We start from the raw sequence: 112395 nt of genomic DNA, 5'->3' as shown, positions 1-112395 counted from the left end.
GATAAAGGTCGACCGTCTCGGCAAGACAGCCGCGCGCGCCGAAAGACACCATGTCGGGAAGCAGCAGCGCGAAGGGCTCGTTGCCGATCACGTCGCGGGCGCACCATACGGCGTGGCCGAGGCCCTGCGGCGACTGCTGGCGGATGAAGCTGGTGGCGCCGGCCTCCGGCAGCAGGCTCTCCAGCGACTGCAGCTGCGCCTTCTTGCCGGTCTGCTCCAGCGTGCCGATCAGTTCAGGATGCAGGTCGAAATAGTCCTCGATGACCGCCTTGTTGCGGCCGGTGACGAAGACGATGTGCTCGATCCCGGCCTCGAACGCCTCGTCGACGGCATATTGCACGACGGGCTTGTCGACGACGGGCAGCATTTCCTTGGGCATCGACTTGGTTGCCGGCAGGAATCGCGTTCCGAGCCCCGCCACCGGGATGACTGCCTTCCTGACTTTCTGCATATGCTATTCCTTCTGACAGAAAAGATTTCTACTTACCGCTGGCTAATTCATTGTTGGAGCATGATCTTTTCCGAAAACCGCTTCGCACTTTTCGGGATCATGCTCTAGACAATGCCCGCTGCTTCGTCTCCCCGCCCCGACGGCAAACCTGTGCCGCAACCCTTCTGAGCCGGACCGCGATAGGCATACTCATATGCCCGAGCGCGGCCGGATCCCTGAGCGCCGCGCCTATCGCCTTGAGCGGCGCGCGCGCCTTGATGTGCTGAACCAGAGACAGGAACGACGCCGCCTTGCGCAGGCTGCGGCCGCGCTTGGCGAAGGCCGCCTGGGCGCTGCTGTCCATCGGATATACCGCCGCGAAGGCGGCGTCGGCGCGCGTCATCGCCTCGACGTGATGCAATTCGAGCACCCGCGAGATCGAGCCGGTGCGGATGTGATAGACATAGCCGACGGTCGGCTCGACCACGCAACGGCCGCCGCTGGCCAGCGCGCTTGCCAGCAGAATGTAGTCCTCGCCGATGCGCAGCTTTTCGTCGTAGCGCAACCTGTTGTCGTCGAGGAAGCGGCGCTGGAAGATCGGCTTGAGATAGCCGAGATTAAAGCGCGATTCGAAGACCAGATTACCGGCGATGTAGTCGGCCAGCGAGATTTCGCGCAAGCCTTCGAGATAGCCGGCCGGGAACATCGTGTCGTCGGGCGTGTCGTCCTCGCGCACGACCTGCACATTGTCGACCGCAATTTGGGCATCCGCCGCTTCGGCGCGCGAGATCATCATGGCCAGGCGGTCGGGAAGGACCGCATCATCGGAATCGAGCACCGCCACCCAGCGACCCCTGGCAAGGTCGAGGCCGGCATTTCGGGCGCCGCCCGGGCCGCGGTTGGCGGGCAGCGCCACCACCTTGACGATATCTTGCGGATAAGCGCGCGCTACATCCAGCGTGCCGTCGCGCGACTGGTCGTCGACGACGATGACCTCGACGGTCACGCCAAGCTGCGCGATCGCGCCGGCGATGGCGCGGTCGAGGGTCGCCTCTGCGTTATAGGCGGCGATTACGAAGCTGACGTCAGGCTGCACGCTTGTTCCCTTGCTCTGGCGAAGTGAGGCCGTACTGGCGGATTTCACGGACGCCGACCAAACCGCTGATGACGCCAACGTGCATAATGCCGCGAAGCACGCTGCGGTTCCGTCGCACCGGGCTGATTGCGGTCAAAATGGCCATGCCGAAGCAATAGGCGGCCTTGACCGAAGCGAGGCCAACCTGGCCGGCCCGGCGCACGCCGCCGGTACCCCGCCCGATCAGGTGCCCGTGTGTCTGGCCGAAGCGGAAGCGGCGGCGGCGCAACCAGTCGAACGCCGCCCTGGCGCGCGGCACGACCTCGTCGACGAAGGCTCGCGGTGCAAAGGCGATGCGGCCGCCGGCCTTGACCATGGCGTCGAAGAACTCGGTATCTTCGCCGCCGGTCTGGCCGCGCGCCAGGCTGAAGCGCCGGCCGCGCAGGCTCGCATCGGTCATTTTGAGCAGGACGTTGCAGGTATAGCCGGTTCGGATTTCGCCACGCACCCAGACCGGCAAGGTCGAATGAAAATCGCCCTTTTGCATCCAGTCCGGCGCATCCTGGCGATAATGCGCCCGCACCGGACCGAGCACCGCTGCTGCGCCCGTGGTGTCGGCCGTCGCCATCAACTCGACCAGCCAGCCGGGCGACGCCGTCTCGTCGTCGTCGATGAAGGCGACGAAGTCCGAAACGCTGGCGTCGAGGCAGGCGTTGCGGGCGATCGAGATGTTGCGCGCCGGCGCGTGGCGATAGCGGACCGGCAATTTCAGCTCCCCGGCCAGCGCCTTGACCAGCTTCTGCGCGCTGGGCTCGTCGTCATTGTCGGCGATGACGATGCCAATCTCTGCTCCCGCGGGCTTCTCCAGCGCCGCGACGGAGCGCAGCGTGTCGGCCAGCTCCGGCCGGCGGAAGGTGCAGATGCAGATGTCGATCGAGCGGCCGGCCATCACGCCACCTTGCGCTGCGAACGAGGCGTCAACAGCTGCTGCCAGAAGCCGACGGACCAGCCGAAATGCATGACCATCGCCGAGACGCCGGCCAGCGCTATGCTCACATTGCGCTGGCGTATCGCCGTCACGAGGCCGTAGCCGAGGCACACGGCAGTCCACAGCAGGAAAGGCACCGCCGCCAGCCAGTGGACGAAGGAGAACAGGGCCAACAGCACCACGGGCGCGACCAAAAGCGGGATCATCTGCCGCAGCTTCGGCACCATCCGGTGCTTCAGAACGTTTCGGGCGCGGCCGCGGCCATAGCCGAGATACTGGAAATAGAGGCTCTTCAGCGTCGAGCGCGGATAGTAGACCATCTGCGTCCTGCCGCTCATCCAGATGCGGTAGCCGGCGCGGCGCAGGCGGTAGTCGAGCTCGGCATCCTCGTTGTGGCTGAAACTCTCGTCATAGCCGCCGACATCCTTGAAGGCGGCGATGCGCATCAGCGCGTGGTGGCCGTGGTCGACCCATTCGCCCTCGGACATGTGCCGGTGCTTCGAGCCGCCGGTGCCGAGCTTGGAGTTCTGCGCCGCCGCGACCGCCTTCTGCACGGCGCCGGTGCCGGCGGTCAGCATCGAAACCACGACCGAATCGGCGCCGGTGGCAAGGACCTCCTCGACCAGCCGGTCGCAATAATCGTCCGGATAGCCGCCATGCGCGTCGATGCGGATGAGGTAGCCGGCGTCGTCGCCGAGGGCCGCTACCGCGAGATTGATGGCAGCGCTCTGGATGCGCTTCGGATTGGCGAGCAGGATGACGCGGGGATCCTTCGCGACGATGTTTTCGACGATGCCTTGCGTGCCGTCGGTGCTGCCGCCGTCGGCGACGACGATGCGGCCGCCAAGCCTTGCCGCCGCAGGCCGCAATTGGTCGAGCAGGCCACCGATATGGGCCGCCTCGTTAAGGCAGGGGATGACGATGAGGATCGATGCGGCGGCCTCGGTCATCGGTTTTTGTATGTCGTGCTGCGCCATCACGCCGCCGCCTCCGCCGCAAAAGCTGCAGGCACGGCGGCAAGGCCGCGCAGCCTGTCGACGAAGGCCGCGCAGTCGCTGCGGTCGTAGCTCCAGGTCCGCGGGTTGCGCGCCAATACGCGCGACTTCAGACCGCGATATCCGTCCTGGTCCATCCGGCCAAGCATCGCCTCGACGCCTTCGGGCGTCGCTTCGGACAGGAGCACGCCGATGTCCTGCTGCTTCAGGAAACGGCCGGTTTCGGTGTCCGCCATCGAGATCGGCACGGCGCCGAAGCGGCAGCCCTCATAGAGCCGGTTGGGGAGCAACCATTCGGAATTCTGGCCGGCCTCGAAGAAATCGATCGCCCAGGAGAAATGCACTTGCCCGTAGATGGCCGCCATGTCCTCCGGATTTCGGTAAGGCCCGCCGAACGAAAGCCAGGGCTCGGCCTCGACGAAACCATGAAAATCCGGAAATTCGGAGAGCGCCGGGCGGCCTCTGAGCACGACCTCGAAACGCCCCGCCTGCCGACGAGTGAAATCGGCCAGCAACTCCAGCGAGCGGCGGCAGCGCAGCGCGCCGAACCAGCCGATGCGCCAGGGCGGCGGCGCGGGGCTGTCGTCCTCGAAAGAATGCGTGGCGATAACGGATGCTGCCTCGAAATATTTGTTCTCGATCAGCTCGACGGGTGCGGCGATCTGCCCGAACGGCTCGAAATAATTGGCGATGAAGGCAGGCGAACTCGTCACCAGGAGCTTCACGTCGCGGGCGAGGCGACGCTCGGCGCCACGCAGCGTCCTGCCGACAAGGTCGTCGCGCAGCACCAGGCGATGGATATCGAGGCATTCATAGACGATCGGCACGTTCGCGCCGAGCGCGCCATTGGCGCGGCGCGCCAACGCCAGCATCTCGAGGTTGCGCGCGATGATGAGATCGGGCCTGGGCACGGCGCCCAGTTTTGCACCGATCGACACGGCCGCCTTGGCGACCGCGCCGAGGCGCTGCGCGAATCGGCCGTCGCGCGTCGCGCCAAGGTCGACAGGCTCAATACCCTCGATCTCGGCGACCGGACTGGTGGTGCGGCGGAAGCCCGCCAAGGTGACCCTGGCGCCGCCTGCCTTGAGCATCTGGACCCGCCGGCGCACCGCCGGATCGGATACGTCATGCACAAGGTACAAGACATGCAGCATGAAACTCGCCCGCTGTTGGGCCCACCCATCGGGGATGCTAGTACAGCTTTTGCTGCATCGCAACAATTTTGGTGCGGCGTAGCAAATGCCCGCACATTTTTTGTTGCACTGCAAAAATGATCCGCTACTTTCGGCGTGCCTGGCATTGATCTGGATTCCTCATCGGCTTCCAGTCTGGCGCAACCTGCCAAAAACGTGATGCGGATCGCGTGGCAGCATCTCGGCAAAGTGCCGTCTTAACCGCCGCTGGCCTGGCCACGGACGCGAAACGAGGTTAGCCCATGAAAGTCGTGGTCGAAAACACAGTGTGTCTGAACACTGGCGATGCCGCGATCCTTTTGGCTATACGCCATATTCTCAAATCGATCGCCGGCGACGATGTGCAGTTCTTCGTTTTCGACAGTCAGCCCGAAGTCGCGGCCCGGCTCTACCCGAAGAAGGATTACCCCGATCTCGAATTTCACAAGCTGCTGTCGGAATCCCTGTTCAGGTACGATCATGGCGGCGGGATAAAGGGCCGGCTCAAGTCGATCTACAATTGGGCGGTCTTCCGCGCCTTGCGGCGCTTCGCCCAAAACGGTGCCGCCAGCAGCTTTTTTTTCAGCCAGAGCGACCGCCTCGGCCTTGATGCCTACGCTAGCGCCGACCTTGTTGTGACGACAGGCGGGACCTACCTTGTCGAAAACTACGATCTTGAAAAGCGCCTCAATCAATTCCGCGTCGATGCTATCCTGGGCAAGGATCCCATCTTCTTCACGCAATCACTCGGCCCATTCAAGAAAAGTTACAATCGCCAGGAGCTCGGCCCGATCTTTGATCGGAGTCCGCTCATCCTGCTGCGCGACGAGCGATCCAGAAATCACATGCTGGATCTGGTGAAAGACCCGGGCAAATGCCATGTGGTCGCCGATGCCGTCTTTGCCCTGGCCGATACCGACAGGATCAAAAAACATCTCGACAGCGCACCGACGCCGACTGGCCGCGTCGCGATCTCCGTCCGCCACTGGAGCTTTGTCAGCGACGGTGAAGACGGCATGCGCCGCTATCTCGATTCGATCCGCGAGATTGCCACCATTCTTGTCAGGGACCACGCCAAAGAGGTGACCTTCGTTTCAACCTGCCAAGGCGTGCCGGAATATGCCCATGACGACGCCAAAACAGCGCGGGCGGTCGTGGCCGAACTCGATCCGGAGATCACCAAGCATGTCAGTGTCGACGCCTCGTTTCATACGCCCGACCAACTGATGGCGCTGGTAAAGGGTTGCGACTTCGTCGTCGCTACCCGCATGCATATGATGATCATGTCGCTTTGCGTTGGCACGCCGGTCCTGCCGATCGCCTATGAATTCAAAACCAAAGAAGTCGCCAATCACATCGGCGTCGCCGACCTCCTACTCGACATCGATACCGTGACGCCATCGGAAGCGGCCGAAAAGCTCGGCAGATTCGCCGACAACCTCGACCTCTATCGCCGAGCAAGCCTTCAGGCTGTGCTGGAACAGCATGCTTCGGCAATGTCGGCGGCCAAGCCGTTGTCGCCCTTGATAGCCAACCGCTCACCGAATGTTGCGCGCCACGTTGGCAAGCATGGCGAACAAAGCCTTGCGCGACTGCGGAACAGCAAGCATCAGGGCCACGGCGAAACCGTAGTTTAGGGCAAGCGCCACAACGACCGCGAGCAGGTCCGACTGGCTGGTCAGCGACGTCGGCAGTGACCGGTACGAGAACCAGGCGAGCAGGGACGAGAAGAGGAAAAGCCCCTGTATGGCCAGGAAATCACCGGCCGTGACCGGACCGACACGTTGGATCAAGGCAGCAAGCACCGGGATGCGTAGCACGTAACCGCTGATGGCATAGGCAGCCGCAACGCCGATGGCCCCCCAATGCAGGCCGACGATGAAGGAGACGACGGTCGTCAACGACGAATAGATGCCCCAATGGAACATCGTCTTCGTCTTGCCCTGACAGATGAATATCCAGCCCGTGGTGCTCGACACGGACTGCATCAGGCCGGCGATCCCCAGCCAGGCGAAAATCGGCGCCACCGCCATCCAGCGCTCGCCGAAGAGAAGCCTGACCACTGGCTCCGACGTCAGTGTCAACGTCGCAATGCCGGGCATGGTCACCACGGCCAGCAGCCAATTCGTCCTTACATAGATATCTCGAAATCGCTGCTTGTCCTCATGGATGCGGCTGAGCAGCGGCACCATGATACGGGTCAGCGGTTGGGTGATGTTCTGCAGTGGAAAGAGCAGAAGCTTGTAGGCGCGATCATAGTAGCCAAGCTCGACGGCGCCGGAATATTTTCCGATGAGAATGTTGTCGAGGTTGCGGGCGAGAAAATTGACAAGATTGAAGCCAGTAAGGTTCGCGCCGAACCTGAATATATCGGCGTCGATCTTCAGATTCGGCCGCGATGGCGTCCAGCGCGTCACCAGCCAGCCAGCAACCAGCGCGACGACAGCTGAAACGGCCGGGCCCAGAACCAGGGACCAATAGCCAAACCCTAGATAGGCCGCGGTTGCGGTGGCGAGCAGGCCGGCGGCCGCGGTGATCGTGTCGTTCAGCGCGAGCTGGCCGAATTGGAGATGGCGGTTCATCAAAGCAAGCGGCACGGCGGCCAGACTGCCAAAAAGCAGCGGCACGGCGGAAGCAAGTGTTATTCCCCACATTCGCTGATCGCCGTAAAAAGCGGCGATGGCGGGGGCCAGGCAAGCCACGACCACCGCGGCGCACAGGCCGACAACCGCGCTCAGCCAAAAGACCTGGTTGAGTTGCTGTTGACCGATCTCCTTGCGCTGGATGACCGCCTGCTGGAGACCGAGATCCTGAAGCAAGCCGACGAAGGCTACGATCGGCCCTACGGAGGCAACCAAGCCGAAGTCCTCCGGGACAAGCAGCCGGGCAAGAATGATGACCGAAAGGAATTGGATCACCATCTTGAAGCCTTGCGAGCCAGCCGTCACCAGCCCGCCGTGCAAAGCAACGCGTCCAAATTGCGGGGGCGGCGGATTGGCGTTCATGTGATGGATCCGGTTTCCCCTAGCCTCGCAACGATCTGCGCAAAGCGTTCATTCAAGACAGGCGAATTGAAATCCGCCTCGACCTTCCCTCGTGCGGCAAGCGCTATCGGCTCGCACAGGCCTGGGTTCTCGGCGATCCAAGTAAGTTTGCCAGCAAGCGCCACGATGTCCCGTTCGGGCACGAGGAAGCCTGTCTTGTGATCCTCGATCAGTTCCGGAATCCCTGAATGATAGGTACTGACAGCGATCAGGCCGCCGGCCATCGCCTCCATGAGCGCAACCGGTATTCCCTCCAGATCACCGTCTCGCCCGGCGACACTTGGCAGGAGGAAGACATGGGCGTCACGCAGGCGCTGCTTGACCTCGCTATGCGGACGCGGTCCGAGGAAAGTCACTCTCTCGGCGATGCCGAGATCGGTCGCTATCAGCTTCAAATCCTCAAGCAATTCTCCGCCGCCGATCACCGAATAGACCCAATCGCGGTGCGGCAGGCGAGCGAGGGCACGAAGCGCGTACTCAATCCCCTTTTTCTCAGTCAGGCGGCAGACCGAGATGAAAGACAGCGTACCCTTCTGCCAGGAGCGCCAGTGATAATCGATCTCGCCAGGACGGATGCCCATATGGTGAACCAGGACTTGCGCCGGCGCGGCACCGGCATCGATCAGGGCCTCGCGGAAGAACGCATTCACAGGGAGTTGGAGGGCCCCTTTTTCGAAAACAGGCCTGTAGTTGCCGAGCGTGTTGTCATGCATCGGCCTGCCGACATCGACGCCATGGAATATGGTCACCAGAGGGGCGGTGATCCTGCGCCGCTTCATGACGCGAGCGACGCGCAGGCCATTGTGACCAAAATGCGCTACGATCACGTCGACGTTTCGCAGCTTATGCGCGCTGGCCAGGTCGATGAAGGTCGAAAGTTTGTCCCAAAACCTGCCAGACCATTTCTTGAGCAGCGAGCGGTAGCGATCCAGACCGCCCCACCAAGAAACGACCGCCCCGGGCAGTGTCCGCCAGCGTGCATCGTCTACATTGCTGTCCCTGCCAAAGGCCATCTCGTTGCAGACGACGCTGACTTCCATCCCGCTTTCAAGGCATCCGGCTATCTGATCGAGCACGAATGTCTCGGACAAGGTGGGGAATTTATCGACTACGAAACAAATCCTCATCGGCGCGATGTGCTCGCCCAAAACCTGGTCAGGTGGCTCCTTCCAAACCATTTCGCCTGGCGGTGTCGAGAACATCCGCCAATGCTCCGAGCCGCCAATCGGGCTTCAGCCGCGGCAAGAACCGGCGTGCTGTCCATCAGGCTGGAAATGTCACTGGCGAGGCCCAAGACCTGCGGCATGAACTTTGTCTCCTGTAGGCACAAGCTAGTACAGGCATTGCTGCATCGCAACATTTTGGTGCACTGCAGCAACCCAGATCCATCTCTTCGTTTTGCGCAGCTAAGCGGCGCGGCGCGCGCCCTGCCGGGCCGCTCTTTCGAGCAGATCGAGGAACACCACCAACTGCCGCGCAGGATCGAGCTCCGGGCGTTTGGAAAAGGCGAGAGCCGAAGCCGAAAGCCGTTCGTATTCCTGATGATCGTTCCACAGGCGCCTTACCGTCAAAACCCAGTCGGCGAGCGGCGCGTCGTAATCGAGCACCACGCCGCCGGGACCGATGGCTTCGGGCAGGCCGCCGCGCCTCGAACCTACGACAGGGATGCCGCTGCAATGCGCCTCGGATGCCACCCGGCCCCAGGCTTCCTCCCATTTGCTGGGGGCAAGCAGGATCCTGGTGCGGCCATAGACCGTCTTCATGTCGTCGGTGCGGTTTTCCAGCGTGACGTTGGAGAACGGCGCGATGGTCTTCTCGATGCGGGCGCGATGATCGTCGTCCAGCTTCCAGCTTTCCACGAACAGGAACGGTACCTCCGGGCAGGCGGCCACAATCTTGACCGCGAGATCAAACCCCTTCTCCTCATAGGGGTTGATCATGGTGACGAATTCGCCGGTTGTGTGCGTGCAGTAGAGAGCGTCGTTGATGGTCGGCGGAAGAACAATGGAATCGATGCCGAATTTTTCCTTGTAGGTGCGCGCCGTGAACTCCGAATTGGCGATGTAGAGCGCCGAATGCAGCTCGCGCGGATCGCCGGCGAGCTCATGGAATTCGACGTTGTGAAGATAGACGACCAGCGGCACCCCTTCGGCGAGAAGCGCCTTTCCAAGCAGGACCGACTTATGACACTGCACGACGGCGACATCGGGTTTGGTTTTCGTGACGGCGAAGCCGGCGGCCTCCCAGGGGAACCAGGCGCGCAAGACCGGGTAGCCGGGAAAATTGTCGACAACCGCTGGCTGCCGCAACAGCTTCATCTTGGCGCGGGCCTTTAAACCGAACATTCCGTCGCCGAACAACGAGGCGAGCACCGACGCCTGGTGGCCATGCTCGATCAGCTGTTCGACCAGATGGTGGGTGTTGGATTGCACGCCGCCGGTGAACTCGGGAATATATCCGTTGCCGCTTGCAAAAAGCACTTTCATCGTTCGGCTCCTAATTCAGTCCGGCCGGCGAGCATCCGCAACCCAAGGATCATCAGCTTGCGCTGCGCGCCAATGGAAGCTTCGACGTCATTGCCTGGCACAACCGGCCGACCGAGGCGGAAAGCGACAGCGTCGAGTACTCCCGCAACAACTTCGATGCCGGGATCACCTTTCCGGCCTTCAGGTCCCTGGCCAGATAATGCGGGAACGAATGCATATATTCCCTGACGATATCGGCCTTCAGGGCTCCCGACTTCCATCCCTTCACCGCCGAGACGAATTCATCGGCGGGGGCGGACGCCAAACCCGTGTCGTAGGCTTCGAACGTACGCCGCACGATGGCGCGTTCCTTGTCGCTGAGCGAGGTCTTTCCGGCTCGTTCGGCAAGCAGGGCGTAGCGGCGGATGTCTTCGGCCGCGTGATGCCATAGCCCCTTCCTGGCCATGATGCTCGAACGCTGCAGCAGCGCCTGCATCTCGAGATCGGCCGTCTTCGGCAAGGCCTGCTCCGAGCGATCGAGATACTCATGCAGATCGACCGACTTGTAGATCTCTTCCATGATCGCCCGGTCGTATGAGCTCCAGGCCTTTAGCCGGTTGGCATAGGAAATGACCACCTTGGTGCTGCCGCGGACCATGTCGTGCTGGCGCTGGAAGAACATCAGGCCGTCGACCCTTACGCCCTTGAACCGGCGCGCGAGTCTCAGCATCATCTCGTAGTCCTGCGACCGGACCAGCGTTTCGTTGAAGCCTCCGACGTCGTCGTAGCATTGACGGCGCACTAGGAGACCAGGCTGATGGACGTGGCAATATTCGAGGTGAGACGGGAAAAAGTTGTCCTGGTTGACGTGGCCGAAGGCGACGGTCTCGTAATTCTGCTCTTCGATCTGGGCTGACTGCTGGAAACGCGCATATTCGCCGAATGCGAAATCGGCGGTCGGCTCCCGCTCGAAGGCAGCGAGAAACCGTTCAAGCGCCGTCGGGTGCGCAACATCGTCGTCGTCGAATATCCAGACGAAATCGCCCTTGCAGCGCTTCAGGGCGAAATTCAGCGCCGTCGACTTGCCGCCATTCTCCTTGCGGTAATACTCCACCGGCGCTGGGAAAGATGCCGCCACCGCGCTGGTGTTGTCCGTCGAGCCATCGTCCACGATCAGAATCTGATCCGGCACCACAGTCTGCCGCAGCAGGCTGCCGACGGATTCAGGCAGGAACTTCTCGCGGTTGAAGGTAGGGACGATAACGGTGACCGTCGGTTTCCGCTGGGCAGCCATTGGTGACCTCATGCTAGTGCCGATGCGCCGTTCGCCGCGGTCGTGCGCGGCGGCGGCAGTTCTTCTTGAGGCAAGCAGCAATCGTCATGCCGCCATCCTGCCGATCGAGAAATATTCGATGCCATAGCGCGCGATCACCTTCGGATCGTAGAGGTTGCGGCCGTCGAAGATGACCGGCGTGGTCAGCGCGTCCTTGAGCGCGTCGAAGGATGGCGCGCGGAAGCTCTTCCATTCGGTGCAGATCAAAAGCGCGTCGGCGCCCCGCAAAGCCGCCTCCTTGGTGCCGCACAGCAGCAGATCGTCGCGCAGGCCGTAGATCGCCTGGCACTCCTGCATCGCCTCGGGATCGTAGGCCTGCACCTTGGCGCCGGCCGCCCACAGCGCCTCCATCAGGACGCGCGCCGGCGCCTCGCGCATATCGTCGGTGTTGGGCTTGAAGGCCAGCCCCCAGACGGCGAATGTCTTGCCCCGGAGCGCGCCCTTGAAATAGTGGGTGACCTTGTCGAACAGGACCGACTTCTGCGCATTGTTGCGTTCCTCGACGGCGCGCAGCAGCTTGGCGTCGAACTTGACGCCCTCGGCGGTCTTGATAAGCGCGCGCACGTCCTTCGGGAAGCACGAGCCGCCATAGCCGAGGCCGGGATAGATGAAGTGGTAGCCGATGCGCGGATCGCTGCCGATGCCCTTGCGCACCTCCTCGATGTCGGCGCCCAGCTGCTCGGCGAGATTGGCCATCTCGTTCATGAAGCTGATCTTGGTCGCCAGCATGCAGTTGGCGGCGTATTTGGTGAATTCGGCGCTGCGCACATCCATCACGATCATCTTCTCGTGGTTGCGGTTGAACGGCGCGTAGAGCTCGCGCATCACCATCTCGGTGTCCTCGCTGGACGTGCCGACGATGATGCGGTCCGGCTTCATGCAATCGGCGACCGCCGAGCCCTCCTTGAGGAATTCCGGGTTCGAGGCGACGTCGAAGGTGAGATCCTCGCGGCCGCGCTTCTTCAGCGTTTCGGCGATCCGGGCCTTGACCTTTTCGCAAGTGCCGACCGGGACGGTCGACTTGCCGACGACAATCTTGGTGCTGTCCATCTCGCGGCCGATGGTCTCGGCGACCGCCAGCACATATTTCAGATCGGCCGAGCCATCCTCGCCGGGTGGCGTGCCGACCGCGATCATCTGGATCTGGCCATGCCTGACCGCCGCGGCCGCGTCCGTGGTGAAGCGGATGCGCCCGGCGGCGTGGTTTTCCCTGACGAGGCTTTCGAGGCCCGGTTCGAAAATCGGGATCAAGCCCTGGTTGAGCCGCTCCACCTTCTTCTCGTCGATATCGACGCAAACCACCTCGTGGCCGACCTCGGCAAGCACGGCGGCCTGCACGAGACCGACATAGCCAATCCCAAACACCGTCAAATTCATTCGGTTCTGTTCCTGTCAAAGGTCGGGCCGTAAAAAAGCGGTCCGGCCGGTTCAGATGTCCCCCAGGCCTGACGGCCTAGTCAGTTCGGCATGATCCTATCCCAAAAACCGGCTCCCGCTTTCGCTAACGCGGACCTGCGGTTCGGGATCATGCCTAGTTGCTGTTACTTATGCTGCATGCCAGAGATTCCGGAAACTGGCAGGGCTGGCCCAAAGCGGTGAAGGCGACGCGCTTGACCTCCATGGTCACCTTGCTGCCGGGATCGACGAAGGCGCCCATCCAGTTGGCCAGCTTGTCGCTGCCCCAGAGGCTGAAGAAGATTTTCTGCGAATGCTTCGGCAGCTCGTCCGGATTGGTCACTTCATGGACGAGCTTGCCGTTGAGGTACCAGCGCAGCCGGTCCTTTTCCCAGACGAAGCCGTAATCGTTGAAGCCCTTGTCGGCGCCGCCCTCGACGTCGACCAGCTTGCCGTTCTTCGGCTTGCCCTGGATGTAGCTGTTGACCTGCACTTTCGACGGATCCTTGGTGAGGACCTCGAAGTCGACCTCGTCCCAGGGCTGTTTGTCCTGCGGGCCGATATAGGAGAAGAAGGCGGCGTTGAGGCCTGAGCCGGTTCCGGTCTTCATGCGCGCCTCGTAGACGCCGTAGCCGTAGCGCTGCTTGGTCTGGACCTCGGCGCAGGCGAACTCGCGGTCCTTCAGCTTGCGTTTTTCGAAGCCAAGCGACAGCACGCCGTCGGAAAGCCGCACAAGGTCCTTCGACCAGGTGCAGTTCTGATGGGCGCCATTGGTCCAGCCGTCCGAGACGAACCAGCGGGAACGATCGAAATTCGAGAAATTGTCGACGAAGGAAGGCGCGCTTTTGACCTCCTGTTGCGCATCTTGCGCGTGCGCTGGATGCTGGCTCGCGACGAGGGTCGCCGCGACCGCAAACATGGCGCCGACCACGCCACGCCGCAGGCTGATTAATCCGTTCCCTGGCTTATGCGACATTTCGCAAACCGCCACGGTGGAAGTGTTGCTCGGATCTGCGTTCATTACAAACTCACCTTGTGTTGTCCGCCCAACCCAAGTCATCCTCGGTTCGCGTGAGCGAGCCGCTCGTGATCTTCCCTTTTTAACTCCTCTAACGTCTCGTACCGACGACGGCGCCCGAAGGCGCGCCGTCAGCCTCTTGCGGCGGGCTGCTGAGCAGACCGATCCGAACCATCCTCGACAATCGCGTCGAGCGAATGACGCAGTTCCTTCACCAGTCCTTTCTGGCGAACGAGCTCGGCAATGCGCCGCTCGCAGTTCAGGATCGAGTTGGTCATCGCGCTGACATCCGATCCCTTGCTGGCCGACGCCGAACCATTTTCCATCGCCTCGACCAGAAAGGCCGCGTTGGTGGCCGTCGACTTGTAACGGCCCTCAAGCCCGGTTTTCTCCGCCTCGATCTCGGCCGCGATCTGGTCGAACAGCTTCGCCAGCCGGTCGAAACGCTGGAGATCGGTCTGCCGGTCGCGAGCCGGATCCCGGGATCTGAAGCCAAAAATCGAAGCCATCCTATCGGCCTTTCGAAATTGCTGCATTGCAACATAGACTGCCATTCCTGCAGCGACTAGGCAATATCATAGTTTTCGGAATGCGGATTTTTTAAGGGCCGGCGGTTTCCGGAAGATGCGTGGATCACCGGTTTGCGACGCTGGTTGCCGCCATCAGGAAGCGCATCGGCGGCACTTGCTGCTTTGCAACAATCCCGGTGCGGCGGAACAGCGCGTCGAGTTTGTCGGTGGCGACGCCGCGGACGATCGGGATCAGATTCGACTGGCTGGCGAAGGCGTAGGCCGCGGCTGACGCCAGGCCACGCTCGGCTTTCACGTCAAGGAAGTTGCGCAGCCGGTATTTGTCACGCACGTGGCGTTCGTGGCGCCGCAATGCTGCCTTCGAGCGCTCCGGAAGGTTGTCGATCTCAAGCAACGCCAGATCTGCATCGGCAAGGCGCTTCAGATCCTGCGTCCTGTGGCGGCCGCTCAGCGAATCGGCGCGCACGATCGCGCCGTAGCCACAGGATTTGATGATCTTGAACCGCGCCCCGCAGGCGACAGCGCGCGCATAGAGCTCGTAGTCTTCGCCAAGACGCAGCTTTTCATCGTAAGTCAGCCCGTGCCGATCGAGGAAAGCCCGGCTGATCACCGGCTTGAGGAAGCCGAGCTCGCCGCGCTGGACGCGGCGGCGCGAGATGTTGCCGTCGATGAAGCGTTCGAAATCGAGAAATTCCGGCTCGGCCGCGAAAGGCGGCGCGGCGATCCTGGCGAGGTCGGGTGCGGCATCGTCGCGGATCAGCATGATGTTGTCGGCGGCGAAATCCCAGTCAGCGCGGGCGAAAAGCCGGCGAAAGCGGCCTTCGAGGAAGAAATCATCGGCGTCGAGAATGCTGATGAAGGGCGATTTGGAGGCCTGGATAGCAACGTTGCGAGCGGAAGAAGGACCGCGATTGACGTCGAGGCGGATGACGGCAAGCCGGCCGCTGCCGTCATCGGCGGCTAAAGCCACATCCTTGGTGTTGTCGGTGGAAGCGTCGTCGACCACGACGACTTCGGCAACTTCGGCTTCGCGCAACGCCGAAGCTATGGCGACGGGAACCGTCCGCGCGGCGTTGCGGGCGGCGATGATGACGCAGACCCTCGGGCTCGTCACAGGCGTCGTCAGGGACATGGGCTCACCTTTCGCTTGCATGAGTGGCAGCCCCGCCCACGATTTTGATTGTGCCGCCCGGCGCCAGTTCGACAGCTGTGACCGGGCGCTCGAAGATGCGCCGGCTAAGGTCGGCGGACGCCGCCCAGCCGGCTTCGGCCAGGTAACGGACGGGCTCGCGACCGCAGAGCTCCCACAGCACATGGCGGCGCTGCGGCCAACGCAGCGACGCAAGCCATGGCGCGACGACCATGTGGAAAAGGTCGGCATTGTCGATGCGCGCCAGAATGCGGGCGGCGCGATCCGAAAGCAGGGTGCCGGCGGCCCCAAGCAGCACGTCGGCGGCGCGCAATCCCAAAAGCAGCGTGTCCGCCAGGCCCTGCTCGGCTGCGTGGCCGAGCACCGTCTGCTGCTCGGCTTCGCTCAGCCGGCTGGCGCTGGCCCTGACGTCGCAGACATAGCCGGCGCAAGGCTCGCGATTGAAAAAGGCCTTGGCAACGCTGATCGAGGACAAAAGCAAGGTGTCGGCCGCCGAGATGATCGGCATGGCGGCGCCGGCAACCTCGACGTCGCGCTTGCGGCGCAGGAAGCCGTCGATGTCACGCGGGCTCGGCGAACCCGGCTGCTGCACCCGGTGGTGGAGGTCGACCGTCGACGCCCTCGGGCCATCTTCGCGAACCATGTGCTGCTCGCCGAGGAAGCGCACCCACCAGACCGAACGCGACTTGCCCGCGACCTCGTAGCCGATCGCGCGCAACGCCTCGCGGGCCTTGGCGAAACCGGCCGGCGCGACCAGAATATCGACATCGCCGGAGGGCTTCATGAAATGGTCGCCATAGAGCCGGTGCTGCTGGAGCGGCCCCTTGAGGAAGACGAAATCGACCTGCCTGTCGCGCAGCGCTCGATCGATGGCTATCGCATCGCCGATGCAGGCGGCGTTCATCGCCATGGTGCGCCGCCGGTAGCCGTCGAGCCAACCGAGCAACTGCGGAGGCGCCGCGCCGGCAGGCGCACGCTGGATAGCCTTGAGCAGGAACACGGCTACCTTGTTCAGCCTGGCGATGTCGGCGACGTTAGTTGCTGAAATTGCTGGGGCCGAGAATGTCGGCGCGGGCATACCGGCATGATCGGCGCTAGTGTCGGCGCCCGGCGTGAAAAACAGCCTCAGACAAGCCTGCACATAGGCGACTTCATCGGCACAGCCGGCGGCGCGCAGCCTTTCGTACGAGCCATCTTGCATCGTCATGCCCGATGTCGTTCTCCGCAAAATGCCGCCCGGGCGGTTTATACCGCACTTGCGAAGAAAAGCACCGGGAAAATTATCGCAGCCGCCTACAACACAGCTGAGGCCGAGCGATCGATGCAACCCCAACGTTTAAAACGGCGATATGCTCAATCACTTTTGAAGACAACCCCCGGAGGTGCCACGGCAGGTCCCAGGGCGGCGGCTTTTTGCGCCATCTTCTTCGCATCTGCGAAGCGAGCTGCTCATCCGAAAAATTATCATAAATAAATCAAGTGCTTATTTACACGGCGAAGACCTGCGGTTGAATTTCCGGATGCTTGAGGTTTATCATGGCGGTGCTCGTGGCTTGATCACCAAGGAAAGCGGGCGCAACCAAGAATTGATTAATGCTTGGTAAATCAGGCTTGACTCATGGATGTTGCCGTGCAGCAATTGCGGTGCAGCATTGCGATATGCTGGCGGTTTTCTGCAGCCGCTTCCAGTCCTTAATTGGAGAGTAAAATGGAACAGAATGTTGAAAAGCATGAGTACGAAACCCCCAGCCTGACGGTTCACGGTTCGATTGAAACGATCACGCAGGGCGGTGCTGGCGTCACGGCGCTCGACGCGAGCTTTCCCGCGCACACGCCGGTCGGCGAACTGACTTTCTCTTAAAGCTTACAGGCATACGGGAGTCTAAGTTGGGGCTCCGGATGTTCTCCAACAGGTGAGCCGGGGGGCTTTTTGTCCCCCGGCTTCCTGCCGATGATCGCAGGCAACCGATCCACGGCGAGACTGAGGGGCGCGGCGGGCCCAGCAACGAGGTTTTAGGATGCACTGGAACCCTTCGGACCATGACCGCGTGGTCGCAACCGGCGAGGCGGTGGCCTGCGAATTCGGCGCCGGACTGGCGCTGCTCCACCTCAAATCCAATGTCTACTACAGCCTGAACGGCGTCGGCGCCTTCATCTGGGAGCAGATCCAAGAGCCGCGATCGATGCTCGATATCCGCAGCGCCGTGCTCGCGCGCTACAATGTCGATGCCGAGCGTTGCAAGGCCGATGTCGACGGCTTGCTGAAGGGGCTGACCGAAGCAGGGCTTGCGAGGCTCCACAGTGAGGAACTGGTCTAGGCTCCGCTCGCTGAGCGGCCGAGAGGTGCTGTTTCTGGCGCGCTGCCTGACGGTGGTGAGCGCTGTGCGGCTGGCGTTGACGCTTTCCTCCTACAGGCGTGTCCGCAGCCTGGTCACGCGGCTGGATGCCAGACGCGACGCCAGCATCGCGGACCTGCGGCGTGTCGCCTGGGGCGTCGCCGCCGCGGCGCGGCTCGTGCCGGGCGCCAGTTGCCTCACCCAGGCGCTGGCCGGGCAATATCTGCTTGCGCGCCAGGGCAACGCCTCGAAAATCAGCATCGGCATCGAAAAGGGGACTGGCAGCGATCTCAAGGCGCATGCCTGGTTGATGAGCGGCAACCACATCGTGCTTGGCGGCTCGATCAACGGATTTGCCCATCTCATCGATCATGGATCGTGACCGATGAGCGGCCTCGCCGGAATCGTGCATAGCGACAATGGCCGGCCCGCCGCGGCCGGCGATATCCAGCAGATGCTTTCGCGCATGCGCCACCGCGGCTGCGACGGCAGCTCATGGTGGATGGACGGCAGCGTGGCGCTCGGCCACGCCTGGCTCGACACGACCGGCGAGGACGGCCCCGGCCCGCTGACCATGGCCGGCGGCAAGCTCGCCATCACCGCCGACTGCCGGCTCGACAACCGCGACGAGCTCCTGGCGCGGCTCGGTATGCGCGACCGGTCGACAGCCGACCCGGTGCTGATCATGCGCGCCTATCTGAAATGGGGCGAGGCCTGTGCGACCTACCTGCAGGGCGATTTCGCCTTCGCAATATGGGATGGCGAGCGCCAGGCGCTGTTTTGCGCGCGCGATCATTTCGGCGTCAAACCTTTCTATTATCATTCGACCGGCAGGCGCTTTGCGTTTGCCTCGGAGATCGGGCCGATCCTGGCGCTGGACGGCGTCGGCAGGCGCCTCAGCGAGCACCAGATCTCCGGCTTCCTCGCCGGCCTGCCGGATGATCCGCAGGTTACTCCCTATGCCGAAATCTTCCGCCTGCCGGCGCGGCACAGCATGATGGTTGCGGCCCGTCAGGTGACACTTCGCCGTTACTGGCAGATCGAGCCGTCGCAACGGCCGCTGCGCTCGGACGCGGCTGAAGAATTCAGGCATCTTTTCGCGCAATCGGTGGAGAACCGGATGCGCGGCACGCCGGCCGTCGGCGCCATGCTGAGCGGCGGGCTCGATTCATCCTCGATCGCCTGCCTCGCGGGTCTCAGGGCGGCGGCAATGCGTAAACCGACGCTCAAGACCTTCTCGCTGGTGTTCGACAAGGGCTCGTCGATGGACGAGAAGCCGTTCATCGATGCGGTGCTCGACGACAATCGGCTCGATGCCACGCTGATCGCCGTTGGCAATTACGCGCCTTTCGGCGAGTTCGAGCGCATCCTGGAGGAGCAGGAAGGCACGTTCCTCGCGCCCGGCCTGTCACTGACCCGCGACCTTTACCGAACGGCGGGCGCAAAGGGCGTCAAAGTGCTTCTCGACGGGCATGGCGGCGACGAGGTCGTCTCGCAAGGCCATGGGCATCTTCACGAGCTCGCCAATGCCGGCAGGTGGCTCGAGCTGTGGCGCGAGCTGCACAGCGCCGCCAACACCTATGGCGAGGGCATGCTTTCCCTCTATTTCAAATTCCTGACCATCTATGGACCGGCCTGGCGGATCGCCAGGATGAGGGCGATGGCCAGACGCCTTGTCGGCAAAGTGTTGCAGAGGCCAGCGCCCGCGCTGCGCGGCTGGGCAAGCCTGGTCAATCCGGATCTTGCCAGGCGCACCGATCTTGCCGAGCGCTTTCACCGCAGCGGCTACATGCCCCGCGCCGTCAGCGCCAGCGAAGCCCTGACGCATCGCTGGCTTCTGTCCACCGGGCTGGTGCCGCATGCCTTCGAAGTGCTCGACAAGGCCGCCGCCAATTTCGGCGTCGAGCCCCGCTACCCGTTCTGGGACAAGCCGCTCGTCGAATTCTGCCTGGCGCTGCCCGGCGAGGAAAAGCTCAAGGACGGTTTCGGCCGCCATGTACTGCGCCGGGCCATGCAAGGCGTTCTGCCGCCGGCGGTGCAATGGCGGCGCGACAAGATCGATTTCACCGCCAACCTGGTCAAAGGCATGCTCGGCAACCACCGCGAGCTTCTGGACAGGCTGCTGATGTCGGACGGCGAACGGATCGCGCCCTATGTCAACCTGCCTGAAGTGAACGCGATCTATGAGCGCATGCTGCGCCAGCCCGAGCAGGCGACGCTGCCCGACGTCCAGCATGTCTGGCGCTCGGTCTCGCTGTCGCTATGGCTGCGGCAAGTCCAGGGAAGCGCTGCATGAATCTTCCGATCGCTTCCCTTGCGCGGCCCGAGCCCGCCGCTGAAACAGTGACGGCGAGCGGACGTGTCCGCCATTTCTACAAGGCCTACGGGTTGATCGTCAGCTCGGAAGTGACCTTGCCGGAACTGGAGCCGACGGCACCGGCGACGCCGGACCTGGAGATCGCGGTCGGGCCGGTCGATTTTCCCGACGCCGCGGCGCAGGACGCCAGCGCCTTCCGCTTCGAACCGACGCGCCAGTATCTTTCCTGGCACGCGGTCGGTGCCTTCATGATCAGCGGCGCCAACCGGATCGATGTCGATCCGGCGCCGGGGATCGACGATCCGCTGCTCGCGTTTCCCCTGCTCGGGCCGGTGATGGCGCTCGCCCTGCATCGACGCGGGCTGCTCGTCCTGCATGCCAGCGCCATTGCCGTCGGCGGCAAGAGCGTGATCTTCATGGGCGACAAGGGCGCCGGCAAGTCGACGACGGCGGGCGCGATGATCCGCGCCGGCCATCGACTGCTCACCGACGATGTCGTGGCGCTGGATTTGTCCAATCCGGACCGGCCGATGATCCTGCCTGGATTTCCGCAACTCAAGCTCGCCGCGGATGCGGCCGGCGTCATTCGCCTCGAGCAGGTGGAGGTGCGCCCGCAGGTGCATCCGCAAATCGACAAGGCACAGCATCGGCTGCGCGACGGATTTGCCACCGAGGCGGTGCCGGTATCGCGCATCTATGTGCTCGAGCGCGGCGGGCGGGCGGCGATCTCGCCGCTGACCGGTGCCGCCGCGCTGCCGGCGATCATCAAATTCTCCTATATCACCCGGTTCGGCCGGCAGGCGCTGCCGGGCGATTTCGCCACCGCGCATCTGCGCCAGTGCGCGCAGATCGCCGGGCGGATCGGCGTCAGCCGCCTCGAAGTGCCGGCCGGGCTCGCGCGGATCGATGAAGCGGTCACGGCGATCGAAACCGACCTGGCATCCAGGACAAGGTGAGTCAGGGCATGGGTTGGTCCTCCAAGCTTCGCCTGTCGTTTTTCCGGGACGTGGCCGGTTTCGGCGCCATGATGGCGCATATCGGCGGACGGCGCACGGCGATGGCACTTGCCTTCCTGATCCTCGGCAGCCTGACGGAAGGCGCCTCGATCCTGCTGCTCGTTCCGCTGCTGCGCCTGATCGGCAAGGCCGACCAGGATTATGCGGTGCGGGTGCCGGAGGCCTTGCATTGGCTGGTGCCCGGCGGCACGTTGTCGCTCGCAACGGTGCTCTGCCTGCTTGTCGCGCTGGTGGCGCTGCAAGCGACGTTCAACCGCTTCAAGTCGGTCTACATGGCGCGGCTGCTCTACGATTTCGTCAATCGCGTGCGCATGAACCTGTTCGAGAGCATCGGCAAGGCGCGCTGGGGCGTTTTCACCCGCATCCGCAGCTCCGATCTCGACCATGCGCTGAACGGCGACGTCGACCGGGTGCAGGTGGCGGCCTTCTCGCTGCTGATGCTCACCCAGGCCACGCTGCTCCTGGTCGGCTATCTCGTGGTCTCGCTGTTCATCTCGCCGGTGATGACGTCCTTCGCCATCCTCGTCGGCCTGGTGCTTTTGGTTGCGCTGCAGCCGTTCCGGGCGCGCGCCAGCGCCTATGGCCGCACGCTGACCGGCAATCGCCAGGACCAGTACCGAACGGTTTCCGAGTTCCTCGGCGGCATAAAGGTCGCCAAGAGCCTCAATGTCGAGGCAGGCTACTTTGCCGAGCTCGGTTCGACGCTGGACAGGATGAAGGCCGACAACATCGCCTTTGTCCGCAACAGCTCGCTCGGCACCGCGCTGTTTCAGGTGGCGAACGTGATCGGGCTCAGCCTGTTCATCTACATCGCGCTGGTCCGCTTCCACCTGTCGCTTGCCGAGATCGTCGTGCTGCTCCTGGTCTTCATGCGGGTCGCGCCGCGCTTCATGGACATGCAGCTTCAGACCCAGCAGGTGCTGATCAACCTGCCGGCCTACGCTTCGATGCAAAGCCTCCAGGCCCGTTTCGATGCCGAACGTGAGCCGGAGGAGAGCATGGCCGAGCAAGGCGCGAAACTGTCGCTCGAAACCGGACTCAACGTTCGCGACGTATCGTTCGCCTATGGCGAGGGCGACGGGAAACCGGTGGTCAGCGATATCACCTTCGGCCTGCCGGCCGGCAAGGTGACGGCGCTGATCGGCCCCTCCGGTTCCGGCAAGAGCACGATCGCCGACATGCTGCTCGGCCTGCTCGAACCCACCGGCGGCCGGATCCTGGCCGACGGCGTGGAGATCACGGCACAAAATCGAAGGGCCTGGCGCGATCGGGTCGCCTATGTGCCGCAGGATGTGTTCCTGCTGCACGACACGATCGCCGCCAATCTGCGCCTTGCCGCGCCCGAGGCCTGCGACGACGACCTATGGGCGGCCCTGCGCAACGCCCACGCGGCCGATTTTGTCGAACGGCTGGCATTGCGACTCGAGACGGTGGTGGGCGACCGCGGTGTGCGGCTTTCCGGCGGCGAGCGGCAGCGCATCGCCTTGGCGCGGGCGCTGCTGCGCAAGCCGTCGCTGCTCATCCTCGACGAAGCGACGAGCGCGCTCGACTGGCAGAACCAGTCGTCGATCGCGCAATCGATCGAGGCGCTGCGCGGCCACATGACGATCTTGACCATCGCGCACCGGCCATCGATGATCGCCTTTGCCGACTGGGTCGTGGCCATCGAGAATGGACGCATCGTCGAGGTCGGACACTATCGGCGGCTGAAGGCAAAGGCCGGCAGCCGCCTTGCCAGGATGCTGGCCGGCGAGCAGGCCGAGCGCGAAACCGCGCCGCCGGCCGAGGCCGCGCCGGTCCCTCAGATCGAACGATCAGTGGAGGCCGCGTCTGGCGCTTAGCTTTTCGCCTTCGGCGACCTTGTTCAGGATTGTGCCGCGGTCGGCCTCGCGGACCTTGCCGGCCGATGTCGGCGTGGTTCTGCCAATCATGGCAAATACCAGAAGGAAATAGCCCGCCTGGATAATGACGGCACAGACGACGGCACGAAGGACGATGGTGCCTAGCGATGCGCCGTCAAAATACGACCAGCCGATGACGATCGCCAGCGCGAACATCATGCCGACGATGAATTTTGGCAGAGACATGATCGCCGGCCTCTCAACCGAGACGAGCATGCAGAAGCTGCGACTTACCCACCCGCGTAACTCCCCGTTGCGCCAAAGAGCCTTTTGTGGCTGCCCAATCCGGCCGGTTGCTTCCGGCCTTCCTTACCCATGCAGACTATGACAGGAACAATTTGCGACTCTATTAAGGCGGGCCGTCCGGAGCAAGGCCCGACAGGTATGGTTTCCAACGATTTTACGAGATCGACTCTGCCATGCTGCGTCGCACACTGTGGCCCCACCACCTATTCAATGCAGCGCTTGGCGCCTCAGTAAAGCTCACCACTTTGATTAGTATTTTACCTGAACAACTTACCATCGCGAGTGCTTCCAGCGACATGCAACCGCGTTTCTTCTGCAGCAAGGAACGCACTGTCCAAAAATGGCCCAAAAGACGGACTACATTTTCCCGGTTTTCTCTCACCTTGTCATAAACATGCCACAAAGGTGAAAATTTGGGCAGGGCTGGTTTATTATTTAGTCAATTCATGACGTGAACATTTCAATGTGATGGGAAATTGTGTGTTGCGCTGCAGCATTTTTTTGATATCTTGCCGTAAACCATCCGTTCAACGTATGGAGCTTCTGCATGAGGGACGTCGCCAAGTCGGCTAATGCGGGTTTTGCGCAGGCCGGCGTTGATTTTCCACCCCCCATCGGCGGTCTGATCAAACGCAGTTTCGATATCGTCGGTTCCCTGGCGGGACTGGCCCTGCTCAGCCCGCTTTTCCTGATGGTCGCCCTGCTGGTCAAGCTTTCGGACAATGGGCCGATCTTTTATGGCCACAAGCGTATCGGCCGCGGCGGCAGGATTTTCTCCTGCCTCAAATTCCGCACCATGGTGCCGGACGGCGAGCGCGTGCTTGCTGCGTATCTGGCGGCCAATCCGGAAGCCAATGCCGAATGGATCGCGACGCGCAAGCTAAAGAACGATCCGCGCGTCACCCGCGTCGGCCAGGTGCTTCGTAAGCTCAGCCTCGACGAACTGCCGCAAATCCTCAACATCCTGCAGGGCGACATGAGCCTTGTCGGCCCGCGCCCGGTCGTGCGCGACGAATTGGAGATCTATGGCAGCGCGGCGGTCTATTACCTGAAGTCGCGCCCGGGTCTCACCGGGCTGTGGCAGGTGAGCGGCCGCAACGACGTATCCTACGACACGCGCGTCGCCTTCGACCGGCATTATGTCGAGAACTGGTCGTTGTTCGAGGACATTCGCATCATCTTCAAGACAGTTCCTGCCGTGTGGATGTCGCGCGGCAGCTATTGACCGACGGGCCTGTCCCGCAGAACTCGGGGCAGGCATCCGGCAGTGATCTCATTCGGGCGGATGGGGCCAAAGCGGATCGGAAACGTTCATTTGACAAAACACTCCTTCGGACTGTCTTTCGCCTGCAGTCTCATATCCAGGACACCAGCCCGCTTCGCGGGCATCTTGCTTGCAGCGTCGCTGGCCATGCCGCAGTTCGCTGCCGCCGGCGATTATCAACTTGGCCCACAGGACAAGCTCAACATCCGCGTCGCCGAATGGCAGACGGTCGACGGCACCTTCCGTGACTGGTCGGCTATCAATGGCGAGTATTCGGTTGGCCCGGGAGGGACGCTCTCGGTGCCATTCGTCGGCGACATGCAGGCCGCCGGCAAGACGACATCGGAGATCGCCTCGGCGATCGGGGTCGCCCTGCAACGCAAGCTGGCGCTGCCCGACAAGCCGGAGGCCTCGGTCGAGATGGCGCAGTTCCGGCCGTTCTACATTTCCGGCGAAGTCCAGAACCCCGGCCAGTTTCCCTTCGTGCCAAATCTGACCGTGCTCAAGGCGATCAGCATTGCCGGCGGCATACGGCGCAGTGCCGACTATGGTCCTCAACTTGCCAAGGATCTGATCACCGCCAAGGGCAGCTATGACATCTATGACGACCAGCACTTGCGGCTGCTGGTCAAGCGAGCCCGCATCGATGCCGAGCTTACCGGGAAAACGACTTTCGAGGTGCCTCAGGAAATTCAGGGCGATTCGAGATTGCCGACCATCGTCGCCGACGAAACGGCGATCCTGGTCTCCGACCAGAAGTCGCTGAAGCTGAAGCTCGATGCGCTCGACTCTTTGAAGGGCGTTCTGCAGTCGGAAATCGAATCGCTGCAGAAGAAGATCACCAACCAGCAGAAGCAGGTCGATCTGGCGGTGCAGCAGGCCGACAGCATCGGCCCGCTGGCGCAGAAAGGCCTGATTGCCAATGCGCGATTGCTTTCCTCGCAGCAGTCGGTCACCGACCTGCAAGGCAAGATCCTCGACTACGAGACAGCCATCCTCACCGCCAAGCAATCGATCAGCAAGGCCGAGCAGGACGCCATCGATGCCCGCAACACGCTGAGTTCGGGCCTCACCGCCGATCGGCAGCAGACCGAAGCGAGTCTGAATGAGGCAGCGTTGCGGACCGGCATGCAGAAGGGCCTGATCGCCCAGGCATCCGATCCGGCAACGGCCGCCGCCCTCACCGGCACTGAAGAACCTGCGCTGCTCTATTCGCTGGTGCGGGTCGCCGACGGCAAGACGAGCGAGGTCGAAGCCAAGGAAGACACGCCCGTGCTGCCGGGCGACGTGATCAAGGTGAAGCTGGCGCCGACGACCAGCCAGTAGCGCGGCCGGCCCGGGCTTGCCCGAAGCGAAACCGAGGAATGGAGGCGGGAGGAAAACGTCAGGCTCGTTCGCGCGCGGCGCGGGCGAGCGATCTGTTTTGGACCGCTTGAAGGCATAACATGCAGCCCGCAGCCCCGCGTCATGTGTATCTGAACCTCGACGCCATCCGCGGCGTGGCGGCGATCAGCGTCATGCTCTACCACTTCTCGCCATTCCTTGCCGACGGCAGGGTGCTGCCGTCGAGCTATCTCGCGGTCGATCTTTTCTTCCTGCTCAGCGGCTTCGTCATCGCGCATGCCTATGACCGCAAGATCGAGAACGGCATGGGCTTCGGCTCCTTCGTGGCCATCCGCCTGATCCGGCTCTATCCGCTCTATCTGGCCGGCACGCTGCTCGGCTTCTTCTATCTGCTGGTCAAGAACAGGCTGATGCCGGCGGAGTACATGCCGCTGTCCGAGATCGGCATGCAACTGACGACCGGCATGCTGTTCATCCCGTTGGTCAGCGACGCCTATCATACGATCTTTCCGCTCAATCCCGCTTCGTGGTCGCTGTTCTTCGAGCTTATCGTCAACATCGCCTATGTCGCGGTCTTCTTCCTGCTGTCGCGGCGCGTGCTGACGGGGATCGTCGCCGCCAGCCTGGTGCTGCTCGTCGTCGCCTCGGTTTTCGCCGGCACGCTCGATTTCGGCATGACCGGCAACACCATCCTCAGCGGGCTGCCGCGCGTAGCCTTCTCGTTCTTCCTCGGCGTGCTGCTCTGCCGATCGATGGTGCACTGGCAAGGCAGCCTCGGCTTCCTGCGGCGCGGCTACTGGGTCGAAGGCGCGATCCTGCTTACGCTTGCGGTCTTCGCCATTGCCCCGGCCGGCGGCGCCCGCGTTGTCTACGACCTTGCCGCAATCGTCATCGTCTTTCCGATCATGGTGATGACCGGCGCGGTTGCGCCGACCGCGCCGCTATTGTCGGGCTTCTATGGCTGGCTCGGCCGGATTTCCTACCCGATCTACATCATCCACACGCCGATGCTGATGATCATCGCCGGGGCCGGCAAGGCCGTCTCGATCGATCCGTTCGCGCACCATCCGTGGTTCGGTATCGTGATGGCGGCCCTGGTCATCGTCATCGCCGACATCGCCACGCGCATCTATGACGAGCCGGTGCGGCGCTTCCTGCAGCGGCAGATGCAGCGCGCGCGGGCGGTGGCTTAGCGCGGTTCATCGCTAAAAAGGGCTCAACGGACAAAATCCGGTATGAAGATTCCGAAATCCATTCTGATCGATCCCGACCGCAACGAGACCTACGGCGTCTTCGCCGTCACGGTCTCTATGATCGCCTTCGCCTACTCGCCCAATTTCGGCCAGATCCTGATCCTCGCCTACTACGCCGTCTGGCTGCCGCTGCTCTTTGTCGACTATCGGCGCTTCACCTGGAAGCTTTCCAGCGCCTGGTTGCCCATATTGCTTGCGGCCTATGTCTGCTTCTCGGTGTTCTGGTCCCAGGCGGCGGGCATCAGCGCACGCGCGGCGGTGCAATATTCCTCGCACATCGTCTGCGCCTATGTCGCGGCGCGCACCATCAACGTGCGCACGCTGGTGGTCGGCTCGCTGATCGGTATCTTCATCGTTCTGTTCTATTCCCTGAAAGTCGGCGCTTACGCGCTCGACACGATCGACGGCACGGTCAATTTCGTCGGCGCCTTCGGCTCCAAGAACCAGATCGGCTTCTTCTCCTCGCTTGGCATCTTCTTCTGGCTTGCGTTCCTGATCTTCTACCGGCGCAACTGGCTGGGCTTCGTGTGGACCGCGCCGATCATACTTTTGTCGGTCTACATGCTTGCCATCTGCCATTCGGCGACGTCGGTGGCCTCGCTGCCGGCGGTCATCGGCATCGTGGCGCTGCTCACCATGACCAAAGTCCTGTCGCGGCGTTATCGTCGCGTGCTGTTCATCGTCGGCGCCGGGGCGCTGGTGACAGCCGTCGCGGCGGCGCTGAACCTCGGCCTGCTGGATGTCGTGCTCGGCATTTTCGGCAAGGATTCGACGCTCACCGGCCGCACCTATCTCTGGGAGCAGGGCTGGGAAGCGGCGCAGCAGCATCCGCTGCTCGGCTATGGCTATGCCGCCTACTGGGTGCAGGGCTTTGCCGATCCGGAGCGGCTGTGGGCGGAATTCTACATCTCGACCCGGTCCGGCTTCCACTTCCACAACACCTATGTCGAGACGCTGGTCGAGATCGGCTTCATCGGCGTCACCTTGCTGGCGCTGGTCATCCTGCGCGCCTTCTACGGCCACATATCGAAAGTGGTGTTCGGCGACTGGAGCGCCGATTCGGTGGTGCTTGCCGGCGCGATCGGACTGATGCTGATCCGCTCCTTCTTCGAGGTCGAGATGCTCGGCCCCTACTTCATGGCGTCCTTCATCGTCTATTACGGCCTGTTCAAGCTGAGCCCGTTGCCGGCTTTCCGGCGCCGCAGGGCGGCCATTTCCGCCGAAGACGAGAGGCACAATGGCCACATGCCGGCGCCGGTCTAAAGCGCGTCGCCTGAATCCGTTCCGATGCGACGCGCTTTAAAGTCATTGTTTTGATGCATGTCGTTGTCCCAGAACCGCAGCACGCTTCTGGGCGACATGCATTAGTCATGCAGGTCCCGTGAAATCGCCGGCCCGATTGTGAAGCCTGAAAATGTCACCTCGAAACCTTCGCGCTGCGGCGAGCAGCACATCATGCCGACATCGACCGATTTCGAGATCGGGAAATAGGCCAGCCGCACCGGCTTCCAGTGGCCATCCGAAGCGTCCAGATATTGAATGCGGACCGCCTCGGCGTGACGGGTCAGGCGGATCCTGACGCCGTCCTTGCCGGCGGCGATGGCGACCAGCGACCAGTCGGAGGTGTCGTTGGTGACGACGACGGAGAAATAAGCCAGCCCGTCGGTGTATTCGATGCCGGCCTTGATCCAGTGCGTTTCGCTGAGACGCAGCATCAGCCCCGCCTGATCGTAGAGCACCTTGTAGTCGCCCTTGACAGTGACCTCGGCACTGAAGTCACCCTCAACCGGACGGTAGAGGAAATGGCCGTTGTCGCGCCAGAAGCCATAGAAGGTCTCGCGCCAGAAGTCGGTCTCCTTGCCCGTTCGAGCGGTGAGCGTGCCGTCGCCGACCGAGTGGTGCGGCGGCGGGTTGAGCCATGTCATGTCGGCCACGCTCATCGATCCCCTCCCCGACTGGATTAGCCGGCAAATGTATAGGCGGTCTTCACCGTGGTGTAGAACTCCATAGCATAGCGGCCCTGCTCGCGCGGACCGTAGCTCGAGCCCTTGCGGCCACCGAACGGCACGTGGAAGTCGACGCCCGCGGTCGGCAGGTTGACCATGACCATGCCGGCTTCCGAGTTGCGCTTGAAATGCGTCGCGTGCTTCAGGCTGGTCGTGCAGATGCCGGAGGTCAGGCCGAACGGCGTGTCGTTGGCCACAGTCAGGGCCTCGTCATAGTCCTTGACGCGGATGACGTTGGCGACCGGGCCAAAAATCTCCTCTCGCGAGATGCGCATGGCATTGCTGGAGCCAACGAACAGTGTCGGCTGGAGATAGAAGCCGGGAGTCCCTCGCTCCAGCCTGTCGCCGCCGAAGGCGAGCTCGGCGCCTTCCTGGCGGCCGATAGCGATATAGTCCTCGTCCTGCTTGAGCTGGGTCTGGTCGACGACCGGGCCGATCTGGGTCTTGGCGTCCAGCGCGTCGCCGATGACCAGCTTGTCCAGACGCTCCTTCACGGCGTCGACGAAGCGGTCGTGGATGCCGTCGGTGACGATGAGGCGCGAGGACGCGGTGCAGCGCTGTCCGGTCGAGAAATAGGCGCCGTTGACCGCGCAATCGACGGCCGTGCCAAGATCGGCGTCATCGAGCACGACGAGCGGGTTCTTGCCGCCCATCTCGAGCTGGAACTTGCGCATATGCTCCACACTTGCGGCAGCGACGCGCTTGCCCGTGCCGACCGAGCCGGTGAAGGAGATGGCGTTGACGTCGGGGCTGTCCAGCATCGCCTGGCCGACCACCGAGCCCTTGCCCATGACGAGGTTGAGCACGCCCTTGGGCAGGCCGGCGCGATGCAGGATATCGACGATTGTCCAGGCGCTTTCGGGCACTAGCTCGGCCGGCTTGAAGACGATCGTGTTGCCGTAGGCGAGCGCCGGGGCGATCTTCCAGGCGGGGATGGCGATCGGGAAATTCCATGGCGTGATGATGCCGACGACGCCGACGCCCTCGCGGGTCATCTCGACGCCGACGCCGGGCCGCACGCTCGGCACCATCTCGCCCGACAGGCGCAGCGTCTCGCCGGCGAAGAAATCGAAGAGCTGCGCGGCGCGGATCGTCTCGCCGACGCCCTCGGCCAGCGTCTTGCCTTCCTCGCGCGCCAGCGAGCGGCCGATCTCGTCCTTGCGCGCCATGATCTCGTCGGAGGTTTTCTTCAGCACGGCGTGGCGGGCCAGCGGTCCGGAGCGCGACCACGCCGGAAAGGCGGCCTTGGCGGCTGCGATGGCCTGCTTTGCCTGCTCCGGCCCGGCCGAGGCGTACTCGCCAACGACATCGTTGGTGTTCGATGGGTTGATGTTGCGCGAGCCGGCCTCGCCAAGCCACTCGCCATCGATCAGGTTTTTACGCAGCACGGTCATCTCTTTTCCTTGAGTTTTTGGTCGTGGTCGCCATCGGCGGGTCAATTGTCAGACAAATGATATAGTCATTGCCCGGGAGGAGGTCTACCCGCGATCTTAAACCTAGAGCAGGCTCGCGTCAGGTCGAGAACGACCAGAACAGGCAGGCAAGCGTGATCCCGCCGAAGGTGACGAAGAACAGGCTTCTGAGCAGGATGTTGCGGCGAAGCTCGTTCATGGTGAGATGCGCGGCCACGATCGCCGCAACGAAGAGGAAACGCCAGTTGAAAAGCGCCCAAAGCACCTCGTGCTGGCCGAAGGCCCATCTGGCGAGCAGCGAGCCGAGGATGGTCGCGAACAGCATGATCGTCGCCCAGAAGACCGCGTCGGCGGCATGGGTCAGCACGACGCCGGCGGCGCGGATCGGCAGGATCATCATCAGCATCGCGCCGAAAAAATAGACGGCGGCGATTGCCAAGAAGGAGCCTGCGTCGGCGATGCCGTCGAGGCGCTTCACGCCGAACGCGCCATAGGGATATCCGTGCCTCGCCACGGCCAATGACAGCGCCATCAGCAAGGCGCTCAAAACCGTGATCAGTGCGAATGTGCCGAGAGCCTTGCTCATGCCTTTTCCTGTCTGAATCGGGATGACGTTTCGTTGAAACGCCATGCCGATCCAGCTCTTGTTGGAGCATGATCTTTTCCGAAAACCGGTTCCCACTTTTCGGGATCATGCTCTAGCGAATCAACAGGAGTTTAGCAGAGCCCGAAGCCTCGATTCACCGTTCGATGTTCTCGAAGGCGCCGACCCCTTGTGCGATCAGGTTGGTGGCCATGACCAGAGAAACGATCGCGCCCGAGTTGAAGACCACGACCCACCATTTGCCGCCGGTGAGGAAGCCGTAGCCTTCGGCGACCGCCAGGCCCCAGTCGGCCGAGGGCGGCTGGATGCCGAGACCAAGGAAGCTCAGCGTGGCGATGGAGAAGAAGGCGTAGCCCAACCGGGTGACGAGCTCGATCAGGATCGTCTCCCGGATGTTGGGCAGGATCTCCAGCACCATGATGGCGAAGGCATTCTCGCCGCCAAGGCGGGCCGCGCTGACATACTCGCGCTCCCTCTGCTCGCGCACCGCGGCGCGCACGGTCCTCGCCACCAGCGGTGCATAGGCGATGGCGATCACCAGGATGACGGTGAGGTTCGAAGGCCCCAGCGCCACCAGCGTCATGGTGACGAGCACGATGAAGGGAAAGGCCATCAGCGTATCGAGCAGCCTCGCGCCAATGGCATCGACCAGGCCATCGAAATAGCCAAGCACCAGGCCGATGACTGTGCCGGCGGCAACGCCGCCCAATGTCGCGAGCGGCGCGACCAGCAGGATGTCGCGCGATCCGACGATGATGCGAGACAGCACATCGCGACCGAGATGATCGGTACCGAACCAGTGCGCGGCGTCCGGCGGGGTCAACGTGGCGAGGAAATCCTCGGCATAGGGATCGTAGGGAACCAGACGGTCGCCGAACAGAGCGCAGGCGATCCAGAAGGCGAGGATGAGCGATCCGACAATGATGGACGGAGGAAGGCCGCGGACGGCGCGGCCCAACCTGTGAACGACCCGCGAGGCAAGCGATGCACGCGAAGGTGCCGGGAATTCCAAAAGGTCCATCATAGCGACGCCCGCCGCCGCTGCCGCGGGTCGAGCAGCGCCTGAGCGAGATCGCCCACCGCGGCGGACAAGACGAAAATCGTCGCCATGACAAGCACGCCTGCTTCCAGCATCGGGAAATCGCGCGACTTGGCGGCGTTCAGCACGAGGTTGCCGAGACCCTGGATGCCGAACAGGGCTTCGATCACGACGAGGCCGCCGAGCATATAGCCGCTTTGGGTGGCAAGCACCGCGATGGTCGGCGTCAGGGCGTTCGGCAGCACGTGGTGGACTATGACCTGCCGGCGATCGAGCCCCTTCAGGGTCGCGGTACGCGTATAGTCGGCTGCCAGCGCCTCGATCACGCCTGCCCGCGTCATGCGCGCCAGATAGCCGGCGAGGTTGAGCACCAGCGGCAGAGCCGGCAGGATGAGGTAGTAGCCGCTCGTCCAGAGGCCCGCGCCATCGGGCGCCGCGCCTGTGATCGGAAACCAGTCCAGCCACAGGCCGAAGACCAGGAGCAGGAGCAGCCCGGACACGAAATCCGGGACGATGCCGAAGGAGACGCCGGCGAGAACGATCAGCCGATCGACAAGCCGACCCTGGTTGAGGCCGGCGACGATGCCCGCACCGACACCCAGCGGCACAAGGAACAGCAATATGATCCCGGCAAGCGCCGCCGAGCGGCCGAGGCTTGCCAGCACGAAGGGCGCGACCGGCGCGCGCATCGACAGCGAGATGCCGAAGTCCCCGGTGAGCGCCGCGCTGAACCAGCGCCAATACTGGACCAGCACGGGCTGGTCGGCGCCGAGCTCTCTGTTCAGCGCCGCGACGGCCTGCGCGTCGGCGAAGGGACCGAGCATGACGCGTGCGACATCGCCGGGCAGGACCTGCCCGGCGAGGAAGACCAGCGCGCTGACCAGCCACAGGGTGAGCAGCAGCGAGGCTGCGCGCGCCGACAAGGTGCGGCCGGTCAGCATCGGGTTCCGGCGCTCCAGCTGGTTCGAGGGTCCCGCATCAGGCCTGGACGAAGGAAACGCGGTCGAGCAGCAGATGCGAGATCGCCGTGAAGCGCACGCCCTCGACCTTGGTGTTGGTTATACGGCTGTATTGCGAGAAGTAGCTGATGATCTCCGGCGTCTCGTCGAGCAGCAGGGTCTGGATCTTGCCGGCCGCGACCCGCTGCGCCCGAAGGTCGCGCGCCTTGCCGTAGTCGACCAGCAATGCGTCATAGTCGGAATTCTTGAAATGCGCGGCGTTCCAAGCGCCATCGCTCTTCAGCGTCGCGTTGAGGAAGATGTCAGGCGTGCCGCGATGGCCGAAATCGGTGATGCCGAGGTTCGAATCCAGCCAGGGCGAGCTGCCGAAGGTCGCCGAACCATAGTAGGCGTCCTGCGGCAGCACGTTGAGCTTGATGTCGATGCCGGCCTTCTTTGCGAAGTTCTGGATGATCACGGCATAGTCGGGGATGTCGTAGGCGCGTTCGGTGGTCAGCGTCACCTCGAAGCCGTTCGGCACGCCGGCCTCGGCCAGCAGACGCTTGGCCTCGGCGATGTCCTGCTTGCGCTGCGGCACCGACGGGTCGGCCGAGGGGAAGATCGGCGCGAACGGGGTGTCGTTGCCGGCGATGGCGCGACCCTTGAGCAGGCCTTTCACGATGGCCTCGCGGTCGAGAGTGAGCGCAAGCGCGCGGCGGACGCGCTTGTCGGTGAACGGCGACTGGTCAGTTCTGAGATGCACGGCGTCATGCGAGCTCGCCTGCACGCTCAGCAGCTTGAAGTTGGGATTGCCCTCGATCGCCAGCTCGAGGCGCGTGGTGCTCGGGATGACGTCGAGCTGGCCGGCCTGCAGCGCCACCACCTGCGCCTGCTCGTCGTCGAAGAACTTGATCTCGACCCGGTCGGGCAACGCCTTGTCGCCCCAGTAATCGGGATTGCGCACGAAGCTGGCGCCCTGCTTGGGGCGGAAGGATTCGAGCTTGAACGGGCCGGTGCCGTTGAAATTCTTCTCGAAATCGCCGGCATAGTCGGCCGGCAGGATCACCGCATTGTAGACGTCGGAAGAGACATAGAAGGGGAAATTCGAGTTCGACTGGTCGAGATCGAAGGCGACGGTCGCGTCGTCGACGATCTTGGCGCCACCCTTGGACAGGATGCCCTTGTAGGCCGACAGGGCCGACGAGCCGCTGTTCGGATCGACCAGGCGCTCGAAGCTCGCCACGACATCCTTGGCTGTGACGGTGCGGCCATCATGGAACTTCACCCCCGGCCGCAGCTTGAACGTCCAGCGCTTGGCCGTTTCGTCGGCTTGCCAGGATACGGCGAGCTTCGGCTGCAGCCCATCCCTAGGATCGTCGAGGATCAGGTACTCGCCGACCTGGCTGAGAACGCCGATGCTGGCCGGATCGGTGATCGTGACCGGATCGATCGCCTTGGTTGGCTGGCCGAGCCCGACACGGACCGTGCCGCCAGGAGTTGAGGCGCGCGCGGTGCCGGAAAAGCCCAGCCCCTGCGAAGCGGCAAAGCCGGTCAGGCCGATCAGCGCCGCATATTTCAACAGGTCGCGGCGTTTCAGGAATCCCTGGGCATATTCGTCGACGGCGACATTCCAGATGTCGCCAGACAGATTGCGAAGCGGGTCGATGTCGTTGCGCTTGGTCATTTTGTGCCTCTTCTTGAAACTGGATTGGGATGAAACTGGATTGAAATGCAGATGGCTCAGCCGGATCAGACCGGCTGGCCGTCAAGATGGATGCGATCGACCGCCTGCGGATAGAAAGCGATCAGCCCCTTGATCTTCGGCATCTCGGCGATCGGATCGCGGTAGCTCCAGGCGATGTCCTCGCGCACAGAGCCGTCCTTGAGCAGGCCGGACCAGTAGGAGGCGATGCCCTTGTAGGGACATCGGGTCCTCGTCAACGAGGCCCTCAGCCGATCGAGCCGTACATCTTCCGGCGGAAGATAGAAACGCGTCGGCAGATGCGTCTCGAACAGCAGCACGGGACGACGGCTATCGGTGATCAGCTCGCCATCGAACCAGATCTCGACATGGCTGGAACTCTGCAACACGTCGATGCGCGCGTAGGGATCGCGGGCATGGACGAGGACCTCTTCCTCCTCCTCGAACCATTGGTCGACGAGGTTCCAGGTGAAGGCGATGCGGCCGGCGAGCGGCGCCAGGTTCTCGTCGGGCGGCGCCGTGAACGACCAGGCGGCATCGGCGGCACGCCGATCGCCGGCCTCGATATCCCAATATTTTGTATCGCCGCCGACAGCGTGCTGCTGGCCTTGCTTAGATGGCTTCAGCACCGACTGGTCGACCGCCGTCAGCGGGAAGAAATAGACCGGCAGGAAGTGGTTGGAGCGCAGTACCAGCACATTGCGGCTGTCGGCGATGACGCGGCCGCCGAACTTGACGCGGATGCGCTTGGGGCTGTGCAGGACATTGATCAGCTGCGGCGCGGTCGCCTCGCGCGGCTGCAGTCTCGGAGCGGCGGTCATGACGGTTTCTCCCTCAGGATACGGCGCGCTGATTGGCGCGCTGCTCTGCGAAGCGGTTGGCGGGGCGGGCGAGGCCGAGGCGGTCGCGCAGCGTGCCAGGCGCGTATTCGGTCGGGAAAACACCGCGGCGCTGCAGTTCGGGCACGACCTGCTCGGCGAAATTGATCCAGTCCTCGGGCAGCAGCGGGAACATCAGGTTGAAGCCGTCGGCGGCACCTGCCTCGAACCAGTCCTGCAGCTGGTCGGCGATCTGCTTCGGCGTGCCGGCGACCGTCGGCACCGAGCCGCTGTTGGCGAGTTTGCGGGCGATCTCGCGCAAGGTCAGGTTCTGCGTGGCCCACTGCTTGACGCGGTTGAGCGAAGTGCGCCCGCCATTGAAGGTGCTCTCGTCCGGAAGCTGCGGCAGCGGACCGTCCGGCGGATAGGCCGAAAGATCGATGCCGCTCCAGCTCGACAGAAGATCGATGCCGATGCGGTCCGGCAGCAGCGTCTGCAGATAGTCCTGCCTGTCACGCGCCTCGGCTTCGGAAGCCGCGACGATCGGCAGGATGCCCGGCAGGATCTTGAAGCTCTCGGGCCGCCTGCCATGGCGGGCAAGGCGATCGTTGATGTCCTGACGGTATCTGATGCCATCTTCCCGCGTGCTGTAAATGGCAAAATGCGCATCGGCGTGGGCGGTGGCGAAATTCTTGCCGTCCTCGGACGAGCCGGCCTGGACGATCAGCGGATGGCCCTGTGGCGGCCGCGAGACGTTGAGCGGCCCGCGCACCTTGAAATGCGCGCCGCGATGGTCGAGCACATGGACCTTGTCGGGATCGGCGAAATAGCCGGTCTCCTTGTCGAACAGCAGGGCTTCGTCCTCCCAGCTGTCCCAAAGTCCCTTGACGATATCGAGGAATTCGGCGGCGCGCTGGTAGCGGAAGGCATGCTCGATATTGCCGTCGCGGCCGAAATTGCGCGCCTCCTCGTCCATGGCCGAGGTGACGACGTTCCACGACGCCCTGCCCTGGCTGATATGGTCGAGCGAGGCGAACATACGCGCCACGTTGTAGGGCTCGCTGTAGGAGCTCGACGCAGTGGTGATCAGTCCGATGTGCTTGGTGACGCCGGCCAGCGCCGCCAGCAGTGTCAGCGGCTCGAGGCGAGCATTGGCGTAATGCGCGACACCGCTTTTCACCGAATCCCAGATCGACACGTGGTCGGCGACGAAGATGGTATCGATCCTGGCGCGCTCGGCCGCCTGGACCAGCTCGCGGTAATAGTCGAAGCCGAGCACTTCCCGGCCGGGCGCGCGCGGATGGCGCCACGACATGCGATGGTCGCCCTGCGGGTTGAAGAAGAATGCGCTGAGAATCAACTGGTTTCGCGCCATGCCGGCCTCCTTGCAAATCTGCTGGAAGAGACGGAGGCGCCGCATCGGTCGGCGCGATCCGCAATCTCCAATTTGCAAAAGACTAGATTGCGCTCGGCATCAATTCGAGTAATTTTATAGAGATAATGTACTTAATTCGCGGAAGCGATTGCCCTTCATAAGGGCACCGACAGAAAGCGATTTCGAGGTCTTGATGTCCCCTTCAGTGCTGAATGTGGAAAAACTTTCCATCGCCTATGGTGGGAAAAGAGGATGGCAATCCGCCGTCAACGGCGTTTCGCTAAGCGTAGGCCAAGGCGAAGCACTCGGGCTGGTCGGCGAGTCAGGCTCGGGCAAAAGCTCGGTAGCCCTGGCCATCTTGCGCTACCTGCCGGGCAATGCCCGGATTGCGGCCTCGGCGCTGGAGTTCCAGGGGCGTGAATTGCGCGATCTTTCGGGGGGCGAGCTGCGCAGCCTGAGGGGCGACCGCATCGCCGCCGTCTACCAGCACCCCGGCGCAGCACTCAGTCCGGCGATGACGATCGGCCGGCAGATCGGCGAAACGATCATGCGCCATCGCTCGGTGCGCCACGAGGAAGCGCGCTGGCGCTCGGCCGAGTTGTTGAAGCGCGTGCGGGTCGGCAATCCCGAGCGGGTGCTCGATCTCTATCCGCACGAGTTGTCCGGAGGCATGCAGCAGCGCGCCAACATCGCCATCGCGATCGCGCTCGATCCGTCGCTGCTGGTGCTGGATGAGCCGACGACGGCGCTCGACGCCAGCGTGCAGTCGGAGATCATCGCCATCCTCGACGACCTGCGCCGCGATCACAAAACCAGCATCCTGCTGATCAGCCACGACATCAACCTGATCCGCCGTTCCTGCGACCGAGTGGCGGTGATGCAGGCAGGGACGGTGGTCGAGACAGGCGACGCCGGCGATGTCTTCGACAACCCTGCCCATGCCTATACGAAGGCGCTGATCGCCTCGATCCCGGCGCTCGACTTCACCAAGCGCGACGGCCGGCTGGCCGAGACCGGCGCGACGAGCCGCATCCAGTCGCAGGGTCGCCCAGCCGACCTGGGGGCGAAGCGCCAGACCGCCATCGCCTGCAAGGGCGTCAGCCATTCCTTCGGCAGCCAAGCGGTGCTGCACAATGTCGATCTCGGCGTCGGCCAAGGCGAGACTTTCGGCCTGATCGGCGAATCCGGCTCCGGCAAGTCGACGCTGGCCAGGATCGTCACCGGGCTGCAGACGCCTAGCCAAGGGTCGGTCGAGCTGTTCGGCAGGACCGTCGCGCCGCGCGCCGAAAGCCGTGCGCCAGGCGAGCGTCGCGACGTGCAGATGGTCTTCCAGTCGCCGGACCGCACGCTCAATCCCCGCCACAGGATCGGACGGATCATCAACCGGCCGCTGCGGCGGCTTGCCGGCCTTGGCCGGAGCCAGGCGCGCCAACGCGTCGCCGACCTGCTGCGCTCCGTCCGGCTGGCGGACGCGACCGCCGAGCAGAAGCCACGCTCGCTCTCCGGCGGCCAGCGGCAGAGGGCGGCCATTGCGCGCGCCTTTGCCGGCGCGCCGAAAGTGGTGGTGCTGGACGAGCCGACCTCGGCGCTCGACGTCTCGGTGCAGGCGACCGTGCTCAACCTGCTCAACGACCTGCAGCGCGACAAGGACACGACCTATCTGTTCATCAGCCACGACCTCAGGGTCGTGCGCTACATGGCCGACAGGATCGGCGTGCTCTATCGCGGCCGGCTGGTCGAGACCGGCTCATCCGAACAGGTCTTTCGCGGACCCAACCACCCCTACACGAAGCTGCTGCTGGCGGCATCTTCCGATCATGCGCCGGCGATTGTCCGCCAGGCGGGAATTCCAGCCGAGACCGCCGGCGAAGGCGGGTGCGCATTCGCCGGCCGCTGCCCTCTTGCCGCGCCCGCGTGCCGGGAGGCGGAGCCTGCCTCGACAGATATCGGCGATGGCCATCTGATCGCCTGCTGGCGGACGGAGGCGCTTGCGGGCTAGCCGATGCGGTCGCCGCTCTTCGGATCGAAAAGGTGGAGGGACGCCGGGTCGGCGGCGAGGCGGACCACATCGCCCGGCTTCACGTCGCTGCGGCCCATGACGAAGACGCAGATCTGCTGGTTGGCCAGCCTGACATAGAACTGCGTCGACAGGCCGAGCGGCTCGACCACCTCGACCTCGGCTTTCAGCGCGCCGTCGTCGACCAGCCTGATGTGTTCCGGCCGCAGTCCGACGGTGAGCACGTCGCCGTCCTGCAATGGCAGGCCGTCCGGCAATCCGAGCTTTTGGCCATCGGCGAGCACGGCATCCGCCTTGCCGCCCTTGGCAATTTTGGCCGGCAAGAAATTCATCCCCGGTGAGCCGATGAAGCCGGCGACGAAGGCGTTGGCCGGCCGGTCGTAAAGCTCGAGCGGGCGGCCGACCTGCTGGACGTAACCGTCATGCATGACGACGATGCGGTCGGCCATGGTCATCGCCTCGACCTGGTCGTGGGTGACATAGACCGAGGTGGTCTTGAGCTGCTGGTGCAGCGCCTTGATCTCGGCCCGCATATGGACGCGCAATTTGGCGTCGAGGTTGGAGAGCGGCTCATCGAACAGGAACACCTTTGGATCGCGCACGATGGCGCGGCCCATGGCGACGCGCTGGCGCTGGCCACCGGAGAGCTGGCGCGGCAGGCGGCCGAGATAGCTATCGAGGCCAAGGCGCTTGGCGGCCGCACCGACCCTGCCGTCGATCGTCGTCTTCTCGGCCTTCTTCAGCAACAGGCTGAAGCCCATGTTCGAGGACACGTCCATATGCGGATAAAGCGCGTAGGACTGGAACACCATGGCGATATCGCGGTCTTTCGGCGCGACGTCGTTGACCAGCCGCTCGCCGATGCGGATCTCACCGCCGGTGACCTCTTCGAGGCCGGCGATCATGCGCAAAAGCGTGGACTTGCCGCAACCGGACGGGCCGACCAGGACGACGAACTCGCCGTCGGCGATCTCGAGATCGACGCCGTGCAGGATGCGCAGCGCGCCATAGTCCTTCTCGACATGTTGCAGCGTGACGGAAGCCATCTTTTATCCTTTGACCGCGCCGGCGGTGAGGCCGGTGACGAGATAGCGTTGCAGGAAGGCGAAGAAGATGCAGACCGGGATCAGCGCCAGGATGGATGCCGCCATCATTTGCCCCCAGTCGACGGCGAACTTGCCGATGAAGGTGAGCAGGCCGACGGCAAAGGTCTTCTGCTCGTCGCTGGAGATCAGCATCAGCGCGAACAGCAATTCGCTCCAGGCGGCCGTGAAGACGAAGCCGAGCGTGGCGCCCATGCCGGGCAAGGTCAGCGGCACGATCACCCGGCGCATCGCCTGGGCGCGCGTGCAGCCGTCGATCATCGCCGCTTCTTCCAGATCCTTCGGGATGCCGTCGAAGAAGGATTGCATAAGGAAAGTGGCGAAGGCGGTGTTGAAGGCGGTGTAGATGATGATCAGCCCGGTCAGGCTGTTGGTCAGGCCGAGATCGCCCATGATGCGGTAGATCGGCGGGATGACCATGACCAGCGGGAAGGTCTGCGTCAGAAGCAAAAGGATCGCCAGCGTCGCCTTGCCGCGGAAGGTGAAGCGCGACATGGCGTAGCCGGCGAGCGTGGCGATGACGGTGACAAGTGCGGCCGTCGACACCGAGACGATGACGCTGTTGAGGAAATAGCGCGGGAAGTCGGAGGCCTCCAGCACGGTGACGAAGTTCTGGAACGTCGTCTGCGACGGCCAGAAGGTGATACCTTCCGAATAGAGCAGGCGCTCGGGCGTGACCGAGATCTTCAGCGTCCAGAAAATCGGGAACAGAGCGAAGATCACATAGGCGGCGACGGCCGCGTAGAGCCCGATGCCGCCGAAAATGCGCGAGGAGGTGGAGCGGCCGGCGATCATCAGACATGCCTCACGAGCATGCGGCGGATGGCGATCAGCCCGATGGCGTAGGCGATGAGCAGCACCAGAAGCAGCACCGCCACCGCCGAGGCATAGCCCTTGTCCAACGACTTGAAGGCGCTGACATAGATGTAGACCGGCACCGTGCTGGTCGAGCCGGCCGGCCCGCCCTCGGTCATGACGAAGATCAGGTCGGCGAAAGTGGCGATCCAGATGGTGCGCAGCATGACGGTGATGACGATGGTCGGCGCCAGGAACGGCAGCGTCACTTTGGTGAAGCGCTGCCAGGGCGAGGCGCCGTCGATCGCCGCGGCCTCATGCAATTCGGAAGGGATCGACTTCAGCGCCGCCAACAGGGTGATGGCGAAGAAAGGGATGCCGAACCAGATGTTAGCGATGATCGGCCCCCACATGGCGGTGGCGGGATCGGAAAGCACATTGGTCGGTTCGGCCTTCAGCCCGAGCGCGAAGAGCCAGTGCGGCAGCGGCCCGATGATCGGGTTGAACAGCCACGCCCAGGTGAGGCCGGACAGGAAGGAGGGCACCGCCCAGGGCAGGAATACAACAGCCTGCACCACCTTGCGGCCGTAGAAAGGCTTGTCGAGCAGCAGCGCCAGGCCGAGGCCGAGGAAGAACTGGAAGAACAGGCTGGCGACGGTCCACCACAGCGTGTTGATCAGCGCCTGGCCGAGCACCTGGTCGGAGAGCATCGCCTGGTATTGGGCGAGGCCGACATATTGCGACTTGAAGGCGGAGAATTTGCGGAAGGAATAGCTGATGCCTATGATCAGCGGCACCAGCAGCACCAGGACCAACAGGACGATAGCAGGCGAAAGATAGAGCCACGGCTCGATCGAGGCCTTGCTCAGCCGCTGCTTGCGCGGCCGGGCGGCGGATCGGATTTCGGACACGGCGTAGGTCATACGGTGCTCGCGTTGGAGGGGTGAGCCGGCGTGGCAACTGCCATCTTCTCCCCGTTCCACGGGGAGAAGATGCCGGCAGGCAGATGAGGGGCAGCGCCAACCTATCAGAAGCAGTCGCTGCCCCCTCATCCGACCCTTCGGGCCACCTTCTCCCCGTGAACGGGGAGAAGGGAAAGGCCTGTGCTACTTCTTGTTCTTGGCCATCCAGTCCTGCTGTTCCTTGGTCAGGAACTTAGCCCATTCGTCGGCCACCTGCTTAGCCGGCTTCTGGCCGAGCAGCACTTCCTGGAAGTTCTTGATCGCCACCTGGTCGACGAAGTTGCCGAGGTTTTCGAGATGCGTCGGCGGCGTCACCATTTCATATTTGGAGGTATCGCTGAGCTCGGTGAACCAGCCCTTGAACTGCTCGGTCTTGAAATGGGCGTCCTGGTCGGCGCCGTTGTGGATCGGCACGACGCCGACTTCCTTGGCCCATTCCAGATTGTCCTTCGGCGAGAGCAGCGTCGCCATCAGCTTCCAGGCCTCTTCCTTGTGCTGCGAATTGGCGAACATCGCCCAGCCGGCATAGCCCAAAGTCGGGTAGGATTTGCCGCTCGGGCCCACGGGGAGCGGCGCGACGGCGAAGTCGTCGGCGCTCATCTTGTCGGCGATGCCGAGCAGCGCGTCCGGATCCTGGTTGAGCATGGCGCAGGTGCCGGAATAGAAGCCGGTCACCGTTTCGTTAAAGCCCCAGCTCACGGCGTCCTTGGGCGCCAGGCCGTTCTTGTACATGTCGGCCAGCATCTGCAGGCCCTTGACCGAGCCTTCATCGTTGATGGTCGAGACACCGTCGTCGGTGAAGTAGCCGCCCTTGCCGTCGGCGATGTTCATGAACATGTGCATGCCGTTGAAGGCGCCGGGGCCGCCGCGCAGGCAGTAGCCGTATTTGCCGGGAATCGCCGAGATCTTCTTGGAGAACTCGACGAACTCCTCGAGATTTGCCGGCGGACGGTCGAGACCGGCCTCCTTGAACAGCTTCTTGTTCCAGAACAGCGCGTTCACATAGTAGCCGTAGGGGATCATGAACTGCGTGTTGTTGACGGTCGAGCCGAACTGCTTGGCGCGGTCGCCGAGCGTCTTGGCGTCGTCCCACTTGGCCATATAGGGGCCGAGATCCTCGAGTTGGGCGTTGTTGGCATAGAGGCCCATCCAGCGCTCCGGCATCTCGACGACGTCGGGCGTATCGCCTGCCTGCACCATGGTGAGGAACTTTTCGAAGGCCTGGCCCCAGGGCAGCGAGACCACCTCGACCTTGATGCCCGGGTTGGCGCTCTCGAATTCGGCGATCTGCTTCTTCAAGAATTCGGTGCGCGGCGGGCTGGTGATGACCTCAACCAGCTTGATGGTGGTGTCGGCCAGCGCGCCGCTGGCGGAAATCGCCAGGCCGGCAACGGCGGCAAGCATGAAGGTCAGTCTTTTCATGTTCAGGACTCCCATTTTCGATCCGTTTATTTTTTTGACTTGTCGAAGGCTTTGCTTTTGTCGAAGGCTTGGGCGATGTCGGCCCAGAGATCCTCGACATTCTCCAATCCGACATTGAATCGGATGGTTCGGGGGCTGACGCCGAAGCGCGCCATCGAATTGATGCCCGGCGTCTGCTCGAGCGAGGCCTTTGCCGGCACGACCAGGCTTTCATGGCCGCCCCAGCTGACGCCGAGGCGGAAGAGCTTCAGCGCATCGACGAAAGCCGGGATGTCGACATCCTCCGTGACCTCGAAGGAGAACAGTCCAGCATAGCCGGCTAAAGTCTTCTTGCCCGGATGATTGGAATAGGCGGGGTGGTTGACCCGCTCGACCTTGCCATGCGCCTTCAGCCGCTCGGCAATGGTGAGCCCGCTTTTCATGTGATGCGGCAGGCGCAGCGGCAGCGTGCGCAGGCCACGCAGCAGCAGCCAGCCTTCGAAGGGCGACAGCTTAGCGCCAAGCTGGGAATAGGTCTGCTCATTGATATGCTTGATGTGCGCCGCCGAACCCGCCACCACGCCGGCGACGGTGTCGCTGTGGCCACCGAGATATTTCGAGGCCGAATGCAGCACGAGATCGACGCCGTGCGAAATCGGCTTCTGGAACACCGGCGTCGCCCAGGAATTGTCGATGGTGGTGACGATGCCTTGCTCCTTCGCCAGCCGGGCGAGATGCGCGATATCCTGCAGCTCGAACAGCATCGAGGTCGGGCTTTCGAGATAAAGCAGCTTGGCGCCGGGAAGTGCCGCGGCAATCGCGTCCGGATCGGAACCGTCGACATAGTCGACCTTGATGTTGAGGCGCGGGAAGAGCCGCTCGAACAGGCGGTAGGCATCGCCATAGCAGTTGCGCACGGCGACGATGCGTTCGCCGGCGCCGACAAAGGCGAGCAGCGTGGCGCTGATGGCCGCCATGCCGCTGGAGAAGCCGCGGGCGGCTTCAGCGCCTTCCAAGGCCGCCACGCGCGCCTCGAACTCCATCACCGTCGGGTTGTCGCCTCGCGAGTAGATCGGCTGCTTTCTTCTGCCGGCAAAGGTGTCGGCCATGTCGGCATAATTGGCGAAGGTGAACAGCGACGTCTGGTAGATCGGCGGCACCACGGCGTTGCCGGGAAACGGATCGTCATGGGCGAGCAGCGTCGCCGCCTCGGCGAGATAGTCGCTGGCCAGCGAAGCAGTGTCGAAGGCGTGCTCGTTCATTTGCGGTCCAAAAGCTTGAGGTTGGCGGCGCCGCGCTTCAGATCGTCCTCGACGGTGGCGATGAGCTTCAGCGCCTCGGCGCGAGCGCCATCGGGATCGCGCGCGGCGATGCGGTCGAAGATGGTGCGGTGGTAGGGGAAGCTGGCGTGGCCGAAGTCGCGCACGCCGAGCGGATGCTCCCAGAAGCGATGGAACAGCTCATGCATGGCGGCGATGATCTGCTCGAACAGCGGATTGCCCGAGGCGCGGTAGACCGCCTGGTGGAACTCCCAGTCCTCCTCCGAGGACATGCCTGCGCGGGTCTGGAAGGCCTCTTCCATGATGTCGAGCTTGCGCTCGATCCCGATGATCTCGGCCCTGCCGGCGCGGATGGCGCAAAGCGCCGCCGCCTCTGCTTCGAGCGCACGGCGGATTTCAAGCGTGCGCATCAGGCCGGTGAAGTCGTTGCCGCCGGCAAGCGTCAGCGGCATGTGCAGCATATCAGGGGAAACAGCGGTCTTGAGATAGGTGCCCGAGCCCTGGCGCCGTTCCACCAGGCCGAGCCCCTCCCATCGCGTCAGGGCTTCGCGCACCGTGTTGCGGCTGACCTTGAGGCGTTCGGCCAGGATGCGCTCGGTCGGTAGTTTGCCGCCGGGGCCCAGCGCTTCCTGCCGGACAAAGCCCGCCAAGGCCTTCAGTACCGCGTCATCGCGGGCCGTCGTCTGGATGGGGGGCAGGAAATCGGTCACGCCGGCTGAGCCTAAAGTGGTTCAATGGTCCAACCAATTTCTGCACAGGGCGAAAGGCGAGTCAACAGTCGAAACGAGGCCGGGCCGAATGGCGCGGATCTGCGCCATTCGCCTCCCTGGCTTCAGGCATGATTACGCTGCGACATGTCCGCCGCGCGCTTCGCGCCAGCGAGCGAACATATCCTCACGGACCCGCCTCGAACCCGCGAGCCGCTCCTTTGCCTCCGCCAACACGGCCGGCGAAGCCTCGGCGGGCGTGCCGGAGCGGAAAGGGGGCGCCGGCGCATATTCGAGCGAGAGCTGTACCGTCTCGGCTTCGGCCTGGCCGAGCAGCCTTGCGACCAGCGCCAGCCCGAAATCGATCCCCGATGTGACGCCGCCGGCGGTGATCAGCTTGCCGTCCTCAACGATCCGCGCATCGACGGGGATCGCGCCGAACTCTTCAAGGAAATCATGCGCATACCAGTGCGTGGTGGCGCGCTTGCCCTTCAGCAACCCGGCCGCGCCGAGCACCAGGGCGCCGCTGCAGACCGAGGTGATGTGGCGCACCTGCGCCGCGCGCTCCCAGACGAAATCGAGGACCGCCTGGTCTTCCAGCAGCGCGTTGACGCCGCCTCCGCCAGGAATGCACAGAACGTCGAGAGGCGGGCAATCGTCGAAGGTCGCGGTCGGCGTGAGGGAAAGGCGCGTTGAAGACATCACCGGATTGCGGTCCTTCCAGATCAATTCGACCTCGGCGCCCCTGGCGGTGGCCAGGACTTCGTACGGCCCGGTGAGGTCGAGCTGCTGGACGTTGGGGAATACGAGAATGCCGAAACGAAGGGTCATGGAAATCTCCACAGGTTGACTCGGGGCGAGTTGACTTCTGGCAATCTAAGGCATCATGCTTTGGCACGATCGCCAATCACCCCTCGTTTCAGGCCAATGCCATGCGCCGTATCGAAATCCTTGCCTATCCCGACATCCAGCTCCTCGATGTCAGCGGACCGCTTCAGGTTTTCGCCAGCGCCAACGACTTCAGGACCCAGGCCGGCGAACCGGCCGTCTATGACGTCGCCGTCGTCGCCGCTTCGCCACGGATCAGGACATCGTCCGGCCTCGTGCTTGAGGTAGCGGCGCTGCCGGAGCACGGGCTCGAGATCGACACGCTGATCGTGCCCGGCGGATGGGGCGTCAACGCGGCCTGCGAGGATGCCGAGCTGGTCCAGTGGATCATCGGCCGCTCGCAGGATGCTACGCGAACAGCTTCCGTCTGCAGCGGCGCCATGCTGCTGGCGCAGGCCGGCCTGCTCGACGGTCGCCGCGCGGTTACCCATTGGGGGCGCTGCGCGGAGTTCGCCCGGCGCTTTCCGGCGGTTCGGCTCGAACCCGACCCGATCTTTATTCGTGACGGCAATGTGTGGACCTCGGCCGGCGTGACGGCGGGCATCGATCTTGCGCTTTCCTTCGTCGAGGCCGACCTTGGCCGGCGCATGGCGCTGGCGGTGGCGCGCGAGCTGGTCGTCTTCCTGAAACGTCCGGGCGGCCAGGCGCAATTCAGCCAGACCCTCAAGCTGCAGGAAGGCGACGGGCGCTTCGACCGGCTGCATGGGTGGATCCTCGACAATCTGGCCGGCGACCTTTCGCTGGCGCAGTTGGCCGACCAGGCCAATATGAGCCGGCGCAGTTTCTCGCGGCACTATCAGGAAGCAACCGGGCGGACACCCGCCCGCGCCATCGAGGAGATCCGCATCGAAGCGGCGCGGCGGATGCTGGAACGGGGGCAGCCCGTCAACAAGACGGCGCGCCGCTGCGGCTTCGGCTCCGAGGAAACGATGCGGCGCGGCTTTCTACGCATTCTCGGCGCCAACCCGCGCGACTACCGCGAGCGTTTCTGATCGCGATCGAGAACGCAGCGAAGGCGGTCGTCGGCGATGGCGATATCGGCCATCGTCAGCCCTTGATGCCGGTCGCGGCGATGCCGCGCACGAAGTGGCGCTGCAAGGCCAGGAAGAAGATCGCCGTCGGCAGGGTTGCCACGACGGCCGAGGCCATCAGCACGCTCTGCTTCATCGACATGCCGGCGCCGCCGACCAATGTCGCCAGCCCGACCGGAAGCGTGCGCGTCTCGTCGGAATTGGTGGCGATCAACGGCCAGAAGAAATTGTTCCAGCTGGCGACGAAGGTGAAGATCGCGACGGTGGCAAGGCCCGGCTTGGTGAGCGGCAAAAGGATGCGCCAGAAGAAGCCGAAACGGCTGCATCCGTCCATGATCGCGGCGTCCTCCAATTCCCTCGGCACGGCCTGGAAGAACTGGGTGAGCAGGAAGACCCCAAAGGCGTTCGCCGAGGCCGGCACGGTCAGGCTGAAAATGCTGTCGACCAGGCCGTAGCTGTTCAAGCCCAGGAACAGCGGCACGAACAGGAGTTCGTATGGCAGCAGGAAAGTCGCGAAGATGACGCCCATGATGGCGCGGCGGCCGGGGAATTGCATGCGCGCCAGCGGATAGGCGGCCAGCGCATCGACGGCCAAGGTCAGCACGGTCGTCAGTAACCCGACGACGGCCGAGTTGCGGAACCAGGTCAGCATGGGAAAGCGCTGGAACAGCGCGCCGTAGGCTTCGAGCGTCGGTGCATCCGGAATCCATGCCGGCGGATAGACGTAGATCTCGCTCTCCGGCTTGATCGATGTGACCAGCATCCAAAGGATCGGCGCGCCCCAGAGCGCCGTCACCACGCCCATCAGCACATAGGCCAGCGCACGCCCGCCAAGCGATTTCCCGGCACGGGCTGAACGTTGGTCCTGCATCAGATCGCCTTCATCAGCTTCATCTGGGCCAGCGAGAAGACCAGCGTGATCAAGAGCAGCACCACGCCAGCGGCGGCTGCCGGCCCCATTTCGAAATTCTGGAATGCGGTGAGGTAGATGTACTGCACGATGACGAAGGTGCTTGCTTCGGGCCCCCCTTGCGTCATCACATAGGCCTGGCCGAAGACGCGCCAGCCATTGATGATGGTGAGCGCGGTGACCAGCGCCATGGCCGGCCGCAGCAACGGCAGCGTGATGTAGACGAAACGCTGCCACGGGCCGGCGCCATCGAGCGTGGCGGCGTCATGCAGTTCTTCCGGAATATCCTGCAGCGCCGCCAGGAAGATGATCATGTTGGTGTTGACGGTCCACCAGACGGTGGTGATGGCCAAGGCCGGCATCGACCAATGCGGATCCTTGAGCCAGGCGATGGGCTCGATGCCGATCGTGGTCAGGTAGTAGTTGACGAGGCCGGTGCCTTTGTCGAACAGCCAGCCCCAGAGGATGCCGACCGTCGAAACCATGACCACATAAGGCAGGAACACCACCGTTCGCACGAACGCCGTCCCCTTGAGCTTCTGGTCGAGCAGCATTGCAAGGGCCAGGCCGAGCACGACCATCGGGATCGCGGTCAGGAAGACGAAATAGAAGGTGTTCTTGATCGCGGTCAGGAATAGCGGGTCGGCGAATATCTGCCGGTAATTGTCGAGCCCAATGAATTCAGGCGTTCCGAGAATGTCCCAGCGCATGAAACTGACGCCGACGGCGGCGAGCGTCGGCATCAGCATGAAGGCTATGAACAGCGCCAGATAGGGCGACAGGAAGAGATAGGCGGCAAGCGTCATGCCGCTGCGCACCGCCCCTCCCTCCTGCGCAGCCGCGCGGCGGGCCCTGGAGCGGCCCGCCGGTTGTGATGCCAGCGATGTCATCAGCCCTTCTTCAGCTGCGCGTCGAGACCTTCCTTCATCGCCTTCAAGGCGTCCGGCACCGGCTTGGAGCCGCTGAGCGCGGCCTGAAGGTTGGTGACCAGCGGCGTCGGCTTGTCGAAGGAGAAGACCGAGAGGTATTGCGGGATCAGCGGCTCGTAGACGATGTTGGGCAGATCGTCGACGAAGGACTTGAAGTATTTGTACTGCTCGGTGCCGGTGAAGGCCGCGCTCTCGCGTACCGCCTTGCTCTGCGGAATGATGCCGACGGTGGTGGCGGGTGCTGCGAAATTGTCGAAGAACCACTTCATGAAGTTGCCGTCGGCGGCGAGCTTGTCGTCGTTTTTCTGCTTCGATACCGCCATGCAATGCGAGTTGGCCCACACCGCCGGCTTGGCGCCGAACACCGGCAGCTGCGCGGTCATGAAATTCATCTTCTGCGCCATGCGCAGATTGACCTCCCACGGGCCGATGAACTTCATCGCGACCTGCTTCGAGGCGAAGGCGTCCTCACCCTTGTTGCCGCCGACCTCCGGATTGGTCACGCCATGAACGTTGATCAGGTCGACGAGGTACTGCAGTGCCTTCTGCGAGGCTTCGCTGTCGACCGCGGCTAGGCCCTTGTCGTCGAGGAAGGTGCCGCCGAACTGGTACATAAGGCTGAACCAGATCCAGCGCGCCGTCGCCCAGGTGTTCGGCAATTCGAAGCCGTATCGCGTGACCTTGCCGCTGCCGTCCTTGACCGTGAGCCTCTTTGCCCATTCGAGGAATTCCTCCCCGGTCTTCGGCGGCTTTGTCGGATCAAGCCCCGCCTCCTGAACCATATCGACATTGTAGTAGAAACCGAGCGGATGGACGTCGAGCGGCGCGGCATAGACCTTACCGTCGAAGATCACGCCGGTGCGGCCGGCATCCGGAACCTGCGACAGGTCGAGGCCGGACGACGCGACGACGTCGTCGATCGGACGGATGACCTTGCGCGTGGCAAATTCGGGCAGTTCGGTGATGTGGAAGAGCACCAGGTCCGGCGCGCGTCCGCCGGCGGATGAGACGACCCATTTGGAGAACAAGGTATCCCAGTCATAGCCGGTCGGCTCGACCGTGACGCCCTTGCCGCCCTTGTTGAAGGTATCGATGACGCCGTTGAGCGCCGTGGTGTTGTCGGCGCCGGTCCAGCCGTGCCAGAGCGTGACCTTCTCGTCCGCAGCGAACGCGATGCGCGGGAGCGAGCCCGCCAGCGCCGCGCTTGCACCAAGCGCAAGCGCCTGGCGACGCGTCAACAGGGATTTTGCGAACACATCATTTGCCATTTTATCCTCCGATTTATGGCTTGTTTCAGGGGTGGTGAAGCACGCTCAGGCCGCCATCCGCGACGAGGCAGGCGGCGTTGATGAAGGGGCATTCGTCGGAGACCAAAAAGACCGCGGCCATGGCGATCTCTTCCGGCGTGGCGATCCGCCCGCTCGGATGCAGCGCCAGCGTCTTGCGGCGCGCGGCCTCCGGATCGTCGAAACCGTTCCAGTAGTCGATGACCTTCTGCGTGGCGACGTAGCCCGGCGCCAGTGCGTTCACGCGCACATTGTTGCCGGCATATTCAATGGCCAGCGACCTGGTCAGGCCAAGCAGCGCGTGCTTGGCGACGGGATAGGGGAAGGTGTGCGGGATGATGGTGAAGGCGTGCGTCGAAGCGATGTTGAGGATCACGCCGCCGCCTTGCCCGATCATGCCGGGCAGTGCCGCCCTGGCGCAGTGCCAGGCGCCTTTGACGTTGACGTCTAGATTGCGCGTCCAGTCGTCCTCGGTTGCTTCGAGTGGGGTTGAAAATACGTTGGTGCCGGCATTGTTGATGACGGCGTTGATCGGGCCGATGGCCCTCCCCGCCGCCGCCATCGCGGCGTCGATCGCTTTAGCGTCAGCGATGTCGGCCGCAGCATGAGCGACCTTACCCAAACGTGCGGCGCTTTCGGCGAGCAGGCTCGCGTCGCGGTCGACCAGGAACAGCTCGGCCTTCTCGCGCAGGCACGCCTCGGCAATCGCGTAGCCGATGCCCTGCGCCGCGCCGGTCAGGAAGATGCGTTTACCGGAAAGCCGTGCCATCAGCGCCGCCCCAAGGCGGAGGAACGCAGATTGTCGAGCAGGACGGCCAGAAGCAGGATCACGCCCCTGACGATGTATTGGTAGAAGGCCGGGATGTTGAGCAGGTTCATCGCGTTCTCGGCGATGCCCATGATCAGCACGCCGACGATGACGCCCGACATTGTCGCACGACCACCGGCAAGCGACACGCCGCCGAGCACGCAGGCCGAGATCACGGACAGCTCCAAGCCCACCGCGGCGTTGGGCTGGCCCGAAGTGATGCGCGAGGCAAGCAGGATGCCGGCGATGCCGCAGACCACGCCCTGCAGCGTGAAGATCCAGATGCGCGTCCTGTCGACATTGACGCCGGCAAGGCGCGAGGCCTCCGGATTGCCGCCGATGGCCAGCGTGTTCTTGCCGAAGACGGTGCTGTTGAGCACGAAGCCGAAAATGCCGAACAGCACCGCCAGCACCCAGATCGGCGTCGGTATGCCGAGCAGTTTCGACAGAGCGAGCTGGTAGAAATCGGGGCTGTTGATGCCGACGGCGCGGCCGTCCGACGAGATCAGCGCCATGCCGCGCACGATCTGCATGGTGGCCAAGGTGGTGATCAAGGCATTGATGCGGAATTTGGCGATGACGATGCCATTGACCCAGCCGACGACGGCACCGCAAGCGATTGCCGCGACAAGGCCGAGCAGGATCGAGCCGGTGGTGTTCGACGCCATCACCGCAACCATGCCGGCAAAGGCGACGATGGAGCCGACCGATAGGTCGAAGTCGCGCGCCGCGAGACAGAACATCATGGTCCAGGCGACGATGCCGACAGTGACCACCGACTGCAGCAGGCCGAGCATGTTGCGGTCGGTGAGGAAGTTCGGCACCAGGAGCGACACCAGCGCGAAGGCGACGATGAAGATGACGACGAGGCCCTGTTCGCCGAGCAGTATCTTCTTCAACCGGTCGGTCATTACAAATCCTCAGGATGCGATCGCGTCGGGGGTTTTCTTGTCGGGCAGCGCGGCGGCCAGGATCGCCCTTTCGGCAAACTGGTCGCGCGCGAGCTCCGCGCTGATGCGTCCGCCGCACATCACCAGGATGCGGTCGCAGATGCCCATCACTTCCGGTAGCTCGGACGAGACGACGACGATCGCCATGCCGTCCTCGGCGAGCTGGTAGAGCAACTCGTAGATCTCCGACTTGGCGCCGACATCGATGCCGCGCGTCGGTTCGTCGACGATCAGCACGCGTATGCCCTGTTCCGACAGCCAACGGCCAAGGATGACCTTCTGCTGGTTGCCGCCGGAGAGATTGACGATGTCCTGCCTGCGCGATGGCGTGCGCACCTTGAGCTTCTTGATGAAGGTCTCGGCGATCGCGATCTCGCTTGCGCGGCTGAGCACGCCGAAGCGCGTGTGATGGCGCCGCGACGAGACGTTGATGTTCTCCTCGACAGAGCGGCCCTGGATGATGCCGTCATGCTTGCGGTCTTCCGAGCACAGCACGATGCCGGCCCTGATCGCGTCATGCGGGCTGGCGGCGGCAACCGCCTTGCCGTCGACGGCGATCGTGCCGCCCGAGCGTGGGTCGGCGCCAAAGACGAGCCGCATCAGCTCCGAGCGTCCGGCGCCGATGAGGCCGAACAAGCCGACGATCTCACCGGCACGGGCTTCGAAACTCGCCGGCGTCCGCAATCTGGCGCCGCTCAAATTGTCGACCTTGAGGCGAACCTCTCCGGCCTTTCGCGGGCGAAAACCCCAGATGTCGGAAATCTCGCGGCCGACCATTTCGGCCACGACCTGATCGCGCGTCACATCCTTCAGCGACGTGTGATGCGCGGCGAGCTTGCCGTCGCGCAGCACCGTCAGGCTGTCGCAGAGCCTGAACACCTCGTCGAGGCGGTGCGAGACATAGATGATGACCTTGCCTTCGCCGCGCAGCCGGCCGATCAGCTTAAACAGTATCTCGCTTTCGCGCGAGGAAAGCGACGAGGTCGGCTCGTCGAGCGCGATGACGCGGGCGTCGAGCATGACTGCCTTGGCGATCTCGACCATCTGGCGCTCGCCGATCGATAGCGTCTTCACCTTGCGGCGCATGTCGGTGTCGATGCCGGCCGATTTCAGCTTGGCGCCGACATCGTCGAGCATCCGGCGGCGCGCAATGATGCCGGCGCTGGCCGGAAAACGGCCAAGGCTGAGATTCTCGGCGACGGTCAGCTCGGGAACGAGCTGCAATTCCTGGTGGATGACGATGACGCCGTTGTCGAAAGCGTCCCTGGTCGAGGCATAGGCCTGGACCTTGCCGTCGATGCTTATTTCGCCGGCATCGGCATGCTGGTCGCCGGACAGGATCTTGATCAAGGTGGATTTGCCGGCGCCGTTCTCGCCCATCAGCCCATGCACGGCGCCCTTTTCGATGCCGAACGACACATCCGACAGGGCTTTGACGCCTGGATAGGTCTTGGTGATGTTTGAGAATTCGAGAAAGGACACGCTTCGATCCTTCTGCGCTACCCTTGCCGGATCGTACCAAACAGGCGGCGACACGGCCGCCGCCTGTTTGTACAGGGAGGATTATTCGATGCCGAGGTCCTGCCTCACCTTCTGATAGTCGTCGCGCTTGGCCAGCGCACCGGCGGTCAGCGTCAGCTTCGCCGGCTCCTTGTTGTTGGCGATCCAGTCATACATGTTGAGCGCCGTCTCGTAGCCGTGACGCTTGGGCGAGATGATGACCGTGCCGACGAAGCCGGTCGCCGCCGGCTTCTTGAACTCGTTGATCGCCGATTCCGCGCCGCCGATGCCGACGCCGATCATGCCGTCGGCCGGAATGCCGACGCTCTCGGACGCGCGCACGGCGCCGAGCACCGCCTCGTCGTTGAGGCCGAAGGCGATCCACTTCTTGATGTCGGCATGGGCGTTGAGCACGACCGTCGCGGCGTTGAGGGCGGCTTCGGTGTCGGTCTTGGCCTGCGGGGCGTCGAAGATGTTCTCGGCCTTGAAGCCGGCGGCCTTCAGCACCGAAATCGCGCCCTCGACGCGGTCGACGGCGGTCGGCAGCTGGTCGTACGAGACGCGGATCGCGCCGACCTCATCCATCTTCCAGCCACGCGTCTTCATCTCGTCGAGGATGGCCTGACCGACCGCCTCGCCGATCTTGGTCGCCGAGATGCCCATATGCGGCACGTCTTCCAACGGCTTGCCGTCAGCGCCGACGAGGCGGTCGTCGACCGTCATCAGCTTCAGATTGTTGGCGGCGGCCTTGGCGACGATGCCGGGGCCGAGCTTCACATCGGGCGTGCAGACGACGAAGCCCTGCGCTCCTTGAGCGCCGAGATTGTCGATCGCCGACATCAGCTTCTCGCCGTCCTCGGCGCCGATCTTGACCAGGGTGAAACCCTTTTCCTTGGCAGCCTGGTCGGCGAACTTCCATTCGTCCTGGAACCACGGCTCCTCGGGCTGCTTAACGATAAAGCCGATCTTGGTGTCCTGCGCATAGGCGGACGCAATCGTGGTGACCGACAAGACAGCGAGAGCACCCGCGACGAGCGCGGTTTTCAAAAGTCGCATGATTACCTCCCAGCAAACGGCCGGGCGCTCGGCCCGGATTGGCAGTGTGTAGTCAATTTTATCATACCCGTCAATTGATCTGGTATGATAAATAAGATAGATAGTCCGACAAGTAGTCGCTGGCGCAAATCAATCGCATCCGCTAAGGCCGGACCAATTGCGCGCAAACCAAAGGGTTCGCTGCCTTGGAGGAGGGGCTGAGGTGACCGAAACACCGAAGAAGGCTGACGAAGAGGCCGAACCGCGTGAGACCGCGCGTCGTCCACGCGTCATGCCTGACGTAACCAAGGCTTTGGCCTCCGACATTTTCTCCGGCCGCTATCCGGCGGGGTCGTCGCTGCCGACCGAGAACGATCTCGGCATCGAATATGGCGTCAGCCGCACCGTCATCCGGGAGGCCCTGAAGGTGCTGGCGGCCAAGGGGCTGGTGCTGTCCAGGCCGCGCGTCGGCACGGTCGTGTGCGACCAGGACAACTGGAACATCATTGACGCACAGGTGCTCGCCTGGCATGCGCCGCATGCGCTGGACGACAAGCTGTTCGACGCGATCCTGGAGACCCGCCGCGCCATCGAGCCGCTTGTCGCCGAACTCGCGGCGACGCGGGCGACGATGCAGGAGATTGCCGACCTCGAGATGGCGTGGCAAGGCATGGCCGGCGCCGGCGAGGACCTGACGCAATTCTCGCGCTCCGACATCGCCTTCCACCAGATCGTCTATGGCGCCAGCCACAACCCGATCTTCCGCCAGATCGGCAATCTGATCGACACCGGGCTGAAATTCTCGCTGGAAGCGTCGGCGACGATCTCGCTTGAAAGGCGCATGGAAGCGGTGGCGGCACATCGCGAAGTCGTGGAGGCGCTGCGCATGCGCAATGCCGCAGCGGCGCGGGCCGCGGCGAGCAAGATCCTCGACCTTGCGGCGCGCGACCTGACCAGCGCCAAGAAATTGAAGAACAACTGAGACCGGCCGGCCGCATGAAGATCACCGCCCTGACCACCTATGTCGTTCCGCCGCGCTGGCTCTTCCTCAAGATCGAGACCGATGCCGGGGTCAGCGGCTGGGGCGAGCCCGTCGTCGAAGGCCGGGCGCTGACGGTCGAGGCGGCGGTCAAGGAACTGGCCGACTATTTGATCGGCAAGGATCCGCGCTTGATCGAGGATCATTGGACGGTCATGTATCGCGGCGGCTTCTATCGCGGCGGGCCGATCCTGATGAGCGCCATCGCCGGCATCGATCAGGCGCTGTGGGACATCAAGGGCAAGGCGCTCGGCGTGCCGGTGCATGAACTGCTTGGCGGCAAGCTGCGCGACACCATCAAGGTCTATTCCTGGATCGGCGGCGACCGGCCGGCGGAGGTTGCGGCGGGCGCCAGGGAAATGGTCGCGCGTGGCTTCCTGGCGCTCAAGATGAACGGCACGGAGGAACTGCAGATCGTCGACAGCCACGACAGGATCGATGCGGCAGTGGAACGCGTCGCCATGGTGCGCGAGGCGGTCGGTCCCGATATCGGCATCGCGGTCGATTTCCACGGCCGCGTGCACCGGCCGATGGCGCGCATCCTGGTCAAGGAACTGGAGCCATACCGGCTGATGTTCATCGAGGAGCCGGTGCTGAGCGAAAACCGCGAAGCGCTGAAGGAGATCGCCGCACTTGGCTCGACGCCGATCGCGCTGGGCGAGCGGCTCTACAGCCGCTGGGACTTCAAGTCGGTGTTCGAGGAGGCGGTCGTCGACATCATCCAACCGGACCTCTCGCATGCCGGAGGCATCACCGAATGCCGCAAGATCGCGGCGATGGCGGAAGCCTATGACGTGGCGGTCGCCCCGCACTGCCCGCTCGGCCCGATCGCTCTCGCCGCATGCCTGCAGCTCGACGCGGTGAGCTACAATTGCTTCATCCAGGAGCAGAGCCTCGGCATCCATTACAATGCCGCCAACGACCTGCTGGACTATGCCGCCAACAAGGACGTGTTCCGCTATCATGAAGGCTATGTGGCGATCCCGGACGGGCCCGGCCTGGGGGTCGAGATCGACGAGGAATACGTCAAGGAACGCGCCAAGGAAGGTCATCGTTGGCGCAATCCGGTGTGGCGCCACAAGGACGGCTCCTTCGCAGAGTGGTAAGCCGGCCGCTGAGTGGTAAGCCGGCAAAGCTTTCGATCCGCGATAAGTTACAGCGCCGCCGGCAAAGGTCCGATCGCCGCAAGGCCGGCTTCGGTCAGCGCGTAGACGCCGCGCTCGGCCCTGGCGAACCAGCCATAATAATTGTGCAGAAGGATGCTGGCCGCGCGCGGCGAAAGCGCCTTGAGATCGCGCGGGCGCTTCGGCCCGTCTGCCATGGCGGCGGCGCAGGCGAGCGCCTCCTGCCGGTAAGCGGTCATGATCGGCTTCCTTCGCGTGCTGCCGCCGATGGATGGATCGCCCTTGCGGCGGTGATGCTCCTCGACGAGGCGCGAGCGCCGCCGCGGATCGCGGCGCGGCGGCAAGGCGGCCGGACTGAGGATCAGTTCCACCTCACCCTTCTTGCCGACACCCAACAGGCCGAAGCCGAGACGGCGGCAGAGCGCGCGGAAGCGGCGGTCGTGCTCCCGACCCTTGCCGCGCGCCGACATCAAGGCAGCCAGCCAGACTTCGTCACAGGCCGCCGCGCGATCGACGGCTTGCAGGACGAGTTCGAGGTTGAATTGCAGCTTGAGTTCGCAGATGACGACGACCGACGGTTCGCCCGCACGCACGCCGACCACGTCGCAGCCGCCGATCTCGCCCTTGACGGCGAAATCCATGCTCTCGAGAAACCGCTTCACCGGCTCGTAAAGGGACGTTTCCTGCATGCGCAAGGCATAGCCGATTCGCAGCTGTGCGGCACAGCGGGCCCCGGCACGATTGCCGCGCGGTCACCCGATATCAGGCGCGATGCAGATAGTCTTCGATCGACTGCGCCTTCATCTCGATCGAGAAGCCGGGCGCGCGGGGCGGCATGTAGGCGGCGTCGCGGATCAGGCAGGGTTCGAGGAAGTGCTCGTGCAAATGGTCGACATATTCGATGACGCGACCGTCCTTGCTGCCCGACACCGCGACATAGTCGATCATCGACAAATGCTGGACATATTCGCACAGGCCGACGCCACCGGCATGCGGCCAGACCGGCAGGCCGAATTTGGCGGCGATCAGAAGCACCGCCAGCACTTCGTTGAGACCGCCCATGCGGCAGGAATCGATCTGCACGACATCGATCGCGCCGCCGGCGATGAACTGCTTGAACATGATGCGGTTCTGGCACATCTCGCCGGTCGCGACCTTGATCGGCGCCACCGCCTTGCGGATTTTCGCATGGCCGGCGACATCGTCGGGACTTGTCGGCTCCTCGATGAAGAACGGCTTGGCGAAGGCAAGGTCTTTCAGCCAGTCGATAGCCTGGTCGACCTCCCAGACCTGATTGGCGTCGATCATCAGGTATCTGTCCGGGCCGATGGCCTCGCGGGCGATCCGCAGGCGGCGGATGTCGTCGGCGCGGTCGCGGCCGACCTTCAGCTTGATGTGATCGAAACCCTGGTCGACAGCTTCCTGGCATAGGCGCCGCAGCTTGTCGTCGGGATAGCCGAGCCAGCCGGCCGAAGTGGTGTAGCAGGCATAGCCTTCGCGCTCGAGCGTGGCGATGCGCCCGGCCTTGCCGGCTTCGCCCCTCTTCAGGATTTCAAGCGCCTCAACGGGCGTGATCGCGTCGGTGAGGTAGCGGAAATCGACGATGCGCACGATCTCTTCCGGGCTCATCTCGGCGACGAGGCGCCAGACCGGCTTGCCGGCCTCCTTGGCCCACAGGTCCCAGACCGCGTTGACCACTGCGCCGACCGCAAGGTGCATGGCGCCCTTGTCCGGGCCGATCCAGCGCAACTGGCTGTCGCCGGTGACGTGGTGCCAGAAACGGCCGGGATCCTGCTTCACCCAGTCGAGGTCGAGCCCGACGACGAGATGGCGCAGCGCCTCGATCGCCGCGCAGCAGATCTCGTTGCCGCGGCCGATGGTGAAGGTGAGGCCATGACCTTTCAGCGACGGGACATCGGTATCGAGGATGACATACGCACCCGAGTAATCCGGGTCTGGATTCATCGCGTCCGAACCGTCGAGGCTTTGCGACGTCGGAAAGCGCAGGTCGAAGGTTCTGAGGTCCGTGATCCTGGTCATGTCATCCTCTTAGCTGCCCGCCTCGTAACTGGATTACCGCCGTCGCTCGACCTGGCCGCCGAAACGGCCTCAGATCGACCAGCCGCCGTCGATATTATAGGCCTGTCCGGTCGTATAGGTGGCGCCAGCCAGATAGACGGCGAGGTCGGCGATCTCCTCCGGCGTCCCTATCCTGCCCATCGGCTGGCGGGCGATGAAGGCGGCACGGGCCGCCTCATAGTCGCCCTGCGCCTGCATGCGGCCCTGCAGTGAAGGGCTCTCGACGGTGCCCGGGCAGATGGCGTTGCAGCGGACGCCTTTGGCGACATAGTCGGCGGCGATCGATTTGGTCAGGCCGACCACGGCCGCCTTGGTCACGCCATAGGCGAAGCGGTTCGGCACGCCCTTCGGCGCGCCTGCAACCGACGCCATGTTGATGATCGAGCCATCGCCATGCTCCAGCATGCCGGGCAGCACGGCGCGGATGGTGCGGATCATGGCGCGCACGTTGAGATTGAAGGCAAAGTCGAGGTCCTCGTCCTTCATCTCCAGGATGGAGCCGGAATGGACGACGCCGGCGCAATTGAACAGCGCGTCAATGCGGCCGATCTCTGCGAAAGCAGCTTTGACGGCATCGTCGTTCAGCACATCGAGCTTGCGCGTCTTGATGCCGGGCGTCTTGCCAAGCTCGGCCAGGGCCGCCTCATTGATGTCGGTGGCATGGACGATGGCGCCGGCTTTTGCGAAAGCCAACGCGCTTGCCCGGCCGATGCCTTGCGCAGCCGCCGTGACCACCGCGACCTTACCTGTCAGATCAGCCATGTTGTTTGTCTCCGTCTGTCAGCCGAGCCGTCGCTCGACGATGTAGATGTGATCCGCCGCCAGCACGACCTCGTCGCGCTGATTGATAACTTCGACGCGCTCGATGACGCGACCCGAAGCGGGGCGCTTGGGGTCATCCTCCTTGGCCGCGATGGTGGTGCGCGTGCGGATCGTGTCACCGATGAAGACGGGCTTGATGAAGCGCAGCCGGTCGTAGCCGTAGGAGAAGGCGACGGGGTTGATCACGCTCGCCGTCAGGCCGACGCCGACCGAGAAGACCAGCGTGCCATGGGCGATGCGCTGGCCGAAGGGTGTCGTCTTCATGTACTCGGCGTCCATGTGGTGCGGGAAGAAATCCCCGGTGTGGCCGGCATGGACGACAAAGTCGGTCTCGGTGATCGTGCGGCCGCCGGTGAGGCGCGACGAACCGATCTCGTAGTCTTCGAAATAGGTGGTCTGTTCCATGTCCTGCCTTACGGCTTTGCGGCGAGCGGCGTCGCCGGCGCGGCGCTCGATTTATAGGCGGCTTCAACCAGCGCCATGGTGTGCCAGGCATCTTCGACGGAGCTGACAAGCTCGGCGTCCTCGCCGGAAGCGAAGCGCTGGATATTGGCCATGCGACCGACAAAGGCGTCGGGGAACCATTCGCCGGCGAGCGGCACGCTGACCCAGTCCGACCGGCCCCTGGGATGGATTTCCAATATGTCCGGCTCGCCGCGCGGATAGTCGAGGTTGAGGCCGAGCTTGACGTAGGCCGCGCCCTCGGTGCCGCAGATGCGGAACTCGCAGGCCTGGTGGCGGCGGCCGAATTTGTGGTCGTGATTGATCGAGAGCGCGCAGCGCACCGTATCGCCGTAATCGAGGATGGCGCTGGTGCGGGTCTGCGCGACCTTGTGATTGGGATGGCCGAGCGTCTTGGCATGGACGCCCAGCGGATTGCCGAGAAGCTGGCGGATCAGGTCGAGATAGTGGATCGAGTGCATGGCGATCTCGACACGCGGCGCCTTGAGCAGGAATTCCCAGAGCTGCCATGGCGTGTCGAGCGCCAGCAAGGCATCGAAGTCGACGACTTCGCCCAGCCAGCCCTTGGCAATGGCGTCCTTCAGCGCCAGCATCATCGGCGCGAAGCGGAGCTGGAAATTGACCGCCGCCCTGAGGCTCTTGGCGCGGCAGATTTCGAGGATTTCCGTGGCCTCGCCGAGATAGTTGCCCATCGGCTTCTGGATCAGCGCCACCGCGCCGTCGGGCAGCGCCTTCAGCACCTCGGCATGCCGGCCCGGCGGCGTCGCCAGATCGAAGATCGCGTCCTTCACCGCTGCTGCTTCTTCAATCGAGTGAAAGGCCATCACGCCCCATGTCTCGGCGAGCTTCTGCGCCTTGGCCTGATCCGGATCGTAGAGGCCGGAAATCGGGAAGCCGGCCTTGCGATACGCGGGAAAATGCGCGTCGCCGACGATCGAGCCGGCGCCGAAGGTGACGATCGGGCGCGGCTTCGAGGGTTTTGGCCAGGACTGCGCCAGCGATGCCGGATCGAAGGCATCAGTCATGATGGCAGACCTCGTCCATCGTCGCCCACCATTCGCCTTCCTTGCGGGTCGGCAGCGGTTCCTGGCAAGGCATGCAGACCGCCCACCATTCCTGGGTCTTCGGGTCGGCGGCCATCCTGGCCATGTCGGCGGCATAGTCGGCGCCGTGGTACTCGAAATAAGAGAACAAGAGGTTCTCCGGCCGTTTCAGGTAGATCGAATAGTTCTTGATGTTGCAGGCCGAGATCATGGCGAGAACGTCCGGCCAGACGGCGGCGTGCAGGCGGACATATTCCTCGACCTTCTCGGGCTTCAGGCCAAGCACCATTCCCATGCGCTGCATATCCGCCTCCCTATTTCACGATCGCCGTGGTGAACTCGGCGATGCTTCTTGCCTTGACCGCGTCCCAGTCCCAGTCGATGCCGATGCCGGGCTCGCTGGGCGCCAGCGCATGGCCATTCTCGATGCGCATCTTGTCGCCCGTCAACTCGTCGAGCTGCGGAATATACTCGACATATTTGCCGTTCTGGATGGCGCAGACCAGACTGACATGCAGTTCCATCAGGAAATGCGGGCAGACCGGCATGTCGAAGGCCTCCGCCGCATGCGCCACTTTCAGCCAGGGCGTGATGCCGCCGATACGGCCGACATCGACCTGGACGATGTTGCAGCCACCCTTCTGCATGTATTCGCGGAAATGCCTTATCGAATAGAGCGACTCGCCGACCGCAATGGGTGTCGCGGTCGAATTCGACAGGCGCACATGGCCGTCGATGTCGTCGGCCGGCAGCGGCTCCTCGATCCAGGCGAGGTCGAGCTCGCGCAGCCGCTCGGCGCGGCGGATCGCCTCGTCGACGGAAAAGCCCTGGTTGCAGTCGGTCATGATCTCGTAGCCGTCGCCGACCGCCTTGCGCACGGCCGACAGCCGCGCGACGTCTTCCGAGCCGTGCGGCTTGCCGATCTTGACCTTCGAGCCGGTAAAACCCTTCGCCTTCGCGGCAAGCGCGTCCTCGACCAGTGCGGCCGTCTCGATATGCAGCCAGCCGCCTTCGGTAGTGTAGAGCGGACAGCGGTCCTTGGCGCCGCCAGCGAGCTTCCACAGCGGCAGGTTCTGCTTCCTGGCGCGCAGATCCCAAAGTGCAGTGTCGATCGCGGCCAGCGCGATCGCGGTGATGGCGCCGATGGTGGTGGCGTGGGTGGCGAATTCGAGGTCGTGCCAGATCGCCTCGATCTGGTCGGCGTCACGGCCGATCAGGCGCGGCACAAGATGGTCGGCCAGAAGTCGCATCACCGAAGAGCCGCCGGTGCCGATCGTGTAGCTGTAGCCGGTGCCCGACGCGCCGTCGGAATCGGTGATGGTGACGATCGGCGTCTCCTGGCTGACGAAGCTCTGGATGGCATCGGTGCGCTTCACCTTCGGCACGAGGTCGACCATGCGCAGCTCGACTTTCTCGATTTTTGCCATGTCAGATCCTCAGCGACTTGCCGGTTTCGGCGGAGAACAGATGCGCGCGGCTCAGGTCGAAGCTCATGCCGATCCTGTCGCCCGCCTTTAGTGGCTTGGGATTGAGCATGCGCGACACCCAGTCGGTGCCATTGAACTCGGCGAAGACCAGCGTTTCGTTGCCGAGCGGCTCGGTGATGCTGACCGGCAGCTCGACGCGGTGGACTTCGGTTTCACCGCCGGAACTCAGGCCGTGGCCGGTGGGGTAGAAATCATCGGGGCGGATGCCGAACACGACCTTGTCGCCGGCAGCCGTCCTCGACTTGAACTGGCCGGGCAGCGGCAGGCTGTCGCCGCCGCTGAACACCAGTTTGCCGTCGCTCACCGTCGCCTCGTGCAAATTCATCGGCGGCGAGCCGATGAAGCCGGCGACGAAGTGTGTCGCGGGACGGCTGAACACTTCGTCCGGCGTGCCGACCTGTTCGATGTAGCCGGCGCGCATGATGACGATGCGGTCGGCGAGCGTCATCGCCTCGACCTGGTCGTGCGTGACGTAGATGACCGTCGACTTCACCTTGGCGTGCAGCTTCTTGATCTCGGTGCGCATCTGCGTGCGCAGCTTGGCGTCGAGGTTCGATAGCGGCTCGTCGAACAGGAAGACGTCCGGATCACGCACGATGGCGCGGCCCATGGCGACGCGCTGGCGCTGACCGCCGGAAAGCTGCGAGGGGCGTCGCTCGAGCAGCTCGTCGAGGCCAAGGATGGCGGAGGCCTCGGCGACGCGCCGATCCATGTCGTCCTTGGCGGCGCCGGCGATCTTGAGCGAGAAGCCGAGGTTCTCGCGCACGCTCATGTGGGGATAGAGCGCGTAGGACTGAAACACCATCGAGATGTTGCGCGAGCGCGGCGGCAGGTCGTTGACCATGCGGCCGCCGATGTCGATCGTGCCGCCGCTGATATCCTCGAGACCCGCGATCATGCGCAAAGTCGTCGACTTGCCGCAGCCGGAGGGGCCGACCAGCGCGATGAACTCGCGGTCGGCTATCTCGAGATCGATGCCATGCACGATCTCCATAGTGCCGTAGCGTTTGGTGAGCTTTTTCAGCGAAACCGTTGCCATGCAAATCAACCTTTCACCGCGCCGGAGGTCAGGCCGCCGACGAGGTGTTTCTGGACGATATAAGTGAGGGTCAGCGCCGGGATGATCATCACCACGGCCAGCGCGCACATGCCGCGCCAGTCGATGGTGAACTCGGCGGTGTAGTCGAGCAGCCCGACGGGCAGCGTCTTGGAGTTGACGGAACGGGTGAGCTGCGAGGCCAGCGCGAACTCGTTCCAGCAGGTGAGGAAGGCAAAGATCGCGGCCGATGCGATGCCCGGACGCGCGAGCGGGAATTCGACCTGCCAGAACGCCTGCCAGCGCGTGCAGCCGTCGATCTGCGCGGCTTCGGCGAGGTCCTTCGGCACCTGGCGGAAGAAGCCGTCGATCAGCCAGATCGTGAACGGCACGTTGAGCGCGACATAAGCGAGGATCATGCCGACATGGGTGTCGATGATGCCCAGCCGCACATAGAGGAAGAACAGCGGCAGCGAGAGCGCGATGCCGGGCACGGTGCGCGTCAGCATCAGGCCGAGGAACATGCCCGACTTGCCGCGGAACCGGTAGCGCGCGAAGGCATAGCCGCCGGCCATGCCGATGGCCACCGCGATCACCGTCGAGGTGACCGAGATGATCAGCGAGTTGCGGAAATAGTCCAGCACCGGGATGCCGCCCTTGCCGATGCCGCTGAACATGGCGACATAGGCGTCGAGGGACAGCTCTTGCGGGATCCAGACCGGCGGCTTGGCCATGATCTCGACCGTGGGCCTGAGCGACGACAGCACGATCCAGATGCCCGGCAGGCAGATGACGAGCATGGCGAGGAACAGGCCGACGCGGTGCGCGACGGTCAGCGCGCGGCGCGTGAGGCGGGCGGAGGCGTTCTCGTCCATCTTCACCACTCCGCGCCGATCTGCGCGCGCGCCGCGGCGAGCTTGTTGTAGAAATAGACGGTGAAGGCGATCGACAGCAGGATCGAGAAATAGGCCATGGCGTTGGCCATGCCCATGCGCGCATCGCTGTAGGCGGTGCGCCCGACAAGCGTCCACAACAGTTCCGTGCGGCCGGCCGGGCCGCCATCGGTCATGATCTTGACGATGTCATAGGCGCGCGCCACGTCGAGCGAGCGGATCGTCATGGCGATGTAGGCGAAGGGCATGACGAACGGCCAGGTCACATAGCGGAAGGTCTGCCAGGGCGTGCAGCCATCGACGCGCGCCGCCTCGATCGGCTCCTTGGGCATGGCGAGAAGCCCGGCCAGGATGAGGATGGCGAAGATCGAGGTCGACGACCAGATCTCGGCGATCGAGATGGCGATGAAAGCGAGACGGCCTTCGATCAGCCACGGGATGGCGTCCTGCGTAAGCCCTAGAGACTGCAGCGCGTTGTTCACCAGGCCGATATTGTCATTGAACATGAACTTGAACTGGAAGCCGACCAGGATCGGCGAGAACATCATCGGGAACATCATCAGCGTGCGCAGGATGCGTTGCCCGCGCGTCGCCTTCTCGACCAGCATGGCCAGGCCCAACCCAAGCAGCATTTCGAGGTTGAGCGCGATGGTGAGCAACAGAACGGTGCGGCCAAAAGCCCACCAGAAATCCGCATTGGACAGGATCGAGAGGTAGTTGCGGAAGCCGATGACGACGAAGAACGTCTCGGGCCGCGTCAGGCGAAACGGCGTGAAGCTGGAATAGAGCGACAGGATCAACGGCAGCACCACGACCGCCGCCAGCACGATGGTGGCCGGGAGCAGCAACAGGAACGGCGCGGATGGCTTGAAGCCCTTCATCAGGATCCTGTGAGGTTTTGCATTCGACTTCGGGCGACTTCGGACCGCTCACCGGCAAGGCCCGGTCTGTGCAGACAGGCTCTGCCCATAGCGGCAAGACACTGTCGCCTCCCCCATTCGCGATGGGGGAGGCAGCGTTGGCAGCAATGTCTAGAGCTTGCCGGCGTCCTGGAGGATCTGCGTCGCCTTGGCGGCGGCCTCATCCAGGGCCTGCTTGGACGTCTTGTCGCCAAGGATCGCCGCCTGCAGTTCGGGATAGACGGCGTTCGAGATCTCGATCCACTCAGGCGTCTGCGGCACGGCGAAGGCGTGCTTGGCTTCCTCCTGGAAGGCGGCCAAAACCTCCTTCTTGTACGGATCGTTTTCGGCCTGCTTGAGGTCCCAGTCCCAAACCGCGGTGCGGGTCGGCAGCGGGCCGGCGGCGGCTTCCAGCTTCTGGCTGTCCTCATTGGTCAGCCACCACACCAGGGATGCGGCTGCTTCCTTGTTGGCGCAGTTCTCGGTCACCGAGAAGCCGTGGAAGCCCGACCAGCCGGTGCGCTTGCCGGAAGAACCCTTGGGCGCGACCTTGACACCGACATTGCCGGCGACCTTCGACGACTTCGGGTCGTTGAAGAAACCGGCCCAGCCCGGCCAGTCGAGATTGATCGCCACGGTGCCCGAAGCAAAGCCCTGACCGAGATCGTCCCACAGATAGTTGGTGGTGCCGGCCGGCACGGCCTTGGCCTTGTAGAGGTTGACGAACCAGTCGAGCGCGCGGATGCCGGCCTCGGAGTTGAAGGCGGGCTTGCCGTCCTTGTCGAGATATTCGCCGCCCTCGGCGACCACCATCTCGTAGAAGCGGCCGTTGATCGCCTCTTCCTTGCCGGCGAACTGCGTGCCGTAGAAATTGGGCGGGTTGGCGAAGAACTCGGCCTGGTCGGTGACTTCCTTCCAGGTGTCGGGCGGAGCCAGGTCATAACCGTATTTGGCTTTGAACTTGGTCTTGTTGTCGGCGTTCTCGTAGAGGCTCTTCTGGTAGTAGAGCGCCGAGACGTCGAACTGCGCGCGCGGCAGCATCTCGAGCTTGCCGTCGATGGTCGCGGCTGTGATCGTCGACGGCACGAAGGCGTCGATCTCTTCCTTCGGCAAGAGCTTGCTGAGGTCGGTGTAAAGGCCGGTATATTGCGGCGCGAAGGACGAATGGTTCCAGCCGACGCACCAGTTGGTGCTGCCCGAGGCGATGTCGGACTTCAGCTCCTTGTCGATGTCGAAGCCGTTCTTCTTGGTCAGGATGTTGACCTTGGCGCCGGTGGCCTTCTCCCATTCGGGGATGCGCTCGTAGAGCTTTTCATATTGCTGGCCGCCGATCAGCTTCACGTCGATCGTCACGCCCGGAAATTTGCCGGGCAGATCGGCTGAAAATGCCGTGCCGCCGAGCAGCAGGCCGGCCAGGCCGGTGGAAATGCCTAGAAGCAGTCTCGTCATGTTCTCCTCCCATGAGCTCGCGGCGACGGCTCGCCGAGTGCGTAGCCGATCGCCTAAGCTTCATTCATATGCAAATAGCATTTTCATTCCCGGGTCAAGCCGATTATGCTTCCCGTGGAATGAAGTTCATGCATATATGCAGATTGAAATTCACTGGAGGGGCAGGTGGCAGAGGAAGAAGACGGGGACCGCTACCGCGCGCCGGCGCTCGACAAGGGCCTGGATATCCTTGAGCTCCTGTCGGGCGTTGATGGCGGGCTGACGCAGGCCGAGATCGCCAAGCGGCTCGACCGAAGCCCGAACGAGTTCTACCGTATGCTCGACCGCCTGGTGCGGCGCGGCTATGTCACCAAGATCGACGGCGACCGCTATTCGCTGACGCTCAAGCTTTTCGGCCTCGCGCAATTGCACGCACCGGTGCGGCGGCTGGTGTCCTATGCAACGCCGATCATGCGCGACCTGGCCGAGACGTCATGGCAGGCCAACCAATTGGTGGTGTTCGACCGCGGCGCCGCCGTGGTTATCGCGCAGCAGGAAGCGCCGCGCTACTGGGGTATCTCGATCCGCGTCGGGTCGCATATCAGCCTTTTCGACACCGGTTCCGGCCATGTGCTGCTTGCCTTCCGCTCGCCCGAAGAGCGCAAGATGATGATCGCCGAGCATGTGCAGAGCACGGAACAGTTCAACCTGACACCGGAGTTCTTCGCCCGCCTCGACCAGGTGCGCGACCGCGGCTACGAGATGATGGCCTCGTTGCAGACCGCCGGCGTCTACAATCTGTCGACGCCGGTGCTGGGGCCGGATGGCAGAGCCATCGCCGCGCTGACCATCCCCTACATCACCCTCGTCAACGCGCCCACGGCGCCCGACATCACGCTGACGATTCGGCATCTGCAAGGCGCCGCGTCGCGGCTCTCGCAGCTCGCCGGGTCCGACGTGCCGCAATCGTCGTAATTTCTTATTTGAATAATGGATTTTTCGGCGAGATAGTGCCTTAGAGCGGGACGAAGCCAAAGCAGCCGGTCATCCCGCTCTAAGGCTTTGTTTTTTGGAGCATGATCTTATCCGAAAAGTCTGCAACTTTTCGGGATCATTCTCGAGGACCAAGGAGGATACGCCGCCATGATCATCGACACGCATCTGCACCTCATCGACGAGAGCGCGCTTCGCTATCCGTGGCTGGCCGGCGTGCCGGCGCTGAACCGCGATTTCCCTTATGGCGAATACGCCGTCGACGCGCGGCGCTGCGGCATCGACGGCGTCCTCCATATGGAGGTCGATGTCGACCCCGCCGACATCGCCGCCGAGACCGCCCATGTGAAGTCGATCGCCGGCCAGGCTGGCAGCCTGCTCCGCGGAGCGATCGCCTCCTGCCGACCGGAGGAGCCCGGTTTCGAAGCCTATCTGGAGACGGCCAGGGCCGACCCATTCGTCAAGGGTTTCCGTCGCGTGCTGCATGTCGTGCCCGACGATCTTTCGGAAGGGGCGCTGTTCCGCCAGAACATCAAGCGTCTCGCCGGCACCGGCCTGACATTCGACCTGGTGGTGCTGCCGCATCAGATCCCGAAGGCGATCGCGCTCGCCGACCTCGCACCCGACGTTCAGTTCATTCTCGACCATTGCGGCGTGCCCGATATCAAGGGCAATGCGGAACATCCGTGGCGCGAGCATATGGAAGCAATCGCAAAACGGCCGAACGTCGTCGGCAAGATCTCCGGCGTCGTCGCATATGCCGACCCGGCGACTTGGACGGCCGATACGCTCGGGCCCTATGTCGAGCATACGATCCAGTCCTTCGGCTGGGACCGGGTGATCTGGGGCAGCGACTGGCCGGTCTGCACGCTGGGCGGCGGGCTGACGACCTGGATTGCAGCGACGCACGCGCTGCTGACCGGGGCCAGCGACTCGGAGCGGACGCGCCTGCTTTCCGGCAATGCGCGCCGGCTGTGGCGGCTTGGATAGTCGCTCGATCTAGATCGTCGTGCGAACGTGGCGCTCGCGTCCGTACAGCGAAACCAGCAGCAGGATGACCAAGCCGAGCGCGGCCTGCACCGTCGACGGCCGGAAGCCGAGGCCGATCAGCAGCGTGTTGATTTCGGTGAGCACAAGAACCCCGGCAATGGTGCCGAGATAGTTGCCGCGCCCGCCGACCAGTGCCGCGCCGCCGACCACGACGGCGGCAATTGTCTGGAACAGATAGGGCTGGCCGACATCGCCATAGGCCGAACCGGTGAAGCCGAGCAGCAGCACGCCGGCCATCGCCGCGAAGAAAGCGCTCGCCGCATAGGTGACCACCCACATGCGCAACGGATCGATGAGCGCCAGCGGCGCTGCCTCCGGGTTGCTGCCGACCGCGTAGAGCCGGCGGCCATAGGGCGTGCGGGCGAGCACCAGCACGATCAGCACCGTCAGCACCCCGAGGCATGGCACCAGCAAGGGCACGGGCAAGGGGCCGACCGAGCCGCCGATCGAGACGAAGGTTGACACAGCCTCGGGTGCCGACCCAGACGGGAAGCCGCCGGTCCACAACAGCACGGCGCCCTGGATGATCATGCCGATGCCGAGTGTGACGATGAGTGGATGGATATTCAGTCCGCGCGAGATCAGCCCGTTCAGGGCGCCGATCGTGACGGCAAGGATACCGACGAGAACACAGACCAATGCAAAGTTCCATCCTTGGCCATAAAGCTGCGCCGCCACGACATTGGCAAAGCCGATGACGAAGGGAATGGAAAGATCGATGCCGCCGAGGATGACGACCAGCGTCTGGCCGATGGAGGCCACTGCCAGCAGCGAGGCGATGACCAGCAGCGCGCGGATGGCGAAAGGCGCCGAATAGCCGGGAATGAGCAGCGTGCCGACGATCTGAAGCAGCAGCGCCATCAGGAAAGCGCCGGCGATGCGGGCGTTGGTGGACTGGAACCAGTTGCGGGTCATCCCGGTCAGCCTTTCCGCCTCGCCAACCGCTCCTGCAACGCCGTCAGCACGACGGCGACGACGAGGATCAGGCCATAGGCGATCTGCAGCACATAGGTGGAGACATTGAAGGTGGTGAGCAGGCTCTGCAGCAGGAAGATGTCGATGGCGCCGATCGCAGCGCCGCCAAGCCCGCCACGTCCACCCGCGAGGCTGACGCCGCCGAGCGCCACGGCGGCGATCGCAATCAACGTGTAAGTGGGACCGATGTTGGGGTCGGCCGAGCCGATCAGCCCGGTGAGCATCAGTCCGGCAGCGGCGGCAAAGATCCCCGTCAGGACATAGGCGGCGAGCCGCACCTTGGTCACCGGCACGCCGGCTGTGTAGGCGGCGCGGTCGTCGCTGCCGACCGCCATCAGCAGGTCGTAGTAAGGCGTGCGGCGGATGAGGAACCAGCACAGGCCGATCAGCGCCAGCGGCATGATCGAGAGCGGCCCGGCCATGGCCTTCAGCCAATCCGGAGCGGGACCGATCGGCGCCGGCAGGATGGTGAGCGTGATGCCAGTCAGGATCAGATAGGTGCCGAGCGTCGCCACGATCGGCTGGATACGGACGATTGTGGCCAGCGCGCCGTTGGCGGCGCCGACCGCCGCGCCGACCAGCAGCGCGGCCGGAACGATGACCAGCGGCGACGAGATGCCGAGATTGAGGAACAGCACCTGGATGACCAGCGCGTTGACGAAGCCCATTAGCGGGCCGACGGAGATGTCGATGCCGCCGCGTCCAGCGAGGATGACCGGCGCCGAGGCGACGGCCGCGCCGATCAGGGGTGCGGCCAGCCCCAGCAACGTGCCCCAGGACGACGGCTGGAAGCGCGCCGGATTGAGCGCGACGTCGAGCACGAGCAGGATGACGAGCATCACCACGGCAAAGCCGACGCCACGGAGCTTGCGAAGGACCGGGCTCATGCGGCGCGTCCGAACATGGCGGCAATCACCGTGTCGGCGGTCATCTCCGCGCCCGCGAACTCGGCCGACACGCGCTGCTCGCGGAACACCAGCACGCGATGGCAGAGAACCAGGATCTCCTCGATCTCGCTGGACAGGATCACCAGGGCCATGCCCTCGGCGGCGAGGCCGCGGAAGACGTCGTAGAGGACATGGCGGGTCGCCACGTCGACGCCGCGCGTCGGATCGTTGAGCAGAAGGAAGTCCGGCTCGAGAGCCAGGGCCCGCGCGAGCAGCACCTTCTGCTGGTTGCCGCCGGACAGTGTTGTTATCGCCGCATCGGGACGCGGCGCGACAATGCCGAGCTTCTGCCTGTAGGCCTCGTAGCGCCGGCGCCGGGCGGCAAAGCTGAGTAGCCCGAAACGGCAATCATTCGACACGGTGGAGATGGCGAAATTGTCGAGCACCGATTGGGTCGGAAAAATGCCGGTCGAACGGCGGTCGCGCGGCAAATAGGCGATGCCCTTGGCGACAGCTTTGCGGAAGCTGGTGATCGATCCCGGCTTGCCGTCGACCGCGACCTCGCCGCCGACCGGCGACTCGAGCCCCGCCAGCGCGCGCAGGAAGCGTTCCTGGCCATGACCGTCGAGCCCGGCAAGACCGACAATCTCGCCCGGCGCGATCGTCAGGCTGATCGGATCGACCCCGGGAGCGATGACAAGCTCGCGGACATGAAGAGCCTTTGCCTCAGCCATGCGCCAGCTCCGCGGCAGTTTGCGGCGCCATCGCCGCCAGAAGCTCGGCAGGCGTCGACACGCCACGCTCCTCGGTCTTCACCACACGGCCCGCGCGCAGGATGGATATGCGGTCCGACAACGCCATCACCTCGTCCATGCGGTGGGTAATGAACAGGACCAGCGTGCCCGCCCCGGCCATGGCGCGCATCAGCGCGAAGACCGATTCGCGATCGGCGAAATCAAGCGCCGCCGTCACCTCGTCGAGGATCAGGACGCGCGGATTGCGGATTACGGCGCGCGCCAGCACGACAAGCTGGCGCGCGGCAAGCGGCAGCTCGCCGCATGGCCGGTCAAGATCGATCGGCGTCACCGCGAAGCGGCTGAGCGCCGCCTGCGCCCGGGCGCGCCGCTCGCCGCGCGGCACGCCTCGCCGCCAAAACCCGTCGAGACCGAGCAGGATGTTGTCGGTCACCGAACGGTCGGGCGCGACCAGCACCTCCTGGAAAACGGTGGCGAAGCCGGCAGCCTGGAAGGCGGCGGGCTCAATGCCGGAAAGCGCCCTGCCGTCGAGCAGGATCGCACCGCCATCAGGCTGGACGATGCCGGACAAGAGCTTCACCAGCGTGCTCTTGCCCGAGCCGTTCTCGCCGAGGATCGTATGGATGGTGCCTGGCCGGAAGGCGATGGATGCCTCCGCCAACGCGACCGTTTCGCCATAGCGCTTGGAGACGCCTTGGACTTCGATCATTCTTCTTTCCAGAGTGGGGAAGCCGGCCGTTAGAGCGTTTCACCGTTTCACGGAAACGGCGAACCGCTCTATCTTTTCGTTTTGACGCAATTCCGGACGGAAAACCGTTTCACACTTTTCCTGGAATTGCTCTAGCGAGAGCCGGCTTCGCAAAACATCACTTGGCGCAGGCGTCCGGCACCTTGGCGTAGTCCCAGCCCTTGGTCGGCGCGGGATTGGTGAAATAGGCGTCGAGCACGTCCTCGGGCATCGGGTCCGTTGGCGGCACCGGGAAGACCGAAACGGCATCCGGCGTCATGCAGTCCTTGTACCATTTGCCGAGCTCGGCGGCGTGCACCGGCGGAATCGGGATCAGCAGCGTGTTGAGCTTCGGCTTCTGGCCGTCGAGCATACGCTCGCCGACACGGAACAGCGTCTGCGCCGTCCAGCCCGGCAGCACGGCATGGCCCTCGAAGCGGTACCTGTCGGGATTGGCCTTCCAGTAGCCGAGCGCGTCGCCGGTGATCGAGCCGGTGATCAGCGGCGCCGGCCGCCCAGCTTCGGCGAAGGCCTCGGCCACGACGCGGCTCTCGCTGCCGGTCGTCCACACCGCATCAATCGGCGCCGGATTGGTGGCGATCGCCTGCAGCACCACCGTCTTGGTGACATTGGCCGTCCAGTTGCCATTGACGGTGCGCGCGATCTTGAGGCCCTTGTTCTCGGCGAGCGCCTTGTCGGCTCCCTGCTTCTCCTGGACCACGATCGGATGACCGGCGATGCCTTCGACCACCAGCACGCTTGAGTCGGGCTTGGCCTTGCCGATCGCCGTCATCATGTCGTAGCCCCAGCGGGCATAGTTGGAATCGACATTGATGGCGTTGGGGCTGGTGATCGAGCCCGCCGCCGTGATGAAGGGAATGCCCGCCTTGGCCGCAGCATCCACGGCATCGTCGAGCGCCGTCGCCGAGCCGGGGATCGAAGTGATGATCGAGCATTTCTTGTCGATGAAGGCGCGGATCTGGTTGATCTGCTGGCTCGGGTCGTTGTTCGAATCCGATACCTCGAAGCTCGACACCGTGCCGTCAGCTATAAGGCCATCGACCAGCCGCTTCAGTTCCTTGGTGACCGACACGCGCCACGGATTGCCCTGGTAGCTCTCCGAATGGCACCACTTCCATGGCTTGGCCGGCGGCGTGAAATTATCCCAGGCCGACGGCAGCACTTTCTGCGGCGCGCCGTCATACTGCGCCTTGAGATCGGCGGGCAGGCCGTCGATCACCGATTTGACGTCCGCGGCATGAGCGGCGAGCGGGACCCCGACTATGGCAGTTGCGGCGAGAAGGCCGCGTATCAGGCTGGTCATTTTTTCCTCCCTTGGTGCACTAGAACTAACCGGCGGCAGCCGGCGCGAAACTCTCCCGGAACAGGCGATTGATGTCGGCAACGACGCGACGGGCGTCCTGCCGGCCGGCAAGGCCTTCATTGATGCGGTCGGCGGCCTGCTTCTGGAACGCCATGTAGCCGTCATGGCGCGGGCGAACCCAGGCGCCTTCAAGCGTCGCCCGCGTGGCGCGATAGAAGCCGCCGGTCGCGGCGTTGACGGCGTCATCCTCCCAGGCCGCGGCATGGCCGGGCTGGCCGCCCGCGGCCGCGTAGGGGCCGCGCTGCACGTCGCCGCCGGCGATCCAGTAGGCGAAGTCGATCGCCGCTTCGCGAGCGGCGGAAAAGGCGGAGACGGCAATGCCGGTGCCACCGAGCGCCGAGCCAATCGGGCCGCTGCCGCCGGCGACCGGCATGTCGGCAAAGGCGAGGCGGTGCGGCCGGAAACCCGCAACGGCGTAGGGAACATAGCCGTAGACCAGCGGCACGCAAGCAGTGGGCGAGCCGGATTGTGCCATCCTTTCGAACACGGCGATCGGATCCATCGCCAGGCATGCAGGATCTACCAGCGCCGCGATCTCGCGCAGCATCTCGAAGGCGGTTTCGCCGGTCTCGCCATCGACCATGTCGCCCGGTCCCTCGACCGCGCATGGCCGGCCGACTTCGGCGGCTAACGTGAAAAAGCACATCAGCGAATGCGGTGGCCTGAGCGGCAGCAACACGCGGCCCTGCTCGGCAAGCGCCAGCACTTCGGTCCAGATCGTCGGCGCCGCCTCGATCAGATCGGGCCGCCAGGCCTGGACCTGGGTCGCTGCATCGATCGGGAAAGCCCATTGCCGGCCCTGCCAGGTGTAGCTCGGATAGGACCGACCGACGCTTGCCTGCGCGAGTGCCTCGCGTTCCGCCTCGCGTCCAGGCACATCGAGCGGTGCCAGGCACTTTTCGGCAGTGATCTGGCCGACATGCGGATGGTCGATGACGATCAAATCATAGGCGCGGGCGAGCTCGTCGACCGGGAAGGATTCGAAATCCTGCAGCGAGCGTTTTTCCCAGTCGATCGAGACGCCGGTCTTTTGCTTCCACAGCGCCGAGCACGCCACCATCGGGTCATAGCCGCGCGGATGGCTCCAGGTCATGCCTTTCAACGAAACACCGCTCACAGGCCGAACTCCGCGCGGATTTTTTCGCTGTGCTCACCGATGCGTGGCGCTGCCCGATCGACCTTGGCGCGCACCCCGTCGACACGCAGCGGCGTGCGCGTGGTGAGGATCGAGACGTTGTCCTCGCGCGTCACGGTCTGCAGCATGTCCAGCGTCCTGAAGCCGTCGCTTGCCATCAGCTCCGGCCAGGTCAGCACCTTGGCGCACCAGACATCCGCCGGCTCGAGAATGGCCAGCCATTCATCGATGGTTTTCTCGGCGATGCGGCTGGCGATGATCGCCTTGATCTCGTCGCGGGCGGTGAACCAGGTCGCCGGCTTGTCGCGGAACGGGTCCAGCTCAGGCAATTCGAGCAGGTCGGCGATCTTCGGTATTGGCGTCATGGCGATCGCCAGGTAACCGTCCTTGGCCGGATAGACGCCGTAAGGCGCCGAGAGATAGGCGTGCGCGCTGCGGAAGGACGAGCGCTTCGGCAGGCGGCCGCCGTCATTGAGATGCGTGGTCAGCACCTCGAACTGGAAGTCGATGAGCGCCTCGAGGAGGCTGGTTTCGACATGGCCGCCCTGGCCGGTGATGCCGCGCCGTACCAGCTTGGCGAGTATGCCTTGCGCGCAGGCTGCGCCCGCCAGCATGTCGGCAATCGCCAGGCCGAACGGCACCGGCCCCTGCTCCTCGTCGCCGTTCAGCCACATGACGCCGGAGCGCGCCTGCGCCAGCAGGTCCTGCCCCGGGCGCTTCACCCATGGTCCTTCCTCGCCATAGCCGCTGATCGAAGCGTAAACGAGCCGGGGATTGATCGTGCTCACATGCTCATAGTCGAGGCCGAGCCGTTCGATGACGCCCGGCCTGAAATTCTGGATGAGCACGTCGGCCTTGGCGATCAGCGCGCGCAGCATGGCGAGGTCGGCGTCGTTCTTGAGGTCGACGGCAAGGCTTTCCTTGCCGCGGTTGATGGCGTGGAAAATGGTGGAATCGCCGCCGATCTCGGTGTCGCTGAGATAAAGCCGGCGCGAAAGGTCGCCGCCATCGGGCCGCTCGATCTTGATGACGCGCGCGCCAAGGTCGAGCAGGCGCAGCGAGCAGTAGGGTCCCGACAGGAACTGGCTCATGTCGACGACGACGAGGCCGGTCAGCGGAAGTTCCTTTTCAGCGGCCACGGTTCACTTCTCTGTCTTGCCGACAAAGTCGGCCGGGTTCTTGTACTTCACCGTCTGCAGATGCTCGCAGTAGAGAACCAGCTCGCCTTCACCCTTGAAGACTTCATAGCTGGCGCGGATCAGGCCCATGTCCTGGTAGCGCGGCTTTTTGTCGAGGTTGGTGCGGATCGAATAGATGGTCTCGCCGATGAAGACCGGCTTGATGAATCTGAGCTTGTCGTAGCCATACGAAAAGGCGTTGACGCAGTTGGTGGCGACCAGGCCGAGACCGGCCGAAAAGACGAAGGCGCCTGCCACCAGCCGCCGGCCGAAGATACCTTCCCTCTCGGCGAACATCTGGTCCTGCACGTAAGGGTGGATATCCAGCACCAGCGCATTGAACATATGGCTTTCGCCCTCGGCGATGGTGCGGCGGAGCGAACGGATTTTGTGGCCGACCTGCCAGTCCTCGTAGAACCAGTTTTCCGAATTCCAGACCGGTATTTCGGCATGCGCCTCAGGCATGTCGGCCGGATGCGTCGAGGCGACGCCGACGGTCGGCGAGAAGGTGCTCATGCCTCGCTCCGGAAGGTTCCGGCGCGGCCTGCAAGGCTGTTCCGGGCACGATGCCGGATGGCGAGATGCATAATCGCTTTCCTCCCCTCAATTTTCTTTTGTGAATAATATTTTCACATATGGGATTGCCTTGCAAGCGATGATCGGCGAAATTTTTGACAGCCGGCACAGGCGGAGGAGCCGCCGGGCCTATGAGGCATTCGCGGGCAAGCCCATGAATGCCTTCATAGGGATTGTTGTTTTCGCAGGTTCTCTTCGCAAAACCGTGGGACACTTTTGCGGAACCTGCTTAGGAGGAAGATCGATGCAAAGCGCCTGTCTTGTCTTTGTCGGCAGCCTCAACCGCGAGGCGCCCTATTTCCAGGGTGCCCGCGGCGTCGGCCTCAGCGTCTACGCTTTCGACGAGGCGACGCTTGCCGTGCAAAAGCTCGCCGAGACCAACGAGGTCGACAACCCGACTTTCCTGTCGGTGACGCCGGACGGCTCGCGCATCTATGCCAATTCCGAAGTGTTCGCCTGGCGCGAGGGAACGGTCACGGCCTATGGCTTCGAGCGCGCCACCAATTCGCTCGCCTATATCAACAAGCAGCCCTCGCTCGGCAGCATCACGGCGCACAACACGATCACCCGTGACGGCTCCAAGCTGCTGGTCGCGAATTACGGCATGGGAAGCGGCGGCCCCGATAAAGCCGTCTCGGTCTTCGGCTTCGACGAAGACGGCGGCCTGACCGCGCCGCTGGCGAGCGTCACGCATTCCGGCACCGGCCCCAACGCCGATCGGCAGGAGCGGTCGCATGCCCACAGCGTCACCGAGACCATCCAGGGCGGCGTCGCCGTCGTCGCCGATCTCGGCATCGACCAGTTAGTCTCCTACCGCATCGAGCCGGACGGCACGCTGGCGAAGCTCGCCTCCTCGGCGCTCACGCCTGGCGCCGGACCGCGCCACGTCGCGCTGCATCCGAACGGAAGATTCGTCTTCGTCATGAATGAGTTGGACTCTACGGTTGTCTCACTGGCGCTCGACCAGGCCTCGAGCCGGCTCGAGCCGATCGACACCAAGCCGGCGGTGCCCGAGGCGGCGCGAGCGCATAATCACTGCGCCGACATCCAGATCTCGCCCGACGGCCGCTTCATCTACGGCTCCAATCGCGGCCATGACAGCGTCGTCATCTTCGGCGTCGATCAGCAATCGGGAAAGCTGGATCTGGTCGATTTCACACCCTGCGGCGGCGCGACGCCGCGCAACCTGGCGCTGACGCCATCGGGCAGGCATCTGTTTTCGGCCAACCAGAATGCCGACCGTATCTCCATCTTCGCCAGGGACGAGACGAGCGGTCGGCTGACCGATACCGGCCATGCCATCGAAATCGGAACGCCGATGTGCGTGCGGATCACACGGGATCCGCTTTAATCTTAGCGGCTGACCTTGTTCACTGGCTGACCCGGGCGAACAAGCCGGTATAGGTCTGGTCGCCAAGCGTGTAGGCAACGTCGAGCGTTCCCTCAGACGGCATCGTGGCGGTAATGTCCGCGCCGTTCGGCAGGCGCCCGAGCTTCAATGTGTTTCCGACAATCCGGCCGGAGCCGTCGGCGACGCCCGGCTTGTTGTCGGCCAGATCGCCCCATGCATAGCTGACCGTCACCTGGCCGCCGGGGGACACCGTCAGCACAGCCAGCCTGCCGTCATACATGCCATTGAGCTGCCCCGCCCATATGCCGGAGAATGCAGCGTATCTGGCCGGAACGCCCTTGCCGGGGGGAACGACCGCAACCGCCTGATCCAGCACCGCCGAATTCGGCGAAGCCGGTGCGGGAGCTGCGGCGGCCGGAGCGGGTTGCGGGTCAGCAACAGGTTGCGAATTAGCAACAGGCTGTGTGTCTGGGGCAGATTGGCAGGCAACGAGCGCAAATGCCGCTAAGCCAAGCAAGAGACTGTTTGGTGGAGCCAATCGGGATCGAACCGACGACCTCTTGAATGCCATTCAAGCGCTCTCCCAACTGAGCTATGGCCCCACTCCCGGCAGTCAGCCGGCGCCGTTTCCGGCGAAGAGATCCGGCGCGGTTGGAAACCGCACCGTTGTTTAGTGCTGGCGGCTTCTAGCGCCGCCTTCGGTCAAGATCAAGCCTTCGAAGGCCGCTTTTTCGTCACAGGCCAAAATGGCCGGCAAACGATCGAATCAGACCTCGTCCTCATCGTCGCCGACGCCGATCATGTCGGCGACATCGTCGTCCTCTTCCTCTTCGTCGGCAAGGAAGGTGTCGTCGTCATCGTCGCCGAGATCAACGTCATCCTCGTCATCGCCGAGATCGGGAAGATCGTCGGCGCCGCCCTTGGCTTCGTCATCGGCCTCTTCGAGCGAGACGACTTCGGCGCCTTCTTCTTCCTCGGTGTCGATTTCCTTCTCGGCGACCTCCTCCTCCTCTTCGACGGCGGTAATCTTGCCTTCGTCGAAGTAGGAACGCGGATAGCTCTTGCCGGTATAGGGCGAGACGATCGGGTCCTTGTTCAGGTCATAGAATTTCCGACCCGTTTCGGGGTCGATGCGTTTGGTGCCAAGTTCAGCTTTTGCCACAGCAAGCCTCGTCAATAAAAGAACGGTCCCCTTAGCCGCAGTTTGCGGCGCTGTCAAAGCCTAAAGCCGGCGCCGCAAAAGCCCGCATTCGAAGGCCTCGCGCAAGGGGATGACCATTGCGGCGCGCCGTGATACGAGACCGCCGCAGCATGACGAACTGAGCCGGCCAGCCGGCATTTCATTTGGAAGACAAGGATGTCTCACTCCGCCGCCGCCAAGCCAGCCACGGCCCGCAAATCCCCTGCCCTTTCCGGCACCGCGCGGGTGCCGGGCGACAAATCGATCTCGCACCGCTCCTTCATGTTCGGCGGCCTGGCCTCCGGCGAAACCCGCATCACCGGCCTGCTCGAAGGCGAAGACGTGATGCGTACCGGTGCCGCCATGCAGGCGATGGGCGCGCATATTGAAAAGAAAGGCGCCGAATGGGTGATCCGCGGCACCGGCAACGGCGCGTTGCTGCAGCCCGAAGGCCCGCTCGACTTCGGCAATGCCGGCACCGGCTCGCGACTGACCATGGGACTTGTCGGCCCCTATGACATGGAGACGACCTTCATCGGCGATGCCTCGCTTTCCGGCCGGCCGATGGGCCGCGTGCTCGACCCGCTGCGCCAGATGGGCGTGCAGGTGCTGAAGGCAGCGCCGGGAGACCGCATGCCGATCACGCTGCGCGGCCCAAAGCATGCCGCGCCCATTACCTATCGCGTGCCGATGGCGTCCGCTCAGGTGAAGTCGGCGGTGCTGCTCGCGGGCCTCAACACGCCGGGCATCACCACGGTGGTCGAACCGGTGATGACGCGCGACCATACCGAGAAGATGCTGAGGGGTTTTGGCGCAAACCTGACCGTGGAGACCGACGAGCGCGGTGTGCGTCACATCTTCATCGAAGGCCAGGGCAAGCTGACCGGACAGACAATCGCCGTGCCCGGCGACCCCTCCTCCGCAGGCTTCCCACTGGTGGCGGCGCTTATCGTGCCGGGCTCGGATATCCTGATCGAGAACGTGCTGATGAATCCGACCCGTACGGGGCTGCTTTTGACATTGCAGGAAATGGGTGGCCGCATCGACGTCCTCAATCCGCGCAATGCCGGCGGCGAGGACGTGGCGGACCTGCGGGTGCGCTTCTCCGACCTCAAGGGCGTCACCGTGCCGCCGGAGCGGGCGCCGTCGATGATCGACGAGTATCCGGTCCTGGCGGTCGCCGCGAGCTTCGCCGAAGGCGAGACGCTGATGCAGGGACTGGAGGAATTGCGCGTCAAGGAATCCGACCGGCTGGCCGCGGTCGCCACCGGGCTGAAGCTCAACGGCGTCGACTGCAGCGAGGGCGAGGCTTCGCTCGCCGTTCGCGGCGAGCCGGGCGGCAAGGGACTGGGCGGGCATCCGAATGGCCAGGATACGACGGTGCAAACCCATCTCGATCATCGCATCGCCATGAGCTTCCTGGTGATGGGGCTGGCGACGGAGAAGCCGGTGACGATCGACGATGCCAACATGATCGCAACGAGCTTTCCGGAGTTCATGGGGCTGATGACGGGACTGGGCGCGGAGATCGAGTGACGGGCGATGAGCATGAGCCGACCTGAGACGTTGGCGGGACAGCGCCCCCCTCTGTCCTGCCGGACATCTCCCCCTCGAGGGGGGAGATCAGCTGTCATCACCGCTTTCGCCAATCTCCAGCGTCGCAGGAGAAGCGCCGGCGCCCAAACTGCCGATCTCCCCCCTAGAGGGGGAGATGTCCGGCAGGACAGAGGGGGGCGCGAAGGATCGCGGCGTTTGTCTTATTCATCTCGCCCCTCCATCGCAGCAGCCCGCCAATGACCCAAACCTTCACCATCGCCATCGACGGACCCGCCGGCGCCGGCAAAGGTACCCTGGCCCGCCGACTGGCCGACCACTACCGGCTGAACCTGCTCGACACCGGTCTCACCTATCGCGCGGTGGCCCACAAGCTGCTCGAACTCGGCCTGCCGCTCGACAATGTCTCGGCGGCCGAAACCGCGGCTCGGCAGGTCAACCTGTCGAACCTCGACCGCACCGTGCTTTCGGCGCATGCGGTGGGCGAGGCCGCCTCGAAGGTCGCGGTCATCCCAACTGTCCGGCGCATCCTGGTCGAAAAGCAGCGCGCCTTCGCCAAGGCGCCGCCGGGCGCGGTGCTCGACGGCCGCGACATCGGCACCGTCGTGTGCCCGGACGCCGACATCAAGCTCTATGTCACGGCAAGTGCCGAGGTGCGGGCGCAGCGCCGGCTGGCCGAGATCGAGAGCATGGGCGGCAGCGCCGATTTCGCCACCATCCTTGCCGATATCGAGCGCCGCGACGAGCGAGACATGGGCCGAACGGACTCGCCGCTGAAGCCGGCGGCAGACGCGCACTTGCTTGATACCAGCGAAATGGCTATAGAAGCCGCGTTTCTGGCGGCGATGGCGATCGTTGACGAGGTCCTTGCCAAGAGAAACAAGGCCTGATCCGGGTTTTTCGATTGCCGTTGGCGGCGAAAATACCCATATCGGGCACGAACCAGCCTGCCAGCATTCTTTATGCGCCGGACTTGCCGCTCAAATAGCGGCCAAGGGCTCTTGAGCCCGGAACGCCGGCAGGCTTACGCAACGCTAACCCACGGCGCCCGCCCCGCGACAGACGCGGGGTATTCCAGGAGAAACAATGTCAGTAGCTAATCCGTCTCGCGACGATTTCGCGAGCATGCTCGAAGAATCATTCGGCGCCGGCCATTCCGGCGAGGGCCAGGTTGTCCGGGGCACGATCACCGCGATCGAAAAGGACATGGCCATCATCGATGTCGGCCTCAAGGTCGAAGGCCGCGTGCCGCTGAAGGAATTCGGCGCCAAGGGCAAGGAATCCTCCCTCAAGGTCGGCGATACCGTCGAGGTCTATGTCGAGCGCATCGAGAACGCGCTTGGCGAGGCCATGCTGTCGCGCGAGAAGGCCCGCCGCGAAGAGAGCTGGGTGCGTCTCGAAGAGAAGTTCACCAAGGGTGAGCGCGTCGAAGGCGTCATCTTCAACCAGGTCAAGGGCGGCTTCACCGTCGACCTCGACGGCGCCGTGGCGTTCCTGCCGCGCAGCCAGGTCGATATCCGCCCGATCCGCGACGTCACCCCGCTGATGCACAACCCGCAGCCCTTCGAGATCCTCAAGATGGATCGCCGCCGCGGCAACATCGTGGTGTCGCGCCGTACCGTGCTCGAGGAAAGCCGCGCCGAACAGCGTTCGGAAATCGTGCAGAACCTCGAGGAAGGCCAGGTTGTCGAAGGCGTGGTCAAGAACATCACCGATTACGGTGCGTTCGTCGACCTCGGCGGCATCGACGGCCTGCTGCATGTCACCGACATGGCATGGCGCCGCGTCAACCATCCGACCGAGATCCTCAACATCGGCCAGACGGTCAAGGTGCAGATCATCCGCATCAACCAGGAAACCCACCGTATCTCGCTCGGCATGAAGCAGCTCGAGAGCGATCCGTGGTCTGATATCGGCACCAAGTTCCCGATCGGCAAGAAGATCAAGGGCACCGTCACCAACATCACCGACTACGGCGCGTTCGTCGAGCTGGAGCCGGGCATCGAGGGCCTCATCCACGTTTCTGAAATGTCGTGGACGAAGAAGAACGTGCACCCCGGCAAGATCCTGTCGACGACGCAGGAAGTCGACGTGGTGGTGCTCGAGGTCGATCCGGCCAAGCGCCGCATCTCGCTCGGCCTCAAGCAGACGCTGGAGAATCCGTGGCAGGCTTTCGCCTCGAGCCATCCGGTCGGCAGCCAGGTCGAGGGCGAGGTCAAGAACAAGACCGAGTTCGGCCTGTTCATCGGCCTCGAAGGCGACGTGGACGGCATGGTGCACCTGTCCGACCTCGACTGGACCCGTCCGGGCGAGCAGGTCATCGAAGAGTACAATCGCGGCGACATGGTCAAGGCGCAGGTGCTCGACGTCGACATCGAGAAGGAGCGCATCTCGCTCGGCATCAAGCAGCTGGCCCGTGACACGGTCGGCGAAGCGGCGACCTCTGGCGAACTGCGCAAGAACGCCGTCGTCACCTGCGAGGTCACCGGCGTGAAGGATGGCGGTCTGGACGTGCGGCTGGTCGACAGCGGCATCGAGACCTTCATCAAGCGTTCCGACCTTTCGCGCGACCGCGACGAGCAGCGCCCCGAGCGCTTCACCGTCGGCCAGAAGGTCGATGCCCGCATCATCGCCTTCGACAAGAAGACCCGCAAGCTGCAGGTCTCGATCAAGGCGCTGGAAATCGCCGAGGAAAAGGAAGCGGTCGCCCAGTACGGCTCGACCGACTCCGGCGCCTCGCTGGGCGACATCCTGGGTGCCGCGCTGAAGAAGCAGGGCAGCTAAGCTTCTTCGCCTGGCGAACAACAAAAACCCCGCCGGAGCGATCCGGCGGGGTTTCTTTTGTCTAAAGCGCGTCGGGCTGAAACGAATTCAGGCGACGCGCTTTAAGTCTTTGTTTTGATGCATGTCGTTGTCCCAGAACCGCTGCACACTTCTGGGCGACATGCATTAGATATCCGTGAGGTCAGGCGCGGCCGTAGAGCGGCACCAGCGTGCCGCTCATCACCTGGTTGGTGGGCGAGGCGAGATAGGCGATCGCTTCCGCCGCAGCCTCGAGGCTGACCCATTTGCCGAAATCGGCGTCGGGCATGTCGGCGCGGTTCGCCGGCGTGTCTAGCGTCGAGGGCGCCACGGCGTTGACCAGAATGCCCTTGTGCTTCAATTCCTCGGCCATCGCCACGGTCATCGCCGCCACCGCCGCCTTGCTGGCGGCGTAGGCGACTTTGCCGGCTCCGCGCCTTGGGTCGACCCCGGCGCGCGCCGTGACATTGACGATCCGGCCCGCGGTACCAGACGCCAGCATCGAGCGGATAGCAGCGCGGCAGCACAGGAAGGCGGTGCGGGCATTGGTGTCCATCATCTCGGCAAAGGATGCCGGTTCGATCTTTTCGACAGCCGCCTCGGTGAAACCGCCGGCAAGGTGGATCGAGGCCCAGAGCTCGGGCACCTGGTGGTAGAAGGCATCGACCTTGGCCGAATCCGACAGGTCGACATTATGCGCCAGATGCACGCTGGCGTGGGCTGCGTAAGGAAAATGCGGCGGGGCCGCCGCGTGGGCATTGGGCACGTGGCAGATCGCGCCTTGTTCAAGCAACCTGCCGACAACCGCGCCGCCGAGGGCCCCAGTGCCGCCCGTCACCACGACATGCCTGCCGTTCAGCGTTTCCGTCATACTTCGACTGCTCCTGTCACTTTTTATGATTATTCTTTTGGTTATACCGCCCCAGACTGGAACGTCGCGCCTTTCGCGTTGTCACTCAATTGAAATATCGACATGGCAGGCGCAGCGTCTTTGCATGCGTCTGGCCCGTTGCGGGCCACATCAAACGCCCGCCGCCTGGAATGGATCGGATCGTGAGATCGCTGGTGCGCCAGCCTGGGATCAAGGCGGCAGCCGCTCCGGTCGCCACGTCCTTCAGTCGACGGTAATTTCGATGACGCGCGGCTTGCCGGACGCCCGCGCGCGCTTCAGCGCCTCGGCAAGGCCGCCGACCCCGGCCAGCCGCTCAGCCTCGATGCCATAGGCCTCGGCGAGCTTGCAGAAATCCGGCGGCGCCGGCGACACGCCGACCGGTTCGACGCCGACATCGAGCATCGACGTCTCGATCTCGCGATAGCCGCGATTGTTCCAGACGACGAAGATCACCGGCGCTTCGGCGTCGAGCGCGGCGCCGATTTCCGGCAAGGTGAACTGGAAGCCGCCGTCGCCGGTGAGGCACACCACCGGCGCCTCCGGCACGGCAAGTGCCGCGCCGATCGCGGCCGGCGGACCGTAGCCCAGTGCGCCGAAGCCGGTCGCGGCGTTGAACCAGCCGCCGGGACGGTCGTGGTCGTAATAGAGGTTAGCGGCGTAGATCGGCTGGGTCGAATCGCCGACGATGATGGCGCCCGGCAGCGCGTCGCGGATTATCTCCACAGCGCGCACCTGCGACAGATAGTCGGGCTTGAGTTCAGCCCGTGCCGCCACGCGCGCCGCGGCTGCGCGAGCCTCGCCATCCCTTGCCGCAACATGGCCAGGCCCGATCGCGGCAAGCAAAGCCTCGATCCCTTCGGCGCAATCCGCCTGGATGCCGACCGTCACCGGCCGGCGCGCGATCTGGTCGGCGCCGATATCGATGCGGATCAGGTTCTTCGGCAGCACGAAGCCGCCGTCGCCATAGCCGTCATAATCGGTCGGGCCGAATTCGGTGCCGGCGGCAATCACCAGATCGGCGTCGGCCATCAGCGCGCGCACTGCCTTCAGGCTGGGGCTCGCCGGCACGCAGAGCGCATGGCCGTGCATCAGGCCGCGCGCATTTGTGGTCTCCACCACGGGCGCGCCGAGTGTCTCGGCAAGGCGCCGCAACGCCGCGTCGGCCTTCTTGGCGCCACCGCCTGAAAGGATGAGCGGGCGACGGGCGGCCTTGACCAACTTCGCCGCTTCGGCAATCGCGGCCTCGTCCGGCGCTGGCGGCGCGGCATTGGTCAGCGTTGCCGCGATGCCATCGGCAGGCTTGACCATGACATCGGTGGGGATCTCGATATGAACCGGCCCCGGCCGCGCCGACGAAAACAGCGCGAAGGCGCGGGCGAGCGCGCCGGGCAGCTGCCCGGCCTCGGTGACGCGCTCGGAGAACAGCGCCACCTTTTCCATCATTCCGCGCTGGTCGGGCAGTTCATGCAGGAAGCCCAAACCCTTGCCCAGCGTATCTGTGGCGTTGACGCCAGAAATGACCAGCATCGGCACCGAATCGGCGCGCGCCTGGCCCATGGCGGTGACGGTGTTGGTGAGGCCCGGCCCGGTGATGACGAAGGCGACGCCTGGCCGGCCGCCGGCCCGCGCATAACCGTCGGCCATGAAGCCGGCGCCCTGCTCGTGGCGCGGCGTGACATGACGGATCTTCGAGCGCGCCAGGCCGCGATAGAGTTCCACCGTATGCACGCCCGGAATGCCGAAGACGGTATCGACGCCATGCGCTTCGAGCAGGGTGATCAGCGCTTCGCCGATGGTGGTCATTGGTTTCTTCTCACTTTTCCTGGGATTGCTTCAGCGGCGCGAGGCCGAGTTCGGCCTCGACAGCCTTGATGCCGATCGCCGCCAATTCGCCGGGCGAGAACATCTCGCCGGCCAGGCAGCCTTCGATCCAGAGCCCGTCGATGATCGCATTGATGGCGATGGCATGGTGACGCAGCTCGCCCGCGTCCGTCTTGCGTCGTTCGGCGGCGAGCACTTCGGCCACGACCGCTTCCACCTCGTTGCGAAAGCCAAGGTAGCCTTCGCGGTGGGCACGGGCGAGCGTCGGATCCGCACCGGCGCGGCCGATGAAGGTTGCCCAGAGCGAAAACACCCGCGTGTCGATGATCGGCGCGTTGAGGTTGGCGGTAACGAAAGCCGCAAGGCGTTGGCGCGGCGAGGCATTTTCCATGGCCAATGCGGCTTTCGCCTGCTCGGTCATGCGGCCGACCAGTGCAGTATAAGCTTCCTGCAGCAATTCTTCCTTGCCGGGGAAATAGTGCCGGATCAGCCCGGCGGTGACGCCGGCGCGCAATGCGATGGTGCGCAAGGTGGCGCCCTGCAGGCCATGCTCCGCCACGCTGTCCAAGGTCGCTTCGATCAGATCCTGCCGCCGCCGCTCCTCGCCCTCGCGACGGAACTTACGGCGCGCATTCATTGGCGCAGGATCGGCCGCGTCAGGCATGTCGGGCCGCCTTCGCAGGCGATGCAGAGCGCATCCGCCTCGAAGATCTCAACTGTGCAGCCGGCGGCTTCCATCGCGGCTTTGGTCCTGGGAAAGCCTGCGACGGCAATGACCTTGAGCGGGCTGGTCGGCAGCACGTTCAGGCTGAGGCCATTGGAAGCGGCGAACTCTTCGGCGTCGCCTTCGACCAGCCTGATGCCGCGCGCCTTCAGCATCTGATAGAACGGGGCCGGCAAAAGCGGTGAATAGACCAGCGCCAGGTCGTCGGCCAGCGGGCTGATCACCGACATCAGATGCAGGCACGCCTCTTCGCCCTGCCACAGCGGCAGATCGAAGCCGTAGACGGAAACGCCCAGCGGCGTCAACAGGTTGGCAACCTGCTGGATGCCTTCCTGGTTGGAGCGGACACCGCGCCCGATCGCCAGCGTGCGGGCATCCACCCACACGCAATCGCCGCCTTCGACCTGGCCGGGGGCCTCGACGCGGCCGAGGATCGGAATGCCCAGCCTTGTGTAGGTTTCCTCATGCAGCGAGGGCTCCCTGGCGCGCAATGGCTTGCCCATGGACAGGATCAGCGCGCCGCGGTCGGTCATCAGCGACGGGTCGTGCGTGAACACCGAATCCGAAAGTGCGTCGGCTTTGTCCTCGATCCATTCGATCTCGGCACCGGAAGCCGCTATCAGCTCGGCAAGGACCGCATGCTGCGTGGCTGCTTTCGCCGGGTTGAACCCGGGGCCATAATGCCAGGCAGCCCTGTCGGCGTCGCGCATGGCATTGGCGGCCGAGCGCATCAGCACGCGCCGCAGCGGCGCCGCCATGGACTGTGATCCGAAAGCGCTCATCGATGCCCTTTTATGCTGAAAAAAACCGAAAAAATTTCATGGAGAGCTATTTATACACTTGCACAACAAGGCCGCAAGTGCCGTAATGGGCGGGATTGACGGGCTCGCGCTGTCGGGTCCATGCTGAAGGCAGGAGCGGAACAGTATAGCGTATGTTGATTAGCCGGATGGACGTTCGACGACCTGACGTCGGCCATATGGAGGTCACCCGGTGAGCGCGGTGGACGCTGCCGAATTCCGATCCGGCGAGGCGCAGAACGGCGCCGCAGAAGCGATCCACGTCGAAAACCTGCACAAGAAATTCGGCCAGCTGCATGTGCTGAAAGGCGTTTCGCTATCGGCGCGCGACGGCGAGGTGATCGCCATCATCGGCGGCTCCGGCTCGGGCAAATCGACGCTGCTGCGCTGCATCAACTGCCTGGAGAACCCGACCAGCGGCATCATCCGGGTCAATGGCGAGGAGATCAAGCTCAAGGCCGACAGCCATGGCCACACCGTTCCGGCCGACCGCAGGCAGATCGAGCGCATCCGCTCCAAGCTCGGCATGGTGTTCCAGAATTTCAACCTGTGGAGCCACATGACGCTGATCGAGAACGTCATCGAGGTTCCGGTGCATGTGCTCGGCGTCAAGCGCGACGAGGCGATCGTCCAGGCCGAGAAGCTGCTTGCCCGCGTCGGGCTGGCGGAGAAGCGCGACGTCTATCCGGCCTTCCTGTCCGGCGGCCAGCAGCAGCGCGCCGCGATCGCCCGCGCGCTGGCGATCAATCCGCGCGTCATGCTGTTCGACGAGCCGACCTCCGCGCTCGATCCCGAGCTGGTCGGCGAGGTGCTTAAGGTGATCGGCGACCTGGCGCGCGAGGGGCGCACCATGGTGCTGGTGACGCATGAAATGAAGTTCGCCCGCGAGGTCGCGACACATGTCGTCTACCTCTACAACGGGCTGGTCGAGGAGGAAGGTCCGCCGGAACAGCTATTCGGCGCACCCAAGTCCGAAAGGCTCAAACAATTCCTCCGCAATGTCGGCTAGCAGCCGGCATCAAGCGGGGCGAAAAACCGGGAACAACAACAAACTGGGAGTCCTGACATGAAGACTGTTCTCAAGACGTTCGCTGCCGCGCTGCTTCTCGGCGTCGCGGCGATGGGTGGCGTGGCCAAGGCCGAGCAGGTCAAGATCGGCGTCGCCGCCGAGCCCTATCCGCCTTTCACCTCGCCCGACGCCAGCGGCAAATGGGTGGGCTGGGAAATCGATTTCGTCGACGCCGTCTGCGCCGAAGAGAAGCTCGACTGCGTGATAACGCCGGTCGCATGGGATGGCATCATCCCGGCGCTGACCACCAAGAAGATCGACGCCATCGTCTCTTCCATGTCGATCACCGCCGAACGCGAGAAGACGATCGACTTCTCGGACAAGTACTACAACACCCCGACCGCGATAATCGGTCCGAAGGACCAGAAATTCGGCTCCACCCCGGACGACCTCAAGGGCAAGGTGATCGGCGTCCAGGTCTCGACCGTGCATGCCGTGTACGCCAAGAAGCACTTCACCGGCGCGCAGGAGATCAAGGAATACCAGACCCAGGATGAGGCCAACCAGGATCTGGCCGCCGGCCGCATCGACGCGGTGCAGGCCGACTCGATCGCGCTCGGCGAATTCCTGAAGTCGGACCAGGGCAAGGCCTGCTGCGACCTCAAGGGCATGGTGGCTCCGGACGACGAAGTGCTTGGACCGGGCGTCGGCGCCGGCATCCGCAAGGAAGACACCGCGCTCAAGGAAAAGTTCAACGCCGGCATCAAGGTGATCCGCGCCAATGGCAAGTATGACGAGATCTCGAAGAAGTACTTCGACTTCGACATCTATGGCGGCGCCACCCAGTCGAACTGAGCCCTCTCGCAAATGAGCGAGGGCATGGCGTTCGCGCCATGCCCTCACTTGCCACGCATGCCCGTCGCTGACATGGCCGTCAGCGGCTTGCCAGCAATCGGGGGCGAAGCTGATCGACGCCTTTCTTCCGGCCTCCGCGGCCGGCATCATGGAACTCCTGTCACCCGTGGCGCCCGGCTGGGGCGGCACGCTGCTGGTCGGCCTGCTGCATTCGGTCGAGATCGCCATAGGCGCCACCTGTCTTGGCCTGATGATCGGCACCGCCGGCGCCTTCGGCAAGCTCTATGGCGGCCCTGTGACCCGAGACCTGCTCGCGGTCTACACGACCGTCGTGCGCGCCGTGCCGGAACTGGTGCTGATCCTGCTGCTCTATTACGCCGGCACCGACCTCATCAACCAGGTGCTGACGGCGATCGGCTATCAGCGTATCGACATCAGCGGCTTGGCGGCCGGCATTTTCGTGCTGGGTTTCGTCCAGGGCGCCTATTCGACCGAGGTCATCCGCGGCGCCATCCTCGCCATCCCGCAAGGCCAGATCGAGGCCGCCCGCGCCTATGGCATGTCGCCGGGCCTGATGCTGCGACGCATCACGCTGCCGGCGATGCTGCCCTTCGCCATTCCAGGCCTGGCCAACCTGTGGCTGATCGCCACCAAGGACACAGCGCTGCTTGCCGTCGTCGGCTTCTTCGAACTGACCCTCGCAACGCGCCAGGCGGCTGGCGTGACCAAGGCCTACCTTCTTTTCTATCTCGCGGCCGGCGCGCTTTATCTTGCCCTGTCGCTGTTTTCCAACCTGATCATCGGCCGTGTCGAAGCCTGGTCGCGACGCGGCATGCCCTCCGTCAAGGAGGCGCGCTGATGTCAGCCGAAGCCACCGCGATCAACATGGCGGCGCGCGCCTCGATCTGGCTCAAGCCGCACCGCATCGTGCTGATGCTGATAGCCCTGGCGCTGGTTCTCTGCGCCGCCTTCTTCATGCGCTGGGACTGGCTGCCGCAATATTGGGAAATGGGCCTGATGGGCCTCTGGCGGTCGCTCTGGATCCTCGCCGTCACCTGTGCGCTGGGCTTTGCGCTTGCCGTGCCGCTCGGGCTCGCCCAGGCAGGCGGACCGATCTGGTTCTCGGCACCGGCCAAGGTCTTCTGCACCATCATCCGCGGAACGCCGCTGCTGTTGCAGCTCTGGCTGCTGTATTACGGCCTCGGCTCGATCTTCCCGCAATATCCGTGGATCCGCGAGTCCTGGATGTGGCCTTATCTGAGACAGGCATGGCCTTACGGTGTGCTGGCGCTGACCTTGTCCTTTGCCGGCTATGAGGGCGAGGTGATGCGCGGCGCCTTCGCCGGCGTGCCAAGGGGCCAGCTCGAGGCCGCCCGGGCCTTCGGCATGAGCCGCTGGAAGATCTTCCGCCGCATCTGGCTGCCGCAAGCCTTCTACCGGGCGCTGCCGACACTGACCGGCGAAACGGTGCTGCAGCTGAAATCGACGCCGCTGGTGGCGACGATCAGCGTCATCGATATCTTCGCCGTCTCCTCCAAGGTGCGGCAGGACACATACCTGACCTACGAGCCTTTGCTGCTGCTGGCGCTGATCTATATGACGATCACGGGTATTCTCGTCTTTGCCTTCAGCCGGATAGAGGCTCGGATTCCCGTCAAGATCGGGTAGAAGCGAGTAGCGAATAGGGAGTAGCGAATAGCGGGCGGTTCGCTGGCTCCCCTACTCGCTATTCCCTATTCGCTATTCGCTTAGAGGCAATCACGATGCAACTCACTCTCGACCAGGCAACAGGCCTATGCCGGATGGCGGCGCTCGGCGCCGGCGCCAATGAGGAGGCGGCGCGGTCGCTCGCAGCCTCGATCATCGCGGCGGAGGCGGAGGGCCTGGCGACGGTCGGGCTGTCGCATTTCATCGATTATCTCGAAGCGCTCGAAGCGGGCCGCATCGACGGCAACGCCGATCCCGTGATCACGAGGCCGGCGCTCGCCGTCTATCTCTCCGACGCGCGCGGCGGGCTTGCCCATACCGGCTTCGACCGCACGATCGACGACCTGGTCAAGGCGGCGAAGCTGTTCGGTGTGTCGATCTTCTCGCAAAAGAACGCCTATACATGCGGCGCGCTCGGCTATTTCACCGGGCGGCTGGCCGAACAGGGGCTGGTCTCCTTCGCTGCCACCAACGGGCCGGCGGTGCTGGCCGGCTCCGGCTCCATCAAGCCCGTCTATTGCACCAATCCGATGTCGTTCGCATCGCCCGCCGCCGACGGTCCGCCGCTGGTCATCGACCAGTCGTCGAGCGCCACGGCCTTCGTCAACATCCGCAAGGCGGCCGAGGAGGGCAAGAAAATCCCGGAGGGCTGGGCGCTGGATGCCAGCGGCAATCCGACCACCGATCCGGCGGCGGCGATGAAGGGCGCGATGCTCGCCTTTGGCGGCCAGCGCGGCGCCAACATCGCGTTGATGGTCGAGGTGCTGGCGGCAGGCATTTCCGGCGCTAACTGGTCGCTCGACGCGCCATGGTTCTCGGGCGGACCGGACAGCCCCGCCACCGGCCTCTTCGTTCTCGCCATCGAACCCAAGCTGCTCGATCCGGAATTCGAGCAGCGCATGAAGGACCAGCTCGACCGGCTGCGGCGGCGCTATGGCGTGCATGTTCCCGGCCGCTCCCGCGCCGAGGCCGCCGAGAAGGCAAAGGCACGCGGCATCACCACGTCCAAGGCGGTGGTGCAGCGCATTTCGGAATTCGCCGAGCGTTATTCGGCCTGATTTGCCGCGCTGTTGAACCTTTTCCCGACCTGACACGACCCATATCCGGCACCCCACGCCGCGAGCCGTTCTGGTTGGCTCCGTCCGGCTCGCGGTTGGCGGCGCCGCGCCGGGCGTTCAGGGCGGGGGCGGGCGTGCTTGCTTCACGCCACCTTGATACCGTCTCAGGTCAGGCCGCCTCGTTGGACCCTGCTTCGGCGTGGACACTGCCCGGAAAACCCCGCTTCGGCGGGGTTTTCTGTTTTCTAAATACGCAGATGGGAGCCGCCTTCCGGGCAAGCTCAAAAACAAGGCGACGGCGACCTCCGGTCGCGCTTTGCCTTTGGCGAGAAACGGATTAAGAAACGGCTTCAGCCAAGCATTCGCGCGCGGAGCCAGTCATGACCGAAATCCTGCAGACCCCCAAGCTCGTCGTCGTCTTCGGCGGCTCGGGCTTCGTCGGTCGCCATGTCGTGCGGGCGCTGGCCAAGCGCGGCTATCGCATCCGGGTCGCCTGCCGGCGGCCCGACCTTGCCGGCCATGTGCAGCCGCTCGGCAATGTCGGCCAAATCCAGCCGGTGCAGGCCAATGTACGCGTGCGCTGGTCGGTCGACCGCGCCGTGCAGGGCGCCGACCATGTCGTCAACCTGGTCGCCATCCTGCACGAGACGGGCCGCCAGAAATTCGGCGCAGTGCACGATTTCGGCGCGCGCGCCGTCGCCGAGGCCGCACGCGCCGTCGGCGCCGGCCTCACCCATATCTCGGCGCTCGGCGCCGATCTCAATTCGCCGTCCGACTATGCCCGCACCAAAGCGCTCGGCGAAAAGGCGGTGCTCGACACGATCGGCGACGCCATCATCTTCCGGCCGTCGATCAATTTCGGGCCGGAGGACAGCTTCTTCAATCGCTTCGCCAACATGGCGCGCTACTCGCCGGTGCTGCCGCTGATCGGCGGCGGACAGAACAAGCTGCAGCCGGTCTATGTCGGCGACGTCGCCGAAGCGGTGGCGCGTTCGGTCGACGGCACGGTCAAGGGCGGCCAGATCTATGAGCTCGGCGGCCCGCAGGTTCTGACCTTCAAGGAGTGCATGGAAGAGCTGCTCTTGATCGTCGAGCGCCGTCGCCTCCTGGTGCCGGTGCCGTTCTGGGTGGCCAACATCCAGGCGTCGATCCTTCAGCTGCTGCCCAATCCGCTCTTGACCAAGGACCAGGTGCTGCAGCTGCGCGAGCACAATATCGTTTCGGACGAAGCCGCCAAGGCCGCCAGGACGCTTGCCGGCCTCGGTATCCAGCCGCAGGCGATCGCCACCATCCTGCCCAGCTATCTCTGGCGCTTCCGCGCCGCCGGCCAGTTCCAGCAGCGCCGGCCGATCGCCGACCGGTAATCGAAATACCACCATTTGTTTTACGCAATTCCGGACGGAAAACCGCTACACACTTTTCCTGGAATTGCTTTAGCCGCGACGCGAAACCTGCATCGGCAGGCCGCCCTGCGGCTGCGTGGTGAGCTTCTGCACCGGCCATGGCCGCGTTTCGGATGTCGCGTCGAAGCGGAAGCGCGACAGCAGGATCGCCAGTGCGATGATCGCCTCCTGCATGGCGAAGCTGGCACCGATGCAGACGCGCGGCCCGGCGCCGAAGGGCAGGTACTGGAAGCGGTCGATCCGGTCGCGGTTTTCCGGATGGAAACGCTCTGGCAAGAAGGCGTCCGGCCTGTCCCATAGCTTGCGGTGGCGGTGCACGACCCAGGGCATCACCAGCACGGCGGCGTATTTCGGGATGTAAAGACCGTTCCAGGTCTCCGCCTCGATCGGCTCTCGGTTGATCGAGGGCGCCGGTGGATAGAGCCGCAGCGCCTCCTCGAAAGCGGCGCGGGTGAGCGGCATGGCATCCAGCCACTTCGTCGGATCGGGCTCGCGCGCCAGCACGGCGTCGATCTCCTGCTCGACCTTGTCGCGCTCCCAGGGCGCCTCGGCGAGGCAATAGATCGTCCAGCCCAGCGCACGCGCGGTCGTCTCATGGCCGGCGCCGATGAAGGTGATGATGTTGTCCTCGACTTCGGCGCGCGTCAGCCCCTCCGGTCCCTCGGCCCGCAGGAGAAGCGTCAGGAAATCCTGCGGCACGCCGTCGGGACCGCGCTTCATCCGCTCTTCGCGCATCCTCACCGTGCCGGCGACGATGTTGCGGAAATAGGCCATGGTCTTGCGGCCGCGGATGCGGGTCAAACGAGGCAGCCATTCCGGTGCCCGCAGAAGGTCGAGCGGATCGACGCGGCCCATGGTCTCGAACAGGCGGTCGATCTCGCTGGCGAAACTTCCCGGCTCGCCGGCGATCTCGCCGGAAAACAGCGTCTCGGCGAGGATGTCATAGGTGAGCAGCGTCATGTCGTGGGCAATGTCCGACATGCCGCCGGTCTCGTAGCGGGTGACGAAGTCCAGCGTGCGCTTCAGCATCGGCTGGGCGAAGCCGAAGATGTGGCGCGGCGTGAACACCGGCGCCATCGCCTTGCGCGAGCGTCTCCAGACCTCGCCCTCGGCGGTCAGCAGGCCGTCGCGCAGGATCGGGCGCAGGATCAGCTGGCGCACCGTCGCCATCTTGTAATTTTTGGCGTTGTCGATCAGCACGTGGCGGATGAGGCCGGGATCGTTGGCGACGATCAGATGTCCGCCCACGCCGTTCGCCGAAATCCAGGGCTCGTTGTAGGTATGCTCGCCCCACAATTCGAGCGGGTTTCGGTAGACGATGCGCATCATCTCCAGCGTCGAAGGCGGCGTGGTGCGCGGCTTCGGCGCGGGCGGCACGAAGGGGGCAGGCTGCGTGTCCATGAAGATGCTCCGCTGACAGCGCCGAATGTAGTGCCCGACGAAGAGGGCGTCCATGTGTCCGGGCAGCAAGTCACTTGCATCGATTTTGCAAGTGCAGGCAGGTTTTATGGTTTGTTCGCCGGTCGCGTTACAAAGGCGCGGAAGCATTTTCGACCCTGCTTGTCGCCAAGCCGGCAAAATGCCCGCAAACCTTGGAAAAGCAACCATTTGCGCCTATATCTAGGACATCAAAACGGCGCGATTCGGGGCCATTTTTCCGCGCTGTATCAGCGGCACCAATCAGACAGGTTTTCATGAGCGACCAGACCGAAAGCGCCATTGGCGCGGAAGCCGAGTACGGCGCCGATTCCATCAAGGTTTTGAAGGGGTTGGATGCCGTGCGCAAGCGGCCGGGCATGTATATCGGCGACACCGACGACGGCTCGGGCCTGCATCACATGGTCTATGAGGTGGTGGATAACGCCATCGACGAGGCGCTGGCTGGCCACGCCGACCTCGTTTCGGTGACGCTCAACCCCGATGGTTCCGTCACCGTCATCGATAATGGCCGCGGCATTCCGACCGATATCCACTCCAGCGAAGGCGTTTCGGCGGCCGAAGTGATCATGACGCAGCTGCATGCCGGCGGCAAATTCGACCAGAACTCCTACAAGGTTTCCGGCGGTCTGCACGGCGTCGGCGTCTCCGTGGTCAACGCGCTTTCCGCCTGGCTCAAGCTCAAGATCCGCCGCAACGGCGAAATCTTCGAGATGAGCTTCACGCACGGCAACGCCGACGCGCCGTTGAAGGTGACCGGCACGTATGAGCAGAACAAGCAGCCCGGCACCTATGAAGGCCGCAGCGGCACGGAGATAACCTTCTTCCCGTCGTCCGAGACCTTCACCATGGTCGAGTTCGACTATGGCACGCTGGAGCACCGGCTGCGCGAGCTCGCCTTCCTCAATTCCGGCGTGCGCATCGTGCTGACCGACGCACGCCATGCCGACCTCGTGCGCCACGAATTGCACTATGACGGCGGCCTGGAAGAGTTCGTCAAATATCTCGACCGGGTGAAAAAACCGCTGATCGAGACGCCGATCGCCATCCGCGCCGAGCGAGACGGCATCACCGTCGAGGTGGCGATGTGGTGGAACGACAGCTACCACGAGAATGTGCTGGCTTTCACCAACAACATCCCGCAGCGCGACGGCGGCACGCATCTGGCCGGCTTCCGCGGCGCGCTGACCAGGCAGATCACCGGCTATGGCGAATCCTCCGGCCAGACCAAGAAGGAGAAGGTGGCGCTGACCGGCGACGACTGCCGCGAAGGGCTGACCGCGGTTCTCTCGGTCAAGGTGCCTGACCCGAAATTCTCATCGCAGACCAAGGACAAGCTGGTCTCATCGGAAGTCCGCCCGGTGGTGGAAGGCCTGGTCAACGAGGCGCTAGGCACCTGGCTGGAGGAGCATCCCGCCGAAGGCAAGGTGGTGGTCGAGAAGGTGATCCAGGCAGCCGCCGCGCGCGAGGCCGCGCGCAAGGCGCGCGACATCACCCGTAAGAGCTCGCTCGGCGTCACCTCGCTGCCCGGCAAGCTCGCCGACTGCCAAGAGCGCGACCCGGCGAAGTCGGAAATCTTCATCGTCGAGGGTGACTCGGCCGGCGGCTCGGCCAAGGGCGGGCGCTCGCGCCAGAACCAGGCGATCCTGCCGCTGCGCGGCAAGATCCTCAATGTCGAGCGCGCGCGCTTCGACCGCATGCTCTCCTCCGACATGATCGGCACGCTGATCACCGCGCTCGGCACCTCGATCGGCAAGGACGAGTTCAATGCCGACAAGCTGCGCTATCACAAGATCATCCTGATGACGGACGCCGACGTCGACGGCGCCCATATCCGCACGCTGTTGCTCACCTTCTTCTTCCGGCAGATGCCGGAGCTGATCGAGCGCGGCCATCTCTACATCGCCCAGCCGCCGCTCTACAAAGTGACGCGGGGCAAGAGCTCGCAATATCTGAAGGACGAAAGCGCCTTCGAGGAATTCCTGATCGGCTCCGGCCTGGAAGAGGCTTCGCTGACGCTCGGCTCCGGCGAGGTGCGGACCGGACAGGACCTGCGCGGGGCGATCGACGACGCGCTGGCGGTGCGCCACCTGATCAACGGGCTGCACACGCGCTACAGCCGCAGCGTCGTCGAACAGGCGGCGATTGCCGGCGCGCTCAATCCCGACGTGCTTGACGATCTTGGCCGCGCCAACGCCATGGCCGAGCGCGTCGCACAACGTCTCGACATCATCGCCGAGGACACCGAGCGCGGCTGGACGGGGCGGATGTCGACGTCGAACGAAGGGACCGGCGGCTATGTGTTCGAGCGCACCGTGCGCAGCGTCAAGGAATACGCCCATCTCGACATGGCACTGATCAATTCGGCTGACGCCCGCCAGCTCGACCGCTATGCACAGCGCCTCAGCGAGGTCTACGGGACGCCTCCGGCGCTGCGCCGCAAGGATGTCTCCGAAACCGTCTCGGGGCCGCTGGCCCTGCTCAACGCGGTGTTCGCCACCGGCCGCAAGGGCCTGACCATGCAGCGCTACAAGGGGCTCGGCGAGATGAATGCCGAGCAGCTCTGGGAAACCACGCTCGACCCGAATGTGCGTTCGCTGCTGCAGGTCAAGGTCAACGACGCGACCGACGCCGACTCGCTGTTCTCGCGGCTGATGGGCGACGAGGTGGAGCCGCGCCGCGAGTTCATCCAGGACAACGCGCTGTCGGTCGCCAATCTGGACATTTGAGCGGGATTCTTGTCGCCCGCAGAACAGCCCGATTAAAGATTCGGGCTTGACCTGGAGCTGCTCCAGCTTGGTAGCCTGACGCAAGATCGGCAGGCTATGGGCGATATATGCGTATCTCTGAGGTGGCGTCGGCAAGCGAGCTGAGCATCGACACTATCCGCTACTATGAGAAATTGGATCTGCTTCCGAAGGTCGCGCGCGGACGTGATCGGAGGCGCGACTTCTCGGCGGAAAATGTCGAATGGCTCATCCTGCTCTCCTCGCTGCGCGAGACAGGCATGCCCATGGAGCGGATGCGATACTTCGCACAGCTCTACCAGAGGGGCAATGAAACGCTATCCGAACGGAAAGCGGTTCTTCTCGACCATGCGGCGCATCTGGATCGGCGGCGTGCCGCCCTCGATCGCTGTTCCGATCTGCTTGCCTACAAGCTCAAACGGTATGACGAGATGGCGGAGGAACCGGCATGAGGATCATTGTCGTCGGTGCCGAGGGTGATATCGGGAAGGCAGTCTGCAATGAGCTGGGTTTCCGCCACGAGATCATCAAGGCCGGTCGGTCCAGCGGCGACTTCCGGGTCGACATAGCCGACCGCGTGTCGGTCGAGGCCATGTACGCCAAATGCGCCAAGGTAGACGCCGTCGTCTCGACGGCAGGCGATGTCCATTTCGGAGCGCTTGGTGAATACACCGAAGAGACATTCATGCTGGGCCTGCGCCACAAGGTCATGGGACAAGTCAATCTGGTGCTGGCAGGGCTGGCCACGCTTAGCGACGGAGGCTCGTTCACGCTGACAAGCGGAGTACTCGACCGCGATCCTATCCGCATGGGAACGGGAGCAGCGGCCGCGAACGGCGCGCTCGGAGGTTTCGTTCTCAGTGCGGCTATCGAGATGCCACGCGGCCTCCGCATCAATGCGGTGAGCCCCGGACTTCTCGACGTGTCGGTACCGAGATATGGCGAGTGGTTCCCTGGTCATGAGCCCGTTTCTTCGAAACGGGTGGGGCTCGCCTATGCAAAGAGTGTGGAAGGCGCCATTACCGGCAAGGTAATCATCGTTGGGTAGTCGCGAAGCTGCCGATTAGGACGACAGCTTTGCTATGATTGATCGAGCCCAAGCCGGGGCGCGCACGGAACTCGCCGGCCGATACGGCTCAGTGATCCATCGCCTTGACGATTTCCTCAGTCATCTTCTTGGCATCGCCGAGCAGCATCATGGTGCCGTCCTTGTAGAACAGCGTGTTGTCGATGCCGGCATAGCCGGAGCCGAGCGAGCGCTTGACGAACAGGCAGGTGCGGGCCTTGTCGACGTCGAGGATCGGCATGCCGTAGATCGGCGAGGACTTGTCGTCGCGCGCGGATGGGTTGGTGACGTCGTTGGCGCCGATGACATAGGCGACGTCGGCCTGCGCGAATTCGGAGTTGATGTCCTCCAGTTCGAACACCTCGTCATAAGGCACGTTGGCTTCGGCGAGCAGCACATTCATATGGCCGGGCATGCGGCCAGCCACGGGGTGGATGGCGTATTTGACCTCGACGCCGTTGGCCTTGAGCTTGTCGGCCATCTCGCGCAGCGCGTGCTGCGCCTGGGCGACCGCCATGCCGTAGCCGGGCACGATGATGACCTTCTGCGCGTTCATCATCAGATAGGCGGCGTCGTCGGCCGAGCCCTGCTTGACGGTGCGCTCGATGCCGTCGTCGGCAACGGCGGCCGTCTCGCCGCCGAAGCCGCCGAGGATGACCGAGATGAAGGAGCGGTTCATGCCCTTGCACATGATGTAGGACAGGATCGCACCGGACGAGCCGACCAGCGCGCCGGTGATGATCAGCGCGAGGTTGCCGAGCGTGAAGCCAAGCGCCGCCGCGGCCCAGCCCGAATAGGAGTTCAGCATAGACACCACGACCGGCATGTCGGCGCCGCCGATCGGGATGATGAGCAGCACACCCAGCACCAGCGAGGCCAGCACGATCAGCCAGAAGACGAGCTTGGATTCGGTGGTGATCAAAAGCACGATCAGCACGACCAGCGCGACGCCGAGCGCGATGTTGATCAGGTGGCGGCCGCCGATCATGATCGGCTTGCCGGACATGCGGCCGTCGAGCTTCAGGAAGGCGATAACCGAGCCGGTGAAGGTGATGGCGCCGATGGCCACGCCAAGGCTCATCTCGATCAGCGCCTGGGCGTGGATATCGCCCGCCGTACCGATGCCGAAGCTTTCGGGCGCGTAGATGGCGGCCGCAGCAACCATGACGGCGGCGAAGCCGACGAGGCTGTGGAAGGCGGCGACCAGCTGCGGCATCGAGGTCATGGCGATGCGGCGCGCGGTGACCGCACCGATGCCGCCGCCGATGGCGAGGCCGAGCACGATCAGGCCGAAACGTCCGGGCGACGGCAGCGCCAGCGCCAGCGTGGTGCAAAGAGCGATGCCCATGCCGATCATGCCGTAGAGATTGCCCTGTCGGCTGGTGGTCGGGTGCGAGAGCCCGCGCAGCGCCAGGATGAACAGGATGCCGGAGACGAGGTAGAGGAAGGAAGCGAAGTTGGCGTTCACGTCACTTTTCCTTCTTCTTGTACATGGCCAGCATGCGCTGGGTGACGAGGAAGCCGCCGAAGATGTTGACCGAGACCAGAACCAGCGCGACGAAGCCGAAGCCCGCGGCAATGCCGGAAGCGGCGATGCCGACGGCGAGCAGCGCGCCGACGACGATGACCGAGGAGATGGCGTTGGTGACGGCCATCAGCGGCGTGTGCAACGCGGGCGTCACCGACCAGACGACATAGTAGCCGACGAAGATCGCCAGCACGAAGATGGCGAAGCGGAAGACGAAGGGATCGATTGCGCCGCCGGAGATGGCGTGCGCGGCGCCGCCGGCGGCGTCGGCCGCGCCCGGCGCGCTGTTGGCGAGATCCTGCACCGCGAGCCGTACGGCGGCGGTCGCCTGATCGAGCTGGTCGAGGGCCTTCTGCAACTGTTCCATCACGCGGTCCCTTCTGGCTTGGTCGAGGGCGACTTGGCTGCGGCCTTCTTTTTCGGCGCCGGTTTCTTGCCGGAAGCGTCGGCGACCATGGTCGAAGCCGGTATTGCAGCCGGCTCAACACGCGGCTCCTCCGCCGCCTTGGCGAAGTTCGGATGCACAACCTTGCCGCCGTCGGTCAGCATCGTCGCCTTGACCAGGTCGTCGTCGCGCTTGATGGCGAGCGTCTTGGCCTCCTTGTCGACCATGGTCTCGAGGAAGGCGTAGAGGTTCTTGGCGTAGAGCAGCGAGGCCGATGCAGCAACACGACCGGGCACATTGAGATGGCCGACGATCTTGACTCCGTTTTCGGTCGCCACGACCTTGCCGGGCACCGCGCCCTCGACATTGCCGCCGCGTTCGACCGCGAGATCGACGATCACCGAACCCGGCTTCATCGAGGCGACCATGGCGGCGGAGACCAGCTTCGGCGCCGGACGTCCGGGGATCAGCGCGGTGGTGATGACAATGTCCTGCTTGGCGATGTGCTCGGCGGTGAGCGCCGCCTGCTTGGCCTGGTATTCCCTCGACATTTCCTTGGCATAGCCGCCAGCCGTCTCAGCCGCCTTGAACTCCTCGTCCTCGACCGCCAGGAACTTGGCGCCGAGCGACTGCACCTGCTCCTTCACGGCCGGCCGCACGTCGGTGGCGGTGACGATGGCGCCCAGGCGGCGCGCCGTGGCGATCGCCTGAAGGCCGGCGACGCCGACGCCCATGATGAAGGTCTTGGCGGCCGGCACGGTGCCCGCCGCGGTCATCATCATCGGCAAGGCGCGGTCATATTCGGCGGCCGCGTCGATCACCGCCTGGTAGCCGGCAAGATTGGCCTGCGAGGACAGCACGTCCATCGATTGGGCGCGGGTTATGCGCGGCATGAATTCCATCGAGAAGGCGGTGATGCCGGCCTTGGCCATGGCGGCCACCGCGGCATCGTTGCCGTAGGGGTCCATGATGGCGATGACCGCCGCGCCGGACTTGTAGCCCTTCAGCTCCGCATCCGTCGGCCGGCGCACCTTCAGCACGACATCGGCCTTCGACGCGTCGGCAGCATTGCCGATCGCGCCACCCGCCGTGGCGAAATCCTGGTCGGGGATGCGAGAGCGGAGACCAGCGCCCTTTTCGACGATTACGTCAAAGCCGAGAGCCGCCAGACGTTTGACCGTCTCCGGCGAGGCCGCGACGCGCGGCTCGTTCGGGTCAAGCTCACGAGGGATGAACGCTATTTGTCCCACCGGATGATCCTTTCGGCTGGAACCTTGATTACGCAAGGCGTCGGCCGGGACGTCCGGCGACGTCGAGGGCAATGGGGTTGGGAAGTCTACCGCAGAATGAGAGTGCCGATGGCCGTGACCAGGATGAACACGATGAGGCCTGAAAAGAAGCCGCCGACGAAGAAGCCGAAGGCCATTGCGATGAGGATGGCGGCACATACCAGCGAGCCATATTTGGCCAGGCCGAGGAAGCCCTTATAGGTACGGTCGTGCTCGGCATAGTCCATCTGCGCGCCTAGCTCGACAGGACCGGTCGGCGTGTGATCAGCCATGGAAGTACCCCTTCGAAAATGCCTTTGAGGCACATAGCGAAAAGCCGAACCAAGAGCAATGGCGCTATTGCCGCACGGCCTGCGACAACAGCCTCAAATGAAAGTTGAAATTGAAAGCCGGGCCTTCGTCCGCGTCTCGGAGGCGGGATTTCAGCTGGCGAGATGGGGAAACAGGCCGAGCAGGCCGACGACGATCAGGTACAGCGCGACGATGTAGTTGAGGAGCCGCGGCATCACCAGGATCAGCACACCGGCGATCAGCGAGATCAGCGGCGTCAGCGCGAACGAGTGGATGGTCATTTGGGGGATCCTTTCCTATGACAGGCGATCGCCTGTCAGGCTGGGCTGCGGTCCTGATAACGGCGCAGCCGGCGAAAGGTTCATGGCCCGCGTTCAGGCAGCGGCACGATAGTATTTCGCCGTCGGCACGATCGAGAGAGGCGTCAGCCGGTTGATGGCCGGATTGCCGAACATCAGCCGCTGCTCCATCGGCGTCGATCTGAAGAACGGCAATCGTTCGAGCGTCAGGCGCATATTTTCGCCGGCCGGTATTTCGAACAGTGCGAGCGGGGGAAGAACGCCCGGAAATGCTTTAGCCTCTGTCCTCTGCACAGCCTGAAAGTAACGAACGTAAAAAGCGGAATGCTCCATCTTGACTGGCGTCAGCACCGAGTCCTGGCCAAAATAACAGGAGGCGACCATGGCAATCCTGAGTGTCAGGAAAGGTATCACTCCGGGCGACGGTGCGCTGTCAGGATCGGCTGCGAACCGGGTTCCATCGATGAAGGTTTCTCCGCGCGCAAGCCGCTCCGTCAATATTTCCGGATAGGCATCGACGGAGGGCGAGCACGGACACTCGCTGGTAATATAATGGAAACGCAGTGTGCTGACCAATTGGTCATAGCAATAGACACCGAACCGATAGGCGTTGGGTAGATTATCCCAGCGATCCTCGAACATACCACGCGCGATCGGGCCACACATGCCTGAGCGCCGATAGGAATTGTAGCGGAGCCGGTAGATCGCCTCCTGATCTTCACCCCCGGTGATGAGACGATATTCGACATGGTCCAGCAGTTGCATCATGGATCGGTTGAGCGCCGAGTCGATTCTAGCGCTGGCGTCGACCGACGCACTCTTTCTAGCAACATCCATTGTCAGTCCTCGAATTCCGCCTGCAACCAAGGCTATTCGAGTTGAAATGAGACACAAGCTGAAAATTCGATATCGCTGATTTACCGATTGTTAACCTTAATGGTCGTGAATCGTTCGTCGATCTTTCAAGCGAAAAGCAGGATCGTGCAGCCAAGGGGTTGCCTGATCCGATCATCACGGTGATTCTGAAATCAGGTGTCGCGCCCACCAGGACGTGGCGGATTTAGACAGCGCCCGAGCTGTCATCGTTTCATTGGATGAACATTCGATCTGTTTTTTGAACGCAATTCCAGGTGAGCTACACTCCGCACCTTCAGCTGGCTGTCCGTTTGCCGGCGATATGCAGGTCGGCGGCAAATGGCCATGTGACGCTCGACATCGTCTCGATGCCCGATGCGCTGAGCGCGGCGCCGAACAGGAAGCCCTGCACGAAGTCCGGCTTGACCAGATGGACCAGCGTCTTGAGCTGCTCGAAGGTCTCGACCCCTTCTATGGTGACCGAAAGGCCCAATGTCCGGGACAGACCGACGATGCCCTTCAGAAGATCGAGCGACCGCCGGTTCTGGTTTAGATCGACCAGGAAAGAGCGGTCGATCTTGATCTTGTCGAGCGGCAGCTTGTGGAGATAGCTCAGACTGGAGTAGCCGGTTCCGAAATCGTCAAGCGCGATGCGCGCGCCGAGCGTCTTCAATTCCTCGATCGATTCGCGCGTCAGCGACTTGTCGTCGAGCAGCGCGGTCTCGGTGACCTCGATCTCGAGCCGGTGCGCCGCCAGGCCCGACCTGGCCAAGGCGTCCCTGACCTTCTCGACGATGTCGCGATTGCGGAAATCCTTGGCCGACAGGTTGACCGACACGCTGGTCTGGGCCGGCCATTTGGCGCATTCGGCGCAAGCCGCCTCCAGCACGAAAGTGCTTATGTCGGAAACGATACCCATCTCCTCGGCCAGGGGGATGAAGACACTGGGCGAGATCGGGCCGAGATCGGGATGGTCCCAACGGCAGAGCGCCTCGCAACTGGCGATGCGCATGGTGCTGACAGCCACGATCGGCTGATAGACGACGCGCAATTCCCTGGCCTGCACGGCGTTGCGCAGATCGGCCTTCATCAGCTGGCGATTGCGGAAGGCGGCATCCATGGCGGCCTCGAACAGCCGCCAGCTGTTCTTGCCGAGTTCCTTGGCCTTGTAGAGGGCAAGGTCGGCCTTGACGATCATGGCATCAACGTCGGTGCCCTGGACCTTGGACAGCACCGCGCCGCCGCTGGTCTGGATGCGCAGCCCGTGGCCGGCGACGTCCACCTCGCCCTGCAGATTCGCGAATATCTGGTCGAGCAGGGTGCTGAGATGGCTCTCGTCCTCGACACGGTCGAAGAAGATCATGAACTCGTCGCCGCCGAAGCGGCTGACCGTGATGCCCGGTCCGGCAATCGCCGCGAGACGCTCGGCCACGGCGTAGATCAACCCGTCGCCGACAGGATGGCCGAGGGTGTCGTTGACGCTCTTGAAGTCGTCGAGATCCAGCACCGCCAGACCGCAGAGCCGCTCCTGCTCGCCGGAGGCCATGGCCTCGCCGACAAGTTCGTGGAAATAGGCGCGGTTCGGCAGGCCGGTCAAATTGTCGTAGCGTGCCATGAAGCGGATCTTTTCCTCCGCCTCGACGCGGGCCGTCACGTCCTCGAAGGTGATGACGCCCAGTTCCTGGCTGCCCTCACGGGCGGAGAATTCGTAGTGCTGACCATTGGCAAGTGAAACGAGCACCTTGCGGTCGCGGCCTTCGCGCAAGGCGCGCGTCAACTGCGCCTCGATGTAGCGGCAGTCTTTCGGCGCCAGCATGCCGCCGGCGACGCCGCGCATCAAAAGGCCGTGGATCGAGCGTCCGAGCAAGGCATCGCCCGATCTCAGCGACATCAGGCGGGCGGCTTCGGCATTGGCCACCGCGACGCGCCCATCGGGCCCCAGCATGACCAGGCCATGTGACATGGTGTTGAGCGCGCGATCGAACCGGCGCGTCAGGTTCCTGGCCTGCTTATGGCCGATGACCGCCGAGAAGAGCACGTTGCGGACATGGTCGGCGCTGTTGATGGTGACGAACGTCAACGGGAAGATCATCAAGCCGAGGACGACAGAAGGCATATCCATGCGCAGGATGAGCGCAAGAGCCGCGGGCCCGACGAGGGTCAAGGAAAAAATCTGGACCATGCGCATGGACCCGTAGCTTCGTCCGACAACCGTTACCAAGGTCGTCAACGACAACGACACCGACGCCAGTTCAGCAAATTGATCAGGACGCAGGTAGATCGACACGAAGCAGAATGACCCCAATGCGAGGCCCTGCGCGCTGCCTTTTAGAATGTAATTGCGCTCTATCGCTTCTGCCTCTGCGACACTTGCTATGGTGCCGCCCGCTCTATGGAAGCCTCGTATGCTGAAGTACCGCCAGAGGCTGGCCGATAGCAGAACGAAAGCCAACGTCAGATAAAGCAGATCCTGCGTACGCAGGTAGACCATGAACCCGAGAATCCAGTAGCATACGCCGCCGATCGCAACCATGCCGGCGTTGTCGAACAATGCCCGCACGAACTGGATATAGACATCCGCCGGGATGTTCTCGGTCTTTGTTTTGCCCATGTCGTCGGCCCAACGCTAAGCCTTGTCATGCCACACCCGCCTTAAGAAAGGCTTAGAAGGGCGCTCAACCCCGGTCGCGGAGGGTTGCGGCAGGCGGGACAGACCAGGGAATCCGGGGAGTTTTGGCGCGCCGTCAACGCGCCGGCGCGGTCACTCCGCTGCCCGAAGCGAAGGCTCCGCGGAGGCTTTGGTCAAGCGCTCGGTCAACCGCGAGCGCTCGCCTGCCGCTTTCCCGGCGCTGGCCTGCCGGACATGGCCATAGCCGCGGATGAGCGCCGGCACGGAGGCAAGGGCCGCAGCGACCTCCACCCGGCCCGGCGCCAGCGCGCCGGCGATAAGGTCGAGATCGGCTTCGTACTCTCTCAGCAGCTGCCGCTCCATGCGTCGCTCGGCCGTGTAGCCGAAAAGGTCGAAAGCGGTTCCGCGCAGGCCCTTCATCGCCGCCAGCAGCCGAAAGCCCTTCATCATCCACGGGCCGAAGCTGGATTTCCTGGGCGTGCCGTCATTGCCGCGCCGGCCAAGGATCGGCGGCGCGAGATGGAATTCAAGCCTCTCGTAGCCCTGGAACTGCTTGGCGAGGTCGGCGGCGAAAGTGCCGTCTGTGTAGAGCCGCGCCACCTCGTACTCATCCTTCATCGCCATCAGCTTGAAGAGATTCCTGGCGACGGCCTCGGTCACCGCGGTCGATCCAGGCACGGCCTTGGCTTCGGCGGCGCGCAACGTCGCCACGCGGTCGGCGTAGCGCCTGGCGTAGGCGGCGTTCTGATAGGCGGTGAGGAAGGTGACGCGACGCGCAATGACCTCATCGAGTGTTTCAGCCAGTCTGGGCGCCGGCTTGCCCGTCTCACCGACGAGGCCGCGCACGAAGTCGGGCTGGTGCGCGGCGCGGCGGCCCCAGCGGAACGCGGCGATATTCATCGCCACCGCTTCGCCGTTCAATTCTATCGCCTTTTCAACGGCTTCGGCCGAAAGCGGGAGGCCGCCATGCTGGAAGGCGAAGCCAAGCATGAACATGTTGGCGCCGAGCGAATTGCCGAACAAAGCGGTTGCCGTGCGGGTGGCGTCGAAGAAATGCGCCTTGTCGTCGCCGGCGGCCGCCCGGATCGCCTTCTTCAGCCGCTCGACCGGCAGCGAGAAGTCGGCGGAACGGGTGAACTCGCCAGGCATGATCTCGGCGGTGTTGGCGAGGAAGATCGTGTGCCCCTCGCGCACCGCGCCCAGCACCTTCTTGGCGCCGGAGACGACGAGGTCGCAGCCGAGCACGAGGTCGGCCTTGCCGGCCGAAACGCGAATGGCGTGGATGTCCTCGGGCGTCGGGGCGATGCGGACATGGGTGAACACCGAGCCGCCCTTCTGTGCGAGGCCGGCCATGTCGATCATGCCGCAGCCCTTGCCTTCCAGATGCGCGGCCATGCCGAGCACCGCGCCGACGGTGACGACACCGGTGCCGCCGACCCCGTCGATGATCCCCGCCCAGCCCTGGTTGCCCATGCGGAATTCAGCCGGCACGGGCACGCCGTCGAGGGGATCGGCCCTGCCGGCAATTCCTTCGGCCTTCCTGATCTTGCCGCCATGAACGGTGACGAAAGAGGGGCAGAAACCGTTGAGGCAGGAAAAATCCTTGTTGCAGCTCGATTGGTCGATCCGGCGCTTGCGGCCGAATTCGGTCTCTACCGGCTGGATCGAGACGCAGTTCGACTGCACGCCGCAATCGCCGCAGCCTTCGCAGACCAGTTCGTTGATGAAGACGCGCTTGTCGGGATCGGGAAAGGTGCCGCGCTTGCGGCGGCGGCGTTTTTCGGCGGCGCAGGTCTGGTCATAGATGAGAACGGAAACGCCTTTGAGCCCACGCAATTCGCGCTGGACGAGGTCTAGATCGTCGCGGTGATGGATGGTGATGCCGGCCGGAAAATCGGCCTTGCCGGCATATTTGTCGGGCTCGTCGGTGACGACGGCAATGCGGTCGACGCCCTCGGCGCGCACCTGCCTGGCGATCATGTCGACCGTCAGGCCGCCTTCATGCGGCTGGCCGCCGGTCATGGCGACCGCGTCGTTGTAGAGGATCTTGTAGGTGATGTTGGCGCCGCTCGACAGCGCGAAGCGGATCGCCAGAACGCCGGAATGATTGTAGGTGCCGTCGCCGAGATTCTGGAAGATGTGGTCCCGTTTGGAGAACGGCGCCTGTCCGACCCATTGCGCGCCCTCGCCGCCCATGGCGGTGAAGCCGACGGTGTTCCTGTCCATCCACAGCGCCATGAAATGGCAGCCGATACCGGCGGCGGCGATCGAGCCATCCGGCACCTTGGTCGAGGAATTGTGCGGGCAACCCGAGCAGAAGAAGGGCGTGCGCGAACCGATGTCGACGGTGTCGGCAAGCATGGCCTGGAACTGGCGCAGCTTGGCGACGCGCGCGGCGATCTCTTCCGACGGGCCGATCGTGCGCAGGATCCTCTCGCCGAGCGTGATGGCGATCTCGTTCGGATCGAGCGCGCCCTTGGCCGGAAACAGCCAATCGCCGCGCTCGTCCTTCTTGCCGACGATCACCGGCCGCGTAGCGGTGCCGTAAAGGTTCTCGCGCAGCTGCGCCTCGATCAGCGAGCGCTTTTCCTCGACGACGACGATGGTGTCGAGGCCGCGCGCGAATTCGGCGATATGCTGCAGGTCGAGCGGCCACGGACAACCGACCTTGAACAGCCGGATGCCGATGCGGTTGGCCGCCGCTTCATCGATGCCGATATCCTCCAGCGCCTGGCGGACATCGAGATAGCTCTTGCCGATGGTGATGACGCCGAGCTTGGGATTGCGGCCGCCGGAATAGACGATGCGGTTGAGACCATTGGCCTGGATGAAAGCCGAAGCTGCGGCGCGCTTGTGTTCGTGCAGCCGCTCTTCCTGGCCGAGCATGTCGATCTCGTGGCGGATGTTCAGGCCACTCGGCGGCATGTCGAATTCGGGAATGACGATGTTGAGCCGCTCGATCGAGGCGTCGACCGAAGCCGTCGATTCGATGTTGTCCTTCACGCATTTGATGGCCGCCCAGGTTCCAGCGAAGCGCGACATGGCGAAGCCGTAGAGACCGTAATCGATGATCTCCTGGACACCGGCCGGATTGAGGATCGGCACCATGGTGTCGACGAAGAGGAATTCGGTGGCATGCGCGTTGGTCGAGGATTCGGCCATGTGGTCGTCGCCCATGAGGGCAAGCACGCCGCCATGCTTCGAGGAACCGGCAAGATTGGCATGGCGGAAGACATCGCCGGAACGGTCGACGCCGGGCCCCTTGCCGTACCAGACCGAAAAAACGCCGTCATGCGTGCCCTCGCCCAGAAGTTCGGTCTGCTGCGAGCCCCAGCAGGCTGTGGCCGCGAGTTCCTCGTTGAGGCCGGGCTGGAAGACGATATCGGATTGCGCAAGCTGCTTTTTCGCCCGCCACAGCTGCATGTCGAGGCCGCCCAGCGGCGAGCCTCGATAGCCGGAGACGAAACCCGCGGTGTTGAGGCCGGCGCGGCGGTCGCGCTCGCGCTGCATCAGAAGCATGCGCACAACCGCCTGCGCGCCGGACAGGAAGATGCGCTCCTTGCCAAGATCGAACTTGTCGTCGAGCGCGACGTCGTGCAGCGTCATCAGGTATTTCCTCTGCGGAGGCGCCCCAAATCAGGCAGCCAGCGTCGGAGTGGGACGCCGCAGTCTTTCTTCCCTTACGGGAGAGGTCAAATAAATTCGCAGGAGCCAAGTAACACGCAACAAACGGTCTGGCGAGTGGCCAGCAGCGCACGCAAGATGATGCTAACCGCCTCGCGAGGAACAAAAATTTCGCGATAGGACGGTTTCACCGTTTCATGGAAACGGTGAACCGCCCTATCTTTTTGTTTTGACGCAATTCCGGACGGAAAACCGCTCACACTTTTCCTGGAATTGCTCTGCGCCTGCGTTTCAGATCGCTTTCGAGCAATCCGGCTTCTGAGCATCGGGCAGTTTGCCGTCCGGATGACCGGCGAGGTCCGGGTTGAGCTCGTATTTCGGCCCGATCACCAAAGGCCGGTCCGGCAGCATCGTCTGATCCTCTGACGACGTCATGGTGGTGTCGATGCTTTGCAGCAACGTGCCGCTCGCATCCTGGATGCGGATCGAGACGGCATAGGGCTTGTCCTTGACCACGCAGGTAAGCGGCGGACTGGTCAGCGTGATGTGGGGCAGCTTGGGCCAGATCTTCTGGTTGACGATGATCGGATCGCCGCCGGCCGGGTTCTGGAAGCTCACGACCGCGACCTGGCCGTCGACCATCGGCCGCAGCGGCCTCAGCGTGATGACATAGGTGGCGATGGCCAGCCGGTAGTTGAACTCGAACAGTTTTCCCGAGATGGCAAAGAGCTGATCCTTGCCGGTGTCGCGGCAGGCGCCGAGCGCGACCGCGGCAATCAGGACGACACAAAGAACGACCGAACGTGAGAACCTTTTAGGCATTGCTTGCCTCCCTGACCGCCGTGCGGCGGCGATAGTAACGATTGGCCTTCTGGCGGTTGCCGCACACGGCCATGTCGCACCAGAGGCGGCTGGAGTTGCGACTGCGGTCGACGAACAGCCAACTGCAATTGGGACAGATCCTGAGCCTCGCCAAAGTGTCGTCGCGCAGAAGCGAGAGCGCCGACACGGCAAGCGCCGCCTCGAAGGCGATGGGCGTTGCCGGATCACCGAAAGGCTGACCGGGCGCACCGATTTCCACAGCGCGGCCCGACAGCCCTTCCGCGCAGGCCGTGAGGAAATTCGACAGAAGCCCGGTGGCAATCGCGCCTTTCGACACGGCGTTGCGGAACAATCGATCGGTCGTTTCGCGGATGGCTATGACAGCCGGCTTTACATCGTTCGGCTCCGCCGCCTCCAGCCGCCGGCCGCCGAGCTCGGCGGCGCGAAAGCCGCTCGCCGCCTCGGCGAAACGGGCGATCTCGGCCGGATCGTCGAACCGGTCGAAAGTCTTTTCCGCATCGTTGCGCAATACGACGGTGTTCGCGGTATCGAGCGCCAGAATGCCACCGGTGAAGCGGTGCGGGGTCCAGGATACCGTCATGACAGGAATCTAACCGATAAAACGTATTTGACAAGTTAGATTCCGGATGCGACGCTTCGAATGTGGCCAAGGGAACGGCCCTAGAGCGGTTCAGTGTTTCGCAAAATCGCCGACCCGCTCTAAGTCTTTGTTTTTGCGCAATTCCGAACGGAAAACCGCTACGCACTTTTCCTGGAATTGCTCTTGGGATGCCGCATGCTCTATTTCTACCAGCAGGTGCTGAACGGGCTGCATTCGGGCGCGCTCTATGCGCTGCTCGCATTCGGCTATGTGCTGACCAACGGCATCCTGCACCGCACCAATCTGGCCTATGGCGCGCTGTTCGCCTTTTGCGGTCAGACGATGATCCTGACCGCCGCCTTCAGCTACCAGGCACTGTGGCTGACGCTGGCCGCCTCGGTCGCGCTCGGCGTGGTTGCCGCCCTGCTTTACGCCGCGCTGATCAGCCATGTGTTGTCGCGCAGCGTGTTCGAAAAGCTCGCCGACCGCTCGCCCAACGCCATCGTGGTGACGACGCTGGGCATCTTGCTCTTCCTGTCGGAAGCCAGCCGCATCGCAGCCGACACGCACGACCTCTGGCTGCCGCCGATGCTCGCCAATCCGGTCATTTTCGCTGAAGGTGAAGGCTTCAAGGTCACGCTGACCGTCATCCAGCTGCTCGACTGCGCGGGTGTCATCGCGGTGGTGGCGCTGGCGGCCTGGCTGTTTTCGCATTCACGCTTCGGCCGCGCCTGGCGCGCCGTCTCGGACGATCCGAAGGCGGCGGCGATGTGCGGTATCGACGTGGGCGCGGTGTTCCGCCTTGCCGTGCTGTTCGGCGGCTTCTGCGCGGCCTTGGCCGGCGTGCTTGCCGGTCTCTATTACGGCAATGTCAGCTTCGGCACCGGGCTGATCTACGGCCTCAAGATCCTGTTCGTGACGGCGGT

At 63.9% G+C, this 112395-nt stretch carries 103 protein-coding genes, 1 tRNA gene and 1 pseudogene (2 of these 105 running past the window's edge); 31 read left to right on the top strand and 74 right to left on the bottom strand.

The features are described from left to right. The 5 genes from galU to AC0L2L_RS02665 form a co-directional block, all read right to left on the bottom strand. A protein-coding gene (gene galU, locus AC0L2L_RS02685) for a UTP--glucose-1-phosphate uridylyltransferase GalU (RefSeq protein WP_473575982.1) crosses the window boundary here: on the bottom strand, positions 1 to 451 show its 5' portion. Its footprint begins 446 nt before the window's first position; 451 of the gene's 897 nt are visible here — the first part of the coding sequence; it begins with the start codon at positions 449 to 451; its stop codon lies beyond the left edge, outside the window. Positions 452 to 548: 97 nt separating this feature from the next. Beyond that, complete coding sequence (locus AC0L2L_RS02680) at positions 549 to 1526, bottom strand: glycosyltransferase family 2 protein (protein ID WP_473575980.1); 978 nt, start codon at positions 1524 to 1526, stop codon at positions 549 to 551. Next, positions 1516 to 2454 carry a glycosyltransferase family 2 protein gene (locus AC0L2L_RS02675; RefSeq protein ID WP_473575979.1) on the bottom strand — a complete coding sequence of 313 codons (939 nt, stop codon included), beginning with the start codon at positions 2452 to 2454 and terminating at the stop codon, positions 1516 to 1518. The genes AC0L2L_RS02680 and AC0L2L_RS02675 overlap by 11 nt, the downstream gene beginning before the upstream one ends. Beyond that, positions 2454 to 3443, bottom strand: coding sequence for a glycosyltransferase family 2 protein (locus AC0L2L_RS02670; protein ID WP_473576104.1), 990 nt, complete (start codon positions 3441 to 3443; stop codon positions 2454 to 2456). The genes AC0L2L_RS02675 and AC0L2L_RS02670 overlap by 1 nt, the downstream gene beginning before the upstream one ends. Before the next feature lie 26 nt (positions 3444 to 3469). Then, positions 3470 to 4642, bottom strand: coding sequence for a glycosyltransferase family protein (locus AC0L2L_RS02665; RefSeq protein ID WP_473575978.1), 1173 nt, complete (start codon positions 4640 to 4642; stop codon positions 3470 to 3472). Between the two features lie 281 nt (positions 4643 to 4923). On the opposite strand from AC0L2L_RS02665, the gene AC0L2L_RS02660 reads away from it, so the two are divergent. Beyond that, positions 4924 to 6297 carry a polysaccharide pyruvyl transferase family protein gene (locus AC0L2L_RS02660; protein ID WP_473575976.1) on the top strand — a complete coding sequence of 458 codons (1374 nt, stop codon included), beginning with the start codon at positions 4924 to 4926 and terminating at the stop codon, positions 6295 to 6297. Here AC0L2L_RS02660 and AC0L2L_RS02655 read toward each other — a convergent pair. From AC0L2L_RS02655 to AC0L2L_RS02615, 9 genes are all read right to left on the bottom strand, one after another. After that, entirely contained in the window at positions 6199 to 7665 is a 1467-nt protein-coding gene (locus tag AC0L2L_RS02655) for a lipopolysaccharide biosynthesis protein (protein WP_473575975.1), read from the bottom strand. The two genes, AC0L2L_RS02660 and AC0L2L_RS02655, sit on opposite strands and share 99 nt — an antisense overlap. Then, on the bottom strand, positions 7662 to 8906 hold the full coding sequence (locus AC0L2L_RS02650) for a glycosyltransferase (protein ID WP_473575974.1): 1245 nt from the start codon (positions 8904 to 8906) through the stop codon (positions 7662 to 7664). The genes AC0L2L_RS02655 and AC0L2L_RS02650 overlap by 4 nt, the downstream gene beginning before the upstream one ends. Positions 8907 to 9110: 204 nt before the next feature. Then, a complete protein-coding gene (locus AC0L2L_RS02645; protein ID WP_473575973.1) occupies positions 9111 to 10190 on the bottom strand; it encodes a glycosyltransferase in 1080 nt (359 codons plus the stop codon). A gap of 52 nt (positions 10191 to 10242) precedes the next feature. Continuing rightward, entirely contained in the window at positions 10243 to 11463 is a 1221-nt protein-coding gene (locus AC0L2L_RS02640) for a glycosyltransferase family 2 protein (protein WP_473575972.1), read from the bottom strand. Positions 11464 to 11547: 84 nt separating this feature from the next. After that, the gene (locus AC0L2L_RS02635) at positions 11548 to 12879 is read right to left on the bottom strand and encodes a UDP-glucose dehydrogenase family protein (RefSeq protein WP_473575971.1); all 1332 of its coding nucleotides are present in this window, start codon (positions 12877 to 12879) and stop codon (positions 11548 to 11550) included. A gap of 154 nt (positions 12880 to 13033) precedes the next feature. Then, positions 13034 to 13816 (bottom strand): endo-1,3-1,4-beta-glycanase ExoK, encoded by a 783-nt coding sequence (exoK, locus tag AC0L2L_RS02630; RefSeq protein ID WP_473576103.1) that lies wholly within the window; start codon positions 13814 to 13816, stop codon positions 13034 to 13036. A gap of 230 nt (positions 13817 to 14046) precedes the next feature. Further along, on the bottom strand, positions 14047 to 14424 hold the full coding sequence (locus tag AC0L2L_RS02625; RefSeq protein WP_473575970.1) for a hypothetical protein: 378 nt from the start codon (positions 14422 to 14424) through the stop codon (positions 14047 to 14049). A 124-nt stretch (positions 14425 to 14548) separates the two neighbouring features. Next, a complete protein-coding gene (locus AC0L2L_RS02620; protein WP_473575969.1) occupies positions 14549 to 15577 on the bottom strand; it encodes a glycosyltransferase family 2 protein in 1029 nt (342 codons plus the stop codon). A gap of 4 nt (positions 15578 to 15581) precedes the next feature. Continuing rightward, complete coding sequence (locus tag AC0L2L_RS02615; RefSeq protein WP_473575968.1) at positions 15582 to 16802, bottom strand: nucleotidyltransferase family protein; 1221 nt, start codon at positions 16800 to 16802, stop codon at positions 15582 to 15584. A 501-nt stretch (positions 16803 to 17303) separates the two neighbouring features. Here AC0L2L_RS02615 and AC0L2L_RS02610 point away from each other — a divergent pair. The 6 genes from AC0L2L_RS02610 (at position 17304) to AC0L2L_RS02585 (ending at position 23105) form a co-directional block, all read left to right on the top strand. Next, positions 17304 to 17456, top strand: a complete 153-nt coding sequence (locus AC0L2L_RS02610) for a lasso RiPP family leader peptide-containing protein (RefSeq protein ID WP_156913439.1) — start codon at positions 17304 to 17306, stop codon at positions 17454 to 17456. A 157-nt stretch (positions 17457 to 17613) separates the two neighbouring features. Further along, complete coding sequence (locus AC0L2L_RS02605) at positions 17614 to 17913, top strand: PqqD family protein (protein ID WP_027166116.1); 300 nt, start codon at positions 17614 to 17616, stop codon at positions 17911 to 17913. Continuing rightward, positions 17897 to 18313: a lasso peptide biosynthesis B2 protein gene (locus AC0L2L_RS02600; protein WP_473575966.1), complete on the top strand. Its 417-nt coding sequence runs from the start codon at positions 17897 to 17899 to the stop codon at positions 18311 to 18313. The genes AC0L2L_RS02605 and AC0L2L_RS02600 overlap by 17 nt, the downstream gene beginning before the upstream one ends. A gap of 3 nt (positions 18314 to 18316) precedes the next feature. After that, entirely contained in the window at positions 18317 to 20227 is a 1911-nt protein-coding gene (locus tag AC0L2L_RS02595; RefSeq protein ID WP_473575965.1) for a lasso peptide isopeptide bond-forming cyclase, read from the top strand. Next, positions 20224 to 21204 carry a phosphoenolpyruvate carboxykinase (ATP) gene (locus AC0L2L_RS02590; protein ID WP_473575964.1) on the top strand — a complete coding sequence of 327 codons (981 nt, stop codon included), beginning with the start codon at positions 20224 to 20226 and terminating at the stop codon, positions 21202 to 21204. The genes AC0L2L_RS02595 and AC0L2L_RS02590 overlap by 4 nt, the downstream gene beginning before the upstream one ends. An 8-nt stretch (positions 21205 to 21212) precedes the next feature. Further along, a complete protein-coding gene (locus AC0L2L_RS02585; protein WP_473575963.1) occupies positions 21213 to 23105 on the top strand; it encodes an ABC transporter ATP-binding protein in 1893 nt (630 codons plus the stop codon). Here AC0L2L_RS02585 and AC0L2L_RS02580 read toward each other — a convergent pair. Then, positions 23079 to 23351 carry an exopolysaccharide production repressor exox gene (locus AC0L2L_RS02580; protein ID WP_473575962.1) on the bottom strand — a complete coding sequence of 91 codons (273 nt, stop codon included), beginning with the start codon at positions 23349 to 23351 and terminating at the stop codon, positions 23079 to 23081. The two genes, AC0L2L_RS02585 and AC0L2L_RS02580, sit on opposite strands and share 27 nt — an antisense overlap. Before the next feature lie 607 nt (positions 23352 to 23958). Between AC0L2L_RS02580 and AC0L2L_RS02575 the strand changes: the two genes are divergently transcribed. From AC0L2L_RS02575 to AC0L2L_RS02560, 4 genes are all read left to right on the top strand, one after another. After that, the gene (locus tag AC0L2L_RS02575) at positions 23959 to 24636 is read left to right on the top strand and encodes a sugar transferase (RefSeq protein ID WP_027166120.1); all 678 of its coding nucleotides are present in this window, start codon (positions 23959 to 23961) and stop codon (positions 24634 to 24636) included. A gap of 186 nt (positions 24637 to 24822) precedes the next feature. Beyond that, the gene (locus AC0L2L_RS02570) at positions 24823 to 26001 is read left to right on the top strand and encodes a polysaccharide biosynthesis/export family protein (protein ID WP_473576100.1); all 1179 of its coding nucleotides are present in this window, start codon (positions 24823 to 24825) and stop codon (positions 25999 to 26001) included. 119 nt (positions 26002 to 26120) lie between these two features. Next, the gene (locus AC0L2L_RS02565; RefSeq protein WP_473575961.1) at positions 26121 to 27212 is read left to right on the top strand and encodes an acyltransferase family protein; all 1092 of its coding nucleotides are present in this window, start codon (positions 26121 to 26123) and stop codon (positions 27210 to 27212) included. 42 nt (positions 27213 to 27254) lie between these two features. Further along, a complete protein-coding gene (locus AC0L2L_RS02560; protein WP_473575960.1) occupies positions 27255 to 28535 on the top strand; it encodes an O-antigen ligase family protein in 1281 nt (426 codons plus the stop codon). 101 nt (positions 28536 to 28636) lie between these two features. On the opposite strand, the gene AC0L2L_RS02555 is transcribed toward AC0L2L_RS02560, so the two are convergent. The 8 genes from AC0L2L_RS02555 to AC0L2L_RS02520 all read right to left on the bottom strand — a co-directional run bounded on the left by AC0L2L_RS02555 (position 28637) and on the right by AC0L2L_RS02520 (position 37166). Next, positions 28637 to 29212 (bottom strand): DUF1349 domain-containing protein, encoded by a 576-nt coding sequence (locus AC0L2L_RS02555; protein WP_473575958.1) that lies wholly within the window; start codon positions 29210 to 29212, stop codon positions 28637 to 28639. 20 nt (positions 29213 to 29232) lie between these two features. After that, positions 29233 to 30672, bottom strand: a complete 1440-nt coding sequence (locus AC0L2L_RS02550) for an aldehyde dehydrogenase family protein (protein WP_473575957.1) — start codon at positions 30670 to 30672, stop codon at positions 29233 to 29235. A gap of 118 nt (positions 30673 to 30790) precedes the next feature. Further along, positions 30791 to 31276, bottom strand: a complete 486-nt coding sequence (locus tag AC0L2L_RS02545; RefSeq protein WP_473575955.1) for a hypothetical protein — start codon at positions 31274 to 31276, stop codon at positions 30791 to 30793. 154 nt (positions 31277 to 31430) lie between these two features. Beyond that, positions 31431 to 32318 carry an ABC transporter permease gene (locus AC0L2L_RS02540; protein ID WP_473575954.1) on the bottom strand — a complete coding sequence of 296 codons (888 nt, stop codon included), beginning with the start codon at positions 32316 to 32318 and terminating at the stop codon, positions 31431 to 31433. Further along, positions 32315 to 33274, bottom strand: coding sequence for an ABC transporter permease (locus tag AC0L2L_RS02535; protein ID WP_473575952.1), 960 nt, complete (start codon positions 33272 to 33274; stop codon positions 32315 to 32317). Before AC0L2L_RS02535 ends, AC0L2L_RS02540 begins: the two co-directional genes overlap by 4 nt. 37 nt (positions 33275 to 33311) lie before the next feature. Next, complete coding sequence (locus AC0L2L_RS02530; protein ID WP_473575951.1) at positions 33312 to 34955, bottom strand: ABC transporter substrate-binding protein; 1644 nt, start codon at positions 34953 to 34955, stop codon at positions 33312 to 33314. Between the two features lie 65 nt (positions 34956 to 35020). Continuing rightward, positions 35021 to 35794 carry a DUF427 domain-containing protein gene (locus AC0L2L_RS02525; protein WP_473575950.1) on the bottom strand — a complete coding sequence of 258 codons (774 nt, stop codon included), beginning with the start codon at positions 35792 to 35794 and terminating at the stop codon, positions 35021 to 35023. Positions 35795 to 35807: 13 nt separating this feature from the next. After that, entirely contained in the window at positions 35808 to 37166 is a 1359-nt protein-coding gene (locus tag AC0L2L_RS02520) for an LLM class flavin-dependent oxidoreductase (RefSeq protein ID WP_473575949.1), read from the bottom strand. A 193-nt stretch (positions 37167 to 37359) separates the two neighbouring features. Here AC0L2L_RS02520 and AC0L2L_RS02515 point away from each other — a divergent pair, with 193 nt between their 5' ends. Then, entirely contained in the window at positions 37360 to 39165 is a 1806-nt protein-coding gene (locus AC0L2L_RS02515) for a dipeptide ABC transporter ATP-binding protein (protein WP_473575948.1), read from the top strand. Here AC0L2L_RS02515 and AC0L2L_RS02510 read toward each other — a convergent pair. From AC0L2L_RS02510 to AC0L2L_RS02480, 7 genes are all read right to left on the bottom strand, one after another. Further along, positions 39162 to 40229: an ABC transporter ATP-binding protein gene (locus tag AC0L2L_RS02510; RefSeq protein WP_473575947.1), complete on the bottom strand. Its 1068-nt coding sequence runs from the start codon at positions 40227 to 40229 to the stop codon at positions 39162 to 39164. The genes AC0L2L_RS02515 and AC0L2L_RS02510 overlap by 4 nt on opposite strands. Before the next feature lie 3 nt (positions 40230 to 40232). Continuing rightward, positions 40233 to 41081 (bottom strand): carbohydrate ABC transporter permease, encoded by an 849-nt coding sequence (locus tag AC0L2L_RS02505; RefSeq protein ID WP_473575946.1) that lies wholly within the window; start codon positions 41079 to 41081, stop codon positions 40233 to 40235. Beyond that, positions 41081 to 42004: a carbohydrate ABC transporter permease gene (locus AC0L2L_RS02500; protein WP_473575945.1), complete on the bottom strand. Its 924-nt coding sequence runs from the start codon at positions 42002 to 42004 to the stop codon at positions 41081 to 41083. The genes AC0L2L_RS02505 and AC0L2L_RS02500 overlap by 1 nt, the downstream gene beginning before the upstream one ends. A 183-nt stretch (positions 42005 to 42187) precedes the next feature. Further along, the gene (locus tag AC0L2L_RS02495; RefSeq protein WP_473575943.1) at positions 42188 to 43465 is read right to left on the bottom strand and encodes an ABC transporter substrate-binding protein; all 1278 of its coding nucleotides are present in this window, start codon (positions 43463 to 43465) and stop codon (positions 42188 to 42190) included. Between the two features lie 26 nt (positions 43466 to 43491). After that, positions 43492 to 44706, bottom strand: a complete 1215-nt coding sequence (locus AC0L2L_RS02490) for a PLP-dependent transferase (protein ID WP_473575942.1) — start codon at positions 44704 to 44706, stop codon at positions 43492 to 43494. Then, positions 44703 to 45434, bottom strand: coding sequence for a FadR/GntR family transcriptional regulator (locus AC0L2L_RS02485; RefSeq protein WP_473575941.1), 732 nt, complete (start codon positions 45432 to 45434; stop codon positions 44703 to 44705). Before AC0L2L_RS02485 ends, AC0L2L_RS02490 begins: the two co-directional genes overlap by 4 nt. 132 nt (positions 45435 to 45566) lie before the next feature. Next, the gene (locus tag AC0L2L_RS02480) at positions 45567 to 46262 is read right to left on the bottom strand and encodes a DJ-1/PfpI family protein (RefSeq protein WP_473575940.1); all 696 of its coding nucleotides are present in this window, start codon (positions 46260 to 46262) and stop codon (positions 45567 to 45569) included. 101 nt (positions 46263 to 46363) lie between these two features. Here AC0L2L_RS02480 and AC0L2L_RS02475 point away from each other — a divergent pair, with 101 nt between their 5' ends. After that, the gene (locus AC0L2L_RS02475) at positions 46364 to 47311 is read left to right on the top strand and encodes a GlxA family transcriptional regulator (protein WP_473575938.1); all 948 of its coding nucleotides are present in this window, start codon (positions 46364 to 46366) and stop codon (positions 47309 to 47311) included. Positions 47312 to 47366: 55 nt separating this feature from the next. On the opposite strand, the gene AC0L2L_RS02470 is transcribed toward AC0L2L_RS02475, so the two are convergent. The 7 genes from AC0L2L_RS02470 to AC0L2L_RS02440 form a co-directional block, all read right to left on the bottom strand. Continuing rightward, on the bottom strand, positions 47367 to 48221 hold the full coding sequence (locus AC0L2L_RS02470; protein WP_473575937.1) for a carbohydrate ABC transporter permease: 855 nt from the start codon (positions 48219 to 48221) through the stop codon (positions 47367 to 47369). Beyond that, positions 48221 to 49150 carry a carbohydrate ABC transporter permease gene (locus AC0L2L_RS02465; protein ID WP_473575936.1) on the bottom strand — a complete coding sequence of 310 codons (930 nt, stop codon included), beginning with the start codon at positions 49148 to 49150 and terminating at the stop codon, positions 48221 to 48223. The genes AC0L2L_RS02470 and AC0L2L_RS02465 overlap by 1 nt, the downstream gene beginning before the upstream one ends. Beyond that, the gene (locus AC0L2L_RS02460) at positions 49150 to 50457 is read right to left on the bottom strand and encodes an ABC transporter substrate-binding protein (protein WP_473575934.1); all 1308 of its coding nucleotides are present in this window, start codon (positions 50455 to 50457) and stop codon (positions 49150 to 49152) included. The genes AC0L2L_RS02465 and AC0L2L_RS02460 overlap by 1 nt, the downstream gene beginning before the upstream one ends. A 25-nt stretch (positions 50458 to 50482) precedes the next feature. Beyond that, positions 50483 to 51247 carry an SDR family oxidoreductase gene (locus tag AC0L2L_RS02455; protein WP_473576099.1) on the bottom strand — a complete coding sequence of 255 codons (765 nt, stop codon included), beginning with the start codon at positions 51245 to 51247 and terminating at the stop codon, positions 50483 to 50485. Continuing rightward, positions 51244 to 52194 (bottom strand): L-arabinose ABC transporter permease AraH, encoded by a 951-nt coding sequence (gene araH / locus AC0L2L_RS02450; protein WP_473575933.1) that lies wholly within the window; start codon positions 52192 to 52194, stop codon positions 51244 to 51246. Before araH ends, AC0L2L_RS02455 begins: the two co-directional genes overlap by 4 nt. A gap of 9 nt (positions 52195 to 52203) precedes the next feature. Then, a complete protein-coding gene (araG, locus tag AC0L2L_RS02445; RefSeq protein WP_473576097.1) occupies positions 52204 to 53715 on the bottom strand; it encodes an L-arabinose ABC transporter ATP-binding protein AraG in 1512 nt (503 codons plus the stop codon). A gap of 81 nt (positions 53716 to 53796) precedes the next feature. Further along, positions 53797 to 54789 (bottom strand): arabinose ABC transporter substrate-binding protein, encoded by a 993-nt coding sequence (locus tag AC0L2L_RS02440; protein WP_473575932.1) that lies wholly within the window; start codon positions 54787 to 54789, stop codon positions 53797 to 53799. A gap of 271 nt (positions 54790 to 55060) precedes the next feature. Between AC0L2L_RS02440 and AC0L2L_RS02435 the strand changes: the two genes are divergently transcribed. Together AC0L2L_RS02435 and dgoD are read left to right on the top strand one after the other, a co-directional pair. After that, complete coding sequence (locus AC0L2L_RS02435) at positions 55061 to 55750, top strand: FadR/GntR family transcriptional regulator (RefSeq protein ID WP_473576095.1); 690 nt, start codon at positions 55061 to 55063, stop codon at positions 55748 to 55750. Positions 55751 to 55764: 14 nt separating this feature from the next. Next, entirely contained in the window at positions 55765 to 56913 is a 1149-nt protein-coding gene (dgoD, locus tag AC0L2L_RS02430) for a galactonate dehydratase (RefSeq protein WP_473575931.1), read from the top strand. A 47-nt stretch (positions 56914 to 56960) separates the two neighbouring features. Here the strand turns inward: dgoD and AC0L2L_RS02425 are convergent, their stop codons facing one another. The 11 genes from AC0L2L_RS02425 to AC0L2L_RS02375 all read right to left on the bottom strand — a co-directional run bounded on the left by AC0L2L_RS02425 (position 56961) and on the right by AC0L2L_RS02375 (position 67101). Next, positions 56961 to 57620, bottom strand: a complete 660-nt coding sequence (locus AC0L2L_RS02425) for a DUF2161 domain-containing phosphodiesterase (RefSeq protein ID WP_473575930.1) — start codon at positions 57618 to 57620, stop codon at positions 56961 to 56963. Between the two features lie 73 nt (positions 57621 to 57693). After that, positions 57694 to 58971, bottom strand: coding sequence for an L-fuconate dehydratase (locus AC0L2L_RS02420; protein ID WP_473575929.1), 1278 nt, complete (start codon positions 58969 to 58971; stop codon positions 57694 to 57696). 69 nt (positions 58972 to 59040) lie between these two features. Continuing rightward, on the bottom strand, positions 59041 to 59772 hold the full coding sequence (locus AC0L2L_RS02415; RefSeq protein WP_473575927.1) for an SDR family oxidoreductase: 732 nt from the start codon (positions 59770 to 59772) through the stop codon (positions 59041 to 59043). Between the two features lie 18 nt (positions 59773 to 59790). Continuing rightward, positions 59791 to 60237 (bottom strand): MaoC/PaaZ C-terminal domain-containing protein, encoded by a 447-nt coding sequence (locus AC0L2L_RS02410; protein WP_473575926.1) that lies wholly within the window; start codon positions 60235 to 60237, stop codon positions 59791 to 59793. 8 nt (positions 60238 to 60245) lie between these two features. Next, positions 60246 to 61319, bottom strand: coding sequence for a Gfo/Idh/MocA family protein (locus AC0L2L_RS02405; RefSeq protein ID WP_473575925.1), 1074 nt, complete (start codon positions 61317 to 61319; stop codon positions 60246 to 60248). Further along, positions 61312 to 61641 carry an L-rhamnose mutarotase gene (locus AC0L2L_RS02400; RefSeq protein ID WP_473575924.1) on the bottom strand — a complete coding sequence of 110 codons (330 nt, stop codon included), beginning with the start codon at positions 61639 to 61641 and terminating at the stop codon, positions 61312 to 61314. Before AC0L2L_RS02400 ends, AC0L2L_RS02405 begins: the two co-directional genes overlap by 8 nt. Before the next feature lie 10 nt (positions 61642 to 61651). Next, a complete protein-coding gene (locus AC0L2L_RS02395) occupies positions 61652 to 62764 on the bottom strand; it encodes a mandelate racemase/muconate lactonizing enzyme family protein (protein WP_473575922.1) in 1113 nt (370 codons plus the stop codon). A 1-nt stretch (position 62765) separates the two neighbouring features. Further along, entirely contained in the window at positions 62766 to 63863 is a 1098-nt protein-coding gene (locus tag AC0L2L_RS02390; protein WP_473575920.1) for an ABC transporter ATP-binding protein, read from the bottom strand. Between the two features lie 5 nt (positions 63864 to 63868). Beyond that, positions 63869 to 64735 (bottom strand): carbohydrate ABC transporter permease, encoded by an 867-nt coding sequence (locus AC0L2L_RS02385; RefSeq protein ID WP_473575918.1) that lies wholly within the window; start codon positions 64733 to 64735, stop codon positions 63869 to 63871. A gap of 2 nt (positions 64736 to 64737) precedes the next feature. Further along, positions 64738 to 65634 carry a carbohydrate ABC transporter permease gene (locus tag AC0L2L_RS02380; RefSeq protein ID WP_473575916.1) on the bottom strand — a complete coding sequence of 299 codons (897 nt, stop codon included), beginning with the start codon at positions 65632 to 65634 and terminating at the stop codon, positions 64738 to 64740. A gap of 150 nt (positions 65635 to 65784) precedes the next feature. Continuing rightward, on the bottom strand, positions 65785 to 67101 hold the full coding sequence (locus tag AC0L2L_RS02375) for an ABC transporter substrate-binding protein (protein ID WP_473575914.1): 1317 nt from the start codon (positions 67099 to 67101) through the stop codon (positions 65785 to 65787). A gap of 165 nt (positions 67102 to 67266) precedes the next feature. On the opposite strand from AC0L2L_RS02375, the gene AC0L2L_RS02370 reads away from it, so the two are divergent. Together AC0L2L_RS02370 and AC0L2L_RS02365 are read left to right on the top strand one after the other, a co-directional pair. Next, complete coding sequence (locus AC0L2L_RS02370) at positions 67267 to 68055, top strand: IclR family transcriptional regulator (RefSeq protein WP_473575913.1); 789 nt, start codon at positions 67267 to 67269, stop codon at positions 68053 to 68055. Positions 68056 to 68223: 168 nt separating this feature from the next. Continuing rightward, on the top strand, positions 68224 to 69063 hold the full coding sequence (locus AC0L2L_RS02365; RefSeq protein ID WP_473575912.1) for an amidohydrolase family protein: 840 nt from the start codon (positions 68224 to 68226) through the stop codon (positions 69061 to 69063). Between the two features lie 9 nt (positions 69064 to 69072). Here the strand turns inward: AC0L2L_RS02365 and AC0L2L_RS02360 are convergent, their stop codons facing one another. From AC0L2L_RS02360 to AC0L2L_RS02325, 8 genes are all read right to left on the bottom strand, one after another. Then, positions 69073 to 70038: an ABC transporter permease gene (locus AC0L2L_RS02360; RefSeq protein ID WP_473575910.1), complete on the bottom strand. Its 966-nt coding sequence runs from the start codon at positions 70036 to 70038 to the stop codon at positions 69073 to 69075. Positions 70039 to 70043: 5 nt separating this feature from the next. Continuing rightward, positions 70044 to 70985: an ABC transporter permease gene (locus AC0L2L_RS02355; protein WP_473575909.1), complete on the bottom strand. Its 942-nt coding sequence runs from the start codon at positions 70983 to 70985 to the stop codon at positions 70044 to 70046. Beyond that, a complete protein-coding gene (locus AC0L2L_RS02350; RefSeq protein WP_473575908.1) occupies positions 70982 to 71719 on the bottom strand; it encodes an ATP-binding cassette domain-containing protein in 738 nt (245 codons plus the stop codon). The genes AC0L2L_RS02355 and AC0L2L_RS02350 overlap by 4 nt, the downstream gene beginning before the upstream one ends. Then, positions 71712 to 72449 (bottom strand): ATP-binding cassette domain-containing protein, encoded by a 738-nt coding sequence (locus tag AC0L2L_RS02345; RefSeq protein WP_473575907.1) that lies wholly within the window; start codon positions 72447 to 72449, stop codon positions 71712 to 71714. Before AC0L2L_RS02345 ends, AC0L2L_RS02350 begins: the two co-directional genes overlap by 8 nt. A gap of 157 nt (positions 72450 to 72606) precedes the next feature. Beyond that, positions 72607 to 73791, bottom strand: a complete 1185-nt coding sequence (locus AC0L2L_RS02340; protein WP_473575905.1) for a substrate-binding domain-containing protein — start codon at positions 73789 to 73791, stop codon at positions 72607 to 72609. Between the two features lie 25 nt (positions 73792 to 73816). Continuing rightward, positions 73817 to 74944, bottom strand: a complete 1128-nt coding sequence (locus AC0L2L_RS02335) for an extracellular solute-binding protein (protein ID WP_473576093.1) — start codon at positions 74942 to 74944, stop codon at positions 73817 to 73819. Between the two features lie 20 nt (positions 74945 to 74964). Next, a complete protein-coding gene (locus AC0L2L_RS02330; RefSeq protein ID WP_473575903.1) occupies positions 74965 to 76125 on the bottom strand; it encodes a CaiB/BaiF CoA transferase family protein in 1161 nt (386 codons plus the stop codon). A gap of 3 nt (positions 76126 to 76128) precedes the next feature. Continuing rightward, on the bottom strand, positions 76129 to 76680 hold the full coding sequence (locus AC0L2L_RS02325; protein ID WP_473575902.1) for a MaoC family dehydratase: 552 nt from the start codon (positions 76678 to 76680) through the stop codon (positions 76129 to 76131). A 304-nt stretch (positions 76681 to 76984) separates the two neighbouring features. On the opposite strand from AC0L2L_RS02325, the gene AC0L2L_RS02320 reads away from it, so the two are divergent. Then, on the top strand, positions 76985 to 78091 hold the full coding sequence (locus tag AC0L2L_RS02320) for a lactonase family protein (protein ID WP_473575901.1): 1107 nt from the start codon (positions 76985 to 76987) through the stop codon (positions 78089 to 78091). A gap of 19 nt (positions 78092 to 78110) precedes the next feature. Here AC0L2L_RS02320 and AC0L2L_RS02315 read toward each other — a convergent pair whose 3' ends face one another. From AC0L2L_RS02315 to AC0L2L_RS02305, 3 genes are all read right to left on the bottom strand, one after another. After that, positions 78111 to 78467: a hypothetical protein gene (locus tag AC0L2L_RS02315; RefSeq protein WP_473575900.1), complete on the bottom strand. Its 357-nt coding sequence runs from the start codon at positions 78465 to 78467 to the stop codon at positions 78111 to 78113. A gap of 150 nt (positions 78468 to 78617) precedes the next feature. Continuing rightward, positions 78618 to 78693 (bottom strand) — tRNA-Ala (locus AC0L2L_RS02310). Positions 78694 to 78857: 164 nt separating this feature from the next. Continuing rightward, entirely contained in the window at positions 78858 to 79253 is a 396-nt protein-coding gene (locus AC0L2L_RS02305; RefSeq protein ID WP_473575899.1) for a TIGR02300 family protein, read from the bottom strand. Between the two features lie 195 nt (positions 79254 to 79448). Here AC0L2L_RS02305 and aroA point away from each other — a divergent pair, with 195 nt between their 5' ends. From aroA to rpsA, 3 genes are all read left to right on the top strand, one after another. After that, positions 79449 to 80807, top strand: coding sequence for a 3-phosphoshikimate 1-carboxyvinyltransferase (aroA, locus tag AC0L2L_RS02300; RefSeq protein WP_473575898.1), 1359 nt, complete (start codon positions 79449 to 79451; stop codon positions 80805 to 80807). A gap of 257 nt (positions 80808 to 81064) precedes the next feature. Further along, complete coding sequence (gene cmk, locus AC0L2L_RS02295; RefSeq protein ID WP_473575897.1) at positions 81065 to 81715, top strand: (d)CMP kinase; 651 nt, start codon at positions 81065 to 81067, stop codon at positions 81713 to 81715. A 196-nt stretch (positions 81716 to 81911) separates the two neighbouring features. Beyond that, on the top strand, positions 81912 to 83609 hold the full coding sequence (rpsA, locus tag AC0L2L_RS02290; RefSeq protein ID WP_473575896.1) for a 30S ribosomal protein S1: 1698 nt from the start codon (positions 81912 to 81914) through the stop codon (positions 83607 to 83609). A 181-nt stretch (positions 83610 to 83790) separates the two neighbouring features. Here the strand turns inward: rpsA and AC0L2L_RS02285 are convergent, their stop codons facing one another. The 4 genes from AC0L2L_RS02285 to AC0L2L_RS02270 form a co-directional block, all read right to left on the bottom strand. Continuing rightward, positions 83791 to 84498: an SDR family NAD(P)-dependent oxidoreductase gene (locus AC0L2L_RS02285; RefSeq protein ID WP_473575895.1), complete on the bottom strand. Its 708-nt coding sequence runs from the start codon at positions 84496 to 84498 to the stop codon at positions 83791 to 83793. A gap of 243 nt (positions 84499 to 84741) precedes the next feature. Further along, entirely contained in the window at positions 84742 to 86322 is a 1581-nt protein-coding gene (locus AC0L2L_RS02280; RefSeq protein WP_473575894.1) for a 5-guanidino-2-oxopentanoate decarboxylase, read from the bottom strand. A 10-nt stretch (positions 86323 to 86332) separates the two neighbouring features. After that, positions 86333 to 87004 carry a TetR family transcriptional regulator C-terminal domain-containing protein gene (locus tag AC0L2L_RS02275; protein ID WP_473575892.1) on the bottom strand — a complete coding sequence of 224 codons (672 nt, stop codon included), beginning with the start codon at positions 87002 to 87004 and terminating at the stop codon, positions 86333 to 86335. Beyond that, positions 86974 to 87846, bottom strand: a complete 873-nt coding sequence (locus AC0L2L_RS02270; RefSeq protein ID WP_473575891.1) for a dimethylarginine dimethylaminohydrolase family protein — start codon at positions 87844 to 87846, stop codon at positions 86974 to 86976. The genes AC0L2L_RS02275 and AC0L2L_RS02270 overlap by 31 nt, the downstream gene beginning before the upstream one ends. A 211-nt stretch (positions 87847 to 88057) precedes the next feature. Here AC0L2L_RS02270 and AC0L2L_RS02265 point away from each other — a divergent pair, with 211 nt between their 5' ends. The 6 genes from AC0L2L_RS02265 to AC0L2L_RS02240 all read left to right on the top strand — a co-directional run bounded on the left by AC0L2L_RS02265 (position 88058) and on the right by AC0L2L_RS02240 (position 93857). Continuing rightward, positions 88058 to 88873, top strand: coding sequence for an ABC transporter ATP-binding protein (locus AC0L2L_RS02265; RefSeq protein WP_473575890.1), 816 nt, complete (start codon positions 88058 to 88060; stop codon positions 88871 to 88873). A 57-nt stretch (positions 88874 to 88930) separates the two neighbouring features. Beyond that, entirely contained in the window at positions 88931 to 89728 is a 798-nt protein-coding gene (locus AC0L2L_RS02260) for a transporter substrate-binding domain-containing protein (protein WP_473575889.1), read from the top strand. A gap of 148 nt (positions 89729 to 89876) precedes the next feature. Then, entirely contained in the window at positions 89877 to 90587 is a 711-nt protein-coding gene (locus AC0L2L_RS02255; protein WP_156913441.1) for an ABC transporter permease, read from the top strand. Then, positions 90587 to 91396 carry an ABC transporter permease gene (locus AC0L2L_RS02250; RefSeq protein ID WP_027166177.1) on the top strand — a complete coding sequence of 270 codons (810 nt, stop codon included), beginning with the start codon at positions 90587 to 90589 and terminating at the stop codon, positions 91394 to 91396. Before AC0L2L_RS02255 ends, AC0L2L_RS02250 begins: the two co-directional genes overlap by 1 nt. Positions 91397 to 91491: 95 nt before the next feature. Continuing rightward, positions 91492 to 92493 (top strand): Ldh family oxidoreductase, encoded by a 1002-nt coding sequence (locus AC0L2L_RS02245; RefSeq protein WP_473575888.1) that lies wholly within the window; start codon positions 91492 to 91494, stop codon positions 92491 to 92493. Positions 92494 to 92873: 380 nt separating this feature from the next. Beyond that, positions 92874 to 93857 (top strand): complex I NDUFA9 subunit family protein, encoded by a 984-nt coding sequence (locus AC0L2L_RS02240; protein ID WP_473575887.1) that lies wholly within the window; start codon positions 92874 to 92876, stop codon positions 93855 to 93857. A 69-nt stretch (positions 93858 to 93926) separates the two neighbouring features. Here the strand turns inward: AC0L2L_RS02240 and AC0L2L_RS02235 are convergent, their stop codons facing one another. Continuing rightward, positions 93927 to 95297: a cytochrome P450 gene (locus AC0L2L_RS02235; protein ID WP_473575886.1), complete on the bottom strand. Its 1371-nt coding sequence runs from the start codon at positions 95295 to 95297 to the stop codon at positions 93927 to 93929. Between the two features lie 293 nt (positions 95298 to 95590). Here AC0L2L_RS02235 and gyrB point away from each other — a divergent pair, with 293 nt between their 5' ends. The 3 genes from gyrB (at position 95591) to AC0L2L_RS02220 (ending at position 99128) form a co-directional block, all read left to right on the top strand. Beyond that, on the top strand, positions 95591 to 98062 hold the full coding sequence (gene gyrB, locus AC0L2L_RS02230; protein ID WP_473575885.1) for a DNA topoisomerase (ATP-hydrolyzing) subunit B: 2472 nt from the start codon (positions 95591 to 95593) through the stop codon (positions 98060 to 98062). A 107-nt stretch (positions 98063 to 98169) separates the two neighbouring features. Next, a complete protein-coding gene (locus tag AC0L2L_RS02225) occupies positions 98170 to 98532 on the top strand; it encodes a MerR family transcriptional regulator (protein WP_473575884.1) in 363 nt (120 codons plus the stop codon). Continuing rightward, entirely contained in the window at positions 98529 to 99128 is a 600-nt protein-coding gene (locus AC0L2L_RS02220) for a short chain dehydrogenase (protein ID WP_473575882.1), read from the top strand. The genes AC0L2L_RS02225 and AC0L2L_RS02220 overlap by 4 nt, the downstream gene beginning before the upstream one ends. Before the next feature lie 88 nt (positions 99129 to 99216). Here the strand turns inward: AC0L2L_RS02220 and AC0L2L_RS02215 are convergent, their stop codons facing one another. From AC0L2L_RS02215 to AC0L2L_RS02170, 10 genes and pseudogenes are all read right to left on the bottom strand, one after another. After that, complete coding sequence (locus AC0L2L_RS02215; RefSeq protein ID WP_473575881.1) at positions 99217 to 100614, bottom strand: NAD(P)(+) transhydrogenase (Re/Si-specific) subunit beta; 1398 nt, start codon at positions 100612 to 100614, stop codon at positions 99217 to 99219. 1 nt (position 100615) lies between these two features. Then, positions 100616 to 101041, bottom strand: a complete 426-nt coding sequence (locus AC0L2L_RS02210; RefSeq protein ID WP_473575880.1) for an NAD(P) transhydrogenase subunit alpha part 2 — start codon at positions 101039 to 101041, stop codon at positions 100616 to 100618. After that, positions 101041 to 102309, bottom strand: coding sequence for a Re/Si-specific NAD(P)(+) transhydrogenase subunit alpha (locus tag AC0L2L_RS02205; RefSeq protein WP_473575879.1), 1269 nt, complete (start codon positions 102307 to 102309; stop codon positions 101041 to 101043). Before AC0L2L_RS02205 ends, AC0L2L_RS02210 begins: the two co-directional genes overlap by 1 nt. 86 nt (positions 102310 to 102395) lie before the next feature. Further along, positions 102396 to 102620 (bottom strand): aa3-type cytochrome c oxidase subunit IV, encoded by a 225-nt coding sequence (locus AC0L2L_RS02200; protein WP_473575878.1) that lies wholly within the window; start codon positions 102618 to 102620, stop codon positions 102396 to 102398. Between the two features lie 150 nt (positions 102621 to 102770). Next, complete coding sequence (locus AC0L2L_RS02195) at positions 102771 to 102920, bottom strand: DUF3096 domain-containing protein (RefSeq protein WP_073989262.1); 150 nt, start codon at positions 102918 to 102920, stop codon at positions 102771 to 102773. A 93-nt stretch (positions 102921 to 103013) separates the two neighbouring features. Next, positions 103014 to 103706: an N-acyl amino acid synthase FeeM domain-containing protein gene (locus tag AC0L2L_RS02190; protein WP_473575877.1), complete on the bottom strand. Its 693-nt coding sequence runs from the start codon at positions 103704 to 103706 to the stop codon at positions 103014 to 103016. A 382-nt stretch (positions 103707 to 104088) separates the two neighbouring features. Next, positions 104089 to 106404 (bottom strand): putative bifunctional diguanylate cyclase/phosphodiesterase, encoded by a 2316-nt coding sequence (locus tag AC0L2L_RS02185; protein ID WP_473575875.1) that lies wholly within the window; start codon positions 106402 to 106404, stop codon positions 104089 to 104091. A gap of 150 nt (positions 106405 to 106554) precedes the next feature. Next, a pseudogene (locus AC0L2L_RS02180) lies at positions 106555 to 110037 on the bottom strand (indolepyruvate ferredoxin oxidoreductase family protein); the annotation flags it as partial. A gap of 300 nt (positions 110038 to 110337) precedes the next feature. After that, complete coding sequence (locus tag AC0L2L_RS02175; protein WP_473575873.1) at positions 110338 to 110868, bottom strand: hypothetical protein; 531 nt, start codon at positions 110866 to 110868, stop codon at positions 110338 to 110340. Next, a complete protein-coding gene (locus AC0L2L_RS02170) occupies positions 110861 to 111469 on the bottom strand; it encodes a CGNR zinc finger domain-containing protein (RefSeq protein WP_473575871.1) in 609 nt (202 codons plus the stop codon). The genes AC0L2L_RS02175 and AC0L2L_RS02170 overlap by 8 nt, the downstream gene beginning before the upstream one ends. Before the next feature lie 195 nt (positions 111470 to 111664). Here AC0L2L_RS02170 and AC0L2L_RS02165 point away from each other — a divergent pair, with 195 nt between their 5' ends. Then, positions 111665 to 112395, top strand: partial view of a branched-chain amino acid ABC transporter permease gene (locus AC0L2L_RS02165; protein ID WP_473575870.1) — the 5' portion only. It continues 175 nt past the right edge of the window; only the first 731 of its 906 coding nucleotides appear in the window; it begins with the start codon at positions 111665 to 111667; the stop codon falls past the right edge of the window.

This window comes from Mesorhizobium sp. WSM4832 (genome assembly GCF_055811115.1).
This window is presented reverse-complemented; position numbering and strand designations above follow the sequence as displayed.

Excerpts from the sequence above, each read along its gene's own strand:
- AC0L2L_RS02675 (WP_473575979.1), bottom strand. The coding sequence starts at position 2,454 with ATGGCCGGCCGCTCGATCGACATCTGCATCTGCACCTTCCGCCGGCCG.
- AC0L2L_RS02670 (WP_473576104.1), bottom strand. The coding sequence starts at position 3,443 with ATGACCGAGGCCGCCGCATCGATCCTCATCGTCATCCCCTGCCTTAAC.
- AC0L2L_RS02665 (WP_473575978.1), bottom strand. The coding sequence starts at position 4,642 with ATGCTGCATGTCTTGTACCTTGTGCATGACGTATCCGATCCGGCGGTG.
- AC0L2L_RS02660 (WP_473575976.1), top strand. The coding sequence starts at position 4,924 with ATGAAAGTCGTGGTCGAAAACACAGTGTGTCTGAACACTGGCGATGCC.
- AC0L2L_RS02655 (WP_473575975.1), bottom strand. The coding sequence starts at position 7,665 with ATGAACGCCAATCCGCCGCCCCCGCAATTTGGACGCGTTGCTTTGCAC.
- AC0L2L_RS02650 (WP_473575974.1), bottom strand. The coding sequence starts at position 8,906 with ATGTTCTCGACACCGCCAGGCGAAATGGTTTGGAAGGAGCCACCTGAC.
- AC0L2L_RS02645 (WP_473575973.1), bottom strand. The coding sequence starts at position 10,190 with ATGAAAGTGCTTTTTGCAAGCGGCAACGGATATATTCCCGAGTTCACC.
- AC0L2L_RS02640 (WP_473575972.1), bottom strand. The coding sequence starts at position 11,463 with ATGGCTGCCCAGCGGAAACCGACGGTCACCGTTATCGTCCCTACCTTC.
- AC0L2L_RS02635 (WP_473575971.1), bottom strand. The coding sequence starts at position 12,879 with ATGAATTTGACGGTGTTTGGGATTGGCTATGTCGGTCTCGTGCAGGCC.
- exoK (WP_473576103.1), bottom strand. The coding sequence starts at position 13,816 with ATGTTTGCGGTCGCGGCGACCCTCGTCGCGAGCCAGCATCCAGCGCAC.
- AC0L2L_RS02625 (WP_473575970.1), bottom strand. The coding sequence starts at position 14,424 with ATGGCTTCGATTTTTGGCTTCAGATCCCGGGATCCGGCTCGCGACCGG.
- AC0L2L_RS02620 (WP_473575969.1), bottom strand. The coding sequence starts at position 15,577 with ATGTCCCTGACGACGCCTGTGACGAGCCCGAGGGTCTGCGTCATCATC.
- AC0L2L_RS02615 (WP_473575968.1), bottom strand. The coding sequence starts at position 16,802 with ATGACGATGCAAGATGGCTCGTACGAAAGGCTGCGCGCCGCCGGCTGT.
- AC0L2L_RS02610 (WP_156913439.1), top strand. The coding sequence starts at position 17,304 with ATGGAACAGAATGTTGAAAAGCATGAGTACGAAACCCCCAGCCTGACG.
- AC0L2L_RS02605 (WP_027166116.1), top strand. The coding sequence starts at position 17,614 with ATGCACTGGAACCCTTCGGACCATGACCGCGTGGTCGCAACCGGCGAG.
- AC0L2L_RS02595 (WP_473575965.1), top strand. The coding sequence starts at position 18,317 with ATGAGCGGCCTCGCCGGAATCGTGCATAGCGACAATGGCCGGCCCGCC.
- AC0L2L_RS02590 (WP_473575964.1), top strand. The coding sequence starts at position 20,224 with ATGAATCTTCCGATCGCTTCCCTTGCGCGGCCCGAGCCCGCCGCTGAA.
- AC0L2L_RS02585 (WP_473575963.1), top strand. The coding sequence starts at position 21,213 with ATGGGTTGGTCCTCCAAGCTTCGCCTGTCGTTTTTCCGGGACGTGGCC.
- AC0L2L_RS02580 (WP_473575962.1), bottom strand. The coding sequence starts at position 23,351 with ATGTCTCTGCCAAAATTCATCGTCGGCATGATGTTCGCGCTGGCGATC.
- AC0L2L_RS02575 (WP_027166120.1), top strand. The coding sequence starts at position 23,959 with ATGAGGGACGTCGCCAAGTCGGCTAATGCGGGTTTTGCGCAGGCCGGC.
- AC0L2L_RS02570 (WP_473576100.1), top strand. The coding sequence starts at position 24,823 with ATGCCGCAGTTCGCTGCCGCCGGCGATTATCAACTTGGCCCACAGGAC.
- AC0L2L_RS02565 (WP_473575961.1), top strand. The coding sequence starts at position 26,121 with ATGCAGCCCGCAGCCCCGCGTCATGTGTATCTGAACCTCGACGCCATC.
- AC0L2L_RS02560 (WP_473575960.1), top strand. The coding sequence starts at position 27,255 with ATGAAGATTCCGAAATCCATTCTGATCGATCCCGACCGCAACGAGACC.
- AC0L2L_RS02555 (WP_473575958.1), bottom strand. The coding sequence starts at position 29,212 with ATGAGCGTGGCCGACATGACATGGCTCAACCCGCCGCCGCACCACTCG.
- AC0L2L_RS02550 (WP_473575957.1), bottom strand. The coding sequence starts at position 30,672 with ATGACCGTGCTGCGTAAAAACCTGATCGATGGCGAGTGGCTTGGCGAG.
- AC0L2L_RS02545 (WP_473575955.1), bottom strand. The coding sequence starts at position 31,276 with ATGAGCAAGGCTCTCGGCACATTCGCACTGATCACGGTTTTGAGCGCC.
- AC0L2L_RS02540 (WP_473575954.1), bottom strand. The coding sequence starts at position 32,318 with ATGATGGACCTTTTGGAATTCCCGGCACCTTCGCGTGCATCGCTTGCC.
- AC0L2L_RS02535 (WP_473575952.1), bottom strand. The coding sequence starts at position 33,274 with ATGCTGACCGGCCGCACCTTGTCGGCGCGCGCAGCCTCGCTGCTGCTC.
- AC0L2L_RS02530 (WP_473575951.1), bottom strand. The coding sequence starts at position 34,955 with ATGACCAAGCGCAACGACATCGACCCGCTTCGCAATCTGTCTGGCGAC.
- AC0L2L_RS02525 (WP_473575950.1), bottom strand. The coding sequence starts at position 35,794 with ATGACCGCCGCTCCGAGACTGCAGCCGCGCGAGGCGACCGCGCCGCAG.
- AC0L2L_RS02520 (WP_473575949.1), bottom strand. The coding sequence starts at position 37,166 with ATGGCGCGAAACCAGTTGATTCTCAGCGCATTCTTCTTCAACCCGCAG.
- AC0L2L_RS02515 (WP_473575948.1), top strand. The coding sequence starts at position 37,360 with ATGTCCCCTTCAGTGCTGAATGTGGAAAAACTTTCCATCGCCTATGGT.
- AC0L2L_RS02510 (WP_473575947.1), bottom strand. The coding sequence starts at position 40,229 with ATGGCTTCCGTCACGCTGCAACATGTCGAGAAGGACTATGGCGCGCTG.
- AC0L2L_RS02505 (WP_473575946.1), bottom strand. The coding sequence starts at position 41,081 with ATGATCGCCGGCCGCTCCACCTCCTCGCGCATTTTCGGCGGCATCGGG.
- AC0L2L_RS02500 (WP_473575945.1), bottom strand. The coding sequence starts at position 42,004 with ATGACCTACGCCGTGTCCGAAATCCGATCCGCCGCCCGGCCGCGCAAG.
- AC0L2L_RS02495 (WP_473575943.1), bottom strand. The coding sequence starts at position 43,465 with ATGAAAAGACTGACCTTCATGCTTGCCGCCGTTGCCGGCCTGGCGATT.
- AC0L2L_RS02490 (WP_473575942.1), bottom strand. The coding sequence starts at position 44,706 with ATGAACGAGCACGCCTTCGACACTGCTTCGCTGGCCAGCGACTATCTC.
- AC0L2L_RS02480 (WP_473575940.1), bottom strand. The coding sequence starts at position 46,262 with ATGACCCTTCGTTTCGGCATTCTCGTATTCCCCAACGTCCAGCAGCTC.
- AC0L2L_RS02475 (WP_473575938.1), top strand. The coding sequence starts at position 46,364 with ATGCGCCGTATCGAAATCCTTGCCTATCCCGACATCCAGCTCCTCGAT.
- AC0L2L_RS02470 (WP_473575937.1), bottom strand. The coding sequence starts at position 48,221 with ATGCAGGACCAACGTTCAGCCCGTGCCGGGAAATCGCTTGGCGGGCGT.
- AC0L2L_RS02465 (WP_473575936.1), bottom strand. The coding sequence starts at position 49,150 with ATGACATCGCTGGCATCACAACCGGCGGGCCGCTCCAGGGCCCGCCGC.
- AC0L2L_RS02460 (WP_473575934.1), bottom strand. The coding sequence starts at position 50,457 with ATGGCAAATGATGTGTTCGCAAAATCCCTGTTGACGCGTCGCCAGGCG.
- araH (WP_473575933.1), bottom strand. The coding sequence starts at position 52,194 with ATGACCGACCGGTTGAAGAAGATACTGCTCGGCGAACAGGGCCTCGTC.
- AC0L2L_RS02440 (WP_473575932.1), bottom strand. The coding sequence starts at position 54,789 with ATGCGACTTTTGAAAACCGCGCTCGTCGCGGGTGCTCTCGCTGTCTTG.
- AC0L2L_RS02435 (WP_473576095.1), top strand. The coding sequence starts at position 55,061 with ATGCCTGACGTAACCAAGGCTTTGGCCTCCGACATTTTCTCCGGCCGC.
- dgoD (WP_473575931.1), top strand. The coding sequence starts at position 55,765 with ATGAAGATCACCGCCCTGACCACCTATGTCGTTCCGCCGCGCTGGCTC.
- AC0L2L_RS02425 (WP_473575930.1), bottom strand. The coding sequence starts at position 57,620 with ATGCAGGAAACGTCCCTTTACGAGCCGGTGAAGCGGTTTCTCGAGAGC.
- AC0L2L_RS02420 (WP_473575929.1), bottom strand. The coding sequence starts at position 58,971 with ATGACCAGGATCACGGACCTCAGAACCTTCGACCTGCGCTTTCCGACG.
- AC0L2L_RS02415 (WP_473575927.1), bottom strand. The coding sequence starts at position 59,772 with ATGGCTGATCTGACAGGTAAGGTCGCGGTGGTCACGGCGGCTGCGCAA.
- AC0L2L_RS02410 (WP_473575926.1), bottom strand. The coding sequence starts at position 60,237 with ATGGAACAGACCACCTATTTCGAAGACTACGAGATCGGTTCGTCGCGC.
- AC0L2L_RS02405 (WP_473575925.1), bottom strand. The coding sequence starts at position 61,319 with ATGACTGATGCCTTCGATCCGGCATCGCTGGCGCAGTCCTGGCCAAAA.
- AC0L2L_RS02400 (WP_473575924.1), bottom strand. The coding sequence starts at position 61,641 with ATGCAGCGCATGGGAATGGTGCTTGGCCTGAAGCCCGAGAAGGTCGAG.
- AC0L2L_RS02395 (WP_473575922.1), bottom strand. The coding sequence starts at position 62,764 with ATGGCAAAAATCGAGAAAGTCGAGCTGCGCATGGTCGACCTCGTGCCG.
- AC0L2L_RS02390 (WP_473575920.1), bottom strand. The coding sequence starts at position 63,863 with ATGGCAACGGTTTCGCTGAAAAAGCTCACCAAACGCTACGGCACTATG.
- AC0L2L_RS02385 (WP_473575918.1), bottom strand. The coding sequence starts at position 64,735 with ATGGACGAGAACGCCTCCGCCCGCCTCACGCGCCGCGCGCTGACCGTC.
- AC0L2L_RS02380 (WP_473575916.1), bottom strand. The coding sequence starts at position 65,634 with ATGAAGGGCTTCAAGCCATCCGCGCCGTTCCTGTTGCTGCTCCCGGCC.
- AC0L2L_RS02375 (WP_473575914.1), bottom strand. The coding sequence starts at position 67,101 with ATGACGAGACTGCTTCTAGGCATTTCCACCGGCCTGGCCGGCCTGCTG.
- AC0L2L_RS02365 (WP_473575912.1), top strand. The coding sequence starts at position 68,224 with ATGATCATCGACACGCATCTGCACCTCATCGACGAGAGCGCGCTTCGC.
- AC0L2L_RS02360 (WP_473575910.1), bottom strand. The coding sequence starts at position 70,038 with ATGACCCGCAACTGGTTCCAGTCCACCAACGCCCGCATCGCCGGCGCT.
- AC0L2L_RS02355 (WP_473575909.1), bottom strand. The coding sequence starts at position 70,985 with ATGAGCCCGGTCCTTCGCAAGCTCCGTGGCGTCGGCTTTGCCGTGGTG.
- AC0L2L_RS02350 (WP_473575908.1), bottom strand. The coding sequence starts at position 71,719 with ATGGCTGAGGCAAAGGCTCTTCATGTCCGCGAGCTTGTCATCGCTCCC.
- AC0L2L_RS02345 (WP_473575907.1), bottom strand. The coding sequence starts at position 72,449 with ATGATCGAAGTCCAAGGCGTCTCCAAGCGCTATGGCGAAACGGTCGCG.
- AC0L2L_RS02340 (WP_473575905.1), bottom strand. The coding sequence starts at position 73,791 with ATGACCAGCCTGATACGCGGCCTTCTCGCCGCAACTGCCATAGTCGGG.
- AC0L2L_RS02335 (WP_473576093.1), bottom strand. The coding sequence starts at position 74,944 with ATGACCTGGAGCCATCCGCGCGGCTATGACCCGATGGTGGCGTGCTCG.
- AC0L2L_RS02325 (WP_473575902.1), bottom strand. The coding sequence starts at position 76,680 with ATGAGCACCTTCTCGCCGACCGTCGGCGTCGCCTCGACGCATCCGGCC.
- AC0L2L_RS02320 (WP_473575901.1), top strand. The coding sequence starts at position 76,985 with ATGCAAAGCGCCTGTCTTGTCTTTGTCGGCAGCCTCAACCGCGAGGCG.
- aroA (WP_473575898.1), top strand. The coding sequence starts at position 79,449 with ATGTCTCACTCCGCCGCCGCCAAGCCAGCCACGGCCCGCAAATCCCCT.
- cmk (WP_473575897.1), top strand. The coding sequence starts at position 81,065 with ATGACCCAAACCTTCACCATCGCCATCGACGGACCCGCCGGCGCCGGC.
- rpsA (WP_473575896.1), top strand. The coding sequence starts at position 81,912 with ATGTCAGTAGCTAATCCGTCTCGCGACGATTTCGCGAGCATGCTCGAA.
- AC0L2L_RS02285 (WP_473575895.1), bottom strand. The coding sequence starts at position 84,498 with ATGACGGAAACGCTGAACGGCAGGCATGTCGTGGTGACGGGCGGCACT.
- AC0L2L_RS02280 (WP_473575894.1), bottom strand. The coding sequence starts at position 86,322 with ATGACCACCATCGGCGAAGCGCTGATCACCCTGCTCGAAGCGCATGGC.
- AC0L2L_RS02275 (WP_473575892.1), bottom strand. The coding sequence starts at position 87,004 with ATGCCTGACGCGGCCGATCCTGCGCCAATGAATGCGCGCCGTAAGTTC.
- AC0L2L_RS02270 (WP_473575891.1), bottom strand. The coding sequence starts at position 87,846 with ATGAGCGCTTTCGGATCACAGTCCATGGCGGCGCCGCTGCGGCGCGTG.
- AC0L2L_RS02260 (WP_473575889.1), top strand. The coding sequence starts at position 88,931 with ATGAAGACTGTTCTCAAGACGTTCGCTGCCGCGCTGCTTCTCGGCGTC.
- AC0L2L_RS02255 (WP_156913441.1), top strand. The coding sequence starts at position 89,877 with ATGGAACTCCTGTCACCCGTGGCGCCCGGCTGGGGCGGCACGCTGCTG.
- AC0L2L_RS02250 (WP_027166177.1), top strand. The coding sequence starts at position 90,587 with ATGTCAGCCGAAGCCACCGCGATCAACATGGCGGCGCGCGCCTCGATC.
- AC0L2L_RS02245 (WP_473575888.1), top strand. The coding sequence starts at position 91,492 with ATGCAACTCACTCTCGACCAGGCAACAGGCCTATGCCGGATGGCGGCG.
- AC0L2L_RS02240 (WP_473575887.1), top strand. The coding sequence starts at position 92,874 with ATGACCGAAATCCTGCAGACCCCCAAGCTCGTCGTCGTCTTCGGCGGC.
- AC0L2L_RS02235 (WP_473575886.1), bottom strand. The coding sequence starts at position 95,297 with ATGGACACGCAGCCTGCCCCCTTCGTGCCGCCCGCGCCGAAGCCGCGC.
- gyrB (WP_473575885.1), top strand. The coding sequence starts at position 95,591 with ATGAGCGACCAGACCGAAAGCGCCATTGGCGCGGAAGCCGAGTACGGC.
- AC0L2L_RS02225 (WP_473575884.1), top strand. The coding sequence starts at position 98,170 with ATGCGTATCTCTGAGGTGGCGTCGGCAAGCGAGCTGAGCATCGACACT.
- AC0L2L_RS02220 (WP_473575882.1), top strand. The coding sequence starts at position 98,529 with ATGAGGATCATTGTCGTCGGTGCCGAGGGTGATATCGGGAAGGCAGTC.
- AC0L2L_RS02210 (WP_473575880.1), bottom strand. The coding sequence starts at position 101,041 with ATGGAACAGTTGCAGAAGGCCCTCGACCAGCTCGATCAGGCGACCGCC.
- AC0L2L_RS02200 (WP_473575878.1), bottom strand. The coding sequence starts at position 102,620 with ATGGCTGATCACACGCCGACCGGTCCTGTCGAGCTAGGCGCGCAGATG.
- AC0L2L_RS02195 (WP_073989262.1), bottom strand. The coding sequence starts at position 102,920 with ATGACCATCCACTCGTTCGCGCTGACGCCGCTGATCTCGCTGATCGCC.
- AC0L2L_RS02190 (WP_473575877.1), bottom strand. The coding sequence starts at position 103,706 with ATGATGCAACTGCTGGACCATGTCGAATATCGTCTCATCACCGGGGGT.
- AC0L2L_RS02185 (WP_473575875.1), bottom strand. The coding sequence starts at position 106,404 with ATGGGCAAAACAAAGACCGAGAACATCCCGGCGGATGTCTATATCCAG.
- AC0L2L_RS02175 (WP_473575873.1), bottom strand. The coding sequence starts at position 110,868 with ATGCCTAAAAGGTTCTCACGTTCGGTCGTTCTTTGTGTCGTCCTGATT.
- AC0L2L_RS02170 (WP_473575871.1), bottom strand. The coding sequence starts at position 111,469 with ATGACGGTATCCTGGACCCCGCACCGCTTCACCGGTGGCATTCTGGCG.